Below are 115,343 nucleotides of genomic sequence, written 5' to 3'. Positions count from 1 at the left end.
GATTAAATGGGGTGAATCCAGATATTTGTCAAAGACTTCTCATTGTTTTAGTTGCTCAAGTTCATGCAAAAACATACTATACGAAACTTGCCATGCCGTTAAAAATCATTGATTCAAGCACATTGCCACTGGATTTAACCAATCATAGATGGGCAAAGTTCCGCAAAACAAAAGCGGGAGTAAAGTTGCATTTGCGACTTGTATTTAAGGAAAAGGGTGCTTCATATCCTGAAAAAGCCGTTATAACTACTGCGAAAGAACATGACCGCAATCAACTTGAAATCATTGTTGATGACAAAGAATGCATGTTTTTGACCGTGGCTACCTAGATTACGAACGCTTTGACCGCATGACAGATGAGGGCTATTTTTTTCTTTTAAGGCTACGGAAAAACGCTGTAACACGGGTCACTTACGACTTCAAACTTCCAGCTGGTACCAATGATACTAGTCAAGAAAATAGACACAGATTTTTCTACCGCGCTTTCGCTTGGTGACCTTCATAAAAAAGTGTAAATAAAAGACATTTAAACTTTTTTATGAAGGTAAAATCAGGCTGCGAAATTTCCATCCATTTGTTCAAATTCATTCGGTTAAAGTAGCTCAAAGTCGAATGGATCCACTTGGAATTATAGAAAAACTCAATGTACTCAAACAGCGATTTCTTCGCATCTTCCCATGTTTATACTTCGTTTGATAAACTAGCTCACGTTTAAGAATACCGTGAAAAGATTCTATATAAGTGTTGTCTTAACAGTTTCCTTTTCGGCTCATACTGCCTGTCATATTGTACTTCTTTAATAGTTTAAGATACTCAGTAGAAGCATATTGAACAGCACGGTTAGAGTAATGAATGACGCCTTTTCCTGATTTTTTGACGCTTGAAAGCCATCTTTAATGCAGAGATTACCAATTCCTTTTTTCATGGTTTTGCCCATTGCCAACCAACTATTTTACGAGAATATACTACATTACGCTCGCAAAATACAACCTGCCCTCATTGGTCGGAATATAAGTGATATCCGTTACCCATAACTGGTTTGATTTACTTGCTTTAAATTGCCGATCTAAGACATTCTTAATTACTCGATGTTAATGTTTAGAATTGGTTGTAGCCATTTATTACTTGGCGGTACATGAATTTTCATTGATTTTTCGTAATAATGCGAGAAACTGTACGCTCACTTACCTTCACGCCCCGTCTATTCTACGTTCTGTCGGTTTTTATCAATTCAGATTCAAATTCACATTCACTCTACTACTTCAAAATTTACTCAATCGAAGCAAAACGTTGCTTTATTTGAGTCATTTCAGGTGCCGATTTCTTCTGGGCAACAATTGCATCTATCGCTAGTTTTTGGTTAGCCTATTCATTTTTACCTTTTGTTACTGCCTTTCATCATCAGAGACTTCCATTTCTGTCTTCACAATCCCTGCATTTCCCAAAATTAGCAGGTGCAAGTATAGTAATGGCTGACGCATTTCTGCTTCTCTTGCAAGTTGACTAACGTACTGTCTGCCTTTTGTCAAAATAGATATGATCCTTAAACAATTGTTGGTTGGAAAATCCTTCGAACAAGGCAAGGAGCTCATCCCCATTGATTGGTTCTTTCATCATAATCTAGACTTTACTATCACATTTTTTATCACGTTAATAATAAAATGGACAACACCTATTAACTTGAGGATACTGCCAATTCTACTAATTAGCCCCCAAATTTCAAATTGGACCATACCGAATAATTTCATCGCAAAGGTCAGTAGCGGTATGCCAAGCATCATTAGTCATAAATGAATCTTCGCAAGCTTGTTTACACCGCTGTAGGGAGGATATGACAAATAACTCCAGTTATTGCTAGTGACACCCAGCCAAGTAAATTTATATATTTATGTGCTGAGGTAAATTAAAACAAAACTATATTTCCTATATATACTTAGACTGATCCCGTAAAAAATAATTAATCAGATCTATATAGGTATTTTCTAATTGCGTTTCTTTCTCGAAATCTTGTTGCAATTGACTAAAATATTTATTAAACCCATTAAAGTTGAGATGGGTGAAACTTAATTCTGGTGTTTCGCATGTATTAAAGACACCTTTAAACTAGTTGGATCTCCTATACAAAGAGAATAAACAACCATATGGAGTGTATAAACCCTACTTTTAGGGGGATGAATCAATACTAATTATTAAATAAAATCGAAATAGAAAATCATTTTGAAATAAATAGCGAGATATTTATTTCAATTAGGATTTTATAGGGAGTAGGAGGGAGAATGTGTAATGAATAACATGGAATATCGAAACTGGGTTAATAGCAAAATGAACATTGGTCAGGAAATTTTATATCTTAGTATGCAAGATGTGATGGATACGGGTATTACTGTTGAAGAAATAATAGATTTAACTGAAAAAGCAATGGTTGAATATAGTAGCCGAAATGTAGAGATGCCAGCCAAAATAGGTCTGCACCCTCAACCCGATTCATTGATGCATGCGATGCCAGCGTATTTGCCAAGCGAATTTGCCTGTGGGATTAAATGGGGGAGTAACTTTCCAACAAATAGAGAACGCTTTCCAGATGTAACCCCCACTAATTGTCAAATTATCTATAATGATCATGAATCGGGTCTTCCGCTTGCTATTCTAGATGCTACATGGATTACCGAAGTTAGAACACCCGCAGTTTCCCTAGTGGCAGCAAAATATTTAGCGAACACGGATTCAACCACGTTTGGTATGATTGGCTGTGGTATTCAGGGAATGGCACATGTGAAAATGATTGAGCGCATTTTGCAGCCAGAGAAGATATATATCTATGATGTGTTTGAACCTGCTATGGATAAATTAATCGAGCTCTGTCAGCCCCAAGTGAAGGCAAAAATTTTGAAAGCATCTTCATACGAAGAGGTCGCAAAACAGAGCGAGGTGATTGTATCTGCTATTCCAATTCATCACCATCCAAAACCAGTTGTAAAAGATGATTGGATTTCACAAGGGCAAACTCTTATCACATGTGACTGCCATTCCGTATATGAAGACAACGTTTACAAGCGAGCAGATATTTATACCGTTGATAGCATTGAACAACACAAACTCTTAGAAACCTACGGATACTATCCATGGGGATTGCCGAAAATATATAGTGAAACAGGTGCGGTTGCCGGCGGTTTAAAGAATGGGAGAACAAGCAAGAACCAATTAATTGTATCGAACAATGTAGGAATGGCTGTTGAAGATATTATGGTGGCAAGGAGAGTATTCGATATCGCTTTGGGAAAGGATCTTGGAATCAGACTTCCTATATGGAAAAGTACAAAAGAACCATTGAATATTTCTAATAGGTAGTATTAAAAAGGTGCTTGCCTGTCCGTTTTTTTTAATAAAACCGGCAGGCAATTTGACTTTAACCACTGTTATTTATCATCAGAAAATTAGTAGAGATTATGGGAGAAGCGGCTTTTGGCTGCTGATCGAAATTGCTATAAAAATTAAGTCGGGTATGCGGGTCGACAGGTATTACGTATTCAGCGAATATTTCCTTACGGGAGCGCCCATTCATATATTTGGAACTCATGAAAAAAAGCAAAATACTTGACTTCCATTTGCAAAGGCGAATATTTAGGTGTTTTTGACTACTGAACCAAATGCGGGTTCAGATGCAGGAGGGACCCAGACCACAGCCTTTCTTGATGGGGATAAATGGGTGATTAACGGCTCCAAATGTTTTATTACAAATGCAAAATTATACAAAAAACCTTGCGACTACTGCCGAAACCGATTGATCTAAAGAGACTAATGGTATTAGTGTATTTATGGTCCCAACAGATGCCCCAGATAATTGTAGCAGGGACTTCTGAAGTTCAACAATTGGTCATCGCCCGGCAAATTGGCTGTTAATACTGAAACGAACGTGGAGGAACGATTATGTTTAAAAAGATTCTTATTGCTAACCGTGGAGAGATTGCTTGTCGCGTCATCCGGACTTGTAAGGCATTAGGAATTGCTACTGTTGGTATATACTCCGAAGCGGATGCCTATGCTCCCCATGTTAAAATGGCTGATGAGGTTTATCTTGTAGGGGGCTCGAGAGTAGTAGAAAGCTATTTAAATGCAGAAAAAATTATTGAGATTGCAAAGCATTCGAATGCTGAAGCGATTCACCCTGGCCATGGGTTATTATCAGAAAATGCTACCTTTGCAAGAAACTGTGAACAAGCAGGTATTATCTTTATAGGACCGTCCCCGGAAGTGATTGCTCGCATGGGCAGTAAGATTGAGTCCCGTAAGTCAATGGAATCAGCAGGGGTTCCTATCGTTCCTGGGATTTCATATCCACTGCGAGATGTGGAAGAGGCAGTAAAGGTTTCCAACGAGATAGGTTATCCGGTTATGTTGAAGGCTTCTGCGGGTGGGGGTGGCATTGGAATGCAGATTGCCCGAAACGAAGGAGACATACGTAAAGTGTTTGAAGGGAATCAAAAACGTGTCATTAATTACTTTGGAGATGGTGCAATGTATGTGGAGAAATTTATAGAGAACACACGTCATATAGATATCCAAATCTTAGCGGATCAGTATGGGAATACGGTATATTTATGGGAACGGGACTGTTCCATCCAAAGACGTCATCAAAAAGTAGTAGAAGAAGCGCCGTCTCCATTTATCGATAAAATTACGCGGAGTAAAATGGGCGCAGCTGCAGTTCAAGCTGCTAAATCTATCGGCTATAAGAACGCAGGAACGATTGAGTTCTTAGTTGATTCAGAAAAGAGCTTCTATTTTTTAGAAATGAATACTGGTCTTCAAGTAGAGCATCCCATTACAGAGGAGATTATTGGTTTGGATATGGTTGCGGAACAATTACGGATAGCCTGGGGAGAAGTATTGAATTATACGCAATCGGATATTAAGTGTAAAGGTCATGCGATAGAGGTTCGGATTTATGCGGAAGATCCTAAAACATTCGTCCCCTCACTGGGGGCGATCACGAAACTGGTTTTACCGGAAGGGGAAGGTATTCGTCATGAATTGGCGGTGAACAAGTACTCAGTTGTTACACCTTTTTATGATTCGATGATTGCAAAATTGGTGGTAAAGGGTAAAGAACGTAATGAGGCCATTGATCGTTTACAAGCTACACTAGCTGATTATCAAGTGCAGGGAATCAAGACGAATATCCCAATGTTGCATGAAGTGGTGGCACATCCAGTATTTCGTTCAGGAGATACAACAACAAGCTTTGTATCCAAGTATCTACAGGAAAATAATGGAGCAGTCCTAAAATAAGAGGGGTTCTTAAAGAAACTCGAAAGGGAATAACGATATAAGTAGTGTTAGAAAAGACTGACGAATCATTTACTGTGGCTCCGGAATTAATAATGAGGTACAAAGTAAGTATCAAATAGCCCCCATCTGTCAGGTGGGGGCTATTTGATACTTATATTAAAATTGAATGACTAATCCGAATAATTTGAATATATGTATCGAATTATATAGAATTTAGTTTAATATAAGGTTATAGAAAATCTTTTACATAAAGTAACAGCAACGTTTTAAATGTTTAATATGTTATAAAATTTTGCCAATTGTAAGTGCTTCGATTGTTCCACCTCTGAGATATACTCGGATTGTGGAATATTCCCTCTATTAAACATACCTATGAATTAATATTTTTTTCATTTCCTTTATTTAAGAACAAAAATCTAAAAGTAGTGACAATCAGATATGGATTGCACTGCTCTTAAAAAATCAAGGGGGTCATATATTTATGGGAAATTCAACTGTCATGGAACTAACCCGATTAGAAGCATTAAGTAAGGTATCAATAGCATTAAGTGAGACTTTGAGCTTGGATAGTCTGCTATATAAAGCAGTAACACAATGTATCGAGATTCTAAAATTTGATGCAGCTATTGTTTATTTATTAGATGAGGAAAGAAAATTTTTCGTAGCAACTCACCATTTTGGAATTCCCTATGACTCAATCAGGCAACTCAAGAAGTTACCAACCGATTCTATCGGGGGTATTGTGGTCAAAGGCGGCCAAACCATAGTGACTGAGGATCTGGTTAAATACTACGAGCAACGGCCTCAGGTTGAAGAATACAAATCTTTGATTTCAGTCCCCATTAAAGTAAGAAGGGAAACGATCGGGGTTCTTGATGTATTCTCAAAGGAGCAAAGATGGTTTACCAAGGAAGATATTTCGTTACTTGAATCCATAGGATTACAAATTGGAGTTGCCAGTGAAAATGCCAAAATTTTTAAATCAGTTGAATGTGTTACCGAGAAATTAAGAGAATTGGTTGAACTGAGCCATAAGCTTTCCTCCTGTTTGAATTTGGATAAACTGATTGATCTGATAATAGGGGAATTAAAGAAAATGTTTAGGGCAAATGTATTGTTTTTATCTCTTACAGAAGAAAAGAATGTTCAGATTCAGGCACATAAAAGATGTAATGGGCTAACTTTAACTTACGATTCGACCATAGATCAATTACTTCATATTTCTCCTAATCAGGGATTTACCTACAGTTCAAATGAACCAAACCAATTTGGTTACCTATTCGAAAAATTGGGTATACATTCTGCTTTATGTGTCAATTTTCAATATAAAGATAAAGTCCATTGTTTGATAGTTGGTAAGGAGACTGATTATTGTTGGGAAGATTATGAATTGGAAGCAATGGAGGGAATAAGTAAGACCATTTCCTTGGCGTTATTCAATAGTTATCTCATTATCGAATTAGAAGATAGCCGAAAGGAAAATTCTAATCTGTTAGCTTTACAATTAACTACCCAAGAAAGGGAACGTCAACGGATTGCTCAGGAGATTCATGATTCAATTAACCAATCAATGGTAGGGGTATATTTTCATCTTCAATATTGCAGGGATGAAATTCAATCTTCTCCCGAAAACGTGAAAAAAATCCTGGATAAATTGTTGGGGACGACAACGGACAATATTCAGGAGCTTCGCCGAATTATATATGATTTACATCCGGTTGCAATTGAAAAGTATGGTTTTATAGGTGCAGTTGAGCAATTGGTGTTGAACTACTCCGAACAAGGAATTCTTAATATCAATGTTGCCATTTCCGGGGACCCGTTTCGTTGGCAATCTCAGGTTGAAATTCATCTTTATCGTGTGATTCAAGAGTGTTTGAATAATATATTGAAACATTCCCAAACCGATAGGGCCTCAATCTTTATATTTTATGAGCCATATTCCTTGAAAGTAACCATTCAGGATAATGGAATTGGATTTGATGTTTATCAGAAATTCAAAGAAGGTCGGGCATACGGATTAATTGGGATGAAAAAGAGAGTTCAGGATTTGGGAGGTAATTTGGTGATATTGAGTGAGCGCGGGAAAGGAACAACGATTGAGATTACCGTAACAAATAATGGGGGAATGACAAATTGAAAAAAATATTTATTGCCGATGACCATAACATTGTTAGAGAAGGGCTAAAGTTAATGTTTCATACCTCAAGGTATGAGGTTATTGGGGAAGAAGAAAATGGAGAACTCGCTTTCCAAAAAATAATGAAAAACAAACCTGATGTTGCCATCTTGGATTTGAATATGCCAGGATTGGATGGAATTGAATTGACCAAAAGAATCAAAGAGTATATGCAAGAAATAAAAGTAATTATCTTAACCATTCACACGGAAGAAAAGTTTTTGATAGACGCCATGATGTCCGGGGCCGATGGCTTCGTTTTGAAAACTATTAGCCGCACAGAGTTATTTGAAGGCATAGAGAGTGTATTAAATGGGCAAAAATTTATTGATCCTCAACTCATGCAGCGGGCATTTTTCAATGTTATAAGTGGAGAATGGACAAAAGACTCATTGTTAACCGTGCGTGAATTGGAAATATTAAAACTTATGGCAATGGGTAAGACCAATAAAGAAATATCAAGTGAACTCTATTTAGGTTCCGACACGGTTAAAGAGTATGTGACTAATATAATGAAGAAATTAGATTGCAAAAATAGAACGGAGGCCGTAGCAACCGCTATCCGAAAAAAGATTATTTTTTAAATGTTACCCCAATTGTGGGTTGCAAATCCACTATATTGGGGGGTATTCCAAACCTCTATCTTATCTTATATTTAATTAAAGACTAACTATTCGGAATTATCGGTCTCGATACTTGAGGTATGCAAAAGAGGGAGGGATGTAATATATGTTAGTGTTGAAAGGAAGAGTAATTGACGGAACCGGAAGAGACCCGGTAGAAAAAGGTATTGTTGTAATAAAGGATAATAAAATAAACCTAGTATGTAAGGAAGATGAATTCAACGTTCCAGAGGGAGTTCAGGTAATTGAAGTAGAAGAGGGCACAATTATGCCTGGATTTATTGACCAACATGTACATCTTGGCGTAGGTACTATGAATAGTATGCATATGTATACGCCATCAGCATATGAAAAAACATGCCAGGCTATTTGGGATATGGATAAGCTTATCGATGCTGGGTTTACAACCGTGAGGGAAGTTGGTGGATTTGCCAATCATTTAAAGGAACCAATACAAAAAGGATTAGTTAAAGGAACCAGAATCTGTGCAAGCGGTCGAATAATAACTCAAACAGGCGGTCATGCGGATTTCTATCAGAAATTTCCAATTAGTTTTGTCAAAAATAGAGCTAATGTCGGTAATCTAGCAGAAATTGCCGATGGCATACCTGAAGTAAGAAAAGCTGTAAGATTACAATTTAGAGAAGGAGCAGAGTTTATAAAAACATGTACAACAGGTGGAATAACCTCCCAGGGAGATGGAAACAAAGACAGTCAATACAGTGTAAGTGAATTAAAAGTGATGGTAGAAGAAGCAGAAATGCATGGTAGTTACGTTGCAGCTCATGCGCAGGGGACAGCAGGCATAAAAAATGCTCTAGAAGCAGGGATTAAGTCCATCGAACATGGTATGTTTATGGATGAAGAATGTATCGAACTCATGGTGAAAAAAGGTGCTTGGTTAGTACCAACATTTTCGATAGCGCATTTATATATGCAAAATATAGATACATTACCCGAATGGGTAAAACCTAAAATACTATCATCCTATGAAGCTCACTATAAATCTTTTGAAATGTGCCGCAAAGCTGGCATCAAAATTGGTTTGGGTGCTGATTTACTTGGCGATCCTAATATATGCCCCTACGGACTGAATGGTATGGAATTTGAAAGATTAGTATATGCTGGAATGAGTCCAATGGAGGCAATTGTAGCAGCTACAAAAACAGGATCTGAATTAATAATGAGAGAAGACGAATTAGGAACATTGGAAGAAGGCAAATTAGCTGACGTTACAATTGTTAAAGGAAACCCATTAGAAGATATAGGTATACTAACAAATCCTGAAAATATAAAAATGGTAATAATTGATGGTGAAATAGTAAAAGAAAATAAATAGAGTCTCTATTTGAGGCATTTTGTAACAGGGGAAACCGTACTTGAAATTTGTTGTAAGCGTTCACAATTCTCATTAAACAAAGAATATTTTCATGGTTCGAAAAAGAATAACTAATAATTTTCTTTGAATGAAGATCCATCACAGTAGTTAAATAGCACTAGCCGTCTTTTACAGTTTGAATATAACAGAAGGGGGGATTTTGCAATGACTTTTAAAAGGGGTTATTTAAGAATTATATTTTATGCGTTATTAATTATGCTTATGTCGTTAGTTGTAGGTTGTACATCAGAACAGACCTCTAAACAAAATTTGGATGAAGACCAAACTTCAGACGTAATTAATGATGATGGGTCACCGAAAGAAGGGGGGGCAATTACAGTCGCTCTCGTAAGCGAACCGGATACTTTAGATGCACATAAGTTTTCAAATGGTAGAGCATGTCAAGTTCTAGAACTTTTAGGTGGAGGGTTATTTACTTTTGATCCTGAAACTGAAGAGTATTTACCTTATTTGGCAGAGGATTATACAATATCTGATGATGGGAAAACATGGACATTTAAACTTCGCACAGGGATTAACTTTCATGATGGTACGCCTTTAACTGCGGATGTATATAAGCAAACTTTTGAAAGAATCTTAAATCCGGAAACACAATCAACGCTCGCGCTAGTAGGACTACCTCCATTGGAAAGCGTTTCAGCTCCAGATGATGAAACGCTCGTTTTAGAGACAACAGAGCCTACGGCTTCATTAATTACAGCATTAACAGGTTGTTTTTATCAACCTTTATCAATGGAGGCAGTTAATAAATATGGGAATGATTATGGAAGAAATCCAGTAGGAATCGGACCATGGGTATTTCAGGATTGGGAAACAGGTCAATCTATTACATTAGTTCGAAATGAAGAGTTTCAATGGCCAGCACCTTGGTCAGAAAATGACGGACCATCCTATCCGGAAAAACTAACGTTTCGATTTATCGAAAATAGTCAAACAATGTTAGCAGCTTTAGACAGTGGTTCAATTGATATTGCACATGATGTCCCTGCTTTGGATGTAGAACAAAAATACAGAAACAATCCTGATTTTGAAGTGCTTGAACAACCGATTGCTGGTTTGGGGCTAGCGATTTGGATGAATATGAAAAATGAAGTGTTTCAAGACATAGAAGTACGGCAAGCTTTAAATATGGCAATTCATAAGGAGGCTATGATTCAAGCTGTCTTTCAGGGTGCAGCGGAAATTGCCTATGGGCCTATGTCACAATCAGTACTTGGATATGATAAGGCAGTTGAGGAATATGGGTATAAATATAGCGTGGAAGAGGCTAAGCAATTATTGGATAGTGCAGGCTGGAAAGAAAACCAGAATGGAATCCGCGAAAGAAATGGAGAAAAGTTAAGCCTGAATTTAGTAACAAGACAAAGCTACGATCGACAGTCCCAATTAATACAAGAGATGTTAAGTGAGATTGGTATTGAGGTAACGATACAAAATTTAGAACCAACTGCACATATTACTGCAGCCGTGGCTGGTGAATATGATATTACCCTTCTTGGCTATAGAGGCGCTGATCCAAATTCTTTATATGGATTTTTCCATACGGGAGAGGCTTTTAACCTTCCAAAATTAAGTGATGAATCCTTAGACTCCTTATTAGAAAAAGGTGCTGAAACGATTGATTTAGAACAAAGAAATCAAATATATGCAGAAATCCAAAAACATATTGTTGAAAATGCTTATATGGTACCTCTGTATACTGAGAGTAACTTCACAGTTATAAATAATCGGGTACATGGTGTAATAAAATACCAAGGTGAATGGCTTAGATTTTATGATGCTTGGATAGAATGATATGGTTTCCTGTAAGGCGTATTTAAACTAATACGATGGGAGAGAGAGGTAAGGTTTGATTAATAGTCAACTAACCTTTTCTTCCCCTTATAGGTTTAGTTACTCATAATGAGTACTCAGACGATTTCTAGGGGGTGAGAAACAATTATGAAACAGTATATATTAAATAGATTAGTTTCGGGAATAATTGTTCTTATTGGCATCACTATTTTTGCTTTTTTGCTCATTCACTTAATTCCTGGAGATCCAGCTCGAATTATGATGGGAGATCAGGCTACAACTGAACAGTTAGAGACAATGAGAGAACAATTAGGTTTAAACAAGCCACTTACAGTACAGTATATTGATTATATTCGAGGAGTAGTTAAAGGAGATCTCGGAACATCGTTCAGGACGGGACGACCGGTCGCAGTTGAAATTAGTGAAAGATTTATATCAACTATGAAACTAGCAGTTAGTGCGTTAATCATAGCTGTTGTAGCGGGTGTCATCATGGGAGTATTGGCAGCTAAATATAAAAATACTTTTGTCGATGTAGCTGTAACATCTATTGCAACATTAGGAATTTCTTTACCCGGTTTCTGGGTGGGATTGATGTTTATTCAAATATTTGTTGTGAAATTCGGCATTTTTAAATTATCTGGAGAGACTGGCTTAACAGACCTCATGCTACCTGCACTAACATTAAGTATCGTTGCCATTGCGTCTAAAAGTAGACTCACCCGTACAGGGATGGTAGAAGTTCTTTCCGCTGACTATATTAGAACCGCTCGAGCTAAGGGTCTAAAAGAGAGGGTCATTCTATTTAGACATGCATTAAGAAATGTGTTGATTCCCATTGTAACGAGTATTGGACTTACAATGGCAGGACTTTTAGGTGGCACAGTGATCATTGAACAAGTATTTAACTGGCCGGGATTAGGTACACTTGCGATAGGAGCAATCTATTCAAGGGATTTTCCAATTATTCAAGGATTTATTTTATTTATGGGTGTATCATTTGTTGTTATAAATATTATTATAGATATTCTCTATAGAATAATTGATCCCCGAGTCGAATACTAGCAAACATGAGAGGGGGAGTAAATTGAGTAACACTATTAAAACAATTCAGACTGACCCGGAGCATAGTCTAGCTACAACGATTCCTAGATTCGAACTTCTTAACAAAGTAATGATGAGACCAAAAGCTAAATATAGTTTTTTAATTTTATTGATTATCATTTTGCTAGGTATTATCGGGCCGTGGATTTCTCCTCATGACCCGACGGAAGCGAATTATGATGCGTTTTTACAGGCTCCTTCAACCGAATATTGGCTAGGGACAGATTCTATTGGTCGTGATCAATTATCCCGCTTATTATACGGAACAAGAGTATCACTGACAGGTGCTTTGATTGCAGTTAGTATAACAGTCGTTGTTGGTACAGTTATCGGTGTCTCAAGTGCATTTATAGGTGGGGTGTTTGATAATATTTTAATGAGGATTATGGATGTTCTTTTGGCGCTACCAGAAATTGTTCTAGCGTTAGCCATCGTTGCTATTTTAGGACCAAGTCAGGTAAATGCAATGATTGCTATTGGGATAGCATTTATTCCATACTTCTCCAGATTAACAAGGGGGGCAACATTAGCAATAAAATCCTCAGGTTATATAGAAGTGAGTAGATCAATAGGTAGTTCTAATTGGTGGATCACCATATATCAGCTTATACCGAATATTATAAACATCCTAATAGTGTATACGACACTACTTCTCGGGATGGCGATATTAGCAGCTTCTGCACTCGGCTTTATTGGACTTGGTGCACAGCCACCAACTCCAGAGTGGGGAACGATGTTAGGTGAGGGAAAGGATTATATAATCAGCGCATGGTGGCTTACAACATTCCCAGGCTTAGCCATTACGATTGTCGTTTTTACAATTAATATGTTAGGTGATGCTCTCCAGGATATTTTCGACCCTAGAAGTTTGAACAAGTAGGACACCAAAGTGCGTATTCTAGTAGAAAGGAGATACCAATGTCGAATGTGTTAGAGGTAACTGGTTTGACCACTCAAGTTAATTCAAAGGGAAAGCACATGAATGTAATTGACAATCTTTCATTCACTATAAAAAAAGGGGAATCTTTAGGGATAGTCGGCGAATCTGGTTGTGGAAAGAGCATGGTTGTTCTTTCACTTATGCAGTTATTAGATGAAAATGTCAAGGTAATTGAAGGGAATATTTCTTTAGACGGGAAGGATTTACTACAGCTAAGTGACCAAGAACTTAGAAATGTTAGAGGAAAAGAAATGGCGATGATCTTTCAAGATCCCATGACATCAATAAACCCTGTTTTAAAGATTGGAAAACAAATTCGTGAAGCTGTGGAAAAGGATGAGAGCGTAAGTCGTTCTGAACGTGATGATAGAGTCATTGACTTATTAAAACAGGTTGGGATACCAAGACCAAATGAGATTGTACGTGAATATCCACATCGCCTTTCGGGTGGGATGAGGCAGCGTGTCATGATAGCGATGGCTATTGCATGTCATCCAACACTACTGATTGCAGATGAACCTACAACGGCCTTAGACGTAACCATTCAAGCTCAAATTCTCGACCTATTAAAGAAGATTAGAAGCGACACAGGGATGTCCCTTATTATGATTACACATGATCTTGGTATTGTATCGGAAGTGTGTGATCGAGTCATGGTCATGTATGCTGGCCAAGTTGTAGAAACCACCGACGTTCGAACATTATTACTTGATCCTAAACATCCTTATACGATAGGTTTAATAAACTCCATGCCACAAAAGGCAAGAGGATTGAAAAGACTTAACAGTATACCAGGAAATGTACCAACACCGGGTGATTACCCGTCTGGCTGTCGTTTTGCAGCTCGTTGCGATAATGTTATGCCAATTTGTTTGGAAAAAAGTCCAGAACTTATAAATATTGACGAGCAAACGTCTTGCCGTTGTTGGTTGTACTCAGATAATAAGGAGGTACAGGGGGAATATGGTATCACCGATATTAGAAATCAAAGAGTTGAATAAACATTTCTCCATCAGTAAAAATTGGTTTAAAAAAAAAGGTTATGTGTACGCATTAAATGGGATTAATTTATCTGTGTATGAAGGAGAAACACTAGGTGTTGTTGGGGAATCTGGTTGCGGTAAGTCAACATTAGGGAGATGTATTATACGACTTCTTAAACCATCTAATGGTGAAATTTATTTTCAAGGAAAAGACATAAATAAGTATAATAAACAAGAAATGAAAAAAGTAAGAAAAGAAATGCAAATGGTATTTCAAAATCCATATGATACATTAAATCCTAAATTAACGATAAGAATGATCTTATCAGAGCCACTTATTGCACACAGTATCTCTAAAGAGAAAAGAACTAAATTAATCGAGGATACAATTGAAATTGTCGGATTAAAAAAAGAGCATCTTGATCGACATCCTCACGAATTTTCAGGCGGTCAACGACAAAGGATTGGTATAGCAAGGGCGTTGATGTTAAGACCGAAACTGATTGTAGCGGATGAGGCAGTATCTGCATTAGATGTCTCAATTCAAGCGCAAATTCTGAATTTATTTAAGGATTTACAAGAACAATTCGAGTTAACGTATATTTTTATCTCTCATGATTTAAGTGTTGTTGAGCATATTTCAGATCGTGTTGTAGTCATGTATCTAGGCGAAATTGTCGAATTAGCAAAAAAAGAACTACTTTATGAAAGGCCACTCCATCCGTACAGTCAATCCTTATTATCAGCTATTCCGAATCCAGATCCTACTGAAAATAGAGAAAGGATTAAATTAACTGGGGATCTACCATCACCCTCAAATCCCCCTAAAGGATGTAAATTTCACCCACGTTGTCACGCTCGGATGGAAATTTGTGAAAAAGTTCAACCAGAACTAAAAGAATTAGATGGGCGTTTAGTAGCCTGCCATTTATATCAGTAAATAGGTTAACGAACGTCATTTTTAATACTGCTACATGTCAATAAGCGTCAGAGTTTTGCAGGTTTAAATCACTATCAATCAATAATTATAAAAGGAGATGAAAATCATGTTTAATCCAAAAGAAATCAATTTGTCAGATCCTAAATGGGCTTCGGGGGAAAAACCAATCGTTGAGGGAGTAAAGGCTGCAGCAAGTTCAGATAATGCTGTCGTTACACATACAATGCTAAAAGTAATGTCAGAAGGAGGCAATGCAGTAGATGCAGGGATAGCTGGATGCATGGTTCAAGCAGCCGTTGAGCCCTTTATGACCAATCACACAGGCACAGTAACATTTTTATTTTATCACGCCAAAGAAGATAAATATTACCAACTTGATTCAACTGGGACATTTCCGTCAGATTTACCTGCACATAAGCCGGTACCGCAAGGCATGGGTAAATACGCAGTCATGCCGCCAAGTTCGGTCATTCCTGGATTTATGCCAGGGCTGAAGGAATTATACAATAAGTTTGCCACAAAACCATGGGCTGAATTGTGTGAGGACGCTATATGGTGGGCAGAAAATGGTCATCATGTATCCTGTTTTGAATTTGATGTAAATGCCTTTGGTGAAGATTTTATCACCTTCTTCCCAGAAGGAAGGGAATTTTATATGCCTAATGGTAGATTTCCACAAGTAGGTGAAAAATTCGGCTCAAAGGAAATGGCTGAAACGCTTAGAAATGTTGCTAATGAAGGACCTGATTATATGATAACAGGTTCATGGGCAGATAAGTTTATAAAGAAAGCTAATGAAATGGGATGGCAAATCACTAAAGAACATATGACAGAAACACCTCCAAGATGGATTGAACCTTTAAGATACAAAATCCGAGATTATGAGATCGTATCATTGGCTCCACCACAGCAACAGGGTGTATTTGTAGCATTAGTACTTGGAATCCTTGATAAACTCGGTATAGAAGATGTTAAGCCATATTCAGCGGATCATATTTTCTATATGGGACATGCATTAAAACTAGCTCAGCAAGTATGTGGATATTTTAATGATCCTGAAGTATTAACCTTTGATGTTAACACATTTCTAGAGCCTGAATTACATGAGTATCTCGCCAAGTTAATTAAAGGTATGAAACCAAAAGTAGATTTAACAGGTCATACAAATTTTACTACAGGATTTTTTGGTGGAGCTGGCTTCTTAGATGGGCTCATTGGAGGTAAAAAACCAACACCTAGACAAAACAGTCATCAAGATCAACCATCAGGTAGTTGTGAATTAAGTATTGTCGATTCAGAAGGTAACTGGGTACAAATGATGAATACATTACAAAGTGGAGGTATACCTGGACAAGTAGTAGGTGGGATACCGATGGTTGGAAGTCATGCAGTACCGAATATGCAAGCATCTCCAATGACTTATTATCAAGTAAAAGGTGCGAGACAAAGGACTGTTATGGGGAACACTATGGTGCTAAAAGATGGCAAACCAATCCTCCAACTTGGTTCACCAGGTAATGTACATGCAACAGTACCACAAGTATTATGCAATTATCTATTCTTTGGGATGGATCCATATAATGCAGTTAGGGAACCTAGGATGTTAGCTCTTCAAGAAGGAGGAACTTTGATTATAGAAGATAGAATATCAGAGGAAGTACAAAATAAACTAATGTCACTAGGATTAAGAATGAAGGTTTCAAACGTATGGGATTATCATATGGGTTCATTCCAAGTATGCTATATAGACCAAAAAACTGGACAACTTTGTACTATAGCAGACCCAAGAAGAAACGGTGTAGCAGATGGCATAAAATTATAATAGGGATCGAGAGAGGTAGGAATTTGTTCAACCAATTCCTACCTCATAATTTGTTATTGTGTATATTTTCGCAACATCGTGAATCCGAATAGTGATAAGAGTGATTTGCATATAAATCAGTAAAGGGAGCGTTATTTTGTGATAAAAGACACACGCGTTAAGGCATTAGCGGATGATATATTCGCCTATATCAATAAAGATTGCTCATTTTTAGACATTATGAATGGCAATTTTAGTCAAGGAACACTGCCGGATTTATCGTTGGAAAAGCTATTGAAAAATGAGGCTTTTGCAAAAAAAATAAGGGACATAATTGATAAGTTGCGTAACGCTAAATTGGATCACTATGATGAAATGATGATGGAGATCATGGATTATTTTGCTTCTTCAAATTTTAGTATGGGCCTCATGCCTCCCCTTTCAAAATACTACTATCTCGATTTTGCCGTTACTCCTTATAGTTGTATATTGCCGTATCTCGATAACTTGAGGTTGATAAAGCTAAAAGATAAAAATGATATAAAAACCTATACAAATACCATTATGCAATATCCTAGACTGGTACGACAGATTAAAGACAAGACAGTAGAGCAGGCTAAACAGGGTATCTTTCTACCGATTGAAGAAGGACAACTTGTGTTAAATATGCTCAAAACAGCAGCCCAACCCTTGGAAAAACATCCACTTCACCTTTCCGATTCCAGAGTATCTCATATCCCTGGAGATCATACGGTTTTCATGGAGAATGTTGCACAGTCAATTACGACTGGGGTTCAAATTCTTAATGAATTGATATCCTTCCTTAACTCAGAAGACTACAAACAAAATCAAAAAATGACCGTTGGGTTGTCTCAATATCCGGAGGGGGTGGATTACTATAATTTTTTAGTCAAATACCATTTGCACTATGACATTGAACCTGAAGAAATTAATAAGTTAGGCTGGGAGCAAATCAACATCATTGAATCTAGAATGGAAGAAATCCGAAAATCATTAGGTTACGATTGTACTCGGGCAGAATTCAAGGAAATTATCAAAAAGATGCCGGACCTTTACGAAAAAACACGCGAGGGCATTGGACAGCGAATGACCGACTACTTAGAGCGCATCAAGCCTGTAATGAATAACTATTTCGACAAGATGTGCAAGACAGACTGTGAAGTGGTACAATTGCCGATTGAGAAAGAACAGGCTATGACTTTTGGATATTATTCCATACCTTCAGCGGCTCAACCTAAGGGACAATATCTTTACAACAGTTCCAATCATGAGGAAAAGAATCAGATTAGTTGCGGTGCTCTTGTTTATCATGAGCTAATACCTGGACATCATTACCAAATCAATTTGTCTTTAGAGAATGAAACACTTCATCCCTTATTTCGAACGATGATATTAACAGCCTATACAGAGGGCTGGGCTGAGTACTCAGCCGCTTTGGCGGGTGAAATGGGGATGTATAAATCCCCATTGGATGAATACGGGCGCTTGGCTATGGATTTGTTCTTGACGACGCGACTGGTCATTGATACCGGAATGAACGCCTTCGGTATGACCCGAGAGGAAGCCGCCAAGCTATTAAAGGAAAACTCAGACTGGCACGACGACATGATATTCTCAGAAACGAACCGTTATGCTAATGATATTCCAGCACAAGCTTTAGGCTACAAATTCGGTAGCGTGATGATGTCCAAAATCAGAGAGAAGGCGAAAAATGCCCTTGGTGATAAATTCGATTTCCGGGAATATCATACCCACGTTTTAGAACTAGGCGCAGTTCCATTGAACATATTGGAAAAACATATTGATTGGTATATAGAACAAAAATTAAATTAGGAATCGGAGGTAGAAAAATGGGTTTTCAAGAAAAACTACAGTCTATCAAGAATCTAATGAGAGATTATAAATACTATGAGGCTTTGTCATCCCTTTTTACGTGGGAACAATGGCAACAGTTACCTACAGAGGGGAATGATTATCGACAAAAAATGCAAGGCTTTTTCACTGGAAAAATGGGGGAAATTTTCCTAAGTGACACTGCGAAACAAGGAGCTATTTACTTTTCGGACTTTGATCCAAGTTTACTAGGGGATGATATGGAAAGGGGACTTGTGAGAAGCTTTCTCTATCTTTATAATAACACCACAAAAGTGCCATTGGAAAAGCAGGTGGAATTAGCATCATTAACAGCCAAAGCCCAGAAAATGTGGCAAGAAGCCTATCAAGCATCTGACTATAGTATTTTTAAACCTGCTTTAGAGGAAATTTTTCGACTTAAGATGGGTATAGCGAAATATATTGACCCGAACAAACATCCATTCTACGTATTAGCTGGGAGTGCTGATGAAGGCATCGAGATAGAAAAGGTTAATCTCCTGTTTAAAGAGCTGAGAAATGGGATTATCAAGATTCTGGAAAAAATAAATAAGAGCTCTGTTAATATAGATGATTCATGCATCTTGCAACAATTTGACAAAGAGGAATTAAAGACCTTTATAAAATACTTAGTGGAAGCCACTGGTTATGATTCTTCAAGGGGTGGATTCGGTGAAGTCCTACATCCGTTTGCAGTTTTAATCGGTCCTCGAGATGTTAGAATCACAACCAATTATGATACTTTCAAATTCGGCGTCTTTGCGGCAATTCATGAAGCCGGCCATGCAATGTACGCTCAGCGTTCCAATGATGCTGTCGTAGATATGCACCTTTGGGGGGGCAATATGGGTGCTTTCCATGAATCTCAATCCCGTTTTTATGAGAATATTATCGGAAAATCCAAAGAGTATTGGTTACACTTCTATCCGGAACTGCAAAAAAGGTTTGCACAATTTGAAAACGTGGACCTAGATACCTTCTATAAAGCTATTAATAAAGTAGAACCATCTTTTAAAAGGGTTGTGGCTGATGAATTAACGTACAGCTTGCATCCAATTTTACGTTTTGAAATTGAAAAAGACTTAGTTGAAGGAAACGCTAATTTTAATATGTTACCTGAACTCTGGAACGATAAATATGAGACCTATTTAGGTATTCGTCCTACCAATGACAGGGAGGGGGTTTTGCAGGATGTCCATTGGTCTATGGGTCTTGTGGGTTATTTCCAAAGCTATGCTCTAGGCAATCTATATGGTGGACAATTCAGACGTGCAATGTTAAAAGCGGTTCCTAATGTCTACAGTGAAATTGCTAAAGGAAATTTTGCACCTCTAAATCAATGGATGACGGAGAATATTCATCAACATGGGAGAGTATATTCTCCAGATGAAATGTTAAGAAGGGTTACAGGCGAAGAATTACAAAGCAAATACTTCTTGGACTATCTTAAAGAAAAGTATTCACAAATCTATCAATTTGACTTGGAATAGAATACATCGTTTAATCCAGTAGGGTTGCGATAGATTCATCTTAATCTTAACCTGAACCTGTAAACAAAGTTCACTGAAAGGTAGATTCAATGAGTAGCATATTTTCGACACTAAAAAAAGAAGGACTTACAACATTGAAGATTAGATATGATTGGAGAACAGATAAAGCAACGCTATACGCAGCGAAAGATTGGGAGGGGAATTTCAACTTTTTAGATTAAAATAAAAAGTTCTATTGGGAAAGGATTCTTGCTAACAATGCAGTATATTTAAATGATTTTGGTCTTCATTTGGTAGATGAAAGTGAAAGGTTGCCTTGGTTAAGGAAATCGGTTGGCGAGGAAATAGCACCGACAACTTTATTAAAAAGCCATGTCTTAATACCTACTGGTTTTCTTACAATAAAAAAGTAGCAGATAAAATCTTCATACCATGATAATCTCAGATCTTATAATAGGAAAGGTTCGAAAGTTGTAGTTGTACAAAATAGTTCCAAGGTTTATTATGACTCCATAATTAATGCTATTATTCGGTTCCTTTACCTTGCTGATGTTATGGAGAAATCCACTTTGGATATACACGCTTAGGCTATTTTATTGGTTATTGTGTTCTTGAACGCTTAGTAGAAACGTATCAAGAGCGGAAGGCTGTAATACTTTGGAAAGAATCGAACTTCTTAGATCAAATGGATAAGGTTCTTTTTGAACTTATTACATAAGAAGAGGCGTAAGCCCCCATTCAAACAACGCATACAAACGTGCAGCATCTCCTGGTACGATCAAGGTATCAATTTAAGGAGATGCTTTTCTTATGCCACGACAAAATTAACAATCGTCCCCGTCAAACTACATTCCGAAAATAAACAAGTATTTCCACCCACTTCTCCAACAACTTCTACCACCAGCATTTGCACAATCAAAACGGCAAATACTGAAATATCCTTCTATAGCGGCGTAGATGAGCATGTGATCCAAACGGTCATGAGGGAGTTGAAACATCTATGAAACACGATTATACCAGTGTGAAAAATATCTACATCATTTGTGGGAAGACAGATATGCGGAAAGGCATTGATGGATTAGCCACTTTGATTCAGGATTCTTTTGAACTCGATCCCTATAGCGATTCAATTTTCTTATTTGCTGGATGGAGTAAGGATCGTTATAAATGTTTGTACTTCGACGGTGATGGTTTCGCCATGCTTTATAAGCGTTTGGATAACGGCAAATTGCAATGGCCAAAAGATGAACAAGCAGTACGGAATCTGTCCCAGAAGGAACTTCGATGGTTACTAGAAGGGTTATCCATTCAGCAGCCAAAGGCGATTCAACCATCGGCAAAAGGAACTTTTTAAATTCGCCATTTTTTCTTTATCTCACTGATCGAACTCGTTATAATAGGAAGAGCGAAATCGAACGGAAAGTGGTGAATGTTGTGGGAAAAGATTCATCTTCAAATGAAAAATTAATTCGACTACTCGAAGAACAACTGGCTCATTCAAATCAACAAAATCAAGAATTGATGAAACAGATTGATTCTTTATCACAACAAGTTCGCCAATTAACAAAGCTTTTATATGGGTCTAAAACAGAGAAATCTAGATACAATGCGCCCGATGGGCAAGGTTCATTATTTGAAGATGACCCGTCTTTTAACGATTCTGAGCATACAGAAGAACAAAGCCAACAGACTATTTCTTATACTGTTGTTCGTAAAATACACAAGAAAAAGAGAAACGATTCATTGCGTGATGATATAGAAGTAGAAGCAGTCCATCATCATCTGGCAAATATAATTTGCGAATGTTGCCAACATCAAATGGTGGAGATCGGTGGTACTGTTGTCCGCGAAGAGGCTAAATTCATTCCTGCAAAAATGATGAAAGTGCAGCATATCGAATATGCCTATGAATGTAAAAATTGTAAAAGTGATACCTCACAACCAGCAAAAATTAAACGTGGAAAAGTTCCGCAACCAGCCATTCAGCGTAGCATCGCAAGTCCTAGCGTACTTGCCAAAGTCATCTATGACAAATTTGCACAATACCTGCCACTTTACCGCCAGATAAATGAATGGAAACGGTAGGGATTGGAGACCAATGATAAGAATCTTTCCAATTGGGTTATTCGCTCATCTCACGATTGGCTATTGCCGATCTACGAACGAATGAAAACGTTGATGATGGCTAAATCTATATTGCATGTCGATGAAACTCATGCACAAATTATCAACCGTTCCGATGGTAAGTCAGGTCAATCTAATGCCTACAACTGGGTATATAGAAGCGTGCCATCTCAAGGGCCGACGATTATTCTATTTGACAGTGCTTTACCACGAGCTCGCTCTATCCTTGAACGTTTCACAGAAGGGTATAAGGGAACCATTATTTGTGATGGCTATTCTGTCTACGGGAAATTAGAAGGCGTAACGTTCGCCCATTGTTGGGCGCATGTTCGACGTTATTGGCTGAAAGCGGATAGTAAAAATGGGCAACTCGGTGTGAGCTATTGTGATAAGTTATACCGACTGGAAAAGAAATTTAAGGATCTGTCTCCAAGTCAGCACAGAAAGAAACGTCAAAAATACTCGAGACCAATTGTAGATCAATTCCTTAATTGGGTTGAAACATCACCTTTCTTCGGAAAAAATGCCCTTGCGAAAGCAGCGGAATATACGTTGAACAGAGCCGTTGGATTAAAGGCATTCTTGTATGATGGTCGCATTGAAATAGATAATAATCTGGCAGAGAACGCTATCCGCCCCAACGTCATTGGAAGGAAAAATTGGCTATTTTCCGTTAGCGAAGCCGGTGCAAAGGCAAACGCCATTTGTTTGAGCATCGCAGAAACTGCCAAAAGCAATGGCATCGATTTCTATGAATACATGAAGAAACTTTTGACGGACTTACCAAATCTCCATATCTATCAAAACTCTGCCATTCTAGATCAATACATGCCCTGGTCCAAAAACATCCAAACAGAATGTTGCAGAAAGTAAATTAGCCGTATTTTCGACGAAAAAAACGCGATATACGGCTATTTGCCATGCGTACCGGAAAGGTACGCTTGTTTTATTAATTCGGGCTTACGAAGAGGCTATAAATATTAGAAAAAATTGATAGGGAAACCACTGTGATAAATCGTTGCCCTATCAACTATTTAGATTAAATTAAAGCAACAAACAATTGAATCATTGTCTTCAAATCAGCCCACAATTTCGTATCTCCTCAAATCCATAATAAGTAATCATTATTTTAGATTTAATATTGTAGGCTCTACAATATCCTTTCTTCGATGGACGTTCAGAATAAGGCCCAAAATGGCCAAGTAAAATAGCAGCATGTTTTCTCCATAACTAATAAACGGTAGGGAGACTTCTATGATTGGAACAATTCCTAAGCCCATCAGGATATTCCAGCAAGCATGAACGGTAAATAATGCAGCACCGTCGATTACTAATAATCTTCCAAATCGATCCTTTATTTTAAACGCATTTATTGAGATTCGTGAAATAAATAGTAACAGAATTAAACAAAGCAGTATTCCGAATATCCAGCCAAGTGAATAGACGAGATAGGGGAAAACAAAATCCGTATGTGCTGCCGGGAGAAATTGTTGGATATTTATATTTTGTAAAGTCTATTGCCAAACCAAACTGCATGTGAAAGGATATCCATAACCAAGGTATACATATAGCCTGCTCCATTCGGATCAGCATCTGGATTTACAAAAGCGAATAGTCTAGTAAAGAAATAGTCACCGCGACGGGAAAGGATTAGTGTAATAATGAAAATTACACTCGCCACCACATTGACTACGACTAACTTAAGGGCAAGTTTTTTATTGACATGGGAAACAGCAAACATTGCTAATGTACAGATAAAGTAAATGATACTATACATAAATTGTGGAAGCATTATGTAGAGTGGGATTGGAGTCCACAATAAGAAAAACAGTAATACTTGTTTTTTCCAATTGTTACACTCATTCATCTTTGTAAAGATACCAACACCATGCAAGAAAAAAATAAAAATAAGCTTAAGGTTGTTACATCTAATCTAACCCCGAAAAATATAATCCCTTTTTTTACTCCATTGATTATATAAAATCCAAATAAATTAGTATATAAAAGCAGAATCAAGCTGATCCGTAAAAAAGCATCCACCAACTCTTTAATTTTCTATAATCAAAGAAGAGAAAACTAATGATTACAAGAACAGCAAGGGTGAACCAGATTACCTGTCTTGTCATAAAAAAGGAACTATACACTGACAAATCTGGAACTCCACCTTAACGGAAGAAAGCTGATAATTGCAAAAATAACAAACAGAACAATTAGAACCCAATCCATTTTCGGTTTATGAAGACGATTTAAATTGTCTCCAAGGATAAAGGGGTTTCCCATTTCTAGTATCGCCTATGCATCTGCCTCTTCTTTAGAAGCTTTCCCTTTTTGGAAGGATTAGCTCAATTCTTCCAGATGATTGGTAAGCTCTTTTTTGATCATGTCATGCGCTTCTTTAGATTTCACTTTAGAGGTTACTTTATTTAAAAATTCCTCGAATTTTAAAGAGCTCAAAAAGACGCCTCCTCAATTATATGTTTAAGTGATATATGGGGCTGAGAGCACCTAGGCTTGTATGCGGCTAAGTATTTTTCTCCTTTTGTTGTTAGGGAGTAATGTTTTTTTCTTTAATCCACTTTGAAGAAAGAACTTTCCAAGATTGAAGCTCTTCCCAATCTTCAATAGCCATCATATCTAACACATAATCATAAACTTCAGTATAAATGTATGGTGTTAAATTACGAACAGCTTGTAAATGTAAGGACGCTACTGCAAATGAAAATTCAAAAGACACATATGCTAAATCTTCTTCAGCTAAATCATCCTAAAGGAATGGTTGAAGTAACCTATAATCTTCATCCCATTCTGTTTTACATGCTTCAATAATCGTACTTACAAGTGTACCACTGGCTTCTTTACAAATTAAAGGGAAGGGAATCAATCGTGAAAAAAATAACGGTGGAACTGGATGTTAAAGAATTTCAAATGCTTCAGGAAATTACAAACCTTTTCATTAAAGTAAAAAATGTAAATGCAATTACTGACAGTGAAATGAATGAAGCAATCAGGGCATTAATTTTAAAAAGCTATATTAGTGAAAGAGTGCCTATCAAATATGGTAAAGATTCTGTAGTTACAGTAGAAAGAAATAAAAAATAATTTACTAAAAACATAATCGCTAGATGTTTTCTTCCTGATAGCGATTTTTTGTGACACAAATTTTTCACTTGAAAATGGTGAATACTTCCTACATAATAGAGTCCGTGGTAGTTAAGAGTGAGACTGGCGAGAACTTCGCAAAAAGACTGGCGAGGAACACGCTAGAAACATTGATATAACACTATTTCACGGGGCTGATTGGGGTGCTGGTGCCCTCCACGGTCTTCAAAACCGCTTGTGACCTGCGTGCCAGGTCAGCTGGGTTCGATTCCCAGGCGGTCCCGCCAAAAACCGCGAAGTGATGGCATTCTTCCGATGATTGAATCGGAGATTGACACGTTGATTGATATGTTCAACCTACACGGTTTTCGTCCGGTTTAAGGAAAGACTGTTGTAGACCGATGAGAAAGACCGTTTTAATAGTCGGCTTAAACCGTTTGAACCGTTCGCCTCTTACGCAAATATATAATTGCGGAAGGGGCTTTTTTATTATGCGAAAAGGTTTAACTAGGAAATACCAGCGCGAGGTACTAGTTATCGTATACGACCTGTACGTCCTCGACGGCATGGATGCGCACGAGGTTCGCGAGCTACGATATGAAACCGTCAAGCAGAGCGCATTTATTCCCAACCTTGGCGTATTCGCGTATCAATTCGAAGGTGGCGTCGAGTGGTATAACGAAGCATGGCTGTTTCCTGCGGTGTATGGAACGGAGACAATCGCCGTTAGACTTCCGTATGTGCCGACGCGAGCGGAGCAGATTGACGCGTTGCTCGATGAATATCGCGATTACAAAGTGTTGGTTGATACGTTTGGCGATGCGGAGTACAGCGAGAGGCTGGCTGAGATTGCTGCAGAATTGCGGAGAATTAGTGAAACAGAATTTGTATTAAGTTTACTAGATTGCAGGGCTGAAATTGAAATATCTAATTCTGATTAGAAAAGAAAACAATCTTAGGGATGTCATTTTTAACAGCATTGGTGAAGCGAAAGATTGGCTTAAGGAAAAAAATGCTGCATTTTTCCTTAAGTTAGGATTAGCAACATTTTTTAAAAGGGAATATCAAATTATTAATCTTATGGTGAGTAGGCATTCCTTAAGGAATGCCTACTCCACCACATCATCATCTTAGTTTAAAGGGTCTTTACTTTCTAGTCAGAAGTATAGAATGTACCTTTTAGGTAACGGGTAAATTAGCTTTTGGGATTTTTAACTCCCCACACATCTTTACCCCATTTAATCGAAATATTTAGGTTACCTTGTTTAATATTGATTTGGATTTTCATATTTATCATCTCCTTGTTTTTATGACACGAGAGATGAAGGGAGAATGTAGGCTCGACCCTTTATATAAATCTATAACATAAATAATTATTAGTAAATAGGATAATCGTAATTAAGCTAATTGATAGGAAACTTATTCGTCTCCCTATCATTAAACTAATTCTTTTGATTTTCTATCTTGTTGTAAAATCGAAACTAATCTTTTTAGGAGAATTTTCTTTCTTTTGTTCTTTTCGAATTTTTTCTTTGATGTAAATAGCATAATTTCACCTCATGAAATAATAAAAAAATTCTATGAATTATGGAACCACATTTAAAATGGGTCTAGTTTAAAGCACTAGAAATTAGTCTATCATAATAAATGATACGAAAGAACTATGATTTGAAAAATTTTTAGTTATTATTACCTATTGGTTACAGAATGAAGTTTTTAGTTGTTAAGAATATGATAATTGGAAACAAAAGGTAGGAGGGGTTAATTTGGAACTTGTAGATCAGGTAGTGACGTTGAGGAAAGAACTTGAATAACAAAATGCAGGTATAGGAACATTAGCCGTGTTTAATTAGTCCTTGTCGCTTTCGGAAAACAGAAACAGAAAATTGAAATGTTGCAATCACTCCTGAGCGATGTTAATAATGACCCTTTTCATGAAGGGTTGGAAAACAATAAATTATTACATCAAGTTGAACTGTATAAAAAGGTTCTTCAAGAAGTACACAGAACCATTTAAGATGAGACATTAAATGAATCTTCGAACGTAAGCACATTGGCGTACACTGTTCTTAACATTGAAAACACGGTTATAGATGTCTGGAACGAGATTGAATTAGTAAATAAGAGATAGCGTTCGACTTTTTTTGTGATATGGAAACGATGGAGCAGTCGTGATCAATCTTACGTGAGTTTGCTAAGACGAATGGAGGTAGTTTGTTCGCAATCAAACGATTATTAGAGGATGAGGTCTTTCGTGAACAACGGGCGGAGGAATTGCGAAGAGACGGGCAAGTGCGGACTGCTTACTTTTTGGATAAATTTGCAACTGAATTCGGAACAGACGCAAATGGGAATCCGAAAATTGTGCGTGACGGTCAAAAGGCGCTTGATGGCAAGGCTGGCGCGATACTAAATCGGCTTGACGAAATGCTAGGTGACGATACCTTATTTCGTATATTTGCGCATTTGATCAACCGGATATGTATTTAGGTTCCCAAAAAAACCCTCTATAGAGGGCAGAATCCTTAATATAATGGTTGTTGGTTTTGGCAGGGTGGAAATCCATTAATATCTTGAATCATATAAAAGTCATATTGCTTTAATGCGAATTGTGACTGGTATAAATATTCAATCACAAGGAGCTTTTCGCCAGATACACCACATAGAACACCTGAAGTTCCTTGTCCATTTGATAATGAAATACCTATAGGTTGACCTATCAAGTATCTAATTTTATTTTGCCATGGCATTTTTTATCACTCCTTTCCTTCAAAAGCATTGTATGTTTTTGAAGAAACTGAGTGCATGTATAGATTAATAAAGGAATTATTGTGTTTAATAGAAAAAAAGAAAGAGTCGTTTACTCTTCCTTTATACCAGGGTTTACATTATCTAATTTAGTTGATATTTCTTTTAGAATCCTGTTCCTCTCTTTTTGTGCGTTTATTAGACTAACACAAAACCAAATCGCGAAACCTATAATAGCTAAATAAATTAATAAAGGAATAATTGCAAAGAATGCCATATTATCCATCATGTTTACATGACCGCCTTTTTGTATGATTTCCTGATTATAACATGTTTATGGTTTTTTATGGATTGAGATTCAAATTATTATGTTTAGTAGAAAGAAGGGATCCGAAATGGCGATACCAAGAATATTGCATTACCTGGGTAGTAAATGGAGTATGGCCAGTTGGATTATCAGCGGTTTTTTATCATAATTCCATCTCCTTTTTAATATTACTAAAGTTCCGTTTATGGACATTATGAAAGTTAGTACTATATAACAACCGCCTCTTAATGAGACGGTTGTTTTTTTGAAGGGGCTTATTTTTATCTTATTCTAAATTATCGATTGCGTATTGCGCTTCTTCCTCAGTAAATTTTTCCCCGTATTCCGAAATCAACTGATCGTAAATAGCTGAATCAGACATGTCCATAGTTTCTGCATATGATTGTGCTTTTTTCAATGCATTTTCTTTCCAATCGAATACAATGTTATCAATAGCGTATTGAGCGGCTTCTGGAGGGAAATTCTCTCCATACTCAGATGTTAATTGATCGTATATGCTAGCCTTTGACATTTGCATAGTTTTTGCGTAGGATTCTGCTTTCTTTAACGCTGATTTATGTTCCCTAGGAATACCGTCTTCTTTTGCCTTGGCTTCAGCTTCTTCTTTAGCTTTTGCTTCGGCAGCTGCTTTTTCTTCAGCTTCTTTTGCTTCTCGAGCAGCCTTCTCTTCAGGAGTTTCTTTATTTGCCTCTTCCTCTTCTGGCTGTACGGCTGTTTCAACATCTTCTTGCATAGGTTCTTCTTTTACAGATTCTTCTTCATCTATATTTGCCCCGATTGAACCAATGATTAATACAACAATGACCCAAAACCACCATTTTTTAATGAGTGGCTTCTTCTTCTTTTCTTTCATGTAACTTCCCCCTTACACATTCTAATTCCACATACAAGTTTACAAAAGGTGTGAAAATAATACTAGGAATTCGACAAAACTAGACAATTGTTAATTTTAGTCATAAATCAGCCATCCCGGCCCTACCTTTATATCATCAAGGTAGGAGGGAGGATGGGCGATTGAGTAATAACAAAGTTAAAAAGACCGTTTCCTTAAATAAAACTAATCCCAATGATTTAAAAATTATTCAGAAGGTTAATCAAGATGGTTTCAACTTTAATGAATGGGCAAGGAAGGTCATGATTGAAGCTATAAGAAATGAGGAAAGAATGACCGTTCAAAGGACCGAAGCTTTCCATTAGCCCGATGATTAAGTGAGGGATGAATGTCGGTTGGCGGTAGCCAAAACACTATTATTATGATAGAATAAGAACAAACGTTCTTGATGGTGAGGTGAAATATTTGCTTGTGAACAAATCCTATAAGTTTCGTATCTATCCAAATAAGCAACAGATTGAACTAATTAATAAAACCATTGGCTGTTCAAGATTTGTGTTCAACTTCTTTCTCAGTAAACAAAAAGAAAAAGATGCTTACTGGTATATTTGTGAAGAATTGAAGCAGAATGGTCAACTTTCAACAAATAATTGGAAAGGGAACTACTTAAACAAATACGAAACGATAAAATCCCTGCCTGAATTAAAAAAGTATTACCCTTTCTTGAGAGAAGTAGATAGTATCGCCTTACAAAAATCTATTGAAAACCTAGCTGATTCCTATGATCGCTATTACAAAAAGCAAAATAAGCAGCCACGTTTTAAGTCCAAAAAGAACAAATTGCAGTCTTATACCACAAAGTATACAAATGGAAACATTGCTGTTGTTGAAAATAAGATTAAGTTACCGAAACTAGGAAACGTTCGATTTGCGAAAAGCCGTGAAGTTGAAGGTCGAATGATACGTGCAACCATTAGGCGAAATCCAACTAGCAAATATTTTATATCTTTAACAACCGAAGTAGAAGTAACAGAATGGCAGAAGACAAATTCTGCTGTTGGCATCGATGTCGGCATAAAAGACTTCGTTATCTTCTCCAATGGAACCATCTACTCTAATCCAAAGTTTTTCCGCACCCTAGAAGAAAAGTTAACAAGAGCACAACGAATCATGAGCAGACGGTCAATAGGTGGCTCGAACTGGCATAAAGCGAAAATGAAAGTAGCAGGTATTCATGAAAGAATATCGAATGCAAGAAAAGATTATCTCGACAAAATATCAACCGAAATCGTCAAAAACCACGACATAATCGGAATGGAAAATTTGTCGGTATCTCATATGCTTAAAAATGGGAATCTTTCCAAAGCAATCGTTGAAGTATCTTGGTCACAATTCAAAACGATGATTGAATATAAGGCGAAATGGTACGGAAAACAAGTGGTAACTGTGGCAAAAAACTTCGCTTCTAGTCAATTATGTTCTTGTTGTGGCTATAAAAATAAAGACGTTAAAAATCTTGGACTGCGTGAATGGCAATGCCCAGCGTGCCAAACACATCACAATCGAGATCGTAACGCAAGCTTAAATCTTAAAAATGAAGCCATAAGACTTCTAACTGTCGGAACGACAGGGATCGCCTAATCAATAACTAGTGGATACACTGGTGTTCTTAGGAATCTCCTACTTCAAATTTCGGTAGAAATTAAGTGGGGTAGTTCAAAAGACAATACTTCAAGTTAGATAGCTTCGCGCTATTATTGATACACATAGCAGTGTGGATAGTCTTAGGCAAACTCTGCGTGAACATCCGATTGATCTTTTTAAAGGAAAATTAGACTCCGCCTTTTATGAGAAACTTCTTAGAGTTGAAAAGATTCAATAACGAATTGGGCTTAAACCTGTATGGTATATGGGTGCATTTCAAAATCCGCAAATGCTTTATTTCAAATTATGTAGCGGCTTCTGCTGAAACTTTGAATCAAGCTACAAGGCTATCATAAGCATGAATCAATTTAAGAAGACTATTAAGGGTAAATGATCTTTTTCTTGGCTAAAATAAGAAAAAGAATTATACATAGTTCTACTCATGATGGAGGAATGAATATGAATTGCAAAATTAACCGCAATGCAGCAAAAGTACTAAATAATATGCTTAGCACCGAAGAGGCAAATGGAAAAGCCATTCGTGTATTCATAACGCATATGCATGGCGATCATGCCCATTATGATCTTAAGCTTGATACACCAACAGAACATGATGAAATCGTTAAAACAGATAAAGGTATTGATATTATCTTAGATAAGCGTGAAGAATTTTTAGATGGTGTTTGGATTAAATATTTTTACGTGCCTCAAGAAGGTTTTGAAATCACAAACCCATCTAAAGAATCACATGGGCATCATCACCATTGATGAGATTTAGTCACAAATTAATTTGAAATATTCCTTTTAATCGAATAAAAGATTCAAATGGTAGGGGTTTGTCCAAACAAATTATTTCGAAAAGAATAACATATTGGGAAAGATCTCCTCCTAAAGGTCTGTGGTCTACTTAAAGCCGTTCATCATATCCAGAGATGATGAACGGCTTTTTTTGTGTAAAAACTGGTTGGCCTAATTGTTTAAACAAGTCTTTATGTACGAAGGAATAACCAGTACAGTAGAATTTAACAGCTCGACATTTACCTAATTAGTGTGAGCAGATGCTTCTGAATGTTTTTTGTAGTTAATTCGGTCTAAATTTATGGTAGTATATATTAATAACTCCTATTACAGCATGAAATGAGGAAAAAGAATGAGAGTTACTATACGGAAAAAGTTGATTTTTGGTTTTTTATCTGTCCTTTTGTTATTCGCAATTGTCGCAGGTATTTCTAATGTTCAACTAAAAAGAGTGGATGATCAATATACTAGTCTATTAAATGAGAGGGTAAATCAGCTCATTCTTGTCAAAAACTTCAAAGAGGACCTGATGATTGAATCCAATGGGATTAGAGGGTATTTATTGACAGGTCAATCAACTAATTTAACTGATTATGATATGGCACGAAAAAGATTAATTCAGCAATTAGAAGAGTTGGAGAAGTCAACCAAAAATAAAGAGGCACACCTATTAATAGCTGAATTGAAAGATTTACATACTGAATTTGAAGGAATCACTGAAGCGGCAATAAAATATAAAATTATGGAAAATGAATCAGCTTATATGGAGCTTATTCAAACATCAGCAAAAGAAATTGGTGGTTCATTCAGTGAAAAAGCAGATGAACTTATAAAATATCAAGAAAATGAATTAGATAAAGATAGTCAGCGAACAAAGCAAACTACTTCATCTATACAGCTATTTGTCATCATTCTTAGTATTGTTACTATCGTTGTAGCAATGGCTATTGCGATTTTTATTAGTAGACTAATTACTGAACCTATTAAGATTGCATCTCAATCCATCGATCGAATTGCAAATGGAGAATTAAATGTAGATGAAATAAAAGTGAAAAATCGAGATGAAATTGGTTCCCTCATTCAGTCATTAAATAAAATGGTTAAGGATTTAAGAAATGTGGTGGGCCAAGTAAGGACGAGCTCCACACAGCTTGCTTCAAGCAGTGAAGAGCTGGCAGCTAGTGCTGAGCAAAGTACCCTTGCTTCGGAACAGGTTGCGCAGATTTCAAAAACTAATTCTGCAGGTATTGAAAAGCAGCTATTGAGCTTTAATGAAGTTGCGAATTCAGTAAGTGAAATGGTTGCAAACATACACGAGATTACTAAAAGTAGTGAAGAAATGTACACAGTGACAGAACAAGCAAGTACTTTAACAATAAGCGGGGAACAAACAGTTGAAAATGTAGTGCATCAGATGAACGAGATTAGCTTATCAGTCAAACATGCATCAAGCTCAATCCAGCAGCTGGAAGCTCGTTCGAATGAAATTAGTGATATTATTAGCATCATTACCAATATTACAGAACAAACGAATCTTTTGGCTTTAAATGCAGCAATTGAAGCAGCTAGAGCTGGCGAACATGGAAAAGGCTTCGCAGTTGTTGCTGATGAAGTGCGAAAGCTTGCCGAACAATCTAAAAGATCTGCCGAGCAGATTCATCGCATGATTGGGATGATCCAGAAAGAGACAGATCAAGCAGTCCATGCAATGGAAGTTGGTAATAAGCAAGTAATCATGGGACTTGAAGATACGAAAGAGGCTAGGATTGCCTTTACAAATATCGCTCAGACAATAGGCCGTGTAACAGGGAAAGTTGGAAATGTAACAACTTTACTTGAGAAATTGTCAATCTTATCCGACCAAATCAATGTGGTTATTCAAGAAGTGAAAGACATTTCCGAGAAAAGCGTGACGGCCATTGAAGAATCCTCCGCTGCAACTGAGGAGCAATTGGCAACAATGGAAGAGGTTACAGCCTCATCCACATCACTTGCGAGGCTTGCTGAGGAAATGCAATCAGTAGTTTCAAGGTTTAAGTTATAAGATTAAAAGAGAAATTACAATCCCATAAATAATGACAAAAAAGGACTAGTTTTTTTGCTAGTCCTTTTTTGTTCGAAGATATTGTTTAATCACCATTCTTCTTTTTCTTCCCCTCTTTCCCTAAAAATGTTTGCTTTAGCATTTGATGTCCTAATACAGCTACTCCTGCAGCAACAATTCCGTTAATTACTCCTGTAAAGGAAAGGCCAAATGCGATACTCCCAACAATGACTGAGACAAGAAGAATGATCCAAATGATCATCCAATCAGGAATGATTGGCGTTTGTTTCAATGCGAACCCGAGCACCCATAAAGCTGGAACGAGCATAAGATAATTTTCGTTCAGATAAGCAAGTAAATCCATATTCCACACCTCCTTCGCTTGTCTTCTACTATCATATGAAAAAATTAACTATCGGCTTGTTTTTCTATCCATATAAAAATTAGTAAATCTATTTATTTTTAAATTCAACCATGTCCTTTTCTTTCACTTTTATATATATAGAGGGTGAAGGGAGGTGAGAAAATGGCACAAGCATTAATGATTGATACAAAGATTCGTCTTAGCTTCGAAGCAGGTTTAAATGAGAAAGGAGAACCAATTTACAAATCGAAAACGATTGGAAATGTAAAGAAAACAGCAAGTGCTGATCAAATTTATCAAGTAACTCAAGCACTTGCATCCTTAAGCAATGACCCACTTGCAACTGTAGTAAGGAACGACAGCTTTGATATCGTTGGGTAAAAGTATAGTGTGATTAAGGGGCGAAAATAGTAAAAACTATATTGCAAGGAGGTGAGTTTGATGGCTAAATCTCTAGAATTAGCATTTTTAACTGAAACAGGTAAGATATCTCGTCTGTCTATTGATAATCCGAAGGAACCGGTAGAAGTAGCTACTGTAAAACTGGCAATGGAACAAATTATTTCCGCAAATATCATTCAAACAAATAATGGGGATCTTGTGACGGCAGAAGGGGCAAGGCTAGTTGAACGAAATGTAACCGAATACGAATGGGCGTAATGAAAGAAGGAGCGGTTTGTAAATGTGGACCGCTTCTTTCTTAATAAGTAGACTATGTTAGCGTTTGTTGTTGATTAAAATCCAATTATAAAAGAAAGGGGTTTGGGAGGATGGAAGAATTCATCCCATTAATTAGTGAAGTTGGGTTTCCAGTCGTTGTCACGCTTTTTTTACTGCACCGAATCGAGGCCAAACTAGATGTTGTGGTTACTTCAATTCAAAGTCTTCCAGAACGATTAAAAGAGTAATAGATAGCTTTGTAGAGCTGTTTTGGATTGACTTTATTTTCTAATAGTGTTAAATTTAAATCAGCCATTAAGCATCGAATTATATTTTTGCAAGCTGATTTTTCCAGAGAATACTATTGTTTGGATAAGGAATGGAGTAAAAGCTATAATCGTGGTGAATGGTGAATTAACACATGGCTTCTTATTGCCAATAGGAGGATTTTTCACATGAAAAACGGTAAAGTTAAATGGTTTAATGCTGAAAAAGGTTTTGGATTCATCGAAGCTGAAGATGGTAACGATGTATTCGTACATTACTCTGCAATCCAAACAGAAGGTTTCAAATCATTAGAAGAAGGTCAAGAAGTATCTTTCGAAGTTGTTGAAGGAGCTCGTGGACCACAAGCTGCTAACGTAAATAAACTATAATTGATCAACCAATAATTGAAACAGTCCTGTCATTTTGGCAGGACTGTTTTTTGTACGTTTGCATTTTTTCTTTCTAAGGTTAGAACCACTTCAATCTACTAATTTTGATATAATGATAGATAGCGAAGATATGATAATGAAGCAAGGAGATGTGGAAGAATTGAAATTTATTCATACAGCTGACTGGCACTTAGGAAAGCTTGTTCATGGTCTATATATGACAGAAGATCAACGCTACTTTCTTAATAAATTCGTTGAATTAGTTGAGGAAGAGAAGCCAGATGCGGTTGTCATTGCAGGAGACTTGTATGATCGTTCGGTCCCGCCAACTGATGCGGTCGAACTACTTAATGAAATCCTCTTTAGAATCAATGTAGAATTAAAGATACCTATCGTTGCCATTGGAGGCAACCATGATAGTGCTGAAAGATTATCATTCGGAAGTTCGTGGTATAAGCAAAGCCAATTCTATTTATCTGGGAAGTTAGAGCGAGAAATCCGTCCCATACAAATAAATGGGGTGAACTTCTATCTTGCTCCATATGCTGAGCCAGGAATGGTACGTCACCTTCTAAACAATGAAACCATTCATACACATCAAGAGGCAATGAAAGCGATGATTGGCAGAATAGAAGACACATTGAATCCAAATGAGCCTAATGTGTTTGTTGGACATGCCTTTGTCCTTGGAGGGAAAACGAGTGATTCCGAGCGAACCCTATCTGTTGGAGGCTCAGGCTGTGTAGGGGTGGAACTTTTTGAACCATTCTCGTATACCGCATTAGGCCATTTGCATAGTCCAGATTCCATTAAACATCCTAAAGTCCGCTATTCAGGCTCCCTCTTAAAATACTCCTTTTCAGAAGCCAAGCAAGAGAAATCGATTTCAATTATTGAAATGAAAGACAATGGTCAATTTGATTTACGTATTCGTTCTATTGCTCCAAAGAATGATATGCGGGAGATTGAAGGACATCTGGATGAATTAATGGATCCTAGCTTTTATGAAAAGCAAAATGTAACTGACTACTTGAAAATTATTCTACATGATGAAGGGGCATTAATAGATCCTATTAACAAGCTTCGGCAAATTTATCCGAATGTACTTCACCTCGAACGGAAAATAGCCATTACAGATATGAAGAAAAAGCATTCATTTTCCTCAGCAAAGGAAGACAAGAAGTCCGAGCTTGAGCTGTTTAAGCAATTTTACGAGGAAATGACTACCTCGGAATTTACAGATGAAAAAAAGGCAGTTATGACTGAAGTAATTGAAAAAACATTGAAGGAGGAGGCGAAAAAATGAGACCGTTAAAATTAACCATGCAAGCCTTCGGTCCGTATGCTGGATGTGAAGAGATTGATTTTACGAAGCTGGGCAATCGGACAATGTTTGTGATTTCAGGAAAAACTGGCTCAGGTAAAACGACTATTTTTGACGGAATCAGCTACGCGATTTATGGCAAGGCAAGCGGAGAAGATCGAAACGGACCAGATCTTAGAAGCCAATTTGCCAAAGATGAAACAGGCACAGAAGTATCTCTTGAATTTATTTTAAGGAATAAAACTTATTTCATCACGAGATCTCCTCAGCAAGATAAGAAAAAGGCGCGTGGAGATGGGTTTACAACAATTGGAGCAAAAGCAGAATTATACCTATATGACTTAGATGGCAACAAACAGCTTCTTGCTTCAAATGTCCGTGATGTCGATGAAAAAGTGAAAGAAATTATGATTATTGATAGTAATCAATTTAGACAGATCCTGATGATCCCTCAAGGAGAGTTCAGAAAGCTGCTAACTTCAGAAAGTAAAGACAAGGAAGTCATTCTTCAGCGCCTCTTTCATACACAAGTATACAAACGAATTGAGGAGAAGCTAAAGGAAGATGCAGTGGATCTCAAAAAAACAGTTGAAAAGCAAATAGAGAATCGAAACCAAGCAATTCAGAATATCCATGCTCAATATAATGAGGAGTTAAAAGGTTATTTGGATGTTGGGAGTATGAATGATCATCTTATTATGCCCTTTCTACAATCTGAAATCAGCCAAATGTCAGATGAACTTGCTAAACTTGCAGGCGGCTTAAAGGAAAAACAAGAACAAAGAAATATCCTTCAGCAAAAGCTATATGAAGCAGAAGCCATTATTAAACAGTTGAAAGCAAAGGAAGAATTGCAATTAAAAAAAGCAGCGCTTGAAAAGGAAAAGGAAAGATTTGACCAAATAGAAGGACAAATCAACCTCGCCCAAAAAGCGGCAGTCCTTGCCCAGCAGGAAGAGCTTTGTCATCATCTGAAAAAGGAGTGGGATGCAGCAAATGAGGAGCTTTCCTCTTTAAAAGAAAAAATATCATTCCTTTCTATTCAGCTGAAAGAACAGGAAGAAAGATGGGAGGCTGAAAAGAAGCGTGAACCAGAAAGAATAGCAATTGGTGAGAAAATAGGCTATTTGAATAATATGAAAGAAGACATCCAATCGTTTTCAAGTGTTCAAAAGGAAGTTCAGGAAATAAAAAGTCAGCTTGAGAAGAAGTCTATGCAAAAGGCAGTGATAGAAGAAGCGGAAAAAAAGACAGAAAAAGCTCTCCTTATGTTAAATGAGGAAAAGCAAGAGATCGAACGAAATCAGCTTAATATAATTGAAATTACGCATAGGCTGGAAAAATTGGCTGGAGAGATATCATACTTAAATAAATTCGAGGACCAGCAAGCTCGTTTGGATCAGACAGCTCTTCAATTTGAAAGAAAAAAAGAACTCTTGGCAAATGCAGTCGCTCGATTAGCTGATGCAAAAAGTGTGACTTTAGAGTTAGAAGAAAAGTGGCTGCATGGACAAGCAAGCTTGCTTGCAAACAAGCTTCATGAAGGGGATGCCTGCCCAGTATGCGGTTCTGAACATCATCCAAAGCTTGCTTCTTCTGGAGATGCTATTCCAAATGAACAAGATATTAAAACAGCCAAGCAACAATATGAAGAAATTGATAAGGAAAAAGCAAATGCTGAAAAGGCCTTTTATGAGGCTCAATCAATGATCGCCTCACTAAAGGAGTCAATAAATAATATTATAGGGGATATACAAAAACAACAGCCTAATTTATCTCCAGCCGATTTCCCGGTCTACAAAAATACGATCTTGTCTGAAAGGCAAGAGTTAACAGCAAAACATTCTGTATTAACTAAGAGTGTTGATCGGCTTTCAGGTTGTTTAATTGAATTAAAGCAAGTAGAACAAGAAAAAGAAAGATGTTCCTCTGAGCTTCAAATCATGAATGAGCAGATGAATGAAGCGATGATTCTTTACACGGAAAAAAGAACGAACTTGAAAAGAATGATGGAAAATATCCCTGAGGAGATTAGGTCTATTAAAGTCTTTGAAGAACAAGTGCAACAAGCAATCAAACAACAGGCGGAGCTTCTAAATAGACTAGAAGAAGCACAGCAAATGTATCAAAATAGAAAAGAGATATACCTCGCAGAAATGGCAAAATGTGAAACAATCGAAAAGAGTTCGAAAAAAATCAATCTACAGCTTATTAAAGAAAGAGAAGCATTTGTATTTCGGATGAATGCCCAAGGCTTTGCAACCTATGGGGAGTATAATGGAGCTAAGAAATCCGAACAAGAAATTAAGCGGCTTGAGAAGGCATTTATTGATTATCGTGAAGAAGTTCGATCAGTGAATGATCGCTACAATGAATTGGACAAGCTTCTAGAAAATCTGGAAAAGCCAGATATGGACAAGCTTAATGCCGCATTCACAGAGATAACAGCACAAATTAGCCTGCTTCAGGATGAATATACAAATCTTTTTATTAAAAAAAGAGATAATGAAGAAATAATGACTAAGATTAATCGTATCAATGAAGATGTAAAGTTGCTTGAAGAGAAATACAAAGTCATTGGTCATCTCTATGAGATTGCTAAGGGTCAAAATACGTACCGTGTTACATTTGAAAGATTCGTCTTAGCTGCTTTTCTTGATGATATCTTGAGGGAAGCAAACGGCAGGCTAAATAGAATGACGAGCGGAAGGTATGAGCTTCTTAGAAAAACAGACCGCTCAAAAGGAAATGTTCAGAGCGGATTAGAATTGCTTGTCTTTGATCAATATACGGGTCAAGATAGACATGTAAAAACTTTATCTGGCGGAGAGAGTTTTAAAGCTGCACTAGCACTTGCTTTAGGCTTAGCGGATGTTGTTCAACAATATGCTGGAGGTGTTTCACTTGAGACCATGTTTATTGATGAAGGATTCGGCACACTTGATCCCGAATCGCTAGATCAAGCAGTTGAAGCTTTAATTGACATCCAAAGCAGCGGAAGACTTGTCGGGATTATTTCACATGTTCCTGAATTAAAAGAAAGAATAGACGCACGGCTTGAAGTCATTGCCGATCAAACGGGCAGTAGGACTGAATTTCAATTTTTGGCATAAATATTTGATAAATTGAAAAGGGTAGGATTCTTTTGATTCTATCCTTTTTTTTACAGAAATAAGAAAAATAAAGAAGGGGTTTATAGTATGAACAATTTGTTTGGGCATAAATATGACCTTTTTCCTTTTGAAATTTTCTCTATGCCACATTTCCTGATGATTACGGCTTGTATTAGTGGTGTGCTTCTCCTCTATTATTTTCGAGACCACTTTAGAAAGTATGACAAGGCAACAAGAAGTTTTATGTTTATCATTCTATTTGGTTTAGAAACAATGTACCATCTTTGGCTTTGGAAAGACGGCTATTGGGATGTTTCGTTTACCCTTCCTCTTCAGCTCTGTTCCCTTAGTCTTATTTTATGTTTAATTCTATTAGTGACAAAATCTCAACTTATTTTTCAAATTGTATACTTTATAGGAGTTGTTGGTGCTTTTATGGCGATAATCACTCCTGAATTATTTCTTGGCTTCCCACATTTTCGTTATTTTCAATTTTTCATCACACATATATTTATCATTTGGACTTGTCTTTATTTTGTGTTCATTCATCATTATAAGGCCACAAAAAAAGGGTTATTCGCTTCTTTTTTATTTTTAAATGCAAGTGCTGCCCTTGCATTTATAGCAAATAAGCTGACAGGCGGGAATTATATGTTTCTAGCTCATAAGCCATCAAATGGTTCCTTATTGGATTGTTTTGGTCCATACCCTTATTACATATTAATCTTAGAAGGGGTAGCACTCTTTTTCTTTTTCCTATTGCTTATTCCATTTCTTGTGAAAGACAAAGTAAAAAAGAAATTAAATGATAATTGATTGGTATTCTTGAATAATTCTCGTTTTCACGATAATGTGAGAGATATAAGGAAAAACAAGTATGAAAGTGTACAGGAGTAGGTGGCATCAATGAAAAGATATTTTACAATTGGAATGGCAGGGCATATTGATCACGGAAAAACTTCGCTTACTAAAGCATTAACAAATGTTGATACAGATCGTTTGAAGGAAGAGAAGGAGCGGCAAATTTCGATCGAGCTTGGGTTTGCGCCATTATACGAGGACGCTGAAATTCAAATTTCAGTTGTGGATGTCCCAGGACACGAACGATTTATTAGACAAATGATTGCTGGTGTGGCTGGAATTGATCTAGTTGTACTAGTTGTCGCAGCAGATGAAGGAGTGATGCCACAAACTCGGGAGCACTTGCATATTCTAGGCTTGTTAGGCATCCGCAATGGAATTGTGGCAATCACAAAAGTAGATCGCGTAGAAGAAGAATTTATCGATCTAGTGAAGGAAGATATTTTAGAAGAATTGAAGGGAACGGTATTTGAGAACTCCTCTTTTATGCTTGTAGATAGCCTATCATTAAAAGGGATAGATGATCTGAAAAATCTTATCATAAATACACTGAAGGTACAGGAAACAAGAGATGTAAGGGGTGCTTTTCGACTTCCCATTGATCAGGTTTTTACCATTAAAGGGCAGGGGACCGTTGTTCGAGGAACAGTCTATGAAGGTTCGGTTGAAGAAGGGCAAACTTTAATGGTTATGCCGAAGGGAATAGAGACTCGTGCAAGGCAGCTCCAGGTCCACCATCTTCCAGCGAAAAGTGCATATGCTGGGCAGAGGACAGCAATCAATATATCCGGGATTGCGAAGGAAGATATACAAAGGGGAGATGTCCTAGTATCTTCCGAACATTTTATTGTTACGCGAACAATAGATGTCTCATTAAGAGTGGTTGAAGATTTAGATTATATTGTGAAGCAGAGAATGCCAATTAAATGCCATATCGGAACAGCAGAAGTGATGGGACGAATCGTCTTTTTTGATCGAAATGAATTAAAAGACGAAGATAATGAGATTCTTTGCCAGATTCGATTAGAAGAGGAAGTTGTCACGAAGCGAGGTGACCGTTTTATTTTGAGACGACCTAGTCCCATCGAAACAATTGGCGGCGGATGGGTCATTAATCCAAGTGGAGAAAAATACCGTTTTGGACATCAAACGGTTGAAGAATTGGCGAAGAAAAAAGAGGGTACTCCCAAAGAAAGAGCCATTGCCGCATTATTTGAAGTAAAAAGCTTAACTTTTATAGAATTACTAACGAGAACTTCGCTTGATGAAACAGAATTAAAGGGAGTTTTAAATGAAGACTCTGTGTTCCTTCATTATAATGCGAAGGAGTACACACTTCTATCTTTAACAGCTCTAATTGAAGAGGAAATGTATGATCGCATAAAGGATTTTCATAATGAGAATGAGATGAGACCAGGTATAAATAAAGCAGAGCTCATCCAAATGATGCTAAAGGTTTACCCGAAGCAGCTCCTTGAATTTGTTCTGGAAAATGGGATAGAAACTACGGTTTTTGGAAAAAGAGAGCAATACATACATCTAAAAGATTTCACCCCCCATATCCCTGTCAACTGGCAAAAAAGAATGGAAGGCATGCTTGCAGATTTAAAAAGAGATGGTCTAAAGGTTAAATATTTAAGTGACTACTTTACAAAAGCAGGAATACCAAATCAATTGGTGCCTGATATCATAAGGTTTTTAGAAGATGAAAAAGAAATTGTTCCCCTTGATGATCAATACTTTTGGCATAGTGAGCACTTTAGACATGCCGTCGAGCGTTTGAAAAGCGAAACAGGTACAGAGTTTGAAGTTGGGGATGCAAAAGTAGTTTTAGATCTTTCACGCAAATACATGATTCCGTTTTTGGAACGATTGGATGCGCTGGGTTTAACAAGAAGAGTAGATAATAAAAGGGTTTGGAAGGATAAATAGTAGGTAAATGTAGAAGCTGATTCCGTTATCAGCTTCGTTTTTTTTATTTAAAAAAAGGTGGATCAAATTAGTTGAATAAGCCTCATTAGACAGACAACATTTACATACTAAATTGTGAGAAGATTCGCATCAATTTTTTTATAATATTTTTCTTGCATTCTTTACAATTGAAAGAAAATTAGGTGAAAATACCTATAAAACATTGGAGAATAATTACAAATAATCTAATATTAGTGAATAGATGTTGGAATTACCTCCGACTCCATTTTTTACAGATAGGTATTTAGAACATTCTCTACTAAAATAAGGGTATCAAAGAATTTTAAGGAGTGGACACCATGAAAAAACAACTACTTATGATGACGGCAACTGCAGGGTTACTTTTTACAACATTTCAAGGAAATGCAAGCGCTCACGAAAGTACTTATCAGGTACGGGCAGGAGATTCGTTATGGAAAGTTTCACAAGCTAATAATCTATCAATTAATCAATTGATCGAATGGAATCAATTATCTACTACTGAGATCTATCCCGGTCAAACATTGAGTCTACTAGCACCACATAGTCATGACCAGGTAAGTGAAGATACATATACTGTACAATCAGGCGATATTTTATGGGGAATTGCAAAGAAGTTCAATCTTTCTATTGAGAAGTTGAAAAGTTTAAATGGATTAACAACGGATACTATCTATCCTGGACAAAAATTAGTTGTGAAAAATGGCCAGGTACAAGATGCTGCTAATTCATCAAGTACATATACTGTCCAAAACGGTGATACGCTTTGGATCATTGCAACTCGCCATAATTTATTGATTTCTCAATTAAAAACATTGAATAATTTAAGTTCAGATACTATTTATATTGGACAGGTCTTAAAGATTACTAGTTCTTCTTCTAGTCCTGCTGTTTCAAAGATTGATGCACTTGTTGCAGAAGCAAAAAAATATATTGGTGTACCATATGTATGGGGTGGAAGTACTCCAGCAGCATTTGACTGCAGTGGCTATTTGAATTATGTATACAACAATGTTGGCATTTCTATTCCAAGGACTGTTGCAACGATTTGGGATGCAACAAAACAAGTTTCAACACCAAAAGTGGGGGATATTGTATTCTTTAATACAAGCTCAGGTCCTTCACATGCAGGGATTTATCTAGGAAGCAATCAATTTATTCATTCTGGGTCATCAACAGGTGTAACGATTAGCGATATGAGTCTATCTTATTGGAAGACTCGTTATCTTGGGGCGAGAACAGCTTTATAATATATCAGGATTGTAGGGAAGCTTGAATTTTAAAGAATAAAGGTTGGATAAAAGGGGTATTTGTTAAAATTATAAATTAATATTCTGATAGAATAGTATTCTTGAATTTTAAAAAGGGCTGTCCAATAGTTGGAAAATAGACTTATGGACAGCCTTTTTTACTTATTTATTGTGATTCTTTAACAAGTTTAAGCAATTTGGTGGATAGACCACACGATTCCTTCATCCCCAGTGCCTCCAAGATCTAGGGCTACTGTCAGGCCATCTGCTTCATAGAATAACCCGATTGTATCTCCAGCAGTTAACTCTACGTCCCCTGATAACGTAACTGTGCCATTACCCAGAATTGCTCTTAAAGTTAGAACTAATGCAACGTTTACATTTAAAATTGGGAATAACCCTGTGATTAAATCTGTAGTAGTTGGCGTTATTCGGCGAACGACAAATGCTGGATTAATACCAGCCCCCAGGGCTATAGTAATTGCCGCTGTTGTTTGGTAGTTGATGGTAGCAGAAATCGTATATCTTCCTGTTGTAGGAACAGTGAAAGTTCCAGAAGCTTCATCAAAAGTTGGACTATCGTAATACGGATCTGTTACTGTCCAAGTACCAATCTGCGTAGAAGCATCTACTCCAGGTGCAGAGGTAAAGGCTGAGAAACCTTCAGCGGCAAAAGGTGCTCCCGTAGGACCAGCCGCGCCAGTCGGACCAGCCGCGCCAGTCGGACCAGCCGCGCCAGTCGGACCAGCCGCGCCAGTCGGACCAGCTGCGCCAGTCGGACCAGCCGCGCCAGTCGGACCAGCCGCGCCAGTCGGACCAGCTGCGCCAGTCGGACCAGCTGCGCCAGTCGGACCAGCTGCGCCAGTCGGACCAGCTGCGCCAGTCGGACCAGCTGCGCCAGTCGGACCAGCTGCGCCAGTCGGACCAGCTGCGCCAGTCGGACCAGCCGCGCCAGTCGGACCAGCTGCGCCAGTCGGACCAGCTGCGCCAGTCGGACCAGCTGCGCCAGTCGGACCAGCTGCGCCAGTCGGACCAGCCGCGCCAGTCGGACCAGCTGCGCCAGTCGGACCAGCCGCGCCAGTCGGACCAGCTGCGCCTGTAGCCCCAGCTGGCCCAGTAGCTCCAGCTGGCCCAGTAGCTCCAGCTGGCCCAGTAGCTCCAGCTGGCCCAGTAGCTCCAGCCGGTCCTGTAGCTCCAGCTGGTCCAGTAGGTCCGGGCGGTCCAGTAGGTCCAGGGATGGTATTCACTACATAGGAATAACCACTTCTAGTAACTCCCCTAGATGGGCAAAGGGAATTTCCATTTGGATAGCAGACTACCTCCGGGTAACACCCCTTTGGTCGATGATAATTATTAATTCTTCTCATTTATTATTAACCTCCTTTCTACTTACAAATTATGCAACTTGTCCTTAAAGGCAACGGCATCTGTTTACATTGTAATAAAATGATGAATTCGTATAATGTTTGCTTACTGCTCATAAGCAAGACGCCTAATATGACTCATCGAATACTTTCTATTACTATAAAAACAGCGAAGAAGAACGGGGTGGGATGGTTGGTATTCTTGCTGAGCTATTAGATGTGTATAAGAAATCTATGCAATAATTAAAAGGTTTTCCTTACCTTTGATCACTAATTAAAGCATCACTATTGTTTGAAGCTAAATCAACTAATGGATCATAAGGGGGTCCTGATTGCGTTCCTACCAATAATGCAATGTCAACAGCATTTTCTGGACTACCCCACGAGTTACCTGAAAGAGTAAATATTCCTCCATCAATAACAAATCCCCTCGTATTATAAACAACGTTATTTACGATAAATCCTGTAGTGTTCGGATTTATATAAGCGGGTTGGCGGAGAGAATAAAAAATATTATCCTGCACTAATAAATTGTCCATATTTCCCGCCTGAGTTACAAAACCACGATTTACTACCCAGTCTGTTGAGGGTCCAGCTTGTGGCGGTCCAAAAATGACATTATCAATAATTTTGTGGTTTGTTCCGCCTATCTGTATAAACTCTGTTGGATATGGGGTATCACTAGTCATTGTTAATCCTTCAACCGTTACTCCATTTCCAAGGACAAGAAGAGGAATTACTGAAGCTTGTAATTCAATAACAGTACCTGGGTAGCCTCTTAAAGTAACTCCCATCTTATTAATAGTTATGGTTGATGTAATTGGGTAATTTCCTGCCAAAATATGAACAGTTCCTGTTGGAGATACAGCTGTTACTCCTTCTTGTATAGTTCCAAACGGATTTGCTTGTGAACCATCACCGCCTACTGCACCTCCTTGAACATATACATTAAATGGATTTGGTTCAACTGTACCAGTTGGCCCTGTAGCACCCACCGGTCCAGTAGCACCCACCGGCCCTGTAGCACCCGCCGGCCCTGTAACTCCCGCCGGTCCCGTAGCACCCGGTGGCCCTGTTGGCCCGACTGGTCCACCCGCTGGTCCTGTAGCACCCGCTGGTCCTGTAGCACCCGCTGGTCCTGTAGCACCCGCTGGTCCTGTAGCACCCGCTGGTCCTGTAGCACCCGCTGGTCCTGTAGCACCCGCTGGTCCTGTAGCACCCGCTGGTCCTGTAGCACCCGCTGGTCCTGTAGCACCCGCTGGTCCTGTAGCACCCGCTGGTCCTGTAGCACCCGCTGGTCCTGTAGCACCCGCTGGTCCTGTAGCACCCGCTGGTCCTGTAGCACCCGCTGGTCCTGTAGCACCCGCTGGTCCTGTAGCACCCGCTGGTCCTGTAGCACCCGCTGATCCTGTAGCACCCGGTGGCCCTGTGGCACCCGCTGGTCCCGTAGCACCTGTTGGTCCCGTAACACCTGTTGGTCCCGTAGCACCCGCTGATCCCGTGGCACCCGCTGGTCCCGTAGCACCTGCTGGTCCCGTAGCACCCGTTGGTCCCGTAACACCTGTTGGTCCCGTAACACCCGCTGATCCCGTGGCACCCGCTGGTCCCGTAGCACCCGTTGGTCCCGTAACACCTGTTGGTCCCGTAACACCCGCCGGTCCTGTAGCACCCGTCGGCCCTGTAGCACCCGCTGGTCCTGTAGCACCCGCTGATCCCGTAACACCTGCTGGTCCTGTGGCACCCGCTGGTCCCGTAGCACCTGTTGGTCCCGTAACACCTATTGGTCCCGTAACACCTGTTGGTCCTGTAGCACCCGCTGGTCCCGTAGCACCCGCCGGTCCCGTAGCACCCGCTGGTCCCGTAGCACCCGCCGGCCCCGTGGCACCAGTTGGTCCAGTTGGCCCAGGAATAGTGTTTACCACGTAAGAGTACCCATTTCTAGTAACGCCTCTATTTGGACAAAGGGAATTTCCATTAGGATAGCAAACTACTTCTGGGAAACATCCACGTGGACGTTGATAATTATTAATTCTTTTCATTAATTATTAACCTCCTTTCTATTTCCATATATATTCAACTTGTCCTTTTAAGTAACGGCTTCTATATATATCAGAAATAAATAATATATATATGCTTATTAAGAGGCTAAGGACAACATGAAAAAGCTCTCTGAAGATTAAATTTCAGAGAGCATTGAAAAAGGTCATATTTATGACTATTTAAAATTTATGTTTGACATAGGGTACGAGTTATTTTTTGTCGGTCTCTTTTGATTCGAAATTATCCTTGAAGGGCTGCCGCTTGAATATATTTTAGAACCGCATCCGCATCCACTTTTTTTTAATGGTATCATTGGAGTATACTGAATTCTATTCTTGTTCATTCTATTCACCTCACATTAAGATATGCAATTATTTTATGAAAATGAGGGAAAAAGGATTGTACATTTATGGATATATTTAAGACACAAATCCAGCACAAGCCGCCTATCCTACAGACTACCTCTGTCCAAGAGGTGAGTCATGGATTTCTGATTAACTTTTGAGTTTATTAACAAGATCTACTATTTCTTTATGAGATTCCCTATTTTTCGCTAGTGTTTCTTCAATAATTGAGATAACCTCTGCCAAATCTCCATGAGAAGTGTGTGATTCCAAATCTTTTTGATTAGGCTTCAATAACATCAATAACAATGTATAAATAATAAAATTGTTATTTTCAATATTAATTATAGTATTTCCATTATCCGTTTCTATCAGTTCTTTTTTACTAGCTAGATTTTCCTCTATCTTTTTCTTCACAAATGATTCAATCCAATTTTTGATCTCTCCTTTTTCTGAATCTAACATTGGCAATCATCTCCTTTTCACCAACTAACATTTATTGAATTATGAGAAGGGAGTCCTTCCTTTATCTCTTGAAAGTAAATAAAACCTTCTATTAAAATATGTTTTCCTTGATTAGACGAAAAATTCAGTTGAAACTGATTGAACTCAAGGGTTTCCCCAGGCTGTAGTTGTTTAGTGGAAATTGGCTTTAGCCAATATTCTCTCATAGGATCTCCATCCTCCTGATCCACTCGTTCCCAAGCAAAGTGAATATTTTTTTCTTTTGATTTTGGATGCTTAAATTTACCAGAAAAATCAAATGATTCATCAGTAAAGATTTTTATAAGAATAATAGGGGAAGAAAGCGGATTATTAGAATAATTACATATTGTGAAACTACCTAATATAAAATGTTTGTCCTTTTCACTTTTAGCTAGAGCGATTGAATGATTAAAATAAGAAAAGATGCTGTCATTGTATTTTCTTTGGACATTTTCTAAAGATCGTTTTAACGTTTTATAAAATGTTGATTGCTCATTTGCTAACAGTTGTATTTTGGTTTTTAAATCATTTAATTGGTTCTCTGACATATAAATGTCACCTACCTTATTAATGGGCTATATTCAACACACAATGAACATCTTGGATTAATAAAACATAATAAAAGAGAGGATAGGATTATCCTCTCTTTAACTATATGCTCCATTATTCGTTATTATTAGCAATCGTTTCCTGGAAATAGCACTGGGCATTGTGGAGGAATTGTTGGGCTGCCACATTGATCAGCTGCTAAGAGATCCCTTGGCTGACAGAAATCTGCAGTAAGCTCTAAAGTTACATCTGCAACTGCTTGAACACTTTGGCAAATATTTAGAGAAAGATCAACACTTGTTAGTACTCCTGCCGTACAGTTTACTCGATTACTGCATTCTACATTTGAAATTCTAACAATAAGTCTTGTTCCATCTGGTGCACATAGGAATACGGATTCAGGGATATCGATTGTGATAGGCACTGAAGTACCGAAAAATGGAGTTGTTCCTGCGATTCCACTGAATTCTACAACTACATTTATTGTCTTAATGAATGTTACTCTTTGAAGCGTTACTAATGCTCCATGAATAATAAATTGACGATCTTCTCTTTCGCCAATTTCAACTGCGGCAATTTCAGCATTTGGTGGTAGTGGATCTCCAGCTGCATCTACTAAATAACATCTTGTTATTAAATTAGTTACAGATGGATCACATGGATTAAAGCCTGGAGGTAAGCCAAGACTTGCTGCAAGTACGTTTTGATTAATTGCATTTTGTAGCATGACCCAATCGTATACCTTCTCCGCATTAATACAAAGCAGTTCTTGACTCCCTTGTGGATCTAGATGATTCATAAAAAATCTCTCCCTTTATTAAATTTATTACTCAATTACAAAATATGTAATAAAGGTAGTACTGCTATAGGACAATCAACTATTTAGTGGTTTCTTTATTCAAAAAAGGCACTAGTCTAATAATCTAGTTCACTTCAATAGTTATTCGTCTATTAACTGATGAAAATAGACTATATAAGTAGTTATGTGTGGAACATCCAATAAAATCATGACATACAATATCCTATATTTATTGAGAATGGGGTGAAATATGTGCTGTATCGAGCAAATAATCGATATATACAGGAATTACTAGAGAAAATTGAGAATTATAAAAAGGCTATACAAAGTTATAAAGAGAATGACTTAAGTAAAGAGTATTTAGAACTAAAGCAAAAATTAGCAGATGTAGAAAATGCATTTAAGAATAAACAGGAAATTTGTGAGGAAATAAAAAGAAAAAATAATGCACTAGAAAAGGAATTAATAAAGATAAACACACAACATGGCAAAATACAGGAAGAAAAAAACTCATATAAATTACAACTTGCTAGTGATAGAAAGGAACTAGCACGAGTAGAGAATATCCAAAAGAACAACCAAATAAAGTATGCTGAGTTAATGGAAAAATATAATACATTGCAAAAGGAAATATTTAATAAAGCAGAGAAGCTTAATCAGCTATCAGAAGAAAATAATTTAATAAAAGCTTACAGTAATAAGCAAAGAGAAGATTTGAACGAGTTGGAAAACAAACAGAAAACAATACAAGTTCAGTTTGAAAAACTATCTGAGAAATACACATCCCTTCAAAAAGAATTAATGATGAAGAATGATGAACTCCATCAATCAAAAATAGAAATGAATGCACTTAAAACAAAAAGTGAAAGGCAAAGTACAGAGCTTGCTGAAGCCATTCAGGAAGCAAATAAATCCAAAAAAGCTAAATTAGTAATTGAAGAGAATGTTAATCAATTAACGAGTAAACTGAATGATCGGATGGAACAAAACCACCAACTTAAAGATGCGTTGAAAAAGGCAGAAAAGGAAAATGAAAGAGCTGTTGTAACTATACAGGGTCTAGGAGAAGAAAATAATTCAATAAAAGCTTACAGTAATAAGCAAAGAGAAGAATTGAACGAGTTGGACAACAAACAGAAAATAATGCACATTCAGTTTGAAAAGCTATCTGAGAAATACACATCTCTTCAAAATGAAGTAATGAAGAAGAATGATGAACTTCATCAATCAAAAATGGAAATGAATGCACTTAAAACAAAAAGTGAAAGGCAAAGTACAGAGCTTGCTGAAGCCATTCAGGAGGCAAAAAAATCCCAAAAGGCAAAATCATTAATTGAAGAGAAAGTTAATCAATTAACGAGAAAACTGAATGATCGGAATGAACAAAACAACCAACTAAAAGATGCGCTAAAAAAAGCGGAAAAGGAAAATGAAAGAGCTGTTATAACTGTACAGGATTTAACATCCTATATAAAAGAAAATAGTCAGTTTTTTCAACAACAATTGAAAGAAAAGGAAAATGAAACAGCTAAGTTAAAAAGTATATATCAAACAAGACAAAATGAAATTGAAAAAAGTTTGAATGATTCCCGGAAAAAAATAAAAGAACTTGAGAGTGAATTAAGTCTTGTGAAGAAAGTGAAAGAAGAAATAACTGATCAGCCAAATATAGTTAAATCAGATGTTGTTCATCCACTATCTTCTATAAAGTCTAATGATAATGAAACTTCAAATGATAATAGTGCAGCAGATTTAGTTAAGAATCATTCAACAAGGGAACCGTCTGTTTTTGCTAAGCTAAGGAAACATAGTGAAGGGAAGGGAAGTAATCAAAACCCCACTAAACATCTTCCAGCCGGTAATAACTCGATAGTAACACCAAATAGTTTCATTGGACCAAACCAACAAAACTCTAAGCCAATTAACTTCAAAGATCTTCAAGGTGCGCCGTTAGTACTTCCTATCCCACCTAAAAAGAAAATGAATTATGGAAGAGGGCCAAAATTCCAGGGATATTTACCATTGGATTCTATAAATCTAGGGTTTCCTAATATGGATGAAATGCGTGAAAGAGAATTAGATCAATCAAAGACAAATAATCATAATAAGGAATCCAAGTTAATTTCTGACCAAAGCAGTACAAATGAACTTAAATTCTCAATGGATGAAAAAATAGAAAAAGTTAATCCTGTGAAAAATACGACTACCAGTTTAGAAAAGGAAACTCATCAAGTGGAGAAATCTGAACTGCCTGTGCCAGAAAAAAAGGAGGATTTGACTTCAACAGATAAGGAGCAGAAATTAAATATGATTCAATCATTTTTCGGGAAGAAAAAATGATTAAATACTATTCATCTTTATATAAAAAACATCTCTTAGTAAAAAGAGATGTTTTTTATAATTTCCAAATTTGAACATCCTTTGAAATTTTTTTTGATGAAAGGATGTTCTTTAAATCCATAATAACTCCAGACTGATTTTTGAGTAAATGATTGTATTCCTTTTCTGACATATCTCGAAATTCTTTATGAGCTACAGCTAAAATGACAATATCTGCTTTCTCTAATGAGTTTATAGGAGTAAGATGAATTCCAAGGGCTTCAGCTAAATCTGTATTATTCACATAAGGGTCACAAATTTGAGGATTAAGACCATATTCTTGCAATATTTGAACTAATTCTAATGCTTTTGAGTTTCGAATATCTGGAATATTTTCCTTAAAGCTAATACCAAGTATCGATATGTTTACATTTGCTAAGTCGAACTTGTTTGTTATAACCAGCTTTAAGAGTGAATGAGCAATATATTCTGGCATATAATCATTGATTTTTCGAGCAGTGGAAAGAAGTTCTGGGTTATAGCCGAAAGTTTTGGATTTATGAATGAGATAATAAGGATCGACACCAATACAGTGACCACCAACAAGTCCAGGTGAAAAAGGCAAGAAGTTCCACTTAGTACCGGCAGCCTTGATGACTTCATACGTGTCGATATTCATTTGCTCAAAGATGATAGCTAATTCATTCATAAATGCAATATTAACATCTCTTTGTGTATTCTCGACTACTTTTGCAGCTTCCGCGACTTTAATTGAAGGTGCAAGATAAATATCTGCATCAATCACATTTTGATAGATTTCCTGTATTTTTTTGAGAGAATCTTTATCTTGAGCTGATACAATCTTATTAATGGACTTGAAAAAATGCTCTTTATCCCCTGGATTTATTCGTTCAGGTGAATAGCCAACATGAAACTCCTTCCCCGACTTTAATTGTGAATGGGCTTCCAATAACGGAATGCAGATCTCTTCTGTTGCTCCAGGGTAGACAGTTGATTCATAAACAATAATGCTTCCCTTTGAAAGATTTCTCCCTATTGTCCTTGAGGCATGTTCAAGAGAGGTAAGATCAGGCATATTACTACTTGTTATCGGTGTGGGAACAGCAACAATAAAAAAGTTACATTCCTTTAGTTTTATTTCTTTGGATGTAAATTCTATCTGGACATTTTGTAAGACATTACTTGGAATTTCCCCGGTTTCATCTATATTATTCTCTAAAGATGAAATTCTCTTTTTATTCACATCAAAGCCTATGACTCGATACTTCTCGGCGAATGCAACTGCAACAGGCAATCCTACATAACCTAAACCAATAACACCTATGACAGTCTCTTCAATTGGTGTGTCAATCAATTGTTTTTGAGGGTTGAAATCACTGGTATCCTTTTTCCTTTCCATATGCATGTTCCTTTCTCTTTAGCCAAGCTATTACTTTATATGAAACATTCACTTAAGTTGTTATAGGTTATTTAAGAAACAGGCTGACTAATTAGGGGGTTCAAATAAATTGCATTTGAAAATTGATAAAAATGGAATTAAGAAGGTATATGCCGTTCCCAAAAAATAACGCTAAAAATAGGTTAGTAAAGAGATCACGAAAAGTGGTTAATTTATAATGATAGGTGATTGTTGATGATTCCATTAATCGATTTACGAAAACAATTTCAGTCTATTAAAGAAGAAATACTAAAGGAAACCAATAAAATTATTGATAGTGGGACTTTTATCCTCGGCCCAAAAGTAGATCAACTTGAAAGAGAAATAGAAAAACGATTAGGGGTCGAACATGCAATTACCGTTGCAAACGGTACTGATGCCTTGGTATTAACATTAACTGCTTATGGGATTGGTGAAGGTGATGAAGTGATTACTACTCCATTCACATTCTTTGCCACTGCAGAAGCCATTACAAGAGTAGGAGCAACCCCCGTGTTTGTGGATGTAGACCGAACATCATTTACTATTGATCCTAATAAAGTGGCAGAAAAGATATCATCCACAACAAAAGCAATTATTCCAGTGCACTTATTCGGTCAGCCCTCTGATATGACGGAAATAATGTTATTGGCAAAAGAGAATAAACTACTTGTCATTGAGGATGCCTGCCAAGCATTTGGCGCAACATACAATGGAAAGAACATAGGAAGTATAGGCGATGCAGCGTGTTTTTCCTTTTTCCCAACTAAAAACCTAGGAACAATGGGGGATGGGGGGATCATAACGACTTCCAATCACCTGGTAGCTGAAAAAATAAGGATGTTAAGAGTTCATGGAAGTGAGCGGAAATACTTTCATAAGGAAATTGGGTACAATAGTCGTCTAGATGAATGGCATGCAGCGATATTGTTACTGTGTCTGAAGCATATAGATAAATGGAATAATCAGCGGGGGGTTCTTGCTGAACGGTATAGAACAAAATTAAAGCATTGTACATCAATTAAACTTCCAGAAGCACGAAAAGATAGAAGTCATACGTATCATTTATTTTGTTTAGAATCACCAAATCGTGAAAAGATAATCAAACATTTAGCAGACCATGATATTCATACAGGGATCTATTATCCATGTTGTTTACATTTACAAGAAGTGTACAAGTATTTGAGGTATCAAGAAGGGGATCTTCCAATTGCGGAATTCCTGTCAAAACAGCTATTTGCCATCCCGCTTCATCCATTCTTAAGTACGGAGGATCAAGAAAAGGTCATTGCCGCACTCTTGGACATAGAGGTGACAGAGAAGTGCTGAATGCTGGATTAATAGGCTGTGGATTCATTTCAAAAAAACATCTTCTGACATTAAGTAAGCTTAATAATATGAAGTTAATAGCAGTAAGCGACATACTGGAAAGCAAAATGAAGGAAGCAGTAGATTTCTATCGGGAAATTACCAGGACAGATGAGGCAGTTAGCTGGATAAAAGATTACAAGAGAATACTCAAAGATACTAGTATAGATGTGGTCATCATTGCAGTAATCTCAGGATTGCATGCACAGATTGCTAAGGAAGCACTGCATTATGGAAAACATGTGATTTTAGAAAAACCTATGGCCTTATCGATTAAAGATGCAGATGAGATGATTTTATTAAGCGAGCAACAAAATAAACAAATCCTCGTTTGCCACCAAATGAGATATCGACCGGTAATGCAGAAGCTGAAGTCACTAGTTATGACAGGAGAACTTGGCAGGCCTTATTTCGGAGTTGCATCCATCCGAATCAGCCGTCCCACCAAATATTATGAATCCGCAAGCTGGAGAGGGAGCTGGGCATTGGATGGAGGGATGCTCGTTAATCAAGGAATTCACCTCATCGACTTATTAGTATGGCTGCTCGGTGATGTGGAATCAGTATATGGACAGGTGGGGACGACCAATAATTCGAAAGAAACAGAAGATATTGCGGCTGGCATTGTCACATTTAGAAATAAAGCAAAAGGAATTATTGAGGCAAATACGATTACAATGCCAAATAATATTGGCTATACCCTATCTCTATTTTGTGAAAAGGGGACGATTTGCTTAAATGGTCCATCGTTGAACCGAATAGAACGATGCTATATAGTCGGGCAATCAAAGGTGGAAGAGGAGTTAAGAGAACTGTGTACAGATATGAATGAGCATGAATATATGTATAAGAATTTTATTGATTCTATCGAAACTTGTACGGTCCCCCTCATAATGACTGCAAAAGAGGGAAGAGAAGCGTTGGAGACTATATTTGGTTTATATAAATCTGCTAAAACTGGTCATCCGACCATTTTACCATTATCCTCTTTCGATTCGAAAGAGATGTCAGAATAAATAAAGGGGGATTAGGTTGATTCATTCAACAGTAAAAATCGGAGATAAAACTGTTATTGGTGAAAATGTTGTTATAGAGGAAGATGTAATAATAGGGAGCTACACATCGATTGGACATAATGTCGTTATAAAAAAAGGGACTGTCATCGGTAATAATGTAAGGATTGGGGATTTAACTTCTTTAGGAAAATATCCTTCTTCTAATAAAAAAATGGCAAGAAAGCCATTAAGTGAGCTGCCTCCATTAGTCATTATGGATGATGTAACTATTGGCAATAACAGTGTTTTATATAGAGGTTCAATCATTTATGATGGAGTTTTAATAGGGGATTTAGCTAGCATTAGAGAAAAAGTTGAAGTGAATTTAAATAGTATTGTTGGAAGAAATGTAATAGTTGAAACGAATACAAAAGTTGGAAAAGAAGTAACCATCCAAACAGGTTCATATATTACTGCAGACATGATCATTGAGGATCAAGTTTTTATTGGACCATGCTTTTCTTCTTCTAATGATAAGTATATGGGAATGGGAAATTATACTCATCAAGGGCCGATCTTGAGGAGTGGAGCAAGAATTGGCAATAATGCTACCCTTCTGCCTGGTGTTGAAATTGGCAAGAATGCAATCGTTGGGGCAGGAGCGGTAGTAACCAAAGATGTAAAAAGTAATCAAATAGTTGTTGGCAATCCTTCAAAAGAATTAAAAAGTAGTAGTTTAAAAGATAAACCGAAGGAGTAGTATTTCCATCGGTTTTTATTTTTTTAAACTAGGTTTTGGTACAAACACTAAACCCACGTGAAAATATACTAATGGAGAAATGTCTATTTATCCGTAAATTTACAATAGTAAGGAGAGAGGGTATTGGTTTCTATTAGTTTATGTATGATTGTAAAAAATGAGGAAGAAGTTTTAGGGAGATGTCTAGATACGGTTAAAGACCTAGTTGATGAAATAAATATTGTGGATACGGGTTCTACAGATCGTACTGTCGAAATTGCTAATGAGTATACAAATCGTGTGTATTTTTTTGAATGGACAGGTAACTTTTCGGAAGCAAGAAATGAATCATTTAAATATGCAACAATGGATTATATTCTATATTTAGATGCAGATGATGTCCTTTTAGAAGAGGACAGGGAAAAATTGAAAAAGTTAAAGGATAGTCTTAATCCAGCAGTTGATTCAGTTTCTATGTACTATAATGCAGGAATTGATGAATTTGGCAATATTACTTTACAATATCGCAGAAATCGATTGGTCAAAAGAAGCCGAAATTATAAATGGAAAGGGGACTCTCATAATTATCTAGATGTCTATGGCCATATTATTAATTCGGATATCGCAATAACACATAAGAAGGTCCGTCATTCTGTTGGAAGAACTCTTTCTATTTATGAAAAAAAGATTGAAAACTGTGAATCCTTTACTGCAAGAGAATACTTTTATTACGGAAATGAACTAAGGGAAAATGGGCACTATGAAAAAGCGATTGAGAGTTATAACAATAATATAGAAATGGAAGAAGGATGGATTGAGGATAAGGTTTATGCCTGTATTAATAAAGGGGATTGCTATCGATTTATCGGTGACTATGAAAACGAACTAGCCTCTCTGTTTGAATCATTCAGATTTTCAAAAATACCTCGGCCAGAATCGTGCAGCAGAATTGGCTTTAACCTTCAAAGTAAGCAAGACTATTTAAATGCTGTATATTGGTATGAACTCGCTACCACATTAAAGACAGATCCAGCAAAATGGAGCTTTACTTATCCAGCCTATTCAACTTGGTATCCACATTTACAACTGTGCGTCTGTTATTACCAACTTCAGAATTTCCAAAAATCGTATGATCATAATGAGAAAGCAAGAAAGTTCCGTCCGAAAGATGAGCGTATCTTATTTAATAAGAAGCTTTTGGAAGATAAGCTAGGAATTTCACCCATGAATATGGAGCCAATCAATCCTGTTGATTAATAGTTGGAAATGACAGGAGGCGCTTTAGGGAATATTTAAAAAGGAAGGTGATGTAATTGAATCCAAAGTTAAAGACTTTGATTTTAATAAAACCATTTTGGAGAAACATGGCTAAGCATAAACCGAAATTTGGTGTTCTAAAGCAATTTGAAGAATATTCGGATGTCGTTTATTGGCATCAAAATGGAGAGATAAAAACTATTTTAAAAATGTTAGAGGAGAAGAATGGATTCATTCCAGATTTTATCCTCTATTATGATCTTAACCTAGCTCCGAAAATCAAAGGGCTCGGGGAGATTACTATTCCCAAAGGGTTGTATATTATTGATTTAAATGAATCAAGAATTACGCTGCTGAAGCATTTTATTAATAATAATAAAATCGATCTCTTATTTTCAGTAACGAAACAGAGGTTTCATGCAGTTTTTCCTGATTTCAAGGAGAAGTTCAGGTGGCTGCCATGGTCTGTAGACCAAGAGGTATTTAAAGATTGGAAAAAGGAAAAGGATATAAAATTTTTATTAATGGGACTGTTGCACTATGGGCCGGAAAGTAGAGTTGCTAAGGGGATTTATTCGTTTAGGGAAGAAGTGTTGAGGAAAATGGGAAATGTAGATGGTTTTGTCTTCCATACCCATCCTGGCCACTTTGTTGGATACAGACATAATGCAATGGTCAATGAAAAATACGCACAAGAAATAAACCGAGCAGAGATTTTTTTCACTTGTGGGAGCAGGTATAAATACCCGGTTATTAAATTCTTTGAAGTTCTGGCATGCAAGACATTGCTACTTGCGGAATCTAATCAAGATATCGTTGATTTAGGTTTCAAAGATAAAGATAACTTTATAGCGTGTACGAAGGAAGATTTCATGGATTTAGCGGCATATTACAGCGAAAATCAGTTTGAACGGGAAAAAATTGCAAACGAAGGCTTAAACTTAATTCATAATTTCCATACAGATGAAATCCGTGCAAAGGAACTATTTGAGTATATACTTGATTTCTTAGGGAGTAATAGAATAGTTAATTAGATATGTCAATGGGATCGATATCCCATTGACATATGTCTTATAAAACCATGTCGGATTGTATATAATGATAAAGTAATTTTGCTGTATTTTCGATCGATTTTTCATGTGTTCTTTCAAAAGCATGTGAAGAATCAATACCCGGTCCAATTAACCCATGAACAATATCATGTCCTGCTCGAATGGCAGCAGAGGCATCTGAACCATAAAATGGATAAATATCTAACTTATAGTCAATTTGATGTTCCTTAGCAAGTTGCACCAATTTTTTTCTTAATTCGTAATGGTACGGTCCGCTTGAATCCTTCACACAGATTGATACCGTATATTCATCTGTTGATTGACCATCACCCATTGCGCCCATATCTACTGCTAAGTACTCAATCGTCTCAGGTGTAATATTCGAGTTACCTCCATAGCCGATTTCTTCATTATTAGAAATAAGAAAATGAGTCGTATATGGAAGTTCGATATTTTCTGCTTTTAGTTGTTTTATTAGTTGCAATAGAATGGCTACACTTGCTTTATCATCAAGATGACGGGACTTTATGAAGCCTGATGGAGTTATTTGTACACGTGGGTCAAATGAAACAAAGTCACCCACTTCAATTCCTAATTCTCTAACTTCATCCGCATTATGTACAACCTCATCTATGCGAACTTCTATATTCTCTTGGTTTCTTTCCGCTTTTCCAGCATCTTTATACACATGAACAGATGTTTGATGCATTAATATCGTTCCAGTAAGTTTCTTTCCTTCAGCCGTTTCTATCGTACAATACTCACCTTCAATTGAGTTATACTTAAACCCGCCAATAAGGTCCAGCTTCAGTCTGCCACTTGGTTTTATTTCTTTAACAATCGCCCCTAGGGTATCCACATGTGCTGTAAGCAGCCGATGTTTTTTATCATTTTTGCCTCGAATTGTGGCAATTAATCCACCTTTCCGATTTCTAGCGGTTTCTATATTCAACTCTTTAAGATAAGTTTCTACAAATGAAATGACTTCATTTGTATTTCCGGAAGGACTTGGAATCGAAACGAGTGCTGTTAAAAGTTGAAGTGTCTCTTTCGTGTTTACATTTGTCATATGTATCTCCTTTCTAGAAATAACTCTTACTTTTATTATTATACTGTTTTACAGTTGCTCTAGAAATAGAAATGAAAAAAGACCCTAATCGGGTCTTAATTTCAAGCTATTTGCCAATCAAAGCTTTTACACCTAAATATAACAATGCAATTGCGAAAACAATGACAGCGATTCCACCTACAATGTCGAAGAAACTAGCAACACCTGCTGTGATTAGTGCTGATGTAGGGATATTAATTAAAGCAAACCCAGCCAACATACAGGCAACATAAAGTAGAGGTAATAAATACATTTTCTCACCCCCCTTATCCATTTACTTTACTTTATGAAGAAGGGGAGGTTCGTGATTTACCATCTGTCCATTAAATTATCTATTTAATGAAGGAAATTGCCTTTTTTTTGAAAGTTAGTTAGGAATATTTTGTTTTCAACAAGTTGGGAATCGTCATTCTACCATCTCCAACTCAGATACAACCTTAAATTCCCCATCTCCTTCAGTAGATACAAACTCCTGCTTTATCTTCCCATATCCAGGTGCCAAGTAGTTCGTTATGACTGTATGATTTTCCTCGTCTTTTTGCTCTACAACAATGACATTATTTACTTCGCCAATTGGAAGAACCATTCTCTCATCAATTTTTATGATTTCCCAGCCATCAAAAGTCGCTCCCACTGATAATGGATTTGTCAGTAGTGGGGTTCGATCAAATTGACTTTTCACTGAGTCAATCGGTGGGGGAGTTTCTTCATAGTACTCACCTTGCTCAAATACAACAAAAATTCCATCTTCGGCCAGTTCATACACTTTAAATATTCTTGTGCCACCATTTTCTATGATTGCAGGAAGGTAATTATCGACTTTAGTAAAAAAGGATTCTTTATAAGCAGCGAATTCATTGCCTTCTCCTTTGAAGGTATATGTTTTATTTTCAAGAGGGTAATAATCTTCAATGGTTACTGTTTTTTCATTAGGTGGTTGTTGAGATACGGGAGGGTTCGAATTTTGTGATTCTTTTGCGGTACATCCAGCTAGAAGTATACATCCAATGGTAAAAAGGAACCATTTCTTCATTGAATTGACCACCTTTCTTATCGTTAATTATTTGACGAATTTAATTAGTATATGGTTACATCCCTGCACAAATGAAAGAAACCGCTTACGATTTTTTATTCAGATTAGATAATGAAGAAATTTGTAAAATTCTGTTGAAGTATAGAGAAAAATTACGGAATTCAAGCAGGGGATTTTGGTTTTCAATCCACAAATTCTGTGGTATAGTAGTCTACATCGTTCAGCTTGCCATGAAATTAGAATGACATATAGAAATATAATATAAACTTAGCAGCTGCTAAGTTTTTTACAATTTTATTATTATGTGAGGTGTAAATATGAAAAAACTTTTTTTATCTATGAAAGAATTGATAAAAGGAAATCTTGCGCTTTTCTTTATATTTGTGATTCTTTTTTGGTTTAAAACCTATGCTGTGTACCAAATTGAATTTAATCTAGGAATAGATAATAAGATGCAGGAATTCTTATTATTTATCAATCCGCTAAGTTCGGCACTGCTTTTCTTTGGACTTGCTTTGTTTTTTAAAGGAAAAGTGCAATCAACCGTATTAATATTTATGAACTTCTTGCTTTCGTTTGTTTTGTATGCAAATGTGGCCTATTACCGTTTCTTTAATGACTTTATTACCGTCCCAGTTGTCATGCAGACGAAAGTAAATGGAGCACAGCTAGGAGGAAGCGCTCTTTCCCTAATGTCTCCTATGGATATTTTTTATTTTACAGATACCATTCTACTTATCCTTTTTGTCGCTAAGAAATGGTATAACCCAGGGAAATCGATCAGCAGAAAGCCTGGTACGGTTGTTATTCTTGCTGCAGTAGCAACTTTCATGATCAATCTAGGACTTGCCGAAAAAGATCGTCCAGAACTTTTGACTCGTTCATTTGATCGGAATTATTTGGTGAAATACCTTGGAACGTATAATTTCTCTGTATACGATGTGATCCAAAATGCTCGTTCTGCTAGTCAAAGAGCGCTAGCTGACTCTAATGACATTACAGAAGTAGAGAACTATATTAAAGCAAATAATGCAACTCCAAATCCGGAATTCTTTGGTAAAGCTAAGGATATGAATGTTATTTATGTATCAATGGAGTCACTGCAAACCTTTATTATTGATTACCAGTTGAATGGTCAAGAGGTTACCCCATTCTTGAATTCATTAGCACATAATGGATCGACTTTCTATTTCAATAATATTATTAACCAAACGGGTCAAGGGAAGACATCTGATGCGGAATTCATCATGGATAACTCTCTATATCCAATGTCCCAAGGGGCAGTATATGTAAATAAAGCTCAGAACACTTATCAATCATCACCAGCAATCCTTAAGTCACGTGGATATACTTCTGCTGCATTCCATGGTAACTACAAAACTTTCTGGAACCGCAATGAAATGTATCGTTCATTAGGATATGATGAGTTTTTTGATGCAGAATATTATCAAATGACTGATGAAAACACTAAGAATTATGGATTAAAAGATAAGCCATTTTTCGCTGAATCTATGCCTATGTTGGAAAGCCTTCCAGAGCCTTTCTATACAAAGTTTATTACACTGTCTAATCATTTCCCATTCAAAATGGATGAGGGAGACACTGATTTTCCAGCTGCAGAAACAGAGGATAATGTCGTCAATCAATATTTCCAATCTGCCAACTATATGGACCAGGCATTAGAACAGTTCTTTAATGATCTTAAAGAGTCTGGATTGTATGATCATACCGTTGTTGTTCTATATGGTGATCATTATGGAATTTCAGAAAATCATAATAAAGCAATGGAAGAAATAATTGGCAAAGAAATTACACCTTTTGATAATGCGATGCTTCAACGTGTACCAGTATTTATTCACGTTCCTGGAGTAGATGGCGGTCTCGTTAATAAAATTGGCGGCCAAGTTGATGTCCAACCTACTTTAATGCATCTTCTAGGTATCGATACGAAGGATTATTTGACAATTGGATCTGATCTTTTATCAGAAAAGCATCGTGAGGTTGTTCCATTCCGTAATGGAGATTTTGTTTCACCTGAATTCACTCAGTTAGAAGAGAAATGCTATTCTACAGAAACAGGGGAATTAATTGAAGGAGCGGGATGTGAGCCATTAGCTGAAAAAGCAAGAACGGAGCTGCAAATGTCTGATGAAATTGTCTACAAAGACTTGCTGCGCTTCTACGAGCCTGATGGATATGAGCCAATTGACCGTAATGATTATCAGTATATAAAGAAAGAAATGCCGCCTACTATGGAAGAACGAAATGGATTAGGTGAGCAAGAATAATGGGAGAGGAGTGGAGAGTATTCTTCGCTCCTTTTTTGTTTTGTCGCACAAATTACTGAATTAGTATTTTGAGCTATGCTAACATGGGTTTAATCTTAGATCTAGGATAGTTCGCGTTCATTGATTTAAAAATGGTATAATAAAGATAATAAAGAATTATGGGGGTAACGACATGTCATTACCTAAGGTGAATCAAGTCTATACGTATGCTGATTATTTATCGTGGTCAGAGGATGAAAGAGTAGAAATTATCGATGGAGTTCCATATTTGCAGGCTGCCCCACTGAGGATACATCAAGAGACTTTATCTGAACTGCATCGGCAAATTGCTAATTTTCTAGTCGGTAAAGAGTGTAAAGTGTATCCGGCACCATTTCATGTCTTATTAGATTTGGATGAGGCGCCTATTAATGAAAAGGATAGAAAAAATGTATTTGAACCTGATTTGACCATTGTTTGTGATAAATCAAAACTTGATGAGCGTGGTTGTAAAGGTACTCCAGATTTGGTAGTTGAAATTATTTCACCATCAACGGCTAGAAAAGATAAGGTAGATAAATTTAATAAATATGAACAAGCGGGTGTAAGAGAATATTGGATTGTTGAACCTACTGAAAAAATTGTCAGCGTTTTTACATTGCAAGAGAATAAAAGATATGGTCGACCAGATATGTATACGGAAGATGATCAGGTGAATGTAACAGTCCTCGAAAATTTAACGATTGATTTGAGAATGGTGTTTAACTTTTAGCTTTTCAATAATTAGAATGGTGTAAACGAGCACATTATTCCAGCAGAATATTTAAATAAAATACCCCTAAAAAGCGGCATCGATTCGAAATAATGTTGTATTTTTATTCTAATCTTATATATTTCTTGTCTAATTAATTTAAATAAACAGAGGAGGAAAGTAAATGAGCGAATGTAAATTAGATCATTCACATGAAGATGTACAGAAAAAGTACGAGCAGCAGAAAGCGTATTTACCAACTGAAACAGTTCCACTATTTCAAGTTTTTTTTCAAAAGAAACATACACAAGACATTTTAAATGAAGTATTTCACCTGTTGAAAAAATTTGATCTTTCTTCAGAGCAGGAAAAAGTTGAACGCGTAAACCGTTTGAACTTAGTTTTGAAAAATGTGTAAACCAAGTATGCCATAGCTAAAATGCTATGGCTTTTTTCATGAGTTACAATTTTTTTGTAACTACTAAAATATTATTTTAACTATCTATATTTTATGGTATGATTAAGCTATAAAATGTTATTAACTTAGTTATATAGATAACTGAAAGTAAGGGAAGTGTCTGAATTGAAGAAATCTCATCAGCCGATTTTCGATTTAGCCATTCGTACAGCCGATATGCTGGTTAAAATGTTCGGTTCCCGCTGTGAAGTAGCCGTTCATGATTTTGCTGATTTAAAGAAATCATTGATTCATATTGCAGGTAATGTGACAGGAAGAGAAATTGGCTCACCGATCACTGATCTTGTTCTCAATGAACTGGCTAAGCAGAAAATGGATGTTGAAGATATTCCAAATTATAAAACACAATCAAAAAAAGGGAATATCATGAAATCGGCTACCATTTTTCTAAGAGATAGTGATGGAAAGGTAATTGGTGCGTTATGTATCAATTATGATATTAGCCTGCTCATGCAATTTGGCGGTGAGATTGAAGAATTTATTAATTTTGACGAAAATCAGGTGAAGTCAGAAAGCTTTTTCACTTCTGTTCAAGATGTCACACATGAAATGGTTGAACAAGTGCTCCATGGATTCAAAAAAGCTCCTTCTTTAATGAGTTTGGATGAGAAGGTGGAATGTGTTCGCCAGCTTGATGAGAAAGGAACTTTTCTCATTAAAGGAGCGACTGAATATGTAGCTACTGTACTTGGAGTTTCCAAGTTTACAATATACAACTATTTGCAAAAAATAAGAACGATGAATGAGTTTCAGACAGAAGTGCTGGCTGAACATAAATAAATTTCATTAAATACGTTGACTAAAGGAGCTTTTGAAATGAAGTATAGATCAGCATTTGATATCATCGGACCTGTAATGATTGGTCCTTCTAGCTCTCATACCGCAGGTGCAGCAAGAATTGGCCGTGTTGCCAGGACTTTATTTAATCGAATACCAAAAAAAGCAGTCATTTCTTTGTATGGTTCATTTGCGAAAACATATAAAGGTCATGGTACAGATGTGGCAATAGTCGGTGGACTATTAGATTTTGATACGTTTGATGAACGCATTCCTACATCATTAAAGCTAGCAGAGGAAGCGGGAATGGAAGTTATTTTTCAGATAGAAGATGCAGTAACTGAACACCCAAATACGGTTCGAATCAATTTGTATGATGATAAAAATGATCTGGAACTTGTTGGGATCTCTATCGGTGGAGGCACAATTGAAATTATTGAGCTTAATACGTTTCAACTGAAATTATCTGGCGAACATCCTGCTATATTGGTTGTGCATAATGATCAGTTTGGCGTGATTTCAGCTGTGACAAATATTTTGGCTAATCATGAGATTAACATTGGCCATATGGAAGTATCCCGTAAAGAAAAAGGTAAGATGGCCTTAATGGTTATTGAGGTTGATCAAAAAATTGAACAAGATGTGATGGCAGAGATTGAAAAGCTACCGAATGTAACTCAAACCATTCGAATGGTCGAATAGATAAGCATTAATGCAAGGATAGAATGGAAAGCAGCCAAGAATAGGGGTGGAAACGATGTTATTTAGAAATGTAGCTGAAGTTGTCGAGCTTGCAGAAGCCAAACAAGTAAAAATAGCAGAAATCATGATTCAGCAGGAAATTGAAGTGACAGGTCGAACAAGAGAAGAAATCATCGCACAAATGGACCGGAATTTAACGGTGATGGAACAAGCAGTTGAACGTGGGCTAAATGGAGTCACATCCGTGTCCGGTTTAACTGGCGGCGATGCTGTACTTTTGCAAAAATATATTCAAAGTGGAAAAGCATTGTCGGGTAATATCCTTCTAGATGCAGTCAGTAAGGCTGTTGCAACGAATGAAGTAAATGCGGCAATGGGTACGATTTGTGCAACACCAACAGCTGGGTCAGCTGGTGTTGTACCAGGAACACTATTTGCAGTTAAAGAAGTATTAAATCCAACACGGATGGAAATGATTGAATTCTTGTTCACATCCGCAGCTTTTGGCTTTGTTGTTGCAAACAATGCTTCGATTTCAGGTGCTGCAGGTGGATGCCAAGCTGAGGTAGGGTCAGCAAGTGGAATGGCAGCGGCGGCGATTGTTGAACTTGCTGGGGGAACACCAAGCCAGGCAGCAGAAGCAATGGCGATCACATTGAAAAACATGCTTGGACTTGTTTGTGACCCTGTTGCTGGATTAGTTGAAGTACCATGTGTCAAACGAAATGCAATGGGTGCTTCGAATGCGATGACTGCTGCAGATATGGCACTAGCTGGAATCACAAGCCGGATTCCATGTGATGAGGTCATCCATGCCATGTTCTTAATTGGGCAATCAATGCCATCAGCACTAAGAGAGACTGCAGAAGGCGGACTTGCGGCAACACCAACAGGAAGAAGACTAGAAGCGAAAATCTTTGGGAAAAATGGGATGTAATTCTTAGGGAGAAAAAAATCTGGACTCTTCAATAGAATCCAGATTTTTTATTTGATTGTGATCACCGTTTTGTTCCATAAATTTCATATTATAAAAAGTGTAAAAAAATATCCACAGATTCCTTTAAGATAAAAATGATAGAATAAAGATACAAACAAACGGGGAGCGATTATTGTGGAGGAGATATTAAAGCAAATATTAGCGGGTATGAATGACATGAAGCAGGAAATTAGCGAAATTGGAAAGAATATGAAAACACTTGAACTTAGACTGGACCGATTGGGAAAAATGGACAGTATTGAACATAGAGTAGAAGTAAATCAAATTGATTTAACAGACATTAAAGAGATTCTTGAAAAAATGGACTCTTTTCAGACTGATGTATTAAAGGATTTTTTCCAAATGTTTAAAGGGAGTACATTAAACAAAGTATTTCAAGAAGAAATAAGCCAAATCAATCATCGATTAGATGCTCAATTAACAAAAATTGCTAAGAATGAAGAAGCCATTTTGATGATTGAAGGCAAAAATAATAAAGTAAGCTAATAACTATTATTATGGTATACACTGGCGCCAACTTAGGCGTCTTTTTGTTTGGCTGTTTTCTAAAAAATTTTTGTTTTTAGAGAAATTTTCCGTTTACAAAAAAGAATAGTTGATTGGAGCGGAAAGCGAGCATCCTGGAGCGCAAATCAACTTCTACCCAATTATGTTAAAAGCAATATGGAAGGAACTTATTCGCGTTTGGTAAAAAAGGATTGAAAAGCACTGAATAAATGTGTAAAATTACACTAAATGTAAACAATAAGATATTGGTGTGATTAAGGGGTGAAATGATGGATTCTCTTTCGAAAGAGGAATTGAAGCAAATTTTTCGAAATGAATTACATTTACTGAAGGAGAAGGAGTATATTTCAGCAGAGCAATATGAAAAAACAATGATTGCTTATTATAGGTATCACGCTGATCTAGAAGCAGGGAAATTTGAACAACCTAAACAATCCGAACAAATGATTGAAGCTGTCCAGATTAAAACTGTCGACAAGCCTGTTCCACAAGTCAAAAAAGTGGAAAAGAAGAAATTATCAGCAGAAGAAGTTCGTGAAAAAAATATATCTTGGCTTCTACATTTAGGCGTCATTTTTCTGTTAATTGGAGGACTCTATGTTGCTACAAGTAATTGGGATGTGATGTCAAATTGGATGAAGAGTGGATCCATTGCCTTTGTTTCCTTTCTATTTTATGGAATTGCCTATATTTCTAAGAAGATACTTAAGATTGAGCGAACATCTTTTGCATTTATCGTGCTTGGAAGCTTGTTTCTTCCTATCTTTATTTTATCGATTGGCTGGTTTGAACTATTAGGGCCATATTTGTCTTTTACAGGGGAAGGCCGATTTATACTTGGTGCAATCGGAAGCTTTTTATTATTTCCAATCTACACGGTATTTGCAAATAAATTAAAATCTAGGCTATTTGTGTGGTTTGCTTATCTTTTTTTAACAGCTGGAGTTGGCTTTCTCCTTGCTTCCTTCAAGCTTGATAAAGATGGTTTTTATTTCGGGATGATGCTTTATAATGCATTACTCGCTGCAAGCTATCACTGGTTAAAGAATAAAGACAGTCTAAAGCTTTTTACAAAGGAACTTGTTTATTTCGCTCAAATTAATTTAATTCTGTCGACCTTATTGATGCTTTCTTTCTTCAATAGCCATGTGTTCTACAGCTTTAATATCCTTCTAACAGCAGCTGTTTATTTATCAATGGTTTTTGTGTCGGGAAGGAAAGAGTTTCATTTTGTTTTCAGTGTTATGGTTGTTTATGGTGCTTATCAACTGATTGAATATTCAATATTGGAGGCATTTGGTCCAATGCTATACGTGTTAGTAGGGGCAGGGTTTTTAGCTGTTCCTAAAGTTCTAGATGGCAATGGTCAGTGGGAAAAGGTTTTTCGGCTTACAAGTGCAATCGTTTCGAGCCTAGCCTTTATATATATCAGTGTGGAAGGCATTTTATTAAGAATGAATGAGCCTTCAATTGTCCTGTTTCTTGCCTATTTGATTATTGCTGCGCAGTTTACTTATCTTGCCAATATGATGAAAAATAGGCTGTTTGCCTATTTAAGTCCTGTCTTTTTAGCGACTGCATTATTTGAAATTGTTGTAATGCTTGATAATGCTCTTGATTTTGAACACATCATGCTGCTTATCTTCTTTATTGGTTTTGTCCTATTTATGATTCTTGGCGTTGCTGTCAAATATACCTTCGTACAGATTATCGTTCGAAGTTCTAGAGATGTTGGCCTAGTTATTATGCTTCTTTCTATAGTGGGTAGCTTTTTAATGTTTGATTGGTTGATCGTTGGTATAATGCTGTTGATCTTTAGTTTTGTGAATGTTATCACGGCTCGTGTTGATGATAGAAGCCTATATACAATCGCCAGTCCATGGGCCATACCCATTTCTCTAGGATTTGCTTTTCTGTTCTTTGGAGAGGAGATGCGTAGCGCTTTCCTTTTCTATAAAGACAATCTTGGGGTAGCAATGAATTATGTTTTATCAAGTGCTTCACTATTACTACTTAGCTTTTTTTGGAAATTCAAGAAGCATCCATTATTTTCAAGAAATGCATTTTACATTGCACAAGGGTTTTATACAATGGCAATCAGTACGTCAATACTTTCCCCGATAAATGATTTTTGGATGCGTCCAATGGTTCTATTAGCTGGGATTGGAATGTATCTTTCATTTTATTTCTTTACAAAATTTAAGTGGATTCCCTTTCCAATTGCTGTCGTTGCATTGTTCTCGTATTATGCTATTTTGAATGCGATCCATTCTAATGATGTCAATTTAGAAATCCTAAAATGGATTCAATTACCATTAGGTGCGGTTCTTTTGCTTGCTATTTCCTGGTATCTTCTAAAAAGGGATCCACAGCTATCAAAAGGCTTTTCGTGGATTGGACATGTGAACTTACCGTTTTCGCTCGTATTTACCTTATTTTTATTTTGGGAAAAGTCCATTTGGGGTTTTCTTGCTTCAGTGGCGGCATACTGGATTAGCTCCAGGATATGCCGTAAGGAGTGGAAGATAAAGCTATTCCTCTATAGTGCATTTCTAGCTTTATTTATGATTGTTTTGACGAGTTTCTGGGAGCTGCTTCCTAGTGGTAATAGTGATTTTGTCTTTTTAGTGATAAGCGGAATCATATTTGTTTTTTGGATTTTTGCTAAGCCAGCAGATAAACAGAGAACCATTTATTTCTTTATTCCTTTTTCACTGATAGGCATTCTAGCTTTTATTGCTTCGTATCCGTTTGGAGGGACCTCCTTCTCAGCAATGGTCGTGTATACGGCAGGATTAATCATCTTCCTCCATCTAATTCGCAAGGATTTCCTTGTTGGCATTCCATTGCTGCTTTTATTTATTGGGGCAATCTGGTTCCTTCTTCTAAGTGGGATGGCTACAATTAGCAAGTTCATAATTATTGGAGGATTTGGTATTGGATTGGCTTTGTGTGGTCAACTTCTGTATAAGAATTTATTGACCATCAATGGAAGATTGAGAAATATGGATAGTTACTCCTTTATTGCTTTTCTATTTTTCGCAACTATGTATCCATTTCAAACTGAAGCCTTGTGGACACTCCTTATTCCAGGACTTCTAATAAGTACTGTATTGTTTTTACAAAGAAAACGGATCAAATCTGAAAATGCATGGATTCCGATCCTTTTATCAGGCCTATTTTTCCTCGAGCCTTATTACGCGCTTATTGGTCGAATAAACATACCTGAGTTGATAGAGGTGGAGCTAAATACCCTTCCTTTTGTTGCGGTTACTATCTTTGCTCGTAGTTGTTTAAAAGGAAAATTCCAGAAAGAAACAGGTTTGCTGCAATGGGCAGTGTTAACCATCGTTTCCTTTATCCTTATTGCTGATGGCATGGCCAGCTCAACTATTTATGATGCGCTTATTTTAGGAACGCTTTCGCTTGCTGCCATGTTAGCAGGGATGTTCCTTCGCATTAAATCGTATTTCTTTGTTGGTTCAGGTGTGTTACTCCTAAACGTTCTATTACAGACTCGGCCGTACTGGGGCAACCTTCCATGGTGGGCCTATCTACTTATTGCAGGTTCTATCCTCATTGCTGTGGCCAGTTATAATGAATGGCATAAACAGAAAACAGCTAAGGGAGAGAAGACCTTCATTTCTGAATGGAAAAAGAAGATTATTAGTAAACTGAAAGAATGGAAATAGACCAAATACCTGCTGATTCTTTGTAGAATTAGTGGGTATTTTTTTATTTTCAAGGCCTAGTTAAATAATATTGTTAGAGCACGAAAATGCTTTTGCTGTACCCGCTCATCAAGTTATTCATTCGAATAAAACGCATTCGCGTGCACACCATAGGCATTTTCAAAAATAAATTGCCGGTCATCTTTCCTGAACATATTTGTGTAAAATTAAATTATTAAATTTTCTGAAAACTAATTGACTTTTACCTGTTTACACGGTATCTTTGTGTTAAATATATGACATATAAAAAGTATAACGTCTAATAAACGTTATATATAAATAAAATGAATTAAGCAAATCAAATTAGGAGGTGAGGGCATTGTCAGAAGTCTTTTTTTCAAGTCAGTTAACCGAGAAGGAAAAGCACGCGCATTTTTTGAAGAGGATTGAAGCAGGGGAGAAAATTGAAGCTGACGATTGGATGCCAGACGAGTATCGGTTTACACTAATTAAATTAATTTCAATGCACGGTATTAGTGAAATCATGGGGGCACTCCCTGAAAAAGAATGGGTGCCTAAAGCACCTTCATTAAAAAGAAAGCTTGGCATCATGGCTAAGGTACAGGATGAAATGGGACATGGCCAGCTCTTGCTTCGTGTGGCTGAGGATTTAATGAAGCCTCTTGGCAAAACACGAGAGGATATAATGGAAGATTTATTTAGCGGCCGGCTGAAATTTCATAATGTGTTTCATATGGAGGCACCAACATGGGGTGATGCTGGATTAATTGGCTGGCTTGTTGATGGGGCTGCGATTATTTCACAGACGAATATGCTTCATGCTTCCTATGGTCCTTATGCAAGGGCATTAAAAAGAATCTGTGCGGAGGAAGTGTTTCATGCTCAGCACGGGGAGGCCATTATTATGGCATTGGCGGAAGGCACTAAGGAACAGCGGGAAATGGTTCAAGACGCTGTCAACCGATGGTGGGAAGCGCTTCTCATGTTCTTCGGACCTGCGGACGCATCCACAACTGGAACTTCAAAGCAAGACATCACGATTAAATACAAGATTCGGACAAAGACAAATGAAGAGCTAAGACAGGACTTTTTCTCAAAATATATTCCAAGAGTGTTATCTCTAGGACTAACACTTCCAGATGAAACCATGCATTTTGATGAGGATCAGAATGTTTGGGTATATAAACAGCCTGATTGGAATCGCTTTAAAGACATCATAAAGAATAATGGCCCGAAATCAAAAGATCGTTTGGAGCTTCGCAAGACGGCGTATAGTGAAAATCAGTGGGTGCGTGAGGCTTTGAATATAGCAAAATAAAGATCGATATGAAAGGAGAGAACCTTTTGAAGAGTGAGGGGTTTTATCAGGAATTCGAGGTTTTTAGCAAACGATCGGATACCTCCCCTCTCCAATATCAATTTTCCATGCTTGCACCGAATAGTGAGCTTGCCTTAATTATGGCACAGGAGAATTTTATGAGGAGAGAGCCGGTCGCTGACATTTGGGTTGTGAAGCGCTCTGATATCCGCAAAATGAGCCTAGAGGAAAAGCAATCGTTGCAAAGACTTGATAATAAGGACTACCGCAATACGAAAGGATATGGCTATTTAAAGAAAAAATGGCGTCAATACGAACAGGGAATGCTTGATGAGAAAGAAATTCTGTCATGGGGAGAGGAGAAGAAAAGTGAAAATGGATGAAGCTTATCAATCTGCCTTACTTTCACTCTTGTATCAGCTAGCTGATGATGATTTCATTCTCGCCTACCGGGGCTCTGAATGGCTTGGCCTTGCTCCTCATATTGAGGAGGATGTTGCTTTCTCTTCAATTAGCCAGGATATGATGGGCCATGCAGCGATGTTTTATCAGCTTCTAAGTGATCTTGGTGAGGGAAATATGGATCATCTTGCACATGCTCGTCCAGCGACAGAACGGAAGAATGCTATTTTGCTAGAAATGGTGAATGGGCCTGGTCATTATTTAATAAAACCGCGCTATGACTGGGCATTCGCTGTAGTCAGAAATTATTTCTATGTTCAAGCGAAAAAGATCCGGATGGAATCCTTGAAAAATTCATCCTACGAGCCGCTTGCAAACGTGGCACTTAAAGTGAATATGGAGCTTTACTATCATCTATTACATTGGAAAACGTGGTTTGTACAATTGATGCAAGCTGGAGATGAGGCTAGAAGAAGGATGGAAGCTGCCGTCCAGCGAGTATGTGCTGACTTTGATGGGCTGCTAACACTTGGCCCTTTGAGTAAAGAGATGGCTGCGTTCAATTTAATTGAATCTGAGGAAATTCTAAAGCAGAAGTGGAAGGGATCTATGCAGCCTGTCTTCGATTCTGTGAATCTGGCAATGCCAGACCAGTTTAGTATGCAAAGCGGTGACGGACGAATAGGAGAGCACTCTAAGGATTTGGAGGATGCCTTACTCGTTCTTAGTGAAGTATATCAAGTTGATCCAGCCGCTAACTGGTAGAGAATAAGAGGAGGAATGACTCTGTAAAAATTGTAAAGGATTGATGCGGAATGCCTCATCAAAATGTAAATATTGTGATGGAAGCACTTCAGAAAGTGAAGGACCCTGAAATTGATTCAATTTCAATTGTTGATTTAGGAATGGTAGAAAAAGTGGAAGTAAGTATGGAAAAGGTAACAATTGAGCTTCTTCCTACTTTTATGGGCTGTCCTGCACTGGATATTATTCGTAAGAATGTAGTTGAGACAATTGCTGAATTAAATTGTTTTAAGGAAATCAATGTGCAATTTATCTATCATCCGCCATGGACATCAGACAGAGTTTCAGCAGAAGGAAGATTGCGGTTAAAGGAGTTTGGGATTGCTCCACCTCCAAAGCATATCACTGAAACTGGCGAATGGCATGTCGATTGTCCTTATTGCGGGTCGACTTATACGACGATAGAAAATCTCTTTGGTCCGACCGCATGCCGCAGCATCCTTTACTGTAAAGCGTGTAAGAATCCCTTTGAGGCGATGAAGCCTGTCTCAACGATGATGTAGTTTAGGTAAAATCAGATTTTGCAAAAATAAATGATTTTTTGCAAAATAATACCAGAATATTGCAAAAATAATGGAAATTACTCAAACAAAATAAATTTTTTTAAAATAAATCATCAAAATTTGAGAGGAAGTTGTCCAAATGGTAAAACTAATCGCTCTTTACAAGCATCCTGAAAATAAAGAGGCTTTTGATAAGCATTATTTTGAAACGCATGGTCCGTTAACAGCAAAAATCCCTGGACTACGAAAAATGGAGGTTACTAGAATTGTAGGCAGTCCGATGGGCGGAGAAGGGAAATATTATTTGATGTGTGAAATGTTTTATGATAGTCATGAGGCATTGCAAACAGCGATGAGAACAGATGAGGGCAAAGCTTCTGGAAAAGATGCGATGAAATTTGCTGGGGATCTCATCACCCTTATGATTGGCGAGGAAGTGAATGACTAACTCCTACGAATATATTGAAGCGTCCATTAATGGAAATCTCGGTCAAATTACATTAAATCGTCCAAAAGTATTAAATGCTATCAACCGGCCGATGGTGTCCGAGATTCTTTCTGCAATGGAAGGCTTTGAAGAGAATGAACAGGTTCGTGTCATTGTGTTAAGCGGCAATGGCAGGGCATTTGCTGCTGGAGCTGATATCGACGAAATGGCCAATGATAATGCAATTGATTTTGAGCTGCGCAACCAATTCAAGGATTGGGATCGCCTTGCCATGATCAAGAAGCCAATAATTGGTGCGGTCCAAGGGTTTGCCCTTGGGGGTGGTTTTGAACTTGCTCTTTGCTGTGATCTGCTGATTGCTGCTGATGATGCTGAATTCGGATTCCCAGAAGTGAATCTCGGCGTTATGCCGGGCGCGGGTGGAACGCAGCGCTTAACGAAGCTCGTCGGAAAAACAAAAGCAATGGAATGGCTTTTTACCGGTAAAAGAATTAGCGCTCAAGAAGCTATTCAATTTGGCATCATTAATCGCATGACCGCAAAGGAAGTCCTTCTAGAGGAAACGCTAAAGTTTGCTGAAGGAATTGCGAATCAAGCGCCACTCTCAATACGGCTTATTAAGGAATCTGTACTTAAAGCAGTGGATGCACCATTAGATGAAGGCATGCATTTCGAGCGTAAGAATTTCTATCTATTATTCTCTACTGAGGATCAAAAAGAAGGAATGAAGGCTTTTCAGGAGAAACGCCGGCCAAATTTTAGGGGGAAATAGAGGGGGTGTACATACAAGCGATGTATGAAACAGTCAAATATGAAGTCATTAATCAAGTTGCTTGGATTAGATTAAACAGACCCGAGAAATTGAATGCTTTTACAGAGCAATTGAATAAAGAAATTCAGCAAGCAGTGAAACAGGCAAACAATGATTCAGCGGTTCGATGTTTAGTCATTTCAGGTGAAGGACGTGCATTTTGCTCTGGTGAAGATCTCGGAGGAGTAAATGACGATATGGATCACGGGGAAGTCCTTAGACGTCGATACAATCCGATGGTAATGGAGCTGCACAAATGTGAGAAGCCAATTGTCGCCGCTGTAAATGGAGTAGCAGCTGGTGCAGGTATGAGTCTTGCTTTAGCTTGTGATTTCCGCCTTCTATCGGAAAAGGCCAGCTTTGTCGAAGCGTTCATCCATGTTGGCCTCGTACCTGATGCAGGAAATCTCTATTATTTGCCAAAGCTGATCGGACACGCAAAAGCATTAGAATTAGCTATTTTAGGTGAAAAGATCACAGCACTCAGTGCGAAGGAATTAGGGCTTGCAACGAAGGTAATTCCGCTTGAACAATGGAATGAGGAAGTTGCGGCTTTTGCAGAGAAACTAGCATCCATGCCTACGATTGCCATTGGCTTGATTAAGAAAAATTTAAAAGCCAGCTGGGAAACATCGCTTGAAGATAGCTTGGAAAGGGATGCGCAGGCACAGCGGATTGCAGGATTAACAGCTGATCATAAAGAGGGTGTGCAAGCCTTTATAGAAAAAAGAAAACCTATTTTTCACGGAGAATAATTTAGGCGTGTTACTTTCTTTTCACTCACTACTTAAACGAGCACTTTAAAATGAGGTGCTCGTCTCTTTTATTTATTTATTAATCTAAAAGAATGTAATCTTAAAATAAGACTTGTGAATGGAAAGTGTAAAAAAAGTTGGTTGATTGGAGCGGAAGGTGCGAGACTCCTGCGGGATGAGTGGGACAGGTGAGACCCCGCAGACGCTTTAGCGTCGAGGAGGCTCACCGCCCACCCCGCGGAAAGGGAGCAGCCTGAAGCGGAAATCAACCTCTACCCACTACGTTTTCATTAGCAAAAAATACTTGCATTTATTATCTTTTTTGAAAAATGCTTTTAAGAAGAGCCATTTTTTTAGTAGAATAGTGGTATGACGTATTTTTTACGAGTGATTATAGAAACGAAATGAGGATAGAAGCAACTTGAATACAAGATCAATGATATTCACATTATACGGAGATTATATTTCTCATTATGGAAGTAAAATTTGGATTGGCAGTTTAATTAAGCTGTTAAGTGAATTTGGTCATAACGACCAGTCAGTTCGAGCAGCTATTTCAAGAATGAATAAGCAAGGATGGGTTCAGTCTGAGAAAATCAGCAATAAAAGCTATTATTCATTGACTGAACGGGGACAAAAGAGAATTGATGAAGCGGCGAAACGGATTTTTAAGCTAATGCCTGAAACATGGGATGGAAAGTGGCGAATTCTTATGTACAACATACCCGAAGAAATTCGCAATGTAAGGGATGAACTTAGGAAAGAACTTGTTTGGAGCGGATTCGGTACGCTTTCGAACAGTTGTTGGATATCAGCCAATAATCTTGAAAAACAAGTATTTGATCTGATTGAAAAATATGAGATTAGCGATTATGTTGACTTTTTTGTTTCGAAATATGCTGGTCCGCAAGAGAATATCCGTTTAGTCGAAAAAAGCTGGAATTTAGATGAAATTAATGAGAAGTATCTAGAATTTATTTCTGTTTATAGCCAAAGGTATATTATTGATAAAAATGAAATCCAAAAAGGGAATAAAACAGATGCTGATTGTTTTGTGGAGCGAACAAAACTCGTACACGAATATCGAAAATTCCTTTTCATTGATCCAGGACTTCCGGAAGAACTGTTGCCAGAGAAATGGCTGGGCAGCCATGCAGCCTCATTATTCAGTGATTATTATCGAGTGCTAGCTGAACCTGCCTCCCGCTTTTTTGAAGTTGTTTTTCAAGAAGGCAATGAATTACGCCATAAGGATGAAGACTATAATGTATTAACTCATCCGTTTATTGCAGATTAATGGGCTGTAAGACCCCTACTGATTGAAGTATCACTTTTATTTTTTTGACAGTACATGGAGGGAGATCGCTCTGAACAGTTTAACAAGTTTGTTAAAAATCAAATATCCTATTATTCAAGGTGGAATGGGGAATATCAGCAATGCCATCCTAACGGCTGCTGTTTCTGAAGCTGGCGGGCTAGGGACAATAGGGACAGGAACGATGACTCCAATTGAAGTGGAAGAAATAATTAAGGAAACGAAAAAAAGAACAGAGAAGCCCTTTGCTGTCAATGTGGCTCTTACCGTATCACCATTTGTTCAAGAAATTCTTTCTCTTGTTATGAAATATAATGTACCAGTAGTATCTCTGTCTGCCGGTAACCCTGCCCCGTATATCGCTAAGCTCCATGATCAGGGGGTGAAAGTGATAACTGTTTGTGCTACCGTGCATCAGGCAAAAAAGGCAGAAACTGCTGGGTCTGATGTAGTCGTTGCAGAGGGGTATGAGGCTGCAGGTATTAACTCCGCTCACGAAACGACTACACTTGTATTAATTCCCCAGATTATTGAAGCTATTAACATACCAGTCATTGCTGCTGGAGGAATTGGCGATGGAAGAGGATTGGCTTCAATGCTTGCTCTTGGTGCAAGTGGAGTTCAGATGGGAACTAGATTCATTGCAACAAAGGAAGCCCCATTTCATAACGCCTACAAACAGCAAATCATTCATGCTTCTGATCACGATACAATGATTATTGGCCGCTCTGTTGGGCGAATTCGCAGAGTATTAGCTACCGACTATGCTCAAAAACTATTACTATATGAACAAAATGGCATTACCTTAGAGGAGTTTAATCAACTAACTTCAGAATCTTTTCATATAATAGGTGCCCTTGAAGGGAAAGGGAATGAAGGATTTATGAACGGCGGACAAATTGCAGGCTTGATCAGAGATATCCCTACGGTTCAAGAATTATTAGAAAAAATGGTAGAGGAAGCAAATAAAGCTCTCGAGCGCTCCTTACATTATTTATCGCAAATGAAGGGGCAGTAAAGTTTGGCTGCTAGTAGAAATTCAACTTTATAAGATCTTAATTCAACGCATACAGGAAGATTTTCTGTATGCTTTTCTTGTTGATTTCATATAATTTAAATAGTAATCTAAATATATTAAATTTTTAGAATATTATTGACGATTCCTTCTTTAGAGTGATAATATAACGTTATAATTACGTTATTCACAGTACTTATCATATAAACTGAATGTAAGTAAGTGAAGAGCACCATTCAACAAGGATCATCTACATAGGGAATTCACACTATCATCATTTGGTAGTGTTTTATTTTAAAAATTAGAGGGGGTTTTGAAAAGTGAAAAAATCTTTAAAGGCATTTTCTTTCATTCTTGCCGCAGGATTACTTGTATTAAGTGGCTGTGGGAAAGAAGCTGCTAACGAACCGGCAAAGGAACCAACGGCTGATTCAGGAGAAAAGGAAACATTCAAAATTGGTATTACCCAGTTTGTTGAACATCCATCTTTGGATGCAGCAACAGAAGGATTTAAAAAAGCAATGGAGGAAGCTGGATTTAAAGAAGGAGACAATGTTGAGTATAATTTTCAGAACGCTCAGGCGGATATGAATAACACTCAAACCATTGCCAATAACTTTGTTGGTGATAAGGTTGATCTTATTTTCGCAAATGCCACCCCTAGTGCTGTTAGTGCGTTAAATGCAACAAAGGATATTCCCATTGTGTTTACATCAGTTACAGACCCTGTTGGCGCAGGACTTGTGGAAGCTCTTGATAAGCCAGGGGAAAATATAACAGGTACAACAGATAACCATCCAGATGGAACAGCAAAAACAATTAATTTTATCGTTGAAGAAGCTGGAGCAAAAACAATCGGTATTATTTATAATGCAGGCGAGCAAAATTCGGAAGTGCAGGTTGCTCAAGTAAAAGAGCTAGCTGAAAAAGCAGGGGCAACAGTCGTTGAAGCATCCATTTCAACGTCTGCTGAAGTAAGACAAGGAACGGAATCATTAGTAGGCCGTGTGGATGCAATTTATGTACCAACAGATAATACTGTAGTCTCTGCTTTAGAATCGGTAATTGCTGTAGCAAACAGTGAAAAGATTCCTCTTTTCGTTGGTGAGCTTGATTCAATGAAGCGTGGTGCGATTGCAGCAAGTGGCTTTGACTATTTTGATCTTGGCTATCAAACAGGAAAAATGGCTGCAGATATTCTAAAAGGAAATAAAAAAGCATCTGAAATTCCAGTAGAGCTTCCAAGCAGCTTAACATTAATGATTAATAAAAAAGCCGCAGAAGCACAAGGACTTGAAGTGAAACAGGAGTGGGAAAAAATTGCTGAATTCTTTGATGGCGAATAATAGAGGATGTGATTCATAATGTTTGCAATTTTTGGAGCGTTCGAATCGGGCATCATCTACGCCATTATGGCTCTTGGTGTGTATTTATCCTTTCGTGTACTCGACTTTCCTGATCTAACAGTGGATGGAAGCTTTGTAACAGGAGCAGCCGTTTCGGCAACGCTAATCGTTAGTGGAGTAAATCCATTTATCGCGACAATAGTAGCGCTGATCGCAGGTTTTTTTGCAGGCTGTATAACAGGAATTCTTCACACGCTTGGAAAAATAAATGCACTTCTATCCGGGATTTTAATGATGATTGCCTTGTATTCAATCAATCTTCGGATCATGGGGAAATCGAATGTTCCTTTGCTGAACACAGATACAGCAATGACAAGTGTAAGTAATGTATCAGAAAAAATGGGGATAGACTCTTTCTTTAATCAAATCTTTACAAGCATTGGTCTTGGTGACAGCTTGCCAAGAACATGGGGAATTCTCATTTTCATGATATTTGTTACGTTTGCAATTAAATTTTTGACAGATAAGTTTCTTCAAACAGAAATTGGTTTAGCTATTAGAGCAACAGGTGACAATAAACGAATGATTCGAAGCCTTTCTGCGAATACGAATTTAACCGTTATTCTTGGCCTTGGTATCTCTAATGCGATGGTTGCGTTTTCTGGTGCATTAATTGCCCAGCAAGGTGGATTTGCCGATGTTGGAATGGGAATTGGGATGATTATCATCGGGCTTGCATCTGTTATTATCGGGGAAGCCATATTTGGGACCAAAACCATTGCACGGACGACTTTAGCAGTGATCGGTGGGGCGATTATTTACCGAATCGTTGTCACATTAGCTCTTCGTGTTGATTTTCTTGAGCCAGGAGATATGAAGTTGATTACGGCAACGATTGTTATTCTAGCCCTTATTATGCCGAAAATAATTGATGCATCTAAAGAAAAGAAACGAAAAGCAAGAAAACGTGCTGAAAATCTAGCAATCAGCCAGATCACCTCAGAAAGAAAGGGGGAGGCAGATGCTGGAATTAAAACAGATTCATAAGGTATTCAATGAAGGGACGCCTGATGAGAAAATTGCACTTGACCGCATTCATTTAACGTTAAAAGAAGGCGATTTTGTCACCGTTATTGGCAGCAATGGGGCTGGAAAGTCAACGTTAATGAACATGATTTCTGGTGTTATGGCTCCGGATGTTGGAAGCGTCTCAATAGATGGTCAAAATGTTACCGCCATTTCAGAATATAAACGAGCAAAATTAATTGGGCGGGTTTTTCAGGACCCAATGGCTGGAACGGCGCCAAGTATGACAATTGAAGAGAATTTAGCGATGGCTTATTCAAGAAATAAGTCACGAACATTGAGAAAAGGGGTAACAAAGAAACGGAAAGAGTATTTTCAAGAAGTACTTGCAACCCTCCATCTTGGGCTGGAAAATCGGTTAACTGCAAAAGTAGGTTTATTATCAGGCGGTGAAAGGCAGGCGCTCTCATTATTAATGGCGACCTTTACCGAGCCGGCCATTCTTTTATTAGATGAGCATACGGCAGCACTTGATCCTGCACGTGCTGAGCTAATCACTAATTTAACGAAGGAAATTGTTGAAAAATACAATTTAACGACACTGATGGTTACCCATAATATGCAGCAGGCACTGGATCTTGGCAATCGTTTGATCATGATGGATAAGGGCCAAATTATTTTAGAAGTAAATGAGGAAGAGAAAGGCGGTTTAACGATTGAACAATTATTAAATGAGTTTCAACGCATCAGAGGTACGAAAATGGCAAGCGATCGAACACTTTTATCTTGAAGGAAAAGTAAATGAGAGGATTAATTAGATGTTTTTAGCTAGTTAATCCTTTTTATTATTGTGTTTAAAAGAAAAAAAGTAATTTTTATAATTTTTACAATTTATTGACTACTAATTAAACGAAATGTTATTATATCGTTAATTAAACGTCATACATATATAGAGTGATGCATTTTATCTTGTGATTCTTGAAAATAGCTTTCAAGATTTGAATTTGGGAGTGAATGAAATGAAGCAAGGCATGAAGGTGGGGGATACAGAAGTAATCGAAATAGAAGTTACTTCAGATATGTTTGCGCAGTTTGAAGGTGAGATCGTTCATCGAGCCTATTCAACAGTATTTATGGTCTACCATATGGAATGGGTATCGCGGAAGATAATTCTGCCTTACTTAGAAGAGCATGAGGAAGGAATGGGAGGAGCAGTCTGCGTGAAGCATCTAGCCGCATCACCAGAAGGAGCCAAACTAACGATAACAGCCATTGTATCTGAAATAGCAGAAAATGTTGTGATAACCGAAGTTTCAGTATGTAATGGGAAGAAGCTAATTGGGACAGGAGAAGTCAAACAGGTGATACTTTCAAAAAGAAAGATTGCCAGTTTGCTTGAATAGCAAACAATTAGAAGTTTAGTTAAAAGAGTTTTCTGCCCATGGAATGTAAGCGTTAACAAATAGATTAGGAGGAAGTTCAAGATGAATATGTTCGCAAAAATTAAAGAGCATGAGCAAGTTGTCTTCTGCAATGATGAATCTACTGGCTTAAAAGCAATAATTGCCATTCACAGTACAAGACTTGGGCCTGCATTAGGAGGATGTAGAATGCTTCCCTATGCAAGTGAGGAGGAAGCACTTGAAGATGTGCTTCGGCTATCCAAAGGAATGACTTATAAATGTGCTGCAGCTGATGTTGATTTCGGTGGAGGAAAAGCTGTGATTATTGGTGATCCGCGAAAGGATAAAACACCAGAATTGTTTCGGGCCTTTGGTCAATTTGTAGAATCGTTGAACGGCCGTTTTTATACGGGAACAGATATGGGAACAAGCCCAGAGGACTTTGTCCATGCATTAAGAGAAACAAATTGCATCGTTGGAGTTGACGAGGTGTATGGGGGGAGTGGAGATTCATCTATTCCAACGGCACAAGGTGTCATTTACGGGCTTCAGGCAACTAATAAAGCATTGACAGGATCAGATGATTTAGCAGGCAAAAGCTATTCCATCCAAGGACTCGGTAAGGTCGGATTAAAGGTAGCAGAACGATTGTTGGAAGAAGGAGCTGATTTATATGTTACAGATATTAATCAGCAAGCGATAGATCAGCTTCTAACAAAAGCTAAAATGATTGGTGCAGGTGTTAAGGTATTAAATAAGGAAGAAATATATCATGCGAATGCAGATATCTTTATCCCTTGTGCAATGGGGGGGATTATTAATGATGAAACAATTGACCAGTTCAACGTAAAGGCGATTGTCGGCTCAGCAAATAATCAGCTTTTGGAACTTCGCCACGGTCAAAAACTTCAAGAAAAGGGCATTTTATATGCTCCAGATTATATCGTCAACTCGGGTGGCCTTATCCAAGTAGCGGATGAGCTTTATACACCGAACAAGGAAAGAGTGCTCCAAAAAACAAAGGCCATTTATAATTCACTTCTTAATATTTATGAATACGCAGATGCGAAAGGGATTACTACCATTGAAGCTGCCAATCAGTTTTGTGAGAATCGAATTGAAGCAAGATCAAGGAGAAATAGCTTCTTTTCGCATATGAAACGACCAAAATGGGCAGTTAGAACGTAATTTTTTTTGAACGAAAAACAATATTGTTACTATATTTATGTGTAAATCAAACAAAGTGCAAAGGGTGAGAAAATGGAAAATCAGTTTCCGATCCAGCAAATAATGGATCCAAACGGTAGGATTGTTTCACCTGAATATGAAGAGAAGGTGACGGCAGAGCTTGCAAAAGGCTTCTACAGACAGCTCGTAAGAATCCGTTTGTTTGACCGTAAGGCAATCAGCTTGCAGCGGCAGGGGCGAATCGGCACGTATGCGCCATTCGAAGGGCAAGAGGCATCACAGGTTGGCAGCGCACTCGCATTAAACCCATCGGATTGGATGTTTCCCACTTATCGTGAACATGGAGCGGCATTTGTCTTTGGCCATTCTCTAAGAAACATCCTTTTGTTTTGGAATGGAAGAAATGAAGGCTGCATACCTCCAGATGGCAAACGGATTTTCCCACCTGGTATTCCAATTGCCACACAAATTCCGCATGCAGCTGGTGCTGCTCTTGCAGAAAAAATGCGGGGGTCAAAAAACGCGGCCATTGCTTATTTTGGTGATGGTGCTACATCTGAGGGGGATTTCCATGAAGGGCTAAATTTTGCAAGTGTATTTAAAGCACCAGTTGTCTTTTTTAATCAGAATAACCAATTTGCCATTTCAGTTCCGATAGAAAAACAAATGAATTCAAAAACGATCGCTCAAAAAGCATTAGCCTATGATATGCCTAGTGTAAGAATTGATGGCAATGATGTATTTGTTGTTTATTTTGAAACATTAAAAGCATTGGAAAGAGCAAGAAATGGTGCTGGACCAACTTTAATTGAGGCTGTCACTTGGCGGTATGGTGCCCATACAACAGCAGATGATCCAACGAAATATCGCGATCAATCGGAGAGCATTAGCCGAAGAAAAGAAACCGATCCGATTCTTCGATTGGAAAGATGGTTAAAAAACAACGGGGATTTTGATGAGGACTGGGTTCATGCGATCGAGCGGGAGGCTTCTCTGGAAATAGAAGAAGCAGTTGAACAAATGGAGGCTTTTCCACCAGCTAATCCAGCAGCAATCTTCGATCATGTTTTTGCTAAACCGACTTGGCAGATTAAGCAGCAAAAAGAGGAGTATCTGAGATTGATAGGGAGGTGAATCAATGAGTATTGCATTAAGAACGAAAACGATGACGCTAATTCAAGCAATTACCGATGGACTTGATACGATGTTGGCTGAACGGAAAGAGGTAGTGCTGCTAGGAGAAGATATTGGGGTAAACGGCGGTGTATTCCGAGCAACCGATGGACTTCTGAAAAAGTATGGAGAGGGACGCGTTATGGATACTCCGTTAAGTGAAGCGGGATTTGTAGGAGCTGGGATTGGGCTTGCGGTCAATGGTTTTTTGCCTGTTATTGAAATCCAGTTTTTAGGATTTATTTATCCTGCTTATGAGCAAATTATGACCCATGCAACAAGACTTAGAATGAGAACAATGGGCCATTATACGGTTCCGATGGTGATTCGAGCCCCGTACGGAGCAGGAGTAAGGGCACCGGAAATACATTGTGATAGTACGGAAGCGATTTTTACCCATATGCCAGGAATTAAAGTTGTTTGCCCATCAAGTCCATATGATGCGAAAGGCTTGCTAATTGCAGCGATTGAAGATCCGGATCCAGTTTTGTTTCTAGAGCCGATGCGCTGTTATCGGTCTGCGAAGGAAGAAGTACCCGAAGGAAAATATACAGTAGAAATCGGTAAAGGGAAGAAACTTGTTGAAGGGGAGGATGTCACAGTCATTTCTTGGGGAGCGATGGTTCCGGTTGCATTGAAAGCAGCTAATGAACTAAAAGAAAAAGGAATTCAATGTGAAGTTATTGATTTAAGGACACTTTTCCCAATTGATAAAGACATTATTGCCGAATCAGTGCAAAAAACTGGCCGCACGGTCATTGTCCATGAGGCCCATGCGACTGGTGGGGTAGGAAATGACGTATTAGCTATTATTAATGATACTTCTTTTCTATATCAGAAAGCGCCGACAGAACGTGTAACCGGATTTGATACACCTGTTCCTTACTTTGGATTTGAGGATCATTATTTACCAACCGAAGTAAGGATTATCCATGCAATTGAAAAAGTCATGGCGTTTTAGGAGGGGAACAATGGAAGTAAAACTGCATGATATTGGTGAGGGGATGACAGAAGCAGAGATTACCTGTTTTCTTATTAAACCTGGTGATTATGTTCAAGCAGATGATCCACTGATCGAGGTGCAAACAGATAAAATGACTGCCGAAATTCCATCACCAAAAGCTGGATTCATTCGAGAGATTAAGGTAAAGCCAGGGGAGACTGTTACCGTCGGGACAACATTATTAATCTTAGATGCATCAAATTCGAAAGAACATAGAAAACAGATCATACCAGAAAGAGAAAAGAAGATAGCTGAAAGATCGCCTATGGAAAAAATAAATCAACGGATAGTAGTCACTAGACAAAATCATGATAAGCGAATACTAGCTTCCCCGTTTACGAGAAAAATTGCCCGAGATAATGGGATTGATATTGAAAAAGTTTCAGGTTCAGGGCCAGCAGGACGGATTATCGATGAAGATGTTTATCAATTTATGACTGCTTCACAACAAACGAAAACCGCAATCAGACAAGAAGAAATAGTTGCATCCTCTGAACAAACCTCATATGCAAATGACACAATCCCATTTAGGGGCAGACGAAAGCAAATCGCGAAAAAAATGATCCATTCATTATTTACAATTCCACATTGCACGCATTTTGAAGAGGTTGATGTGACCGATCTCATTCAATTTCGCAATGAATTAAAGAAAAGAAATGAAAATATTTCTGCAACGGCGTTTTTCTTAAAAGCATTATCGATCTGCCTAAAAGAATTTCCGATTTTCAATGCCCGACTTGATGAGGAAAATGAAGTGATCCATCTAAAGCATGAACATCATTTAGGAATTGCTGTTGATACAGAAGATGGCTTGATCGTTCCTGTCATGCGAAATGTTGAAAAGAAATCCATCCGGTCGATTCATGCAGAAATGAAACAGCTAACGGAAAAGGCATTAGAAAATCAATTAACGTTGAAAGATATTTCAGGTGGGACATTTACAATTAGTAATGTCGGCCCGCTAGGTGGAAGCATTGGAGCTACCCCAATTATTCAGCACCCAGAGGTTGCACTTGTCTCCTTCCATAAAACAAAAAAAATGCCTGTTGTAACAGATGATGATCAAATTATCATCCGATCGATTATGAATCTTTCAATGTCTTTTGATCACCGAGTGGCTGATGGGGCAACTGCTGTCCGATTTACAAGTCGTTTCGCTGAATTAATTCATGATCCAAAATTGCTTTTGCTGGAGTTGGTATAGATGGTTGTTGGTGAACTTGCACATGAACGGGATCTCATTATTATTGGCGGAGGTCCAGGGGGCTACCATGCAGCCATCCGTGCAGCACAGCTCGGTCAATCGGTCACACTTATTGAAAAGGAACAGCTTGGAGGGGTGTGCTTAAATAAGGGCTGTATTCCGTCAAAAGTATTAACGAACAGTGCAGAAACATTCATTTCAATGAAAAAAACTGAAGAAATTGGCATTGAAAGTGATTCCGTTCAGTTCAATTTACGAAAGCTTCAAGCTTATAAAATGAGAACAATCAATCAGCTCCGTGAAGGGATTAAAGCTTTATGTGCCGCAAACAAAGTTGAACTGCTTGCAGGCTCTGCATTCTTTTTATCAGAAGATAAAATAGGGGTAGAAAATGGGGAGCAATATGATGTATTTCGTTTTAAACATGCGATTATCGCGACAGGAAGTTCACCAAATGCACCAGCAGGAATCAAGCCTGATCATCATCGAATTTTAGATTCTTGGTCGATAACGAGCCTAGAAATCCTTCCCGAAAAGCTGCTCGTTTATGGAAATGATTATATTGCGCTTGAGATGGCATTTGCCTTCAATGCTTACGGTTCTGAAGTGACAATGGTTATGGATCAGAATGATTTCTCTTTTGATTTATCGATAAATCGAGAGCTGAAGCGAATATTGAAAAAGAATCAAATAAAAGTAATTAAAAGTACTAATATTTCTTCTGCTTATACTGATGGGGAAGCGGTTATCGTTTCGTTAGAAAATAAGGAAGATTCATTAATAGGCACGCATTTATTCGTTTCTTCCATCCCTACGCCAAATACAGCAAACATCGGAATCGAACGAATTGGAATTGAGAAAACAGAAAGTGGTTTTATAAAAGTGAATGAGCAATGCCAAACATCTAAACCGAATATTTTTGCGATTGGGGATGTGACAGAAGGCCCGCCATTAGCTGTAAAGGCGATTAAGCAAGGAAAAACAGCGGCGGAAGCAATTGCGGGAATTTTCTCAGAAGCTGATTTTCGCTTTTTGCCGATCGTTGCTCACACAAGACCACCGATTGCAAGTGCTGGTCTCAGCGAACAAGAAGCGATTGATCAAGGATATGAGATTTCAATGGGACAATTTCCACTCTCGAGTAATGGCTATGCAGCTATTTTAGGGAAAAAGGAAGGGTTTATTAAAGTAATATTTGATAAAGAAAATCATGCTTTGCTTGGTATGCATATGATTGGCTCTGGGGCCATTGAGTTAATTTCTAGTGGAGTGCTGTCATTAGAAATGGTTGCTCGTGATGAAGATCTGCTGTTTCCACTGTACCCGCATCCAAGTATAAATGAAGGTTTACTAGAAGCTGCTGAGGCATTAAAAAATCAAGCAATACATCTGCCGCTTGTTACAAAAAAAGAAAGACTCAAAGTTTAGGATTCATGCCAAATACACTTTAGTGCAGATGTGTAGCATAGCTTTAACTTGTACTCTTGAGAACATTAACACGATTCATATATTATTTAATTAATTCAGAATATTTGTATTTTTATAAAAACAGGAGGGGTTAAAATGCAAGAAAAAACAGTTTCTAAAGTACAAAAGCAAGAGGATTTTTTTCCAGTTAAAGAGGTCGATTATTTAGAAATTTATTCGGGTAATGCGAGACAATCCTGTCACTTCTTTTGCTCTGCTTTCGGATTTAAACCTGTTGCCTATTCTGGTCTTGAAACAGGAAATCGAGAAACAGTTTCATATGTATTGCAACAAAGGAAAATTCGTCTTGTAATCACAGGTACATTAAATGAAAGCAGCAGAGTGGCTACATTTGTTAAAAAGCATGGTGATGGAGTAAAGGATATTGCATTGGCTGTTGATGATGTCGAGAAGGCATATGAGGCAGCTGTATCAAGAGGGGCGATTGCGATTACTCCGCCATTTGAATTAAAAGATGAGCATGGAACTGTGAAAAAGGCAGTCATTGGAACGTATGGTGACACGATTCATACATTAGTTGAAAGATCGGATTATAAAGGCATCTTTATGCCTGGCTATGAAAAGCTAGAAATGAATGTGCCATTCGAAGATGCTGGTTTTATTGGCATTGACCATGTGGTTGGGAATGTAGAAAGAATGGAAGAATGGGTTAATTATTATGCAAATGTCATGGGTTTTAAAGAAATGACCCACTTCACAGACAAGGATATTACGACAGAATACTCCGCGCTTATGTCGAAGGTAATGCATAATGGCGGGAGAATTAAATTCCCGATTAATGAGCCAGCTGAAGGAAAACGCAAATCACAAATTGAAGAATATCTTGATTATTACAACGGTCCTGGTGTTCAGCATTTAGCTATCCTTACAGAGGATATTGTAAACACAGTCAGCATCCTTCGCAGAAATGGCGTGGAATTCCTGAGCACACCAGCTTCTTATTATGACGCGCTGGCTGAACGTGTCGGAGAGATCGATGAGGAAATTGACAAAATTAAAGAGTTAAGTATTTTAGTAGACCGTGATGATGAAGGCTACCTGCTGCAAATCTTTACAAAGCCAATCGTCGACCGCCCAACCTTATTTATTGAAATCATTCAGCGCAAAGGCGCAAGAGGCTTTGGAGAAGGAAACTTTAAAGCATTATTCGAATCAATCGAACGTGAACAAGAAAGACGAGGAAATCTATAATTATCATTGACTCCCTTTACTTATAAGGGAGTTTTGCAAATAAAATTGATTTTTTGTTAAGGTCCATTTATCTAAAAGATAGCTTTTATTGATTAAGTTGTTTGAATGAAAACGTCTGACAATTAGTTCGTTGATTGGAGCGGAAGGTTGCGAGACTCCTGCGGGAAGTGTGGGACAGCTGAGACCCCACAGGCGCTAGCGCCGAGGAGGCTCAGCGCCCACCCCGCGGAAAGCGAGTAACCTGGAGCGCAAATCAACCTTTACAAACTACATTTATTTTAGTAACTTCGCTAAAAATATGAGGTGTTTTTTCATTATGAAAATACAGACGAGAAGCGTAATAGAAAGTATCTTTTCCTATCCACTTGGTGATTCACCAGAAGAAATAAAAGAAAAGTATCAACTAAAAAAGGTTAGAAAAATGTCTGATAACGAGAATGTATATGGCAGTTCTGCTGAAGTAAAGAAAGCGATCAGCCAATGCATAGATCAGCTTTACCTTTACCCTGATGGGACTACAGCAAAACTTATCAAAAATCTAGCATCATTTTATCAGATAGAGGAAGATCGATTTTTAATTGGTAATGGCTCGGAGGAAATTATCCGGCTTTTGACTAGAGCCTACTTAAATCATGGGGACGAAGCTGTGATGGCAGCAACGACATTCCCTCGTTATGAATCGAATGTCATTATTGAAGGCGGGCAGGCCATCACTGTCCCATTATTAAATGGAGTCCATGATTTAGAAAGTATGTATGAAAAAATTACAGAGAAAACAAAAATGGTGTTCATTTGTAACCCGAATAACCCGACAGGTACAATTGTCGGAAAAGCTGAGCTTTTGCACTTTATTGAAAGCGTTCCAGCCAATGTTTTGATTATATTAGATGAAGCTTATTATGAATATGTCACAACCGATGATTATCTCGAGTCCTTGCCATTACTGAAAAAGCATGCGAATTTGATCATTCTCCGCACTTTTTCAAAAATATATGGTCTTGCTGGACTGCGAGTTGGGTATGGAATGATGGATTCCTCGATAGTAAAAGAGCTTCATAAAGTGAAGGAAGTTTTCAATGTGAATCAAATTGCTCAAGCAGCTGCAGTAACGGCACTTAATGATCAAAGCTTTATTGAGGCATGTGCGGAAAAAAATGCGATCGAAAGAGCGTTTGTCTGTGAGCAGCTACTCGAAATGGGCGTCGGCTTTTTTCCATCACAAACAAATTTCATCTATGTTTATAGCCAATATCCCGTGTCTGCAAAGTTAATTACAAAGGGATTTATTATTCGGCAAATGAAGCTGCAAGGCTTTGAAGATGCATTTCGGATGACACTCGGTACAAGAGAAGATAATGAAGCATTCTTGTATGTATTAAAAGAGGCATTAATTGAAAGGGCGGTGTAGCCAGTGGAGATTACGCCCGGAAATCTTGAGTGGAAGGATGCTTACAAATTATTAGTTGGTTCAATTTTGCCTCGACCGATTGCTTTGATCACAACAATTGACGAGAACGGAGTAGGTAATGCTGCACCTTTCAGTTTTTTTACAGCGGTTTGTGCGGATCCTATGCTAATTTGCTTCTCGCCTATGAGAAGAGGGACAGATGGGAAGAAAAAAGATACACTTGCAAATATTGAAGCAACGAAGGAATTTGTTATTAATATCGTTAGTGAAGAGTGGACAGAGAAAATGAATAGATGTGCGACTGAGTATTCAGCGGATATTGATGAATTAGAAAGAGCTGGTCTGACAAAGGAACTCAGCCAAACAGTGAAGCCGCCTCGTGTGAAAGAGTCAAAAGTTCACCTGGAATGCTCTCTTTATCAAGTGCTTCATTTTGGAGAGCAGGCTGGAGCTGGAAGCTTAGTTATTGGAAAAGTAGAGCATGTTCATGTGGCAGATGAGCTATATGAAAATGGCAGAATCGATTCTATGAATCTGAAACCAGTGGGACGCATGGCTGGACAAATGTATACGAAGCCACTAGCAGATATGTTTGAATTAGTCAGAAAAACGGAGTGATGCTATGAAATTTGTAACCTTTCAAAAAAAGGACGGAGCATTAAGGGCGGGCTGGATCAAAAATGATCGCTATGTTGTTGATATGTATGAATCATCAAATGGGATTTTGCCAAAAGATATGCTGTCATTTCTAGAAAACCATAAATTTTTTATGAAATATATCTCTACTGAACAGCAACTTCTTACAACCAGCAAGGGCGTTTATTTGCTTGAAGAAATTGAACTAAAAGCACCACTGCCAAATCCGAAAAGTTTTCGTGACTTTTATGCTTTTGAAGAGCATGTGAAGACAGCAAGAGAAAATCGAGGTTTAGAAATGATTCCTGAGTGGTACGACATTCCAGTGTTTTACTTTTCGAATCATTTGGCAATGAAAGGGCCAGATGAAATCATTTCGCGCCCCATAAATTGTGAATGGCTTGACTATGAATTGGAAATTGCTTGTGTGATAGGGAAAGAAGGCAAAGATATTAAAGCAGAAAATGCGGATGAATATATTTTTGGCTATTGCATTCTGAATGATTGGAGTGCAAGAGATATCCAGAGAAAAGAAATGAAGGTGGGACTTGGACCAGCAAAAGGGAAGGATTTCGCTACATCGATCGGCCCCTTTCTATTAACAAAGGATGAATTGGAAGAATACCGTGTAGAGAATAGTTTTGATTTAACCATGCGAGCAAAGATAAATGGAGTTCTCTTATCAGAGGGAAATCTGAAGGAAATCTATTATTCATTTGAAGAAATGATTGAACGGGCTTCACAAGGGGTTACTTTATATCCAGGGGAGATTATTGGATCTGGAACCGTTGGAAGCGGCTGTATTTTGGAGCTTGGAACAGATGTGCATCGCTGGCTAGAGCCGGGGGATGAGGTTGAATTAGAAATTACTGCCTTAGGACAGTTGAGGAATAGGATAAGTTGAAGAGCGTTGTTAGGATTTAATTAAGATTAAAAGTGAGTAGGTGGGGAAATGTTTTATCGCCAAATGGGAAGAATTCCGCATAAACGCCATACGGTATTTAAGAAGGCAGATGGCAGTCTATTCCGGGAGCAAGTTATGGGCACGAAGGGCTTCTCTGGATCACAATCAATTTTATACCATCATTATATGCCAACAGAGGTCATACGGACGGAATTAATTGGTAAGTACTTACCAGAATATGAAGAACTAGGGCCATTAAAGCACCGTCACTTGATGACAAATAATGTGGAGAAAAAGGGGGATGCACTGAAGGCACGGGAATATTTATTAGGAAATGAAGATTTATTGATTGGAACGGCTTCGATAAATGAACCAATGCAAAGCTTCTATCGTAATGGGGATGGTGATGAACTTATCTTTATCCATTACGGTACTGGACGGATAGAGACAATGTTTGGAACAATTACCTATCGACCTGGTGATTACGTTGTGATCCCAATCGGAACGATTTACCGGCTGATTCCCAATAATAGTGAATTGACGAAAGTATTATTCGTTGAATCTTTTAGCCAGTTAACGACTCCAAAGAGATATCGAAATGAATACGGGCAGCTTTTGGAGCATAGTCCATTTTGTGAGCGAGATATTCGGGGACCAGAGAAATTAGAAACCTTTGATGAAAAAGGGGAATTTGAGGTCATTACAAAAACAAGAGGCTATCTCCATTCCCATGTGTTAAACCACCATCCCTTTGATGTAGAAGGATGGGATGGGTATTTATATCCATGGGTATTTAATATAGAAGATTTTGAACCAATTACAGGGAGAGTTCATCAACCTCCACCTGTTCATCAAACATTTGAAGGGCATAATTTTGTCATTTGTTCCTTTGTTCCTAGGTTGTTTGATTATCATCCAGAGGCAATTCCAGCACCATATACACATAGTAATGTGAACAGTGATGAGCTCCTTTATTATGTGGAAGGCAACTTCATGAGCAGAAAAGGAATTAATCTTGAATCAATTACCTTGCATCCGAGCGGAATTCCTCATGGGCCACACCCTGGAACAACTGAAGCAAGTATTGGCAAGAAAGAAACGCTGGAGCTTGCTGTTATGATAGATACGTTCAGGCCATTAAAAATTGCTAAGCAGGCAAAAAAGATCGAGGATGAAAAGTATATGTATACATGGGTATAATAACTAGCAAAAAGAGCCTATTTGAAATAGGCTCTTTTGTTCATTTTAAATCATCATCATTACTCATTATGCCATATTGTAGCAAGTGTTCCTTCACCTGAATGTGCGGCAATTGTAGAGCTTATTTCACCAATAAAAATATCTAGTTTAGGGAAAAGAGCTTTAATTTCTACTCCTAGTTCCTTCGCTTTATCATACACATTTCCATGTAAAATTTGCACTTGAGAAATCGAGTGTTTTTTATATGATTCACCTAATAGTTCTAACATGCGCTTGATTGCCTTTTTCTCAGAACGTACTTTATCAAAAAGCTCAAACTCACCACTATTATTAATTCTAATAATCGGTTTTATTTTTAAGAGACTGCCAAGTAAATAGGCGGTTCCTGACATTCTTCCACCTTTGTAAAATTGATCAAGGCTTCCTAGTAATATATAGTTCTCAGATTTAGCAGCATCTTCCTGAAGGAATTTAGCAATCTCTTGACCAGACATTCCTTTCTCACTTAGGTCCATGCCTTTCATGATTAATGTTGTTATGGCATAAGACATTGATTTGGAATCAACAGCTTCAACTGGAAAATCAGCCAGTTCAGCTCCGGAAAGACAGCTATTAATTGTCCCACTTAACTTTCCAGAAATATGCACAGCAACAGCAGAATCATATTCACCCTTTAACCGTTCAAAGAGCTCAGCAAAACGCCCTGCAGATGGCTGTGAGGTTTTGGGAATTTCTTTTGATGCACCAATGCGGCTATATAATTGTTCTGTATTTAAATCGATCCCGTCTTCAAACGTTTCGTCCCCAAATGTAATGGATAATGGGATAACATAAACATCAGGATGCTTTTTCAATTCATCTGTAATATAGGCAGTACTGTCAGTAATCCAGGCAATCTTCTTTACAGTCATAAAATAGTTAGTCCTTTATAAATATTTACCCGCTAAAAGGTTTGCCAATAAAAGAAAGATACATAAGTTCTTTTATTAATAATCGCGTATTGCATATTTGTCCGGGCTTTTTTTATTATACACCATTGTAATCGTTTGCACGAGTCTTATTCAATGTTCATTCATTCGTCACATTTATAAGGGAATTTATGAAATTAATAAAGTAATCCATTTTTACTTTTTACAAGATTTTTTCTCATAAAAAAACAAATGCGCAAGCGCCTTGATCACCCCCGACAAGCACAAGACGAGCCTCACGGAAAGGTGTCCTTTACCTTTCTGGGAGGATTGGCTTGTGACCTCGAGGGGGTAGGCGCTGGAGCTGGATGCAGACAAACTTGTCGCAAAGTTATCCACAACATTCAAATTTATAATTTCCTAGATAACGAAAAAAGAAGAGATCCATTGTAATTTCAACGGATCCCTTCCTTATATACTATCAATCTATTACTTTACTTCCTGCGTTACTTTCAATCCAAGTCCCTCAGCAATACGAGTACCAAACTCAGGATCAGCCTTATAGAAGTGCTGGATTTGGCGGAGTTTAATATCTTCTCTTTCCACCGGCTTCATTGCTCCCACAATATTTGCAACCGTGCGAGCACGTTCTTCTTCAGACATTAAGCGGTATAAGTCACCAGGTTGTGTGTAATGATCGTTGTGATCATACGCTACACTTTCAGCTACACCTGATACTGCATATGCAGCTTGTTTATGTTCTGGCACTTCAGTTGGACCACCAAAGCTGTTTGGCTCGTAATAGACAGAACCCCCGCCATTGTTATCAAAGCGCATTTGACCATCACGCTGATAGTTTTTCACTTCATTCTTCGGACGGTTGATAGGAAGTGCCTGATGGTTCGCGCCAACACGATAGCGATGTGCATCATGATAGGCAAATAAGCGGCCTTGCAGCATTTTATCAGGTGATACATCAATTCCTGGTACAAGTGTCCCAGGGGAGAAGGTTGCTTGTTCAACCTCAGCGAAATAATTCTCAGGATTTCTATTTAAGACCATTTTCCCTACTTCAATTAATGGGTAGTCTTTATGTGACCAAATTTTTGTTACATCGAATGGATCGAAACGATAAGTGTTTGCATCCTCTAAAGGCATGATTTGAACTTTTAAAGTCCAAGATGGGTGGTTACCTTCTTCAATTGCATTGAATAAATCTTCTGTATGATAATCAGGATTTTCACCAGCAAGCTTAGCCGCTAGACTAACATCCATATTTTTCACACCTTGATCAGCGATAAAGTGATATTTCACCCATACGCCATCGCCATCTTTGTTTGTCCATTTAAAGGTATGGCTGCCATAACCGTTCATATGTCTTAAAGTTGCAGGGATGCCGCGATCACCCATTAAATATGTGACTTGGTGTAAAGATTCAGGCGATAAGCTCCAGAAATCCCAAATAGCAGTAGGATTTTTTAAGTGTGTTTTTGGATCTCTTTTTTGTGTATGAATAAAGTCAGGGAATTTAATGGCATCACGAATGAAGAAAATTGGTGTGTTGTTTCCTACTAAATCGTAATTTCCTTCTTCAGTATAAAATTTTACCGCAAATCCGCGTGGGTCACGGACCGTATCAGCAGAACCAAGCTCACCAGCAACAGTAGAGAAGCGGATAAACATTGGTGTGCGTTTGCCTATTTCAGATAAAAAGTCTGCTTTCGTATATTTTGTAAGGTCGTTTGTTACTTCAAAATACCCATGTGCACCAGCACCTTTTGCATGAACAACACGCTCAGGAACACGCTCGCGGTTGAAGTGAGCTAATTTCTCTAGTAAATGTACATCTTGAATTAATGAAGGACCGCGAGAACCGGCAGTCATTGAGTTCTGGTTGTCCCCAACAGGAGCTCCCCAGCTTGTTGTAAGATTATTATTAGTAGTCATTAAACATTCACCCCATATAATTAAATTTATTTGCTTCCTGAATAAAATGATAACACTTCTCAACAAAAAATCAATACTTATTTATAATTAATATAAATAAAAAATTAATATAATAAAATAATAAATAGAAATTGAGGAAATACCATAGTAAGTGAGAAAAATATGTAATGAAGAAACTTAAAACAAAGGGATGTCCTAAAAAGTGACAGTAGTATATTTGTATGAAAAGGATTTAAAAAAAGAACAATTTTTAATAAAGACCTTTCAGTACTAATTCAAGCTTAAGACTTTATATTCCTGCATGATATTGGATAGAATTTTACAATTTAGTGTCCTTTAATTTTTTTTGGCAAATTGGTACTTTTTAAATAAAGTGAGCAAACTAGAACAAGGATGAAATGATTTAGAAAAAGATCTCAAATATGTCCTCGCAGTATGTACAAAGAATAAAAATATGTTAAAGTAATATGTAAGAATCCTTTACATAACAAGGTTATTAATGTCTTTCTGAGGAATACAAGTGTATTTCGTAAGGTGACAAGAAGTGAGAATATATCAAACTGGGGGATTTAATTATGTCAAGTAAAATGTTAGATGCATTTTTAAAAGAAAACCTAGAAGATTTAAAGGACAAGGGTTTATACAATGTGATTGACCCGTTAGAAAGTCCAAATGGTCCAGTTATCAAAATCAATGGAAGGGAACTAATTAATCTTTCTTCCAATAACTATTTAGGGCTGGCAACAAATGAGCGGTTAAAAAAAGCGGCAGCTGAAGCAATTAGCAAGTATGGCGTTGGAGCTGGTGCTGTTCGTACAATCAATGGAACATTAGATATTCACATTAAGCTTGAAGAAAAATTAGCGGAGTTCAAACATACGGAGGCAGCGATTGCCTATCAATCAGGCTTTAATTGTAATATGGCAGCAATTTCGGCTGTTATGGATAAAAATGATGCGATCCTTTCAGATGAATTAAATCATGCATCGATCATCGATGGCTGCCGTCTGTCTAAAGCGAAGATTATCCGTGTGAAACATGCTGATATGGAAGATTTGCGCACAAGGGCAAGGGAAGCAAAGGAATCAGGACTTTATAATAAAATTATGGTCATAACTGATGGTGTTTTCTCAATGGATGGAGATATTGCAAAACTTCCAGAAATTGTTGAAATTGCTGAAGAATTTGACCTTATCACGTATGTAGATGATGCACATGGTTCTGGCGTATTAGGTGATGGAGCTGGAACGGTTAAGCATTTCGGATTATCTGACAAAATTGATTTTCAAATTGGTACACTTTCTAAGGCAATCGGTGTAGTTGGCGGTTATGTAGCCGGGAAGAAAGAGCTAATTGATTGGCTGAAAGTTCGCAGCAGACCATTCCTTTTCTCTACGGCATTAACACCAGCAGATGTGGTTGCTAGTACGAAAGCCATTGAATTATTAATGGAAAGCACGGAGCTAAATGAGAAGCTTTGGGAAAATGCCAATTATTTAAAAGCCGGCCTAGAGAAATTAGGATTTGATATCGGTAATAGTGAAACACCAATTACTCCTTGTATTATTGGGGATGAAGTGAAGACACAAGAATTTAGCAAAAAGCTAAATGAAGAAGGCGTCTATGCAAAATCAATCGTTTTTCCAACGGTTTCAAAAGGAACAGGTCGAGTAAGAAATATGCCATCTGCAGCACATACAAAAGAAATGCTTGATAATGCTCTCGCCATTTATGAAAAAGTCGGGAAGGAAATGGGTATCATTTAAGATCCCATTTTTGAGACAGAGAGTTTTTTGAATAGGGAAGAGATGGAGGAATAGTATGAAAAAGATTTTTATTACAGGTGCTCTAGGGCAAATTGGTTCCGAGTTAACGATGAAGCTAAGAAATATATATGGAAATGATAATGTTATTGCGACAGATATTCGAAAAAATGATTCAGAAGCTGCTGAATCAGGCCCATTTGAAGTTGTTGATGTGACTGACTCGAAAACAATGATTGAAACAGCTAGAAAATATAATGTCGATACAGTTATTCATATGGCAGCATTACTCTCTGCAACAGCGGAAGCCAATCCTGTATTTGCCTGGAATTTAAATATGGGCGGACTGATGAATGCATTAGAAACAGCTCGTGAGTTAAATTGCCAATTCTTCACTCCTAGCTCAATTGGGGCATTTGGACCTTCTACACCAAAGGATAATACACCCCAGGATACGATTCAACGTCCAACGACAATGTATGGGGTGAATAAAGTTGCTGGCGAATTACTAGCGGATTATTATTACCATAAATTTGGTGTTGATACGAGAGGATTAAGATTCCCTGGGTTAATTTCTTATGTTACTCCTCCTGGTGGGGGAACAACTGATTATGCGGTGGAAATTTACTATGAAGCAATTAAGAATCAACGTTATACTTCATATATTGGTAAAGGAACCTATATGGACATGATGTATATGCCTGATGCGTTAAATGCAATTGTGGAATTAATGGAAGCTGATGCCTCTCAATTATTACACAGAAATTCATTTAATGTGACGGCAATGAGCTTTGACCCAGAGGGGATTGCGGCAGAAATCCGCAAACATATTCCAACCTTTGAAATGAGCTATGAAGTAGATCCAGTCCGTCAGAAGATTGCTGACAGTTGGCCGAATTCGATTGATGCCACAGCTGCGAAGGAAGAATGGGGCTTTAAGGCTGAATACGATTTGGCAAAAATGACTGCTGATATGTTAGCAAAGTTAGGTAAGTAAAGACAAAGCAAAAAGGAAAATACACGACATTTCACTTCGGAAATCTCGTGTATTTTTTTATTGGTAATACCCATGCTTTTCACTTTGCTATTTTTCGGATTGACTGATAATATATTCTGCTATCTCAGTGAATTTTTTACCACCATTGCTCTGATCACAAGCTGACCAACGAAATTCACGCTTTCCTCCGTTAATGTGTACTATTAGAAAATAATTCATCGATTCTTTAGAATCACATGTAGTCTCAAAATCCTTATCAGCTAAGTAATTTGCAAACACTAATCTTTTATACACTTCTTGCTTCACATTTGCTGCCAGGATAAAATCACTTATTACTTTTGTTTCATCTGCACTGATTACTTTTTTTGTCGTGTTTGTTTTTGTATTAACTTCGTTTTCTAGGTTCACTCCGTACTTTAGCTCAAACTCAAATAGATCCTGTTGACTCATGTTGTAGCTAATATTTAAGATTTCTTCATTCCCGGAAGCTCCACCGTTACAGCCGACAGCAATATAGGAGGTGTTAGTAGGCGTTACTTCCTCAATCATATTACTACAGCTATTAGTTCTTATTTCCCCACTTCCAAATGCATCTCGGGTGGTATCATCCTTCACCTCAAGTGATTCTCCGTTATAGGTTAAATCTGTAACAATTGGATCTCCTTCAATTGTGTAATGAACAATTCGTAAATTAGAAGGAATACCATTTTTCAAGTTGTCATAGAAGCTTTGCATTCTTTCTAACCCTTCAATGCTTCCATGAGTATTTAGGACATCTACATTTTTTACCCCCTTTACATAAGGTTTGGTGCTATCTTTAACCGCTGACAGTGGTTCACCGTTGGAACTGGTGCCATTACTATCGCTATCATTTGTACTACAGGCAGCAATTGCGAAAATTAACGTGAATAAGAGTATGTATATGATTTTCTTCATCAGTTTCTCACATCCATTCTTAAGATTTGCACATAAATTAGGTAAAAAGAATAATCCATTCGCTTCTTTCTTTATTATTTTTAAATTTGGAAATGGGGATCCTTACTAAATAGACGTTTGTATGAAAAAAAGGTTGCGATGTTAGAAATTATTTGAGAGGACTAAGTGTATATACACCAGAAGGATATTTAGAATATACAGTTTTTCTTTTAATAGGAGTCAAGTTGTTACGAAAAAAATAAGCTTGAGGACAGATTCCTCAAGCTTACATGGATCATTCATATGGTAATTCCTTTTTCTATGTGCTAAATGGCAGTGATTAGCTTCCATTTATATATGAATGTGAAAATACTTTTCAAGCAACTTGATTTTTTCATCTTCCGTTACATCCCATTTTACCTTTTGCCCATTTTTCGTTTGAGTAACGTTTAAGCCAGATAAGGTTATACGTCCATCCTCAGTCGCAATTGTGACAATATCACCATGGGTGAAAGTAGAATCTGGTGAAGTTTGATTATATAGACATCCTTCATCAAAATCCTTAATACTCTTAACATCGTTTGTAAAACGATAGAGAGTCTTCCAATGATTTTCATCATCAAATCGCTGTAAATCATAGGATTCTTGCTCAGTTTGAGCCACCCGATACGTCCCGCTCACATCAATCCGTTCCTCTCCAGTTAAGGGAACTGGCTGGCGAACAGAGTCACCGAAGCCAACGTCGACAAGATAGGGCTGATCTAAGTTTACGATAATTGCAGCATGTGTATCGGCTTTTGCCCAACCTTCAAGCTTTTTCACGGTGCAAGCTATTAGGTGAGAACGATAACCTAGTTTTGTTAAGAGCTGTTGGAATAGCCCGTTAAGCTCGTAACAAAATCCTCCACGCCCATTTCCCATGACTTTTTCATAAAAGCGATCGGTAATTAATTTAATTTCGACTTTACGTGTGACATCTAAATTTTCAAATGGAATGTTTTCCATATGATTTTTCTGGAGTTTTGCTAAGTATTCTAATGTTAATTGCTCTTCCTTTTCAACTGAAATGCGTTTTAAGTATGCCTGCACATCCATAAAAACACCTTCACTTTCTCGCAGATTAACGGGCTGTAAGATCCCTACTTCAGGAATGGATAGAACTGAAAATTCTAAGTGGGGGATCAACAGCCCGTAAATGCCCGACGACGGACAGGATGTCCTAGTCAGGCGAAAGCCACAGGACGTGGCGTTTCTGAGCGTGATTAGTTCAACTAACAATCAGTGGGGGAAAGGAACTCCCCCACTGATTGAAGTTTCACTTTATCAAATAAATGAGTTTTTCCTGCTTCTCGATTACTCGCCCAATAATTGTTGATCTTTTCAGCCCGGCATTATGCAATTGCTGTACATATTGAGCCGCTTCCTCTTCTTCCATAGAAACTAGCAATCCTCCTGAAGTAATGGCATCGCATAGAATATATTGTTCATCGAGAGAAACTGATCCATAGTCTACTTCGTCCTCAAGCCATTTATGGTTTGCTTTTGAACCTCCTGGTATAACACCTTTCACAGCTAGTTCGTATGTACCATCAAGTACCGGGACATGATTATAGTTAATCTCGAAGCTTATGTTACTTCCGCGCGCCATTTCACTTCCATGACCAAGTAGTCCAAAGCCAGTCACATCGGTTACTGCATGGGGTGTGAAGGAGGTCAAAATTTCAGCAGCCGTTTTATTAAGTGAAGCCATTGTTTCGGTTACTTCTGTTTCTTGTTCTGTGGTAACGGCTCCACGCTTAATACCGGTTGTCATAATTCCAACACCAATTGGCTTTGTTAGGACAAGTACATCCCCCGGTTTGGCGCCAACATTTTTCCAAACATGGTTTGGATGAACAATACCAGTGACAGAAAGACCAAATTTAGGCTCCTGATCATCAACTGAATGTCCTCCTACCGTGATTGCACCAGCTTCTTTCACTTTATCTCCTGCACCTCTTAGTATTTCTGCTAACATATCAGGTCCTAGTTTTTTAACAGGATACCCTACAATATTTAGTACTGTTTTTGGTTGTCCTCCCATCGCATAAACATCACTTAGTGCATTGGCAGCTGCAATTTGGCCAAACATATATGGATCATCGACAATAGGTGTGAAATAGTCGATCGTTTGTATTAAGGCGATTGAATCAGTTAATTGGTATACACCAGCATCATCGCTTGTTTCGTGTCCAACAAGTAATTCTGGCACAGGCTCTTGTTTCGGCAATAGTCGCAAAACTTGCGACAAGTCCTCAGGACCAATTTTGCAGCCTCAGCCAGCTTTTGTTGACAATGAAGTCAAGCGGATTTTTTCTTGTTCGCTCATCATACCACCTCCATTCAACAGTATACATCTATTGAATAATAAAATCACTTGATTGGAATCTATCATTTGTGGAAAACTAACATTTGTACTACAATGGTGTAAAATTATGAATATTACACGTGGAGGTCAAAATAAATGAAAACCTACGAAGTGAAAATTGAATTCTGCATGCAATGCAACTATGCGCCAAAAGCTGCGAGTTTTGCGGAAGAGCTATTTACTCATTTTCGTTCCAATATAACTAAAATGGAGTTAATCCCAGGCTCAAGTGGAGAATTCGAAGTGACTGTGAACGGAGAGAAGATTTACTCCAAGGATGAAATAGGTTTATTTCCAAAGTCACAGGACATAATTGAAAAGATGCAAGAATAGAAGTTCAATTCCTCTTTATGAGAAGATTTTAACTGGCTTAAATATAGGTGTTTTTTAAAAATAACCCTCCATAAGAGCTCATTTATGGAGGGTTAACTACATTAATCATTCTTGTTCACGGCATTTCTAATTTTTTTATCTTTAGCAGCGGCATTGCTTCCATCCTAATTCACCACGCAGACAGGATTAGTTCCTCGGTTTCACCTCATGAAAATAAGGAGAAAGATAGCTTTTTAATACATTCACACTATTTTGAAACAATTGCTGTTCATCTTTATTTAATTTCAGCTCAATAATTTCGCGGATTCCATTTCGATTTAATACTGCTGGAACACCGATATAGACATGATCTTCGCCATATTGCCCATCCAAATGAGCAGATACAGTTAAGATGGAGTTTTCATTGCTGAAGATGGCCTTTGTTATTCGAGCCAATCCCATGGCAATGCCATAATAGGTTGCTCCTTTGCTTTTTATAATCTGATAGGCAGCATCCCGTACATTGATAAAAATATTATCTAAATCTTCTTTTTTGTATTTATCATATCTTTCGATAAATGTCATAATCGGCAGAGAGCCGATATAGGCAGAGCTATAAACGGGCAGCTCGCTATCACCATGTTCACCAATGATATAAGCATGCACATTGCTCGGTGCAATATTAAAGTACTCACCTAACGAAAAACGAAAACGAGCAGTATCTAAGATGGTTCCTGAACCAATTACACGTTCCTTTGGAAGACCGCAATATCTCCAAGTTGCATAGGTTAAGATATCCACGGGGTTCGTTGCAACAAGGAAAATTCCATCAAAACCGCTAGCCATTACGTGTTCAACAATTTCTTTGAAAATTTTTAAGTTTTTATCCACTAAATCAAGGCGTGTTTCGCCAGGTTTCTGATTCGCTCCGGCACAGATAACAACTAAGTCTGCATTTTTGCAATCATTGTAAGTACCAAATCTGATATGTGTTGGATTATTGGTAAATGCCTTTCCGTGATTTAAATCGATAACATCTCCTTTTGCTTTGTCTTCATTTAAATCAATCATGATTAATTCATTGACAATGCCTTGATTCATTAGTGCAAAAGCATAGCTTGATCCTACAAATCCGGTACCAATAAGCGCGACACGACTAACACGATCGCCAATTTCAATATACATACTTATCAACTCCTATAATTTTCGTGAAAAAGTGGTTTTCGAAAATACTTCAATTTATGATGACTCCTTTAAAATGTAATATGCCACTAATGGACTTTTTTTAATGTTTTAAAAGGATTGATTGGAGATGAATGATAAATGGTATAATTAATTGGGAAAATTGGAGGGAGATAAATTGAAGCATTTATTAAGAAATATCCCACCCGTTCATGAACTGCAAAAGGATGAGCGTTTTGCTTTTTTAATGGAAAATAACGGGCTTGATTTTATACATATGACAAAAGAAATGAAACAAATGCTTGAAAAAGTTCGGTTGGAAATAATGAATGAAAATTGGCAAGGACCTGAGCCAGGAAGTGATGATTTTGTTGATTTATTCTTCGTGGAATTAGCAGATGTCGTTTCTAAGAACTATAGCTATACGTTAAAACGAGTAATTAATGCGACTGGGACCATTCTTCATACGAATTTAGGGCGTGCAAGGCTTAGTGAACGTGCGGTTAACCATGTGGTCGACACTGCTCTTCATTATTCTAATTTAGAATATAAGTTGGAGGAAGGGGAGCGAGGTTCGAGACACAGTCATGTTGAGGGATTGCTAAAGGAATTGACAGGTGCCGAGGCTGTAATGGTTGTTAATAATAATGCAGCTGCTGTGTATCTGGTTCTTAAGGCCTTGGCGAGTAATAAGGAAGTGATTGTATCACGAGGACAGCTCGTCGAAATCGGTGGTTCTTTTCGAATTTCTTCAATTATGAAGGAAAGTGGCGCACAGCTTGTTGAAGTCGGAACAACAAATAAAACACATCTTTCTGACTATGAAGAGGTTATTTCAGAGCAAACAGCGATGATTATGAAGGTGCATACGAGTAATTTTAAAGTGATTGGTTTCACGAAAACAGTGGAAACAGAAGAAATAGCAGTACTTTCAAAGGAAAGGAAGCTAGTGTTCTATGAGGATCTCGGCAGTGGGGCGCTTTATGATTATGAACGGCACGGAATTGGAAATGAACCGGTTGTAAAAGATGTGTTAAAGATGGGGGCAGACATTATCTCATTTAGTGGTGATAAGTTACTCGGCGGGCCGCAGGCGGGCATTATTGCTGGCAAAAAAAAGCTTATTGATCAATTAAAAAAACACCAGCTTGCTCGAGTGCTGCGTGTTGATAAGATGACATTGGCTGCTTTGGAAGGGACCTTACTCGATTACTTAAAAGGTGATTCAGCCATTCGCTCGATTCCTGTCATTAGAGATTTATTGGTGACAAAGGAAGAGCTAGAGATGCGGACAAAAGCATTTGTTAGTGTAATATTAAGCAATTCTGATCAATATGAAGTTGCTTTAAAGGAAAGTGTGGGCCAGATTGGCGGCGGCACAATGCCAGATGTAGAGCTTTCTTCCTATACAGCTATTATTCGACATAAAAAATGGACGGCAGACCAACTATCAAAAAAATTAAGATCACAACATAAGCCAGCGATCATTGTACGAATTCATAGAGATGAAATCTTGATTGATCTGCGCACAGTAACTGTTGAAGAAGAAGAGATCCTTTTACAAGCTTTATTAACTATTTGAAAAATGCTGCGGCCAAGTAGGGGCTGCAGCATTTTTTCTTGTAAATATTGAAAATTACATATCATGATTTGAGTTATGTTTTTGTCTCGAATGGTTGCGGTTTTTCACTTTCTTTGAGCCGCTAAGCGGTTCTGGCTGACCGGAATTTGGTTCTTTAGGTGCATTTCTGCGCATATCCTTGCCATCATTCTTATTCATTTTATTCATCCCTCCTACCAATAGGATGGAATGTAAATGAGAATTTATGCGGAATATTTTTAGATTGGACTGCACAATTTAATTGTACAAAATAAAAGGAGTGAAAAGGTCATGCCATACCATAAAAATAAACAGCAAGCTTTCCAAGCCGCCCAGCAGGGTGTAGAGGATGCGGAAGAACTTTACTATGAAATTGTAAGAGATACGGCAAATTATGGCCATCAGCTGAAGCATTTAAAACAAGAAGTGAATGAGGCATATGAACAAATTGAAAACGCACTTGAAGTAGCGTCTGAAACACAACGTTTACAACTTGAAAGATTTCAGCAGGATTTAAGTTCAATGGTACAAGAGGTCAATGAGATTCAATAACATACATTGTTGCTCGAATAGAAAAAATAAGTAGGACTCGACAAATATTTTGTAGGGTCCTACTTATATTTACTTCCAACTTTTATTGATTTTTCTTTCTTTTTTTGTTGTTTTGTTTTTCTGTTTCTGTTAATGGTTCATTCGCAAATTCTTCACTATAGCCAGCTCCCATTCCTTGCCCTTGTGCTGCATTCATACCAGGAATAATGTGATTTGCTTTTCTCTTTTTTGCCATTTCCAATCACCTCCATGTATAAGTTTGTCTTATATTGGAGGAATTATGTGTGTTCTTCAGGATAATTACTAGCCCCATATAATGTTTTTCTAATATAATTTGATAATGATTTTCAATGAAAATCATTATCAATAAACCCCATTAAAATTCACCTTTTTAATAAAAAAAGATATAAAAACTTTTTTAACATAAGTAATACTTATCGAAACCAATAACTTTCTTGTTATTTACATATAGAGAAGGTTGTATTAAGATAAGAATTGTGAGAAAAGTTAGGATAGAAGAAAATTTCAACTTTTCGACAATTATCTAAATTCATTCACATGTAAAATTGTAAAAGGGGGACATACCCATGGCAAAAAATGATGTTTTTAAATCCCGTAAATCATTTGAACTAGACGGGAAACGTTATCACTATTATCATTTAGGCGCTCTTGAAGAGGCTGGTGTAGGTAACGTATCGAAATTACCTTATTCAATTAAAGTATTATTAGAATCTGTTCTTCGTCAATATGATGGACGTGTCATTACACAAGAACATGTTGAAAACTTAGCAAAATGGGGAACTAGCGAAGTGAAGGAAGTTGATGTACCATTCAAGCCTTCTCGCGTTATCCTGCAAGACTTTACAGGCGTGCCTGCAGTAGTTGATCTTGCATCCCTTCGTAAGGCAATGGCAGATATGGGTGGAGATCCAGACAAAATCAATCCACTTAAGCCAGTTGACCTTGTTATTGACCACTCTGTTCAGGTGGATAAGTTTGGTACTGCCGAAGCATTAGGATTGAATATGGAGCTTGAATTCGAACGTAATGCGGAACGTTACCAATTCCTAAGCTGGGCGCAAAAAGCATTTGATAACTATCGTGCTGTTCCGCCTGCAACAGGGATCGTTCACCAAGTAAACTTAGAGTTCTTAGCTAATGTTGTTCATGCAATTGAAAATGAAGATGGGGAATTCGAAGCTTTCCCTGATACATTAGTTGGTACTGACTCCCACACAACAATGATTAACGGTATTGGTGTACTTGGATGGGGTGTAGGTGGAATTGAGGCAGAAGCTGGTATGCTTGGACAGCCTTCATACTTCCCAGTGCCTGAAGTTGTTGGGGTTAAATTAACGGGCGAGCTTCCAGATGGTGCAACTGCAACTGACCTTGCGTTAAAAGTTACACAAGTACTTCGTTCTCACGGTGTAGTTGGCAAATTTGTCGAGTTCTATGGTCCTGGTGTTCCGGCATTGCCGCTTGCAGACCGAGCAACTATTGCGAACATGGCACCTGAATACGGAGCAACTTGCGGATTCTTCCCAGTAGACGCTGAATCTCTTGAATATATGCGCCTGACAGGACGTTCTGAAGAACAAATTAAAGTGGTTGAAACATATAGCAAGGAAAATGGATTATTCTTTGATCCTGCACTTGAGCCAGTTTATACAAATGTTGTTGAAATCGATCTTTCTGAAATTGAAGCTAATCTTTCTGGTCCAAAGCGTCCACAAGATTTAATTCCACTTTCAGCAATGCAGAAAGAATTCAATGCAGCTCTTACAGCACCTCAAGGAAACCAAGGCTTTGGTCTAGATGAGAAGGAAATCGACAAAGAAGTAACAGTGAACTTCAATAATGGCGATACTACTCAAATGAAAACAGGAGCAGTTGCTATCGCAGCGATTACAAGCTGTACAAACACATCTAATCCTTATGTACTTGTAGGTGCTGGTTTAGTTGCGAAAAAAGCAGTTGAACTTGGCATGGAAGTTCCTAAGTTTGTGAAAACTTCTTTAGCACCAGGATCAAAAGTAGTAACAGGATATCTTCGTGATTCAGGGCTGCTTCCATATCTTGATCAGCTTGGCTTTAACCTTGTAGGTTACGGCTGTACAACATGTATCGGTAACTCTGGTCCTTTAAAAGAAGAAATTGAAAAAGCAGTAGCAGAAAATGATCTTCTTGTTACTTCTGTTCTTTCTGGTAACCGTAACTTTGAAGGACGTATCCATCCGCTTGTGAAAGCGAACTATCTGGCTTCTCCGCCGTTAGTTGTTGCTTATGCGCTAGCTGGAACTGTTGATATTGACCTTCAGAATGAAGCAATTGGTAAAGATAAAGACGGAAACGATGTATTCTTCAAAGATATTTGGCCAACTACTGCTGAAATCAATGAAGTTGTAAAGCGTACCGTAACACCTGATTTATTCCGTACTGAGTATGCAAATGTATTTGGTGATAATGATCTTTGGAATAAAATTCAGACAAGCAATGAACCGCTTTACACTTTTGATGATACGTCCACCTATATCCAGAATCCACCATTCTTCGAAGGCTTGAAGCCTGATCCAGAAGAAGTTAAGCCATTAAATGGTTTACGCGTGGTTGGAAAATTCGGTGATTCTGTGACGACTGACCATATTTCTCCTGCTGGTGCAATCGGAAAAGATACACCTGCTGGAAAATATCTGCGTGAAAACGGTGTAGAAGTACGTGACTTTAACTCTTACGGATCTCGTCGTGGAAACCATGAAGTCATGATGCGTGGAACATTCGCAAACATCCGTATCCGCAACCAAATTGCACCAGGTACAGAAGGTGGATTCACAACTTACTGGCCAACTGGTGAAGTTACATCTATCTTTGATGCTTGCATGAAGTACAAAGAAGATGGCACTGGTCTTGTTGTTCTAGCTGGTAAAGATTATGGAATGGGTTCTTCACGTGACTGGGCTGCTAAAGGTACAAACCTTTTAGGCATCAAAACAGTTATCGCTGAAAGCTATGAGCGTATTCACCGTTCAAACCTTGTATTAATGGGTGTTCTTCCACTTCAATTCAAGGATGGCGAAAGTGCTGAAACACTCGGTCTAACTGGCAAAGAAACAATCGATGTTCAAGTAGATGAAAATGTTAAACCACGTGATCTACTGCAAGTAACAGCTACGGATGAAGATGGAAACAAGAAAACTTTTGAAGTTCTTGTACGTTTTGATTCAGAAGTAGAAATTGATTACTACCGTCACGGCGGAATCCTGCAAATGGTTCTTCGTGAAAAATTAGCCAACTAAATTAGCCAACTCTAATTGTAAAAGCATGTGATTTCTTTTTAGAAGTCACATGCTTTTTTTATTACACTTTTGTTTACAAGATTGTCACATGTTTAAATTGCTTTTTATTGTATTAAGCCTTATTTTTTCTTTTTGGCTAGGTTACAATACGGTTAAATAGGATGATAAAGGTGATGAACAGCATGATAAAGAAAATTATAGCTGCAGTTTTTTTATTTGGTTTAATGACGGTCGTAATTGTACAAGCGATGGAAAAAGACGACAAACAAGTGTTAAATAGTACATCTATTCAGACAGAAGATCTGCCAGGGCTAGGAGTGGGGTTAAAGGCACCAGACTTTGAACTGAAAAATTTAGCCGGGGAAACGGTGAAGCTATCCGATTATGCAGGACAAAAAGTCATGTTAAATTTCTGGGCAACCTGGTGTCCGCCATGTAAGAAAGAAATACCCGACATGCAAAAGTTCTATACTGAACAAGGAGATAAAGTGGTTATTCTTGCAGTGAATATTGATCCCGAAAATGATGTAGCAGGTTTTGCAAAGGAAATGAATGCTAGTTTTCCAATTCTTCTAGACGAAAAGGATCGAGTTAGTAAGCTATATAAAATTCTTACCATTCCAACGACTTTTTTCATTGATGAAAAAGGAGTTATTACGTATAAGCATTTAAGTGCTATGTCAATAGAATTGATGGAGAAGCAATCAGGCTTGTAATCCCTTTAAAGCATTAGCAAAAAAGCTAATGCTTTTTTGCTGTAACAGAGATAAATCACTATAATCAAATAAATTTTCAAAAAGTTGTAATAATTACAAAGGTTTTTGTTAATAATAACTGTTAATATAGGATTAAAGGAAGGTGAAATAACTAATGAGAAAGCCAAGAAAACGTTCATTCGCCGATCTAGTTTCAGAAAATAAACGTCAAATATTAAAAGATCAAGCTGCTATGGAGAAAATTGAAGCAAGACTAGAACAGAAGCGGCTGAATAAAGCAGAATAACAATATTTTCAATAAATGAATCCCCCCTCGAATGGCAATACTTAAATGGAGGAGGGATATTTTATGAGTAATCCAAAAAGGGATTCAAGAAAATTCAATCCAAACCATATTGGTACACAGCCCCGTGGCTCTGGAGGCAACAAAGGTAAGAAAATGCAGAGTAACACAGCAGGAGTGCCGCAAGTGATGCAAACAAAAGGTGAATAAGAATTCTATGATTTTACCCACCGTTAGAGTATCTACGGTGGTTTTTTGTTTGCAAAAACACCATTCTTTTCTATTGATATTTTTCCTCTGAATTCACAAACTAATTTCGTATTACTAAAACGAATCTCAGGAGGAATATGAAAATGGCTTATCCTAACAAACCAAATCCAGATGACCGCAGTGATAATGTTGAAAAATTACAAACAATGGTTCAAAATACAATGGAAAATATGCAAGAAGCAGAAGAGACACTAGAATTCTCCAATGCTGAAGAACGTGCAAAAATTGAAGCGAAGAACGAAAGACGGAAAGAAAGCCTAAATTCACTTCGTTCTGAAATTGAAGACGAGAGCCAAGCTCGTCAAAATGGATTTCAAGAATAACAATTAAAAAGATAAATATAAATAAGGCCTGATCCATTTGGACAGGTCTTTTGCTATAAGGGATGAAGATAAATATGATATGATAAGTATGGAAATTGAAAAGAAGAAGTGTGAGAACATGGATAAACAACGACAGCATCAATCAATTATTGAAAAATGGCAGATATGGGAAAAGGAATTAAGTCAGAATAAGTACATAAATAATGAAGCAGAATTATTATCTACGATCAAGTCTTTAGATGAGAATGTAGATCATAAGCTCGTTTCTGAGCTGTTAACCATTGCCTCGCTATCTAGAATGAATAAATTAAAGCAGGATTCATTAAGCTTAGCATGGCTAAAGAAGTCTCATCAATTAAATCCAAATAATGAAAGAGCTTCTGAGTTACTGGCACAATTTGAATGGAAGAAAAAGGTTGGGGTTTTTGAGGGATTAACTTTCCCGCCATTAAGGGAAACAGATAACAGGCAGGCAAAGAAAAAAACATCGGAGCAATTTCTGCTAATTTGTCAGCAATTCCTTGATCATGCTGATGTAGAAAGAGATCAATTACAAAAAGGAAAAGAGAGTGCCCGAAAAAGAAACGATCTTAGCTTGCAGCAAGTGCATGAAAAGATGATTCTGCTATTAGAAGAGGTTATAGAAGAAACAGCATTGCTCTTAAAAGCATCGGAAGAATATGATCAATCGATTGCAGGTGTATTCTATACTTCAACTTATTACAGTGATATGAAGAAGCACTTAGATCGAATAGATGCTTTGAAAAAAGAATGGGCGCAATTATTTCTTGATGAGAAAGAGGAAACAGAATTAGATTTGAATCCACTTGAAGAGTTAGAGAACATGATTGGGCTTGAACATGTTAAGAAGAGAGTAAATGATTATTATCGATTTCTTACCTATCAAAAGGAACGAAAAAACCTCGGATTTCAAGTAAAGGATGAAATGAGTCTAAACATGGTTTTAACTGGTAATCCAGGGACTGGGAAAACAACAATTGCGCGTTTACTGGCTAAAATTTACCATAAGCTCGGAGTTCTTCCGCGCGAGGAAGTGGTTGAAGCAGATCGCTCCCAGCTTGTTGGTGCATTTGTAGGTCAAACAGAGGAAAACGTGCGCTTAATGGTGGAGAAAGCTCTTGGAGGAGTACTCTTTATTGATGAAGCCTACAGTCTCAAAAGAGAAGGGCAAACAGGAAATGATTATGGGCAAACGGCGATCGATACTCTTGTTTCATTAATGACTGGTCCAGAATATAGCGGGAAATTCGCGGTAATATTAGCAGGTTATCCAGATGAGATGAGGCAGTTTCTGGATGCCAATCCTGGATTAAGAAGTCGCTTTCCACACTCGAATCATATCCAGCTTCCAAATTATTCGAATGCGGAACTGATCCAAATTGCAGAGAAACTTGCGACGGATAATGATTATGTTATGACTGAAGATGCAAAGCAGGAGCTCGAAAAAAGGCTTGAAAAGGAACGAGTGGATGATACGTTTGGCAATGCACGAACAGTCCATGATTTAATCTTAGATGCCATTTTTAAAAAAGGGGCACAATTTTCAAAGGAAAAACCTATTTTGACATATACCTTGCTTGATAAAGAGGATTTTGAGGAAGATGTGCAAGAGAAGGCATTGAATCCACGAGAACAATTAGAGCAGTTAATTGGACTGGAATCAATTAAAAGTGAAGTAAATATCCTGATTTCTTTTGTGAAAATACAGCAAATAAGGAGAGAGAAAGGATTGCCAGTCGTTCCAATTCAGCTTCATTCAGTCTTTACTGGCAATCCTGGAACCGGAAAGACTACGGTCGCCAAAATTTATGCAGAGCTCCTGAAGGAATGTGGCATGCTGAAAAGAGGACATTTAGTCGTTACTAGCAGGGCAGACTTTGTTGCTGGGTATGTGGGGCAAACGGCTATCAAAACAAAAAAGATGATTCGGGAAGCGCTTGGCGGAGTTCTCTTTATTGATGAAGCTTATTCATTGCTTTCTGCTACTCAAGGTGATTTTGGCAAGGAAGTGGTTAATACGCTTGTCGATGAAATGACGAAGCATAATGAAAATCTAGTTGTCATTTTGGCTGGTTATCCGAAAGAAATGAATGAATTACTTATGAGCAATCCAGGTTTAAAATCAAGATTTAAGAAGTTCTTTCAATTTAATGATTATTCAAATGAAGAATTGCTTCAAATTATCATGAATTATGCAACACTTTATCAATATAAATTGACTTCAGAAGCACTGACTTTCCTCAAAGAGTCATTAGCTAAACTCACTATAAATGGGAATGGCCGATTTGCAACGAATGTCACAGATGAAGCGATTCAGTTTCAAGCGACTCGATTAATGCGCGAAGAAAATGAAGTGAATCGATTGGAAAAAGTGAATTACTTAGAAAAAGCAGATTTTGAAGCTGCTATTTTTAGAATAGGAAAAGGGGAATAAAGAATGTTTGTTTCAACAAGGGAAATTGAAGTCAGATATGCTGAGACAGATCAAATGGGTGTTGTATACCATGCTAATTACCTGGTTTGGATGGAATTAGGGCGCACCCAGATAATTAAAGATTTAGGCTTTAATTATGCTGACTTGGAGAAGGATGGGATCTTATCTCCTGTATTGGATATTCAAGCATCGTATAAAAAACCGCTTCTTTATGGACAAACGGCAATTGTGAAAACATGGATTGATGAGTATGACGGCTTACGTGTCAATTATGGGTATGAAATTTTTAATGATGAAGGGGACTTAGCTGTTACTGGGCTTTCAAAGCATGTGTGTGTGAAAAAGGACTCCTTCCGTCCACTTTCAATTAGGAAAAAATATCCTGATTTGCATAATGCTTATGAAAAAGCAAAGAAATAACCAGCAGAAGTATGCCTACATTGCTAGGATTGGGGGTGTAAGCTGTGGCATTCGGTTTGAAGAAAAAAGATATCCAAGAATGGAAGTCGAAAATTGATCAGGGCGAGCTGGCCTTCTTAACACATTATTGGATAGATGACCGCTTTCCCGGGTATAAAACGGTGACGAAGGTAGGCTGTAACGATTTGAATCACCTCATCAAATGGGGAAAGAAGCATGGTTTACGACCCGAATGGATACATAGTCGAAAAGACGGCTATACTCATTTTGACCTTATTGGAGAACATCAAATAAAGATATTGCAAGAGGAAGGGCTAGAAGAGCATATTTGGGAACGAAAAAAGAGTTAGCAGATCATGTCTGGTAACTCTTTTTTTGTTACTTTTCATATATAAATACGGGCTCCTGTGCTTTTTCATTAAATTCAACATAGAGATTATGGTTATCAAAATACCACATATCTTTCTGCTCAATATAATAGGTGATTCCATCTTGAGTGGTTGTTGTGCCAGCATCAAGTGGCTCTTCATTCGAAATACCTAACGAAAATCCCTGCTGGACAGTACTATGACCGCCATATCGGGCAAAAAACCGTACATGATCGCCTGTACTTAGCCCCAGTTCATTTTTATACCAATTAGCTGCTTGCTCATTAATAAATATTTTCAACGGAAAATCCTCCTTTAAGCAATTCAAGTTCATTTTTTCATAAATAAATCATTGCACTCTAATATACCCTTATTCAATAAAAGGTATCATTCCACTCATGATCATAAGGCAATTAAATACAATATGCCAGATTATTGCGGGAAGAAGACTTCCTGAACGAATCGTGATGCCCGCATAGAAGAAACCGCCAATGGCAAAACCAAGACAAGCTGGAATGGAGTATCCGAGTATTAAGTGTGATAGACCAAAGGCCATGCCTGAAAAAAGCAAAGCTGCTTTTTCACCAGCTAGATTGACCATGCTAGTTAGTATGATCCCTCTCCATAATATCTCTTCCAATAGTCCATTAATTATCGAAAAGAATAGTAGGAAGAGGAGGAGATGGAAACTAATACTAAGATTTGATTTTAAGATAAAGGGCATAAAGATAGCGATATTTATACTTATCGCTATGAGTAAAAATCGCTTAATCGAAATGGAGTGAAAACCACTCCA

Annotated in this window: 107 protein-coding genes, 1 tRNA gene and 4 pseudogenes (2 of these 112 running past the window's edge); 86 read left to right on the top strand and 26 right to left on the bottom strand. The window is 37.7% G+C overall.

Annotation, left to right across the window (positions count from 1 at the left end):
• Positions 1–424: pseudogene (locus ACFYKT_RS01720) on the top strand (IS4 family transposase); its annotated part reaches 259 nt to the left of the window's first position; the annotation flags it as partial.
• 961 nt (positions 425–1,385) lie between these two features.
• On the opposite strand, the gene ACFYKT_RS01715 reads toward ACFYKT_RS01720, so the two are convergent.
• Positions 1,386–1,592, bottom strand: a complete 207-nt coding sequence (locus ACFYKT_RS01715; RefSeq protein ID WP_389215390.1) for an ArsR family transcriptional regulator — start codon at positions 1,590–1,592, stop codon at positions 1,386–1,388.
• Positions 1,593–2,283: 691 nt separating this feature from the next.
• Here ACFYKT_RS01715 and ACFYKT_RS01710 point away from each other — a divergent pair.
• The 6 genes and pseudogenes from ACFYKT_RS01710 (at position 2,284) to ACFYKT_RS01685 (ending at position 9,430) form a co-directional block, all read left to right on the top strand.
• Positions 2,284–3,348 carry an ornithine cyclodeaminase family protein gene (locus tag ACFYKT_RS01710; RefSeq protein WP_389214515.1) on the top strand — a complete coding sequence of 355 codons (1,065 nt, stop codon included), beginning with the start codon at positions 2,284–2,286 and terminating at the stop codon, positions 3,346–3,348.
• Positions 3,349–3,488: 140 nt separating this feature from the next.
• Positions 3,489–3,782 (top strand): annotated as a pseudogene (locus ACFYKT_RS01705) (acyl-CoA dehydrogenase family protein); the annotation flags it as partial.
• 145 nt (positions 3,783–3,927) lie between these two features.
• A complete protein-coding gene (locus tag ACFYKT_RS01700) occupies positions 3,928–5,289 on the top strand; it encodes an acetyl-CoA carboxylase biotin carboxylase subunit (protein ID WP_389214512.1) in 1,362 nt (453 codons plus the stop codon).
• A 481-nt stretch (positions 5,290–5,770) separates the two neighbouring features.
• Complete coding sequence (locus ACFYKT_RS01695; protein WP_389214509.1) at positions 5,771–7,429, top strand: histidine kinase; 1,659 nt, start codon at positions 5,771–5,773, stop codon at positions 7,427–7,429.
• A complete protein-coding gene (locus tag ACFYKT_RS01690; RefSeq protein ID WP_389214506.1) occupies positions 7,426–8,052 on the top strand; it encodes a response regulator in 627 nt (208 codons plus the stop codon). The genes ACFYKT_RS01695 and ACFYKT_RS01690 overlap by 4 nt, the downstream gene beginning before the upstream one ends.
• A gap of 145 nt (positions 8,053–8,197) precedes the next feature.
• Positions 8,198–9,430 (top strand): metal-dependent hydrolase family protein, encoded by a 1,233-nt coding sequence (locus ACFYKT_RS01685; protein ID WP_389214503.1) that lies wholly within the window; start codon positions 8,198–8,200, stop codon positions 9,428–9,430.
• 49 nt (positions 9,431–9,479) lie between these two features.
• On the opposite strand, the pseudogene ACFYKT_RS01680 reads toward ACFYKT_RS01685, so the two are convergent.
• Positions 9,480–9,614: pseudogene (locus tag ACFYKT_RS01680) on the bottom strand (IS3-like element ISBce13 family transposase); the annotation flags it as partial.
• A 20-nt stretch (positions 9,615–9,634) separates the two neighbouring features.
• Here ACFYKT_RS01680 and ACFYKT_RS01675 point away from each other — a divergent pair.
• The 11 genes and pseudogenes from ACFYKT_RS01675 to tnpC all read left to right on the top strand — a co-directional run bounded on the left by ACFYKT_RS01675 (position 9,635) and on the right by tnpC (position 23,432).
• Positions 9,635–11,284 (top strand): ABC transporter substrate-binding protein, encoded by a 1,650-nt coding sequence (locus tag ACFYKT_RS01675; protein ID WP_389214501.1) that lies wholly within the window; start codon positions 9,635–9,637, stop codon positions 11,282–11,284.
• A gap of 147 nt (positions 11,285–11,431) precedes the next feature.
• A complete protein-coding gene (locus tag ACFYKT_RS01670) occupies positions 11,432–12,349 on the top strand; it encodes an ABC transporter permease (protein ID WP_389214499.1) in 918 nt (305 codons plus the stop codon).
• A gap of 109 nt (positions 12,350–12,458) precedes the next feature.
• On the top strand, positions 12,459–13,268 hold the full coding sequence (locus tag ACFYKT_RS01665; protein ID WP_389215387.1) for an ABC transporter permease: 810 nt from the start codon (positions 12,459–12,461) through the stop codon (positions 13,266–13,268).
• 38 nt (positions 13,269–13,306) lie between these two features.
• Positions 13,307–14,329 carry an ABC transporter ATP-binding protein gene (locus tag ACFYKT_RS01660; protein WP_389214497.1) on the top strand — a complete coding sequence of 341 codons (1,023 nt, stop codon included), beginning with the start codon at positions 13,307–13,309 and terminating at the stop codon, positions 14,327–14,329.
• Positions 14,292–15,251, top strand: coding sequence for an ABC transporter ATP-binding protein (locus ACFYKT_RS01655; RefSeq protein ID WP_389214495.1), 960 nt, complete (start codon positions 14,292–14,294; stop codon positions 15,249–15,251). Before ACFYKT_RS01660 ends, ACFYKT_RS01655 begins: the two co-directional genes overlap by 38 nt.
• Positions 15,252–15,357: 106 nt before the next feature.
• Positions 15,358–17,073 (top strand): gamma-glutamyltransferase, encoded by a 1,716-nt coding sequence (locus ACFYKT_RS01650; RefSeq protein WP_389214493.1) that lies wholly within the window; start codon positions 15,358–15,360, stop codon positions 17,071–17,073.
• 138 nt (positions 17,074–17,211) lie between these two features.
• On the top strand, positions 17,212–18,906 hold the full coding sequence (locus ACFYKT_RS01645; RefSeq protein WP_389214490.1) for a DUF885 domain-containing protein: 1,695 nt from the start codon (positions 17,212–17,214) through the stop codon (positions 18,904–18,906).
• A gap of 17 nt (positions 18,907–18,923) precedes the next feature.
• A complete protein-coding gene (locus tag ACFYKT_RS01640; RefSeq protein ID WP_389214488.1) occupies positions 18,924–20,435 on the top strand; it encodes a carboxypeptidase M32 in 1,512 nt (503 codons plus the stop codon).
• Positions 20,436–20,524: 89 nt separating this feature from the next.
• On the top strand, positions 20,525–20,656 hold the full coding sequence (locus tag ACFYKT_RS01635; protein ID WP_389214485.1) for a hypothetical protein: 132 nt from the start codon (positions 20,525–20,527) through the stop codon (positions 20,654–20,656).
• Positions 20,657–21,435: 779 nt separating this feature from the next.
• Positions 21,436–21,789, top strand: a complete 354-nt coding sequence (tnpB, locus tag ACFYKT_RS01630) for an IS66 family insertion sequence element accessory protein TnpB (protein ID WP_389214482.1) — start codon at positions 21,436–21,438, stop codon at positions 21,787–21,789.
• Between the two features lie 68 nt (positions 21,790–21,857).
• Positions 21,858–23,432 (top strand): annotated as a pseudogene (gene tnpC / locus ACFYKT_RS01625) (IS66 family transposase).
• Between the two features lie 251 nt (positions 23,433–23,683).
• Here the strand turns inward: tnpC and ACFYKT_RS01620 are convergent.
• Both ACFYKT_RS01620 and ACFYKT_RS01615 read right to left on the bottom strand, forming a co-directional pair.
• Positions 23,684–24,055 (bottom strand): FtsW/RodA/SpoVE family cell cycle protein, encoded by a 372-nt coding sequence (locus ACFYKT_RS01620; RefSeq protein WP_389215384.1) that lies wholly within the window; start codon positions 24,053–24,055, stop codon positions 23,684–23,686.
• Positions 24,056–24,057: 2 nt separating this feature from the next.
• Positions 24,058–24,426, bottom strand: a complete 369-nt coding sequence (locus ACFYKT_RS01615) for an FtsW/RodA/SpoVE family cell cycle protein (protein WP_389214479.1) — start codon at positions 24,424–24,426, stop codon at positions 24,058–24,060.
• Between the two features lie 1,016 nt (positions 24,427–25,442).
• Between ACFYKT_RS01615 and ACFYKT_RS01610 the strand changes: the two genes are divergently transcribed.
• From ACFYKT_RS01610 to ACFYKT_RS01595, 4 genes are all read left to right on the top strand, one after another.
• On the top strand, positions 25,443–25,658 hold the full coding sequence (locus tag ACFYKT_RS01610) for a hypothetical protein (protein ID WP_389214477.1): 216 nt from the start codon (positions 25,443–25,445) through the stop codon (positions 25,656–25,658).
• A 190-nt stretch (positions 25,659–25,848) separates the two neighbouring features.
• Positions 25,849–25,945, top strand: a tRNA-Sec gene (locus tag ACFYKT_RS01605).
• Positions 25,946–26,149: 204 nt separating this feature from the next.
• On the top strand, positions 26,150–26,599 hold the full coding sequence (locus tag ACFYKT_RS01600) for a hypothetical protein (RefSeq protein ID WP_389214474.1): 450 nt from the start codon (positions 26,150–26,152) through the stop codon (positions 26,597–26,599).
• Between the two features lie 1,273 nt (positions 26,600–27,872).
• Positions 27,873–28,148 carry a hypothetical protein gene (locus ACFYKT_RS01595; RefSeq protein WP_389214471.1) on the top strand — a complete coding sequence of 92 codons (276 nt, stop codon included), beginning with the start codon at positions 27,873–27,875 and terminating at the stop codon, positions 28,146–28,148.
• A 35-nt stretch (positions 28,149–28,183) separates the two neighbouring features.
• Here the strand turns inward: ACFYKT_RS01595 and ACFYKT_RS01590 are convergent, their stop codons facing one another.
• Both ACFYKT_RS01590 and ACFYKT_RS01585 read right to left on the bottom strand, forming a co-directional pair.
• Positions 28,184–28,408, bottom strand: a complete 225-nt coding sequence (locus tag ACFYKT_RS01590; RefSeq protein WP_389214468.1) for a hypothetical protein — start codon at positions 28,406–28,408, stop codon at positions 28,184–28,186.
• Between the two features lie 591 nt (positions 28,409–28,999).
• Positions 29,000–29,587: an Ltp family lipoprotein gene (locus tag ACFYKT_RS01585; protein WP_389214465.1), complete on the bottom strand. Its 588-nt coding sequence runs from the start codon at positions 29,585–29,587 to the stop codon at positions 29,000–29,002.
• A 161-nt stretch (positions 29,588–29,748) separates the two neighbouring features.
• On the opposite strand from ACFYKT_RS01585, the gene ACFYKT_RS01580 reads away from it, so the two are divergent.
• The 5 genes from ACFYKT_RS01580 (at position 29,749) to ACFYKT_RS01560 (ending at position 34,052) form a co-directional block, all read left to right on the top strand.
• On the top strand, positions 29,749–29,931 hold the full coding sequence (locus ACFYKT_RS01580; RefSeq protein WP_389214462.1) for a hypothetical protein: 183 nt from the start codon (positions 29,749–29,751) through the stop codon (positions 29,929–29,931).
• A 100-nt stretch (positions 29,932–30,031) separates the two neighbouring features.
• Positions 30,032–31,207, top strand: coding sequence for an IS200/IS605 family element RNA-guided endonuclease TnpB (gene tnpB, locus ACFYKT_RS01575; RefSeq protein WP_389214459.1), 1,176 nt, complete (start codon positions 30,032–30,034; stop codon positions 31,205–31,207).
• Positions 31,208–31,319: 112 nt separating this feature from the next.
• On the top strand, positions 31,320–31,448 hold the full coding sequence (locus tag ACFYKT_RS01570; protein WP_389215381.1) for a hypothetical protein: 129 nt from the start codon (positions 31,320–31,322) through the stop codon (positions 31,446–31,448).
• Between the two features lie 221 nt (positions 31,449–31,669).
• On the top strand, positions 31,670–31,978 hold the full coding sequence (locus tag ACFYKT_RS01565) for an iron-sulfur cluster assembly accessory protein (protein WP_389214457.1): 309 nt from the start codon (positions 31,670–31,672) through the stop codon (positions 31,976–31,978).
• Positions 31,979–32,360: 382 nt separating this feature from the next.
• Complete coding sequence (locus ACFYKT_RS01560) at positions 32,361–34,052, top strand: methyl-accepting chemotaxis protein (protein ID WP_389214454.1); 1,692 nt, start codon at positions 32,361–32,363, stop codon at positions 34,050–34,052.
• An 85-nt stretch (positions 34,053–34,137) separates the two neighbouring features.
• Here the strand turns inward: ACFYKT_RS01560 and ACFYKT_RS01555 are convergent, their stop codons facing one another.
• On the bottom strand, positions 34,138–34,416 hold the full coding sequence (locus tag ACFYKT_RS01555) for a phage holin family protein (RefSeq protein ID WP_389214451.1): 279 nt from the start codon (positions 34,414–34,416) through the stop codon (positions 34,138–34,140).
• A gap of 162 nt (positions 34,417–34,578) precedes the next feature.
• Between ACFYKT_RS01555 and ACFYKT_RS01550 the strand changes: the two genes are divergently transcribed.
• The 9 genes from ACFYKT_RS01550 (at position 34,579) to ACFYKT_RS01510 (ending at position 44,230) form a co-directional block, all read left to right on the top strand.
• Positions 34,579–34,797, top strand: coding sequence for a DUF1659 domain-containing protein (locus ACFYKT_RS01550; protein WP_389214448.1), 219 nt, complete (start codon positions 34,579–34,581; stop codon positions 34,795–34,797).
• 60 nt (positions 34,798–34,857) lie between these two features.
• On the top strand, positions 34,858–35,076 hold the full coding sequence (locus ACFYKT_RS01545; RefSeq protein ID WP_389214444.1) for a DUF2922 domain-containing protein: 219 nt from the start codon (positions 34,858–34,860) through the stop codon (positions 35,074–35,076).
• Positions 35,077–35,186: 110 nt separating this feature from the next.
• Entirely contained in the window at positions 35,187–35,324 is a 138-nt protein-coding gene (locus ACFYKT_RS01540; protein WP_102275753.1) for a YvrJ family protein, read from the top strand.
• Between the two features lie 207 nt (positions 35,325–35,531).
• Positions 35,532–35,732 carry a cold-shock protein gene (locus ACFYKT_RS01535; protein WP_389214440.1) on the top strand — a complete coding sequence of 67 codons (201 nt, stop codon included), beginning with the start codon at positions 35,532–35,534 and terminating at the stop codon, positions 35,730–35,732.
• Between the two features lie 160 nt (positions 35,733–35,892).
• Entirely contained in the window at positions 35,893–37,038 is a 1,146-nt protein-coding gene (locus ACFYKT_RS01530) for an exonuclease SbcCD subunit D (protein ID WP_389215378.1), read from the top strand.
• Positions 37,035–40,169, top strand: coding sequence for an AAA family ATPase (locus ACFYKT_RS01525; protein WP_389214437.1), 3,135 nt, complete (start codon positions 37,035–37,037; stop codon positions 40,167–40,169). Before ACFYKT_RS01530 ends, ACFYKT_RS01525 begins: the two co-directional genes overlap by 4 nt.
• Positions 40,170–40,256: 87 nt before the next feature.
• Positions 40,257–40,985: a YwaF family protein gene (locus ACFYKT_RS01520; RefSeq protein WP_389214434.1), complete on the top strand. Its 729-nt coding sequence runs from the start codon at positions 40,257–40,259 to the stop codon at positions 40,983–40,985.
• A gap of 90 nt (positions 40,986–41,075) precedes the next feature.
• Positions 41,076–42,962, top strand: a complete 1,887-nt coding sequence (gene selB / locus ACFYKT_RS01515; protein ID WP_389214431.1) for a selenocysteine-specific translation elongation factor — start codon at positions 41,076–41,078, stop codon at positions 42,960–42,962.
• Between the two features lie 338 nt (positions 42,963–43,300).
• Positions 43,301–44,230 (top strand): C40 family peptidase, encoded by a 930-nt coding sequence (locus tag ACFYKT_RS01510; RefSeq protein ID WP_389214428.1) that lies wholly within the window; start codon positions 43,301–43,303, stop codon positions 44,228–44,230.
• A 188-nt stretch (positions 44,231–44,418) separates the two neighbouring features.
• Here the strand turns inward: ACFYKT_RS01510 and ACFYKT_RS01505 are convergent, their stop codons facing one another.
• The 5 genes from ACFYKT_RS01505 to ACFYKT_RS01485 all read right to left on the bottom strand — a co-directional run bounded on the left by ACFYKT_RS01505 (position 44,419) and on the right by ACFYKT_RS01485 (position 49,812).
• Positions 44,419–45,597, bottom strand: coding sequence for a collagen-like protein (locus ACFYKT_RS01505; protein ID WP_389214426.1), 1,179 nt, complete (start codon positions 45,595–45,597; stop codon positions 44,419–44,421).
• Positions 45,598–45,851: 254 nt separating this feature from the next.
• Positions 45,852–47,633, bottom strand: coding sequence for a collagen-like triple helix repeat-containing protein (locus tag ACFYKT_RS01500; RefSeq protein ID WP_389214423.1), 1,782 nt, complete (start codon positions 47,631–47,633; stop codon positions 45,852–45,854).
• 495 nt (positions 47,634–48,128) lie between these two features.
• The gene (locus ACFYKT_RS01495) at positions 48,129–48,443 is read right to left on the bottom strand and encodes a hypothetical protein (RefSeq protein ID WP_389214420.1); all 315 of its coding nucleotides are present in this window, start codon (positions 48,441–48,443) and stop codon (positions 48,129–48,131) included.
• Between the two features lie 17 nt (positions 48,444–48,460).
• Entirely contained in the window at positions 48,461–49,012 is a 552-nt protein-coding gene (locus tag ACFYKT_RS01490; protein ID WP_389214417.1) for a hypothetical protein, read from the bottom strand.
• A 128-nt stretch (positions 49,013–49,140) separates the two neighbouring features.
• On the bottom strand, positions 49,141–49,812 hold the full coding sequence (locus ACFYKT_RS01485; RefSeq protein ID WP_389214414.1) for a BMQ_0737 family morphogenetic spore coat protein: 672 nt from the start codon (positions 49,810–49,812) through the stop codon (positions 49,141–49,143).
• 252 nt (positions 49,813–50,064) lie between these two features.
• Between ACFYKT_RS01485 and ACFYKT_RS01480 the strand changes: the two genes are divergently transcribed.
• Entirely contained in the window at positions 50,065–52,152 is a 2,088-nt protein-coding gene (locus ACFYKT_RS01480) for a hypothetical protein (RefSeq protein ID WP_389214412.1), read from the top strand.
• 55 nt (positions 52,153–52,207) lie between these two features.
• Here the strand turns inward: ACFYKT_RS01480 and ACFYKT_RS01475 are convergent, their stop codons facing one another.
• Positions 52,208–53,551 carry a nucleotide sugar dehydrogenase gene (locus ACFYKT_RS01475; protein ID WP_389214409.1) on the bottom strand — a complete coding sequence of 448 codons (1,344 nt, stop codon included), beginning with the start codon at positions 53,549–53,551 and terminating at the stop codon, positions 52,208–52,210.
• A 234-nt stretch (positions 53,552–53,785) separates the two neighbouring features.
• On the opposite strand from ACFYKT_RS01475, the gene ACFYKT_RS01470 reads away from it, so the two are divergent.
• The 5 genes from ACFYKT_RS01470 to ACFYKT_RS01450 all read left to right on the top strand — a co-directional run bounded on the left by ACFYKT_RS01470 (position 53,786) and on the right by ACFYKT_RS01450 (position 58,962).
• The gene (locus tag ACFYKT_RS01470; RefSeq protein WP_389214406.1) at positions 53,786–54,898 is read left to right on the top strand and encodes a DegT/DnrJ/EryC1/StrS family aminotransferase; all 1,113 of its coding nucleotides are present in this window, start codon (positions 53,786–53,788) and stop codon (positions 54,896–54,898) included.
• Entirely contained in the window at positions 54,892–55,953 is a 1,062-nt protein-coding gene (locus ACFYKT_RS01465; RefSeq protein ID WP_389214404.1) for a Gfo/Idh/MocA family protein, read from the top strand. The genes ACFYKT_RS01470 and ACFYKT_RS01465 overlap by 7 nt, the downstream gene beginning before the upstream one ends.
• Before the next feature lie 16 nt (positions 55,954–55,969).
• Positions 55,970–56,692, top strand: coding sequence for an N-acetyltransferase (locus ACFYKT_RS01460; protein ID WP_389214401.1), 723 nt, complete (start codon positions 55,970–55,972; stop codon positions 56,690–56,692).
• 123 nt (positions 56,693–56,815) lie between these two features.
• Positions 56,816–57,928, top strand: a complete 1,113-nt coding sequence (locus ACFYKT_RS01455) for a glycosyltransferase (protein ID WP_389214398.1) — start codon at positions 56,816–56,818, stop codon at positions 57,926–57,928.
• A gap of 56 nt (positions 57,929–57,984) precedes the next feature.
• Positions 57,985–58,962, top strand: coding sequence for a glycosyltransferase family protein (locus ACFYKT_RS01450; RefSeq protein WP_389214395.1), 978 nt, complete (start codon positions 57,985–57,987; stop codon positions 58,960–58,962).
• 37 nt (positions 58,963–58,999) lie between these two features.
• Here the strand turns inward: ACFYKT_RS01450 and ACFYKT_RS01445 are convergent, their stop codons facing one another.
• From ACFYKT_RS01445 to ACFYKT_RS01435, 3 genes are all read right to left on the bottom strand, one after another.
• Positions 59,000–60,049 carry a M42 family metallopeptidase gene (locus tag ACFYKT_RS01445; protein WP_389214392.1) on the bottom strand — a complete coding sequence of 350 codons (1,050 nt, stop codon included), beginning with the start codon at positions 60,047–60,049 and terminating at the stop codon, positions 59,000–59,002.
• 106 nt (positions 60,050–60,155) lie between these two features.
• Positions 60,156–60,341, bottom strand: a complete 186-nt coding sequence (locus ACFYKT_RS01440; protein ID WP_389214389.1) for a hypothetical protein — start codon at positions 60,339–60,341, stop codon at positions 60,156–60,158.
• Between the two features lie 153 nt (positions 60,342–60,494).
• On the bottom strand, positions 60,495–61,121 hold the full coding sequence (locus ACFYKT_RS01435; RefSeq protein ID WP_389214387.1) for a hypothetical protein: 627 nt from the start codon (positions 61,119–61,121) through the stop codon (positions 60,495–60,497).
• A 338-nt stretch (positions 61,122–61,459) separates the two neighbouring features.
• On the opposite strand from ACFYKT_RS01435, the gene ACFYKT_RS01430 reads away from it, so the two are divergent.
• The 31 genes from ACFYKT_RS01430 (at position 61,460) to ACFYKT_RS01280 (ending at position 93,833) form a co-directional block, all read left to right on the top strand.
• Positions 61,460–63,409, top strand: coding sequence for an LTA synthase family protein (locus ACFYKT_RS01430; RefSeq protein ID WP_389215375.1), 1,950 nt, complete (start codon positions 61,460–61,462; stop codon positions 63,407–63,409).
• 172 nt (positions 63,410–63,581) lie between these two features.
• Positions 63,582–64,160 carry a Uma2 family endonuclease gene (locus tag ACFYKT_RS01425; RefSeq protein ID WP_389214384.1) on the top strand — a complete coding sequence of 193 codons (579 nt, stop codon included), beginning with the start codon at positions 63,582–63,584 and terminating at the stop codon, positions 64,158–64,160.
• Between the two features lie 163 nt (positions 64,161–64,323).
• Positions 64,324–64,557, top strand: coding sequence for a hypothetical protein (locus tag ACFYKT_RS01420; RefSeq protein WP_389214381.1), 234 nt, complete (start codon positions 64,324–64,326; stop codon positions 64,555–64,557).
• Between the two features lie 156 nt (positions 64,558–64,713).
• Complete coding sequence (locus tag ACFYKT_RS01415; RefSeq protein ID WP_389214378.1) at positions 64,714–65,397, top strand: helix-turn-helix transcriptional regulator; 684 nt, start codon at positions 64,714–64,716, stop codon at positions 65,395–65,397.
• 36 nt (positions 65,398–65,433) lie between these two features.
• Complete coding sequence (sdaAB, locus tag ACFYKT_RS01410; RefSeq protein WP_389214375.1) at positions 65,434–66,096, top strand: L-serine ammonia-lyase, iron-sulfur-dependent subunit beta; 663 nt, start codon at positions 65,434–65,436, stop codon at positions 66,094–66,096.
• A 55-nt stretch (positions 66,097–66,151) separates the two neighbouring features.
• Positions 66,152–67,033, top strand: a complete 882-nt coding sequence (gene sdaAA, locus ACFYKT_RS01405) for an L-serine ammonia-lyase, iron-sulfur-dependent, subunit alpha (RefSeq protein WP_389214372.1) — start codon at positions 66,152–66,154, stop codon at positions 67,031–67,033.
• Between the two features lie 174 nt (positions 67,034–67,207).
• On the top strand, positions 67,208–67,579 hold the full coding sequence (locus tag ACFYKT_RS01400; RefSeq protein WP_389214369.1) for a hypothetical protein: 372 nt from the start codon (positions 67,208–67,210) through the stop codon (positions 67,577–67,579).
• A gap of 290 nt (positions 67,580–67,869) precedes the next feature.
• Positions 67,870–71,292 carry an SCO7613 C-terminal domain-containing membrane protein gene (locus tag ACFYKT_RS01395; protein WP_389214366.1) on the top strand — a complete coding sequence of 1,141 codons (3,423 nt, stop codon included), beginning with the start codon at positions 67,870–67,872 and terminating at the stop codon, positions 71,290–71,292.
• Between the two features lie 358 nt (positions 71,293–71,650).
• Positions 71,651–72,610 carry a 1,2-phenylacetyl-CoA epoxidase subunit PaaA gene (gene paaA / locus ACFYKT_RS01390; RefSeq protein ID WP_389214363.1) on the top strand — a complete coding sequence of 320 codons (960 nt, stop codon included), beginning with the start codon at positions 71,651–71,653 and terminating at the stop codon, positions 72,608–72,610.
• Positions 72,611–72,636: 26 nt separating this feature from the next.
• Positions 72,637–72,993: a 1,2-phenylacetyl-CoA epoxidase subunit PaaB gene (gene paaB / locus ACFYKT_RS01385; protein ID WP_389214360.1), complete on the top strand. Its 357-nt coding sequence runs from the start codon at positions 72,637–72,639 to the stop codon at positions 72,991–72,993.
• Positions 72,986–73,777 (top strand): 1,2-phenylacetyl-CoA epoxidase subunit PaaC, encoded by a 792-nt coding sequence (paaC, locus tag ACFYKT_RS01380; RefSeq protein ID WP_389215372.1) that lies wholly within the window; start codon positions 72,986–72,988, stop codon positions 73,775–73,777. The genes paaB and paaC overlap by 8 nt, the downstream gene beginning before the upstream one ends.
• Before the next feature lie 50 nt (positions 73,778–73,827).
• On the top strand, positions 73,828–74,319 hold the full coding sequence (gene paaD / locus ACFYKT_RS01375; protein WP_389214358.1) for a 1,2-phenylacetyl-CoA epoxidase subunit PaaD: 492 nt from the start codon (positions 73,828–73,830) through the stop codon (positions 74,317–74,319).
• A 139-nt stretch (positions 74,320–74,458) separates the two neighbouring features.
• Positions 74,459–74,767, top strand: coding sequence for an EthD family reductase (locus ACFYKT_RS01370; RefSeq protein ID WP_389214355.1), 309 nt, complete (start codon positions 74,459–74,461; stop codon positions 74,765–74,767).
• The gene (locus ACFYKT_RS01365; RefSeq protein ID WP_389214352.1) at positions 74,760–75,539 is read left to right on the top strand and encodes an enoyl-CoA hydratase-related protein; all 780 of its coding nucleotides are present in this window, start codon (positions 74,760–74,762) and stop codon (positions 75,537–75,539) included. Before ACFYKT_RS01370 ends, ACFYKT_RS01365 begins: the two co-directional genes overlap by 8 nt.
• A 20-nt stretch (positions 75,540–75,559) precedes the next feature.
• Positions 75,560–76,333, top strand: a complete 774-nt coding sequence (locus ACFYKT_RS01360; protein WP_389215369.1) for an enoyl-CoA hydratase-related protein — start codon at positions 75,560–75,562, stop codon at positions 76,331–76,333.
• 421 nt (positions 76,334–76,754) lie between these two features.
• Positions 76,755–77,630 (top strand): phenylacetic acid degradation operon negative regulatory protein PaaX, encoded by an 876-nt coding sequence (gene paaX / locus ACFYKT_RS01355; RefSeq protein WP_389214350.1) that lies wholly within the window; start codon positions 76,755–76,757, stop codon positions 77,628–77,630.
• A gap of 70 nt (positions 77,631–77,700) precedes the next feature.
• Positions 77,701–78,666 (top strand): NAD(P)H-dependent flavin oxidoreductase, encoded by a 966-nt coding sequence (locus ACFYKT_RS01350; RefSeq protein WP_389215366.1) that lies wholly within the window; start codon positions 77,701–77,703, stop codon positions 78,664–78,666.
• A gap of 317 nt (positions 78,667–78,983) precedes the next feature.
• A complete protein-coding gene (locus tag ACFYKT_RS01345; protein WP_389214347.1) occupies positions 78,984–80,009 on the top strand; it encodes an ABC transporter substrate-binding protein in 1,026 nt (341 codons plus the stop codon).
• A gap of 18 nt (positions 80,010–80,027) precedes the next feature.
• Positions 80,028–81,056 (top strand): ABC transporter permease, encoded by a 1,029-nt coding sequence (locus tag ACFYKT_RS01340; RefSeq protein ID WP_389214344.1) that lies wholly within the window; start codon positions 80,028–80,030, stop codon positions 81,054–81,056.
• On the top strand, positions 81,031–81,825 hold the full coding sequence (locus ACFYKT_RS01335; RefSeq protein WP_389214341.1) for an ABC transporter ATP-binding protein: 795 nt from the start codon (positions 81,031–81,033) through the stop codon (positions 81,823–81,825). Before ACFYKT_RS01340 ends, ACFYKT_RS01335 begins: the two co-directional genes overlap by 26 nt.
• A gap of 229 nt (positions 81,826–82,054) precedes the next feature.
• Entirely contained in the window at positions 82,055–82,438 is a 384-nt protein-coding gene (locus ACFYKT_RS01330) for a thioesterase family protein (RefSeq protein ID WP_389214338.1), read from the top strand.
• Between the two features lie 81 nt (positions 82,439–82,519).
• A complete protein-coding gene (locus tag ACFYKT_RS01325; protein ID WP_389214335.1) occupies positions 82,520–83,626 on the top strand; it encodes a Leu/Phe/Val dehydrogenase in 1,107 nt (368 codons plus the stop codon).
• Positions 83,627–83,698: 72 nt separating this feature from the next.
• A complete protein-coding gene (gene pdhA, locus ACFYKT_RS01320) occupies positions 83,699–84,760 on the top strand; it encodes a pyruvate dehydrogenase (acetyl-transferring) E1 component subunit alpha (protein ID WP_389214332.1) in 1,062 nt (353 codons plus the stop codon).
• Positions 84,761–84,764: 4 nt separating this feature from the next.
• A complete protein-coding gene (locus ACFYKT_RS01315) occupies positions 84,765–85,760 on the top strand; it encodes an alpha-ketoacid dehydrogenase subunit beta (RefSeq protein ID WP_389214329.1) in 996 nt (331 codons plus the stop codon).
• A gap of 10 nt (positions 85,761–85,770) precedes the next feature.
• Positions 85,771–87,006, top strand: a complete 1,236-nt coding sequence (locus ACFYKT_RS01310; RefSeq protein WP_389214326.1) for a dihydrolipoamide acetyltransferase family protein — start codon at positions 85,771–85,773, stop codon at positions 87,004–87,006.
• A complete protein-coding gene (gene lpdA, locus ACFYKT_RS01305; RefSeq protein ID WP_389214323.1) occupies positions 87,007–88,434 on the top strand; it encodes a dihydrolipoyl dehydrogenase in 1,428 nt (475 codons plus the stop codon).
• A 135-nt stretch (positions 88,435–88,569) separates the two neighbouring features.
• Positions 88,570–89,685, top strand: coding sequence for a 4-hydroxyphenylpyruvate dioxygenase (gene hppD / locus ACFYKT_RS01300; RefSeq protein WP_389214320.1), 1,116 nt, complete (start codon positions 88,570–88,572; stop codon positions 89,683–89,685).
• A 316-nt stretch (positions 89,686–90,001) separates the two neighbouring features.
• The gene (gene hisC / locus ACFYKT_RS01295) at positions 90,002–91,093 is read left to right on the top strand and encodes a histidinol-phosphate transaminase (RefSeq protein ID WP_389214317.1); all 1,092 of its coding nucleotides are present in this window, start codon (positions 90,002–90,004) and stop codon (positions 91,091–91,093) included.
• Between the two features lie 3 nt (positions 91,094–91,096).
• Positions 91,097–91,711 carry a flavin reductase family protein gene (locus tag ACFYKT_RS01290; protein WP_389214314.1) on the top strand — a complete coding sequence of 205 codons (615 nt, stop codon included), beginning with the start codon at positions 91,097–91,099 and terminating at the stop codon, positions 91,709–91,711.
• A 4-nt stretch (positions 91,712–91,715) separates the two neighbouring features.
• Positions 91,716–92,633: a fumarylacetoacetate hydrolase family protein gene (locus ACFYKT_RS01285; protein ID WP_389214311.1), complete on the top strand. Its 918-nt coding sequence runs from the start codon at positions 91,716–91,718 to the stop codon at positions 92,631–92,633.
• Between the two features lie 48 nt (positions 92,634–92,681).
• The gene (locus ACFYKT_RS01280) at positions 92,682–93,833 is read left to right on the top strand and encodes a homogentisate 1,2-dioxygenase (protein WP_389214309.1); all 1,152 of its coding nucleotides are present in this window, start codon (positions 92,682–92,684) and stop codon (positions 93,831–93,833) included.
• Positions 93,834–93,892: 59 nt separating this feature from the next.
• Here ACFYKT_RS01280 and ACFYKT_RS01275 read toward each other — a convergent pair whose 3' ends face one another.
• A complete protein-coding gene (locus ACFYKT_RS01275; protein WP_389214306.1) occupies positions 93,893–94,744 on the bottom strand; it encodes a DegV family protein in 852 nt (283 codons plus the stop codon).
• Between the two features lie 486 nt (positions 94,745–95,230).
• Positions 95,231–96,688 (bottom strand): catalase KatA, encoded by a 1,458-nt coding sequence (katA, locus tag ACFYKT_RS01270; RefSeq protein WP_389214303.1) that lies wholly within the window; start codon positions 96,686–96,688, stop codon positions 95,231–95,233.
• A gap of 575 nt (positions 96,689–97,263) precedes the next feature.
• On the opposite strand from katA, the gene ACFYKT_RS01265 reads away from it, so the two are divergent.
• Together ACFYKT_RS01265 and ACFYKT_RS01260 are read left to right on the top strand one after the other, a co-directional pair.
• Positions 97,264–98,454 carry a glycine C-acetyltransferase gene (locus tag ACFYKT_RS01265; RefSeq protein ID WP_389214300.1) on the top strand — a complete coding sequence of 397 codons (1,191 nt, stop codon included), beginning with the start codon at positions 97,264–97,266 and terminating at the stop codon, positions 98,452–98,454.
• Positions 98,455–98,509: 55 nt separating this feature from the next.
• Positions 98,510–99,448 carry an L-threonine 3-dehydrogenase gene (locus tag ACFYKT_RS01260; RefSeq protein WP_389214297.1) on the top strand — a complete coding sequence of 313 codons (939 nt, stop codon included), beginning with the start codon at positions 98,510–98,512 and terminating at the stop codon, positions 99,446–99,448.
• Between the two features lie 87 nt (positions 99,449–99,535).
• Here ACFYKT_RS01260 and ACFYKT_RS01255 read toward each other — a convergent pair whose 3' ends face one another.
• From ACFYKT_RS01255 to selD, 3 genes are all read right to left on the bottom strand, one after another.
• A complete protein-coding gene (locus ACFYKT_RS01255) occupies positions 99,536–100,384 on the bottom strand; it encodes a DUF4362 domain-containing protein (RefSeq protein ID WP_389214294.1) in 849 nt (282 codons plus the stop codon).
• A gap of 330 nt (positions 100,385–100,714) precedes the next feature.
• Complete coding sequence (locus ACFYKT_RS01250) at positions 100,715–101,458, bottom strand: arylamine N-acetyltransferase family protein (protein WP_389214291.1); 744 nt, start codon at positions 101,456–101,458, stop codon at positions 100,715–100,717.
• A gap of 220 nt (positions 101,459–101,678) precedes the next feature.
• The gene (selD, locus tag ACFYKT_RS01245) at positions 101,679–102,731 is read right to left on the bottom strand and encodes a selenide, water dikinase SelD (RefSeq protein WP_389214288.1); all 1,053 of its coding nucleotides are present in this window, start codon (positions 102,729–102,731) and stop codon (positions 101,679–101,681) included.
• A 135-nt stretch (positions 102,732–102,866) separates the two neighbouring features.
• Here selD and ACFYKT_RS01240 point away from each other — a divergent pair, with 135 nt between their 5' ends.
• Positions 102,867–103,103, top strand: a complete 237-nt coding sequence (locus ACFYKT_RS01240; RefSeq protein WP_389214286.1) for an Rdx family protein — start codon at positions 102,867–102,869, stop codon at positions 103,101–103,103.
• 186 nt (positions 103,104–103,289) lie between these two features.
• On the opposite strand, the gene ACFYKT_RS01235 is transcribed toward ACFYKT_RS01240, so the two are convergent.
• Positions 103,290–104,267, bottom strand: a complete 978-nt coding sequence (locus ACFYKT_RS01235) for an L-lactate dehydrogenase (RefSeq protein ID WP_389214283.1) — start codon at positions 104,265–104,267, stop codon at positions 103,290–103,292.
• Positions 104,268–104,442: 175 nt separating this feature from the next.
• Here ACFYKT_RS01235 and selA point away from each other — a divergent pair, with 175 nt between their 5' ends.
• Complete coding sequence (gene selA / locus ACFYKT_RS01230; protein WP_389214280.1) at positions 104,443–105,846, top strand: L-seryl-tRNA(Sec) selenium transferase; 1,404 nt, start codon at positions 104,443–104,445, stop codon at positions 105,844–105,846.
• A 54-nt stretch (positions 105,847–105,900) separates the two neighbouring features.
• Here the strand turns inward: selA and ACFYKT_RS01225 are convergent, their stop codons facing one another.
• The gene (locus ACFYKT_RS01225) at positions 105,901–106,044 is read right to left on the bottom strand and encodes a small acid-soluble spore protein P (RefSeq protein ID WP_389214277.1); all 144 of its coding nucleotides are present in this window, start codon (positions 106,042–106,044) and stop codon (positions 105,901–105,903) included.
• A 111-nt stretch (positions 106,045–106,155) separates the two neighbouring features.
• Here ACFYKT_RS01225 and ACFYKT_RS01220 point away from each other — a divergent pair, with 111 nt between their 5' ends.
• A complete protein-coding gene (locus ACFYKT_RS01220) occupies positions 106,156–106,416 on the top strand; it encodes a hypothetical protein (RefSeq protein ID WP_389214274.1) in 261 nt (86 codons plus the stop codon).
• Between the two features lie 82 nt (positions 106,417–106,498).
• Here the strand turns inward: ACFYKT_RS01220 and sspO are convergent, their stop codons facing one another.
• Complete coding sequence (sspO, locus tag ACFYKT_RS01215; protein WP_389214271.1) at positions 106,499–106,651, bottom strand: small acid-soluble spore protein O; 153 nt, start codon at positions 106,649–106,651, stop codon at positions 106,499–106,501.
• Between the two features lie 352 nt (positions 106,652–107,003).
• Between sspO and acnA the strand changes: the two genes are divergently transcribed.
• The 8 genes from acnA to ACFYKT_RS01175 all read left to right on the top strand — a co-directional run bounded on the left by acnA (position 107,004) and on the right by ACFYKT_RS01175 (position 114,529).
• On the top strand, positions 107,004–109,712 hold the full coding sequence (gene acnA / locus ACFYKT_RS01210) for an aconitate hydratase AcnA (protein ID WP_389214268.1): 2,709 nt from the start codon (positions 107,004–107,006) through the stop codon (positions 109,710–109,712).
• 182 nt (positions 109,713–109,894) lie between these two features.
• Complete coding sequence (locus tag ACFYKT_RS01205; RefSeq protein ID WP_389214265.1) at positions 109,895–110,428, top strand: peroxiredoxin family protein; 534 nt, start codon at positions 109,895–109,897, stop codon at positions 110,426–110,428.
• A 154-nt stretch (positions 110,429–110,582) separates the two neighbouring features.
• Complete coding sequence (locus ACFYKT_RS01200) at positions 110,583–110,714, top strand: FbpB family small basic protein (RefSeq protein ID WP_389214262.1); 132 nt, start codon at positions 110,583–110,585, stop codon at positions 110,712–110,714.
• Positions 110,715–110,777: 63 nt separating this feature from the next.
• The gene (locus tag ACFYKT_RS01195) at positions 110,778–110,921 is read left to right on the top strand and encodes an acid-soluble spore protein N (protein WP_389214259.1); all 144 of its coding nucleotides are present in this window, start codon (positions 110,778–110,780) and stop codon (positions 110,919–110,921) included.
• Positions 110,922–111,058: 137 nt separating this feature from the next.
• Entirely contained in the window at positions 111,059–111,304 is a 246-nt protein-coding gene (gene tlp / locus ACFYKT_RS01190) for a small acid-soluble spore protein Tlp (RefSeq protein WP_389214257.1), read from the top strand.
• Positions 111,305–111,422: 118 nt separating this feature from the next.
• A complete protein-coding gene (locus ACFYKT_RS01185) occupies positions 111,423–113,759 on the top strand; it encodes an AAA family ATPase (RefSeq protein ID WP_389214254.1) in 2,337 nt (778 codons plus the stop codon).
• A gap of 3 nt (positions 113,760–113,762) precedes the next feature.
• Positions 113,763–114,179, top strand: coding sequence for an acyl-CoA thioesterase (locus ACFYKT_RS01180; protein ID WP_389214251.1), 417 nt, complete (start codon positions 113,763–113,765; stop codon positions 114,177–114,179).
• 44 nt (positions 114,180–114,223) lie between these two features.
• The gene (locus ACFYKT_RS01175; protein ID WP_389214247.1) at positions 114,224–114,529 is read left to right on the top strand and encodes a hypothetical protein; all 306 of its coding nucleotides are present in this window, start codon (positions 114,224–114,226) and stop codon (positions 114,527–114,529) included.
• Between the two features lie 28 nt (positions 114,530–114,557).
• Here the strand turns inward: ACFYKT_RS01175 and ACFYKT_RS01170 are convergent, their stop codons facing one another.
• Positions 114,558–114,848, bottom strand: a complete 291-nt coding sequence (locus tag ACFYKT_RS01170) for a HesB/YadR/YfhF family protein (protein ID WP_389214244.1) — start codon at positions 114,846–114,848, stop codon at positions 114,558–114,560.
• A gap of 69 nt (positions 114,849–114,917) precedes the next feature.
• A protein-coding gene (locus tag ACFYKT_RS01165) for a CPBP family intramembrane glutamic endopeptidase (RefSeq protein WP_389214241.1) crosses the window boundary here: on the bottom strand, positions 114,918–115,343 show its 3' portion. 387 nt of this gene lie beyond the right edge of the window; the window shows 426 of its 813 coding nt (coding positions 388–813); its start codon lies beyond the right edge, outside the window — the gene reads right to left on this strand; it ends in the stop codon at positions 114,918–114,920.

This window comes from Cytobacillus mangrovibacter, from assembly GCF_042865275.1.
Classification (GTDB): domain Bacteria; phylum Bacillota; class Bacilli; order Bacillales; family Cytobacillaceae; genus Cytobacillus; species Cytobacillus mangrovibacter.
Note: the sequence above shows the minus strand (reverse complement) of the source record. Positions and strands in the feature narration are given on the sequence as shown.

Coding starts and splice junctions, on each gene's coding strand:
- ACFYKT_RS01540 (WP_102275753.1), top strand. CDS start 35,187: ATGGAAGAATTCATCCCATTAATTAGTGAAGTTGGGTTTCCAGTCGTT.
- ACFYKT_RS01335 (WP_389214341.1), top strand. CDS start 81,031: ATGCTGGAATTAAAACAGATTCATAAGGTATTCAATGAAGGGACGCCT.
- ACFYKT_RS01185 (WP_389214254.1), top strand. CDS start 111,423: ATGGATAAACAACGACAGCATCAATCAATTATTGAAAAATGGCAGATA.
- ACFYKT_RS01545 (WP_389214444.1), top strand. CDS start 34,858: ATGGCTAAATCTCTAGAATTAGCATTTTTAACTGAAACAGGTAAGATA.
- ACFYKT_RS01440 (WP_389214389.1), bottom strand. CDS start 60,341: ATGTATTTATTACCTCTACTTTATGTTGCCTGTATGTTGGCTGGGTTT.
- ACFYKT_RS01565 (WP_389214457.1), top strand. CDS start 31,670: ATGAATTGCAAAATTAACCGCAATGCAGCAAAAGTACTAAATAATATG.
- ACFYKT_RS01510 (WP_389214428.1), top strand. CDS start 43,301: ATGAAAAAACAACTACTTATGATGACGGCAACTGCAGGGTTACTTTTT.
- hisC (WP_389214317.1), top strand. CDS start 90,002: ATGAAAATACAGACGAGAAGCGTAATAGAAAGTATCTTTTCCTATCCA.
- ACFYKT_RS01275 (WP_389214306.1), bottom strand. CDS start 94,744: ATGACTGTAAAGAAGATTGCCTGGATTACTGACAGTACTGCCTATATT.
- ACFYKT_RS01255 (WP_389214294.1), bottom strand. CDS start 100,384: ATGAAGAAAATCATATACATACTCTTATTCACGTTAATTTTCGCAATT.
- ACFYKT_RS01525 (WP_389214437.1), top strand. CDS start 37,035: ATGAGACCGTTAAAATTAACCATGCAAGCCTTCGGTCCGTATGCTGGA.
- ACFYKT_RS01220 (WP_389214274.1), top strand. CDS start 106,156: ATGCCATACCATAAAAATAAACAGCAAGCTTTCCAAGCCGCCCAGCAG.
- sspO (WP_389214271.1), bottom strand. CDS start 106,651: ATGGCAAAAAAGAGAAAAGCAAATCACATTATTCCTGGTATGAATGCA.
- ACFYKT_RS01700 (WP_389214512.1), top strand. CDS start 3,928: ATGTTTAAAAAGATTCTTATTGCTAACCGTGGAGAGATTGCTTGTCGC.
- lpdA (WP_389214323.1), top strand. CDS start 87,007: ATGGTTGTTGGTGAACTTGCACATGAACGGGATCTCATTATTATTGGC.
- ACFYKT_RS01650 (WP_389214493.1), top strand. CDS start 15,358: ATGTTTAATCCAAAAGAAATCAATTTGTCAGATCCTAAATGGGCTTCG.
- paaD (WP_389214358.1), top strand. CDS start 73,828: ATGCCTCATCAAAATGTAAATATTGTGATGGAAGCACTTCAGAAAGTG.
- paaC (WP_389215372.1), top strand. CDS start 72,986: ATGGATGAAGCTTATCAATCTGCCTTACTTTCACTCTTGTATCAGCTA.
- ACFYKT_RS01490 (WP_389214417.1), bottom strand. CDS start 49,012: ATGTCAGAGAACCAATTAAATGATTTAAAAACCAAAATACAACTGTTA.
- ACFYKT_RS01590 (WP_389214468.1), bottom strand. CDS start 28,408: ATGCCATGGCAAAATAAAATTAGATACTTGATAGGTCAACCTATAGGT.
- ACFYKT_RS01315 (WP_389214329.1), top strand. CDS start 84,765: ATGAGTATTGCATTAAGAACGAAAACGATGACGCTAATTCAAGCAATT.
- ACFYKT_RS01425 (WP_389214384.1), top strand. CDS start 63,582: ATGTCATTACCTAAGGTGAATCAAGTCTATACGTATGCTGATTATTTA.
- ACFYKT_RS01640 (WP_389214488.1), top strand. CDS start 18,924: ATGGGTTTTCAAGAAAAACTACAGTCTATCAAGAATCTAATGAGAGAT.
- ACFYKT_RS01485 (WP_389214414.1), bottom strand. CDS start 49,812: ATGAATCATCTAGATCCACAAGGGAGTCAAGAACTGCTTTGTATTAAT.
- ACFYKT_RS01420 (WP_389214381.1), top strand. CDS start 64,324: ATGAGCGAATGTAAATTAGATCATTCACATGAAGATGTACAGAAAAAG.
- ACFYKT_RS01365 (WP_389214352.1), top strand. CDS start 74,760: ATGACTAACTCCTACGAATATATTGAAGCGTCCATTAATGGAAATCTC.
- ACFYKT_RS01715 (WP_389215390.1), bottom strand. CDS start 1,592: ATGAGCTCCTTGCCTTGTTCGAAGGATTTTCCAACCAACAATTGTTTA.
- ACFYKT_RS01670 (WP_389214499.1), top strand. CDS start 11,432: ATGAAACAGTATATATTAAATAGATTAGTTTCGGGAATAATTGTTCTT.
- sdaAB (WP_389214375.1), top strand. CDS start 65,434: ATGAAGTATAGATCAGCATTTGATATCATCGGACCTGTAATGATTGGT.
- ACFYKT_RS01615 (WP_389214479.1), bottom strand. CDS start 24,426: ATGAATGAGTGTAACAATTGGAAAAAACAAGTATTACTGTTTTTCTTA.
- tnpB (WP_389214482.1), top strand. CDS start 21,436: ATGAAACACGATTATACCAGTGTGAAAAATATCTACATCATTTGTGGG.
- selB (WP_389214431.1), top strand. CDS start 41,076: ATGAAAAGATATTTTACAATTGGAATGGCAGGGCATATTGATCACGGA.
- ACFYKT_RS01665 (WP_389215387.1), top strand. CDS start 12,459: ATGATGAGACCAAAAGCTAAATATAGTTTTTTAATTTTATTGATTATC.
- ACFYKT_RS01535 (WP_389214440.1), top strand. CDS start 35,532: ATGAAAAACGGTAAAGTTAAATGGTTTAATGCTGAAAAAGGTTTTGGA.
- ACFYKT_RS01330 (WP_389214338.1), top strand. CDS start 82,055: ATGAAGCAAGGCATGAAGGTGGGGGATACAGAAGTAATCGAAATAGAA.
- pdhA (WP_389214332.1), top strand. CDS start 83,699: ATGGAAAATCAGTTTCCGATCCAGCAAATAATGGATCCAAACGGTAGG.
- acnA (WP_389214268.1), top strand. CDS start 107,004: ATGGCAAAAAATGATGTTTTTAAATCCCGTAAATCATTTGAACTAGAC.
- ACFYKT_RS01555 (WP_389214451.1), bottom strand. CDS start 34,416: ATGGATTTACTTGCTTATCTGAACGAAAATTATCTTATGCTCGTTCCA.
- ACFYKT_RS01310 (WP_389214326.1), top strand. CDS start 85,771: ATGGAAGTAAAACTGCATGATATTGGTGAGGGGATGACAGAAGCAGAG.
- ACFYKT_RS01695 (WP_389214509.1), top strand. CDS start 5,771: ATGGGAAATTCAACTGTCATGGAACTAACCCGATTAGAAGCATTAAGT.
- hppD (WP_389214320.1), top strand. CDS start 88,570: ATGCAAGAAAAAACAGTTTCTAAAGTACAAAAGCAAGAGGATTTTTTT.
- sdaAA (WP_389214372.1), top strand. CDS start 66,152: ATGTTATTTAGAAATGTAGCTGAAGTTGTCGAGCTTGCAGAAGCCAAA.
- ACFYKT_RS01495 (WP_389214420.1), bottom strand. CDS start 48,443: ATGTTAGATTCAGAAAAAGGAGAGATCAAAAATTGGATTGAATCATTT.
- ACFYKT_RS01470 (WP_389214406.1), top strand. CDS start 53,786: ATGATTCCATTAATCGATTTACGAAAACAATTTCAGTCTATTAAAGAA.
- ACFYKT_RS01500 (WP_389214423.1), bottom strand. CDS start 47,633: ATGAAAAGAATTAATAATTATCAACGTCCACGTGGATGTTTCCCAGAA.
- ACFYKT_RS01285 (WP_389214311.1), top strand. CDS start 91,716: ATGAAATTTGTAACCTTTCAAAAAAAGGACGGAGCATTAAGGGCGGGC.
- ACFYKT_RS01520 (WP_389214434.1), top strand. CDS start 40,257: ATGAACAATTTGTTTGGGCATAAATATGACCTTTTTCCTTTTGAAATT.
- ACFYKT_RS01325 (WP_389214335.1), top strand. CDS start 82,520: ATGAATATGTTCGCAAAAATTAAAGAGCATGAGCAAGTTGTCTTCTGC.
- ACFYKT_RS01240 (WP_389214286.1), top strand. CDS start 102,867: ATGAAAACCTACGAAGTGAAAATTGAATTCTGCATGCAATGCAACTAT.
- tlp (WP_389214257.1), top strand. CDS start 111,059: ATGAAAATGGCTTATCCTAACAAACCAAATCCAGATGACCGCAGTGAT.
- ACFYKT_RS01600 (WP_389214474.1), top strand. CDS start 26,150: ATGCGAAAAGGTTTAACTAGGAAATACCAGCGCGAGGTACTAGTTATC.
- ACFYKT_RS01340 (WP_389214344.1), top strand. CDS start 80,028: ATGTTTGCAATTTTTGGAGCGTTCGAATCGGGCATCATCTACGCCATT.
- ACFYKT_RS01200 (WP_389214262.1), top strand. CDS start 110,583: ATGAGAAAGCCAAGAAAACGTTCATTCGCCGATCTAGTTTCAGAAAAT.
- ACFYKT_RS01265 (WP_389214300.1), top strand. CDS start 97,264: ATGTCAAGTAAAATGTTAGATGCATTTTTAAAAGAAAACCTAGAAGAT.
- ACFYKT_RS01370 (WP_389214355.1), top strand. CDS start 74,459: ATGGTAAAACTAATCGCTCTTTACAAGCATCCTGAAAATAAAGAGGCT.
- ACFYKT_RS01360 (WP_389215369.1), top strand. CDS start 75,560: ATGTATGAAACAGTCAAATATGAAGTCATTAATCAAGTTGCTTGGATT.
- ACFYKT_RS01435 (WP_389214387.1), bottom strand. CDS start 61,121: ATGAAGAAATGGTTCCTTTTTACCATTGGATGTATACTTCTAGCTGGA.
- ACFYKT_RS01250 (WP_389214291.1), bottom strand. CDS start 101,458: ATGGATGTGCAGGCATACTTAAAACGCATTTCAGTTGAAAAGGAAGAG.
- ACFYKT_RS01655 (WP_389214495.1), top strand. CDS start 14,292: ATGGTATCACCGATATTAGAAATCAAAGAGTTGAATAAACATTTCTCC.
- ACFYKT_RS01505 (WP_389214426.1), bottom strand. CDS start 45,597: ATGAGAAGAATTAATAATTATCATCGACCAAAGGGGTGTTACCCGGAG.
- ACFYKT_RS01180 (WP_389214251.1), top strand. CDS start 113,763: ATGTTTGTTTCAACAAGGGAAATTGAAGTCAGATATGCTGAGACAGAT.
- ACFYKT_RS01550 (WP_389214448.1), top strand. CDS start 34,579: ATGGCACAAGCATTAATGATTGATACAAAGATTCGTCTTAGCTTCGAA.
- ACFYKT_RS01585 (WP_389214465.1), bottom strand. CDS start 29,587: ATGAAAGAAAAGAAGAAGAAGCCACTCATTAAAAAATGGTGGTTTTGG.
- ACFYKT_RS01205 (WP_389214265.1), top strand. CDS start 109,895: ATGATAAAGAAAATTATAGCTGCAGTTTTTTTATTTGGTTTAATGACG.
- katA (WP_389214303.1), bottom strand. CDS start 96,688: ATGACTACTAATAATAATCTTACAACAAGCTGGGGAGCTCCTGTTGGG.
- ACFYKT_RS01225 (WP_389214277.1), bottom strand. CDS start 106,044: ATGAATAAGAATGATGGCAAGGATATGCGCAGAAATGCACCTAAAGAA.
- ACFYKT_RS01260 (WP_389214297.1), top strand. CDS start 98,510: ATGAAAAAGATTTTTATTACAGGTGCTCTAGGGCAAATTGGTTCCGAG.
- ACFYKT_RS01395 (WP_389214366.1), top strand. CDS start 67,870: ATGGATTCTCTTTCGAAAGAGGAATTGAAGCAAATTTTTCGAAATGAA.
- ACFYKT_RS01280 (WP_389214309.1), top strand. CDS start 92,682: ATGTTTTATCGCCAAATGGGAAGAATTCCGCATAAACGCCATACGGTA.
- ACFYKT_RS01475 (WP_389214409.1), bottom strand. CDS start 53,551: ATGGAAAGGAAAAAGGATACCAGTGATTTCAACCCTCAAAAACAATTG.
- ACFYKT_RS01635 (WP_389214485.1), top strand. CDS start 20,525: ATGAGTAGCATATTTTCGACACTAAAAAAAGAAGGACTTACAACATTG.
- ACFYKT_RS01710 (WP_389214515.1), top strand. CDS start 2,284: ATGAATAACATGGAATATCGAAACTGGGTTAATAGCAAAATGAACATT.
- ACFYKT_RS01235 (WP_389214283.1), bottom strand. CDS start 104,267: ATGTATATTGAAATTGGCGATCGTGTTAGTCGTGTCGCGCTTATTGGT.
- ACFYKT_RS01445 (WP_389214392.1), bottom strand. CDS start 60,049: ATGACAAATGTAAACACGAAAGAGACACTTCAACTTTTAACAGCACTC.
- ACFYKT_RS01430 (WP_389215375.1), top strand. CDS start 61,460: ATGAAAGAATTGATAAAAGGAAATCTTGCGCTTTTCTTTATATTTGTG.
- ACFYKT_RS01660 (WP_389214497.1), top strand. CDS start 13,307: ATGTCGAATGTGTTAGAGGTAACTGGTTTGACCACTCAAGTTAATTCA.
- ACFYKT_RS01560 (WP_389214454.1), top strand. CDS start 32,361: ATGAGAGTTACTATACGGAAAAAGTTGATTTTTGGTTTTTTATCTGTC.
- ACFYKT_RS01675 (WP_389214501.1), top strand. CDS start 9,635: ATGACTTTTAAAAGGGGTTATTTAAGAATTATATTTTATGCGTTATTA.
- ACFYKT_RS01685 (WP_389214503.1), top strand. CDS start 8,198: ATGTTAGTGTTGAAAGGAAGAGTAATTGACGGAACCGGAAGAGACCCG.
- ACFYKT_RS01195 (WP_389214259.1), top strand. CDS start 110,778: ATGAGTAATCCAAAAAGGGATTCAAGAAAATTCAATCCAAACCATATT.